The organism is Aliihoeflea sp., assembly GCF_052435475.1.
In the GTDB taxonomy this organism is placed as follows: Bacteria; Pseudomonadota; Alphaproteobacteria; order Rhizobiales; family Rhizobiaceae; genus Aliihoeflea.
In genome coordinates this window covers 1-114,225 of sequence record NZ_JBQVMV010000010.1, presented here as the reverse complement: position 1 = coordinate 114,225, position 114,225 = coordinate 1, and the positions used below count along the sequence as shown (strand labels likewise).

At 62.5% G+C, this 114,225-nt stretch carries 102 protein-coding genes and 10 pseudogenes (1 of these 112 only partly in view); 63 read left to right on the top strand and 49 right to left on the bottom strand.

Going from position 1 to position 114,225, the window contains the following annotated elements; translation table 11 throughout:
- Positions 1-2,662, top strand: the 3' portion of a protein-coding gene (locus ACT6QU_RS12870) for an AAA family ATPase (RefSeq protein WP_444836967.1). Its footprint begins 419 nt before the window's first position; 2,662 of the gene's 3,081 nt are visible here — the last part of the coding sequence; its start codon lies beyond the left edge, outside the window; it ends in the stop codon at positions 2,660-2,662.
- Between the two features lie 242 nt (positions 2,663-2,904).
- Here ACT6QU_RS12870 and ACT6QU_RS12865 read toward each other — a convergent pair whose 3' ends face one another.
- Positions 2,905-3,198, bottom strand: a complete 294-nt coding sequence (locus ACT6QU_RS12865; RefSeq protein ID WP_444836966.1) for a sunset domain-containing protein — start codon at positions 3,196-3,198, stop codon at positions 2,905-2,907.
- A 135-nt stretch (positions 3,199-3,333) separates the two neighbouring features.
- Here ACT6QU_RS12865 and ACT6QU_RS12860 point away from each other — a divergent pair, with 135 nt between their 5' ends.
- The 3 genes from ACT6QU_RS12860 (at position 3,334) to ACT6QU_RS12850 (ending at position 6,323) form a co-directional block, all read left to right on the top strand.
- Complete coding sequence (locus ACT6QU_RS12860; protein ID WP_444836965.1) at positions 3,334-3,930, top strand: hypothetical protein; 597 nt, start codon at positions 3,334-3,336, stop codon at positions 3,928-3,930.
- A gap of 600 nt (positions 3,931-4,530) precedes the next feature.
- Positions 4,531-5,136: a hypothetical protein gene (locus tag ACT6QU_RS12855; RefSeq protein ID WP_444836964.1), complete on the top strand. Its 606-nt coding sequence runs from the start codon at positions 4,531-4,533 to the stop codon at positions 5,134-5,136.
- 794 nt (positions 5,137-5,930) lie between these two features.
- Positions 5,931-6,323, top strand: a complete 393-nt coding sequence (locus ACT6QU_RS12850) for a hypothetical protein (protein ID WP_444836963.1) — start codon at positions 5,931-5,933, stop codon at positions 6,321-6,323.
- A 118-nt stretch (positions 6,324-6,441) separates the two neighbouring features.
- On the opposite strand, the gene ACT6QU_RS12845 is transcribed toward ACT6QU_RS12850, so the two are convergent.
- A complete protein-coding gene (locus tag ACT6QU_RS12845; protein ID WP_444836962.1) occupies positions 6,442-6,672 on the bottom strand; it encodes a hypothetical protein in 231 nt (76 codons plus the stop codon).
- A 422-nt stretch (positions 6,673-7,094) separates the two neighbouring features.
- Here ACT6QU_RS12845 and ACT6QU_RS12840 point away from each other — a divergent pair, with 422 nt between their 5' ends.
- From ACT6QU_RS12840 to ACT6QU_RS12830, 3 genes are all read left to right on the top strand, one after another.
- The gene (locus tag ACT6QU_RS12840; RefSeq protein WP_444836961.1) at positions 7,095-7,490 is read left to right on the top strand and encodes a hypothetical protein; all 396 of its coding nucleotides are present in this window, start codon (positions 7,095-7,097) and stop codon (positions 7,488-7,490) included.
- A gap of 113 nt (positions 7,491-7,603) precedes the next feature.
- The gene (locus ACT6QU_RS12835) at positions 7,604-7,828 is read left to right on the top strand and encodes a WGR domain-containing protein (protein WP_444836960.1); all 225 of its coding nucleotides are present in this window, start codon (positions 7,604-7,606) and stop codon (positions 7,826-7,828) included.
- Between the two features lie 145 nt (positions 7,829-7,973).
- Complete coding sequence (locus tag ACT6QU_RS12830) at positions 7,974-8,252, top strand: HU family DNA-binding protein (RefSeq protein WP_444836959.1); 279 nt, start codon at positions 7,974-7,976, stop codon at positions 8,250-8,252.
- A gap of 327 nt (positions 8,253-8,579) precedes the next feature.
- Here the strand turns inward: ACT6QU_RS12830 and ACT6QU_RS12825 are convergent, their stop codons facing one another.
- Entirely contained in the window at positions 8,580-9,788 is a 1,209-nt protein-coding gene (locus ACT6QU_RS12825) for an MFS transporter (protein ID WP_444836958.1), read from the bottom strand.
- Between the two features lie 451 nt (positions 9,789-10,239).
- Between ACT6QU_RS12825 and rnk the strand changes: the two genes are divergently transcribed.
- From rnk to ACT6QU_RS12810, 3 genes and pseudogenes are all read left to right on the top strand, one after another.
- Positions 10,240-10,692: a nucleoside diphosphate kinase regulator gene (rnk, locus tag ACT6QU_RS12820; RefSeq protein ID WP_444836957.1), complete on the top strand. Its 453-nt coding sequence runs from the start codon at positions 10,240-10,242 to the stop codon at positions 10,690-10,692.
- Between the two features lie 146 nt (positions 10,693-10,838).
- The gene (locus ACT6QU_RS12815; RefSeq protein ID WP_444836956.1) at positions 10,839-11,357 is read left to right on the top strand and encodes a nucleoside-diphosphate kinase; all 519 of its coding nucleotides are present in this window, start codon (positions 10,839-10,841) and stop codon (positions 11,355-11,357) included.
- An 83-nt stretch (positions 11,358-11,440) separates the two neighbouring features.
- Positions 11,441-11,986, top strand: a pseudogene (locus tag ACT6QU_RS12810) (FAD-dependent oxidoreductase); the annotation flags it as partial.
- Between the two features lie 63 nt (positions 11,987-12,049).
- Here the strand turns inward: ACT6QU_RS12810 and ACT6QU_RS12805 are convergent.
- Positions 12,050-12,259: a cold-shock protein gene (locus ACT6QU_RS12805; RefSeq protein ID WP_444836955.1), complete on the bottom strand. Its 210-nt coding sequence runs from the start codon at positions 12,257-12,259 to the stop codon at positions 12,050-12,052.
- Positions 12,260-13,130: 871 nt separating this feature from the next.
- Between ACT6QU_RS12805 and ACT6QU_RS12800 the strand changes: the two genes are divergently transcribed.
- From ACT6QU_RS12800 to ACT6QU_RS12790, 3 genes are all read left to right on the top strand, one after another.
- The gene (locus tag ACT6QU_RS12800) at positions 13,131-14,279 is read left to right on the top strand and encodes a DNA cytosine methyltransferase (protein ID WP_444836954.1); all 1,149 of its coding nucleotides are present in this window, start codon (positions 13,131-13,133) and stop codon (positions 14,277-14,279) included.
- Between the two features lie 73 nt (positions 14,280-14,352).
- Positions 14,353-15,285 carry a DUF4928 family protein gene (locus tag ACT6QU_RS12795; RefSeq protein ID WP_444836953.1) on the top strand — a complete coding sequence of 311 codons (933 nt, stop codon included), beginning with the start codon at positions 14,353-14,355 and terminating at the stop codon, positions 15,283-15,285.
- Positions 15,282-15,686: a very short patch repair endonuclease gene (locus ACT6QU_RS12790; protein ID WP_444836952.1), complete on the top strand. Its 405-nt coding sequence runs from the start codon at positions 15,282-15,284 to the stop codon at positions 15,684-15,686. Before ACT6QU_RS12795 ends, ACT6QU_RS12790 begins: the two co-directional genes overlap by 4 nt.
- 94 nt (positions 15,687-15,780) lie before the next feature.
- On the opposite strand, the gene ACT6QU_RS12785 is transcribed toward ACT6QU_RS12790, so the two are convergent.
- Positions 15,781-17,277, bottom strand: coding sequence for a ParB N-terminal domain-containing protein (locus ACT6QU_RS12785; RefSeq protein ID WP_444836979.1), 1,497 nt, complete (start codon positions 17,275-17,277; stop codon positions 15,781-15,783).
- A gap of 340 nt (positions 17,278-17,617) precedes the next feature.
- Between ACT6QU_RS12785 and ACT6QU_RS12780 the strand changes: the two genes are divergently transcribed.
- Both ACT6QU_RS12780 and ACT6QU_RS12775 read left to right on the top strand, forming a co-directional pair.
- Positions 17,618-17,968, top strand: coding sequence for an MbcA/ParS/Xre antitoxin family protein (locus ACT6QU_RS12780; RefSeq protein WP_444836978.1), 351 nt, complete (start codon positions 17,618-17,620; stop codon positions 17,966-17,968).
- Positions 17,969-17,976: 8 nt separating this feature from the next.
- Positions 17,977-18,474 carry an RES family NAD+ phosphorylase gene (locus ACT6QU_RS12775; RefSeq protein WP_444836951.1) on the top strand — a complete coding sequence of 166 codons (498 nt, stop codon included), beginning with the start codon at positions 17,977-17,979 and terminating at the stop codon, positions 18,472-18,474.
- Between the two features lie 82 nt (positions 18,475-18,556).
- Here ACT6QU_RS12775 and ACT6QU_RS12770 read toward each other — a convergent pair.
- Both ACT6QU_RS12770 and ACT6QU_RS12765 read right to left on the bottom strand, forming a co-directional pair.
- Positions 18,557-20,092: pseudogene (locus ACT6QU_RS12770) on the bottom strand (lactate dehydrogenase); the annotation flags it as partial.
- Positions 20,093-20,115: 23 nt separating this feature from the next.
- Positions 20,116-20,437, bottom strand: a pseudogene (locus tag ACT6QU_RS12765) (IS5 family transposase); the annotation flags it as partial.
- A gap of 207 nt (positions 20,438-20,644) precedes the next feature.
- Between ACT6QU_RS12765 and ACT6QU_RS12760 the strand changes: the two are divergent.
- The 3 genes from ACT6QU_RS12760 to ACT6QU_RS12750 are packed head-to-tail and all read left to right on the top strand — an operon-like array spanning position 20,645 to position 22,472.
- Positions 20,645-21,385: an ABC transporter transmembrane domain-containing protein gene (locus ACT6QU_RS12760; RefSeq protein WP_444836950.1), complete on the top strand. Its 741-nt coding sequence runs from the start codon at positions 20,645-20,647 to the stop codon at positions 21,383-21,385.
- Entirely contained in the window at positions 21,376-22,005 is a 630-nt protein-coding gene (locus ACT6QU_RS12755; RefSeq protein ID WP_444836977.1) for an ATP-binding cassette domain-containing protein, read from the top strand. Before ACT6QU_RS12760 ends, ACT6QU_RS12755 begins: the two co-directional genes overlap by 10 nt.
- On the top strand, positions 22,002-22,472 hold the full coding sequence (locus ACT6QU_RS12750; protein ID WP_444836949.1) for a hemerythrin domain-containing protein: 471 nt from the start codon (positions 22,002-22,004) through the stop codon (positions 22,470-22,472). The genes ACT6QU_RS12755 and ACT6QU_RS12750 overlap by 4 nt, the downstream gene beginning before the upstream one ends.
- A 415-nt stretch (positions 22,473-22,887) precedes the next feature.
- Here ACT6QU_RS12750 and ACT6QU_RS12745 read toward each other — a convergent pair whose 3' ends face one another.
- On the bottom strand, positions 22,888-24,006 hold the full coding sequence (locus tag ACT6QU_RS12745; RefSeq protein ID WP_444836948.1) for a baeRF11 domain-containing protein: 1,119 nt from the start codon (positions 24,004-24,006) through the stop codon (positions 22,888-22,890).
- A gap of 23 nt (positions 24,007-24,029) precedes the next feature.
- Between ACT6QU_RS12745 and ACT6QU_RS12740 the strand changes: the two genes are divergently transcribed.
- The 6 genes and pseudogenes from ACT6QU_RS12740 to ACT6QU_RS12715 all read left to right on the top strand — a co-directional run bounded on the left by ACT6QU_RS12740 (position 24,030) and on the right by ACT6QU_RS12715 (position 31,650).
- Entirely contained in the window at positions 24,030-25,838 is a 1,809-nt protein-coding gene (locus ACT6QU_RS12740) for a Na/Pi cotransporter family protein (protein ID WP_444836947.1), read from the top strand.
- A gap of 158 nt (positions 25,839-25,996) precedes the next feature.
- Positions 25,997-26,584 (top strand): annotated as a pseudogene (locus tag ACT6QU_RS12735) (IS3 family transposase); the annotation flags it as partial.
- Positions 26,585-26,752: 168 nt separating this feature from the next.
- Positions 26,753-27,883, top strand: a complete 1,131-nt coding sequence (locus tag ACT6QU_RS12730; protein WP_444836946.1) for a site-2 protease family protein — start codon at positions 26,753-26,755, stop codon at positions 27,881-27,883.
- 495 nt (positions 27,884-28,378) lie between these two features.
- Complete coding sequence (locus ACT6QU_RS12725; RefSeq protein WP_444836945.1) at positions 28,379-28,804, top strand: hypothetical protein; 426 nt, start codon at positions 28,379-28,381, stop codon at positions 28,802-28,804.
- 287 nt (positions 28,805-29,091) lie between these two features.
- Complete coding sequence (locus ACT6QU_RS12720) at positions 29,092-29,922, top strand: universal stress protein (protein ID WP_444836944.1); 831 nt, start codon at positions 29,092-29,094, stop codon at positions 29,920-29,922.
- A gap of 405 nt (positions 29,923-30,327) precedes the next feature.
- On the top strand, positions 30,328-31,650 hold the full coding sequence (locus tag ACT6QU_RS12715; RefSeq protein WP_444836943.1) for an MBL fold metallo-hydrolase RNA specificity domain-containing protein: 1,323 nt from the start codon (positions 30,328-30,330) through the stop codon (positions 31,648-31,650).
- Between the two features lie 322 nt (positions 31,651-31,972).
- On the opposite strand, the gene ACT6QU_RS12710 is transcribed toward ACT6QU_RS12715, so the two are convergent.
- On the bottom strand, positions 31,973-32,206 hold the full coding sequence (locus ACT6QU_RS12710; RefSeq protein ID WP_444836942.1) for a hypothetical protein: 234 nt from the start codon (positions 32,204-32,206) through the stop codon (positions 31,973-31,975).
- Between the two features lie 692 nt (positions 32,207-32,898).
- On the opposite strand from ACT6QU_RS12710, the pseudogene ACT6QU_RS12705 reads away from it, so the two are divergent.
- Both ACT6QU_RS12705 and ACT6QU_RS12700 read left to right on the top strand, forming a co-directional pair.
- Positions 32,899-32,979, top strand: a pseudogene (locus tag ACT6QU_RS12705) (universal stress protein); the annotation flags it as partial.
- Positions 32,980-33,959: 980 nt separating this feature from the next.
- A complete protein-coding gene (locus tag ACT6QU_RS12700; RefSeq protein ID WP_444836941.1) occupies positions 33,960-34,718 on the top strand; it encodes an HAD family hydrolase in 759 nt (252 codons plus the stop codon).
- Here ACT6QU_RS12700 and ACT6QU_RS12695 read toward each other — a convergent pair.
- The 3 genes from ACT6QU_RS12695 to ACT6QU_RS12685 form a co-directional block, all read right to left on the bottom strand.
- Complete coding sequence (locus tag ACT6QU_RS12695) at positions 34,700-37,108, bottom strand: glycoside hydrolase family 65 protein (RefSeq protein WP_444836940.1); 2,409 nt, start codon at positions 37,106-37,108, stop codon at positions 34,700-34,702. The genes ACT6QU_RS12700 and ACT6QU_RS12695 overlap by 19 nt on opposite strands.
- Before the next feature lie 166 nt (positions 37,109-37,274).
- Entirely contained in the window at positions 37,275-37,661 is a 387-nt protein-coding gene (locus ACT6QU_RS12690) for a phasin family protein (RefSeq protein WP_444836939.1), read from the bottom strand.
- Positions 37,662-37,826: 165 nt separating this feature from the next.
- Positions 37,827-39,206: a GntP family permease gene (locus ACT6QU_RS12685; protein WP_444836938.1), complete on the bottom strand. Its 1,380-nt coding sequence runs from the start codon at positions 39,204-39,206 to the stop codon at positions 37,827-37,829.
- A 228-nt stretch (positions 39,207-39,434) separates the two neighbouring features.
- Here ACT6QU_RS12685 and ACT6QU_RS12680 point away from each other — a divergent pair, with 228 nt between their 5' ends.
- From ACT6QU_RS12680 to ACT6QU_RS12660, 5 genes and pseudogenes are all read left to right on the top strand, one after another.
- Positions 39,435-39,755 carry a cytochrome c gene (locus ACT6QU_RS12680; RefSeq protein ID WP_444836937.1) on the top strand — a complete coding sequence of 107 codons (321 nt, stop codon included), beginning with the start codon at positions 39,435-39,437 and terminating at the stop codon, positions 39,753-39,755.
- Positions 39,756-39,860: 105 nt separating this feature from the next.
- On the top strand, positions 39,861-40,304 hold the full coding sequence (locus tag ACT6QU_RS12675) for a universal stress protein (protein ID WP_444836936.1): 444 nt from the start codon (positions 39,861-39,863) through the stop codon (positions 40,302-40,304).
- Positions 40,305-40,451: 147 nt separating this feature from the next.
- Positions 40,452-42,275: an SLC13 family permease gene (locus ACT6QU_RS12670; RefSeq protein ID WP_444836935.1), complete on the top strand. Its 1,824-nt coding sequence runs from the start codon at positions 40,452-40,454 to the stop codon at positions 42,273-42,275.
- A gap of 132 nt (positions 42,276-42,407) precedes the next feature.
- Positions 42,408-42,629: pseudogene (locus ACT6QU_RS12665) on the top strand (integrase core domain-containing protein); the annotation flags it as partial.
- 481 nt (positions 42,630-43,110) lie between these two features.
- Entirely contained in the window at positions 43,111-43,701 is a 591-nt protein-coding gene (locus tag ACT6QU_RS12660) for a cold-shock protein (RefSeq protein WP_444836934.1), read from the top strand.
- Here ACT6QU_RS12660 and ACT6QU_RS12655 read toward each other — a convergent pair.
- The 13 genes from ACT6QU_RS12655 to ACT6QU_RS12595 form a co-directional block, all read right to left on the bottom strand.
- The gene (locus ACT6QU_RS12655; RefSeq protein ID WP_444836933.1) at positions 43,592-43,900 is read right to left on the bottom strand and encodes an immunity protein Imm33 domain-containing protein; all 309 of its coding nucleotides are present in this window, start codon (positions 43,898-43,900) and stop codon (positions 43,592-43,594) included. The two genes, ACT6QU_RS12660 and ACT6QU_RS12655, sit on opposite strands and share 110 nt — an antisense overlap.
- 37 nt (positions 43,901-43,937) lie before the next feature.
- Positions 43,938-44,321 carry a DoxX family protein gene (locus tag ACT6QU_RS12650; protein ID WP_444836932.1) on the bottom strand — a complete coding sequence of 128 codons (384 nt, stop codon included), beginning with the start codon at positions 44,319-44,321 and terminating at the stop codon, positions 43,938-43,940.
- 291 nt (positions 44,322-44,612) lie between these two features.
- The gene (locus ACT6QU_RS12645; RefSeq protein WP_444836931.1) at positions 44,613-45,026 is read right to left on the bottom strand and encodes a universal stress protein; all 414 of its coding nucleotides are present in this window, start codon (positions 45,024-45,026) and stop codon (positions 44,613-44,615) included.
- A gap of 11 nt (positions 45,027-45,037) precedes the next feature.
- The gene (locus ACT6QU_RS12640; protein WP_444836930.1) at positions 45,038-45,466 is read right to left on the bottom strand and encodes a universal stress protein; all 429 of its coding nucleotides are present in this window, start codon (positions 45,464-45,466) and stop codon (positions 45,038-45,040) included.
- Between the two features lie 362 nt (positions 45,467-45,828).
- The gene (locus ACT6QU_RS12635; RefSeq protein WP_444836929.1) at positions 45,829-46,515 is read right to left on the bottom strand and encodes an alpha/beta hydrolase family protein; all 687 of its coding nucleotides are present in this window, start codon (positions 46,513-46,515) and stop codon (positions 45,829-45,831) included.
- A 31-nt stretch (positions 46,516-46,546) separates the two neighbouring features.
- Positions 46,547-47,704, bottom strand: a complete 1,158-nt coding sequence (locus ACT6QU_RS12630) for a DUF3182 family protein (protein WP_444836928.1) — start codon at positions 47,702-47,704, stop codon at positions 46,547-46,549.
- Positions 47,701-48,105 carry an MgtC/SapB family protein gene (locus ACT6QU_RS12625; protein ID WP_444836927.1) on the bottom strand — a complete coding sequence of 135 codons (405 nt, stop codon included), beginning with the start codon at positions 48,103-48,105 and terminating at the stop codon, positions 47,701-47,703. The genes ACT6QU_RS12630 and ACT6QU_RS12625 overlap by 4 nt, the downstream gene beginning before the upstream one ends.
- A 237-nt stretch (positions 48,106-48,342) precedes the next feature.
- Entirely contained in the window at positions 48,343-49,386 is a 1,044-nt protein-coding gene (locus ACT6QU_RS12620) for an IS110 family transposase (RefSeq protein ID WP_444836926.1), read from the bottom strand.
- A gap of 136 nt (positions 49,387-49,522) precedes the next feature.
- Entirely contained in the window at positions 49,523-50,734 is a 1,212-nt protein-coding gene (locus tag ACT6QU_RS12615) for an IS256 family transposase (RefSeq protein ID WP_444836925.1), read from the bottom strand.
- A gap of 1,332 nt (positions 50,735-52,066) precedes the next feature.
- On the bottom strand, positions 52,067-52,552 hold the full coding sequence (locus ACT6QU_RS12610; protein WP_444803997.1) for a cupin domain-containing protein: 486 nt from the start codon (positions 52,550-52,552) through the stop codon (positions 52,067-52,069).
- Positions 52,553-53,092: 540 nt separating this feature from the next.
- On the bottom strand, positions 53,093-54,139 hold the full coding sequence (locus ACT6QU_RS12605; protein WP_444836924.1) for a lipocalin-like domain-containing protein: 1,047 nt from the start codon (positions 54,137-54,139) through the stop codon (positions 53,093-53,095).
- The gene (locus ACT6QU_RS12600) at positions 54,129-56,528 is read right to left on the bottom strand and encodes an FtsX-like permease family protein (RefSeq protein ID WP_444836923.1); all 2,400 of its coding nucleotides are present in this window, start codon (positions 56,526-56,528) and stop codon (positions 54,129-54,131) included. The genes ACT6QU_RS12605 and ACT6QU_RS12600 overlap by 11 nt, the downstream gene beginning before the upstream one ends.
- Complete coding sequence (locus ACT6QU_RS12595) at positions 56,525-57,181, bottom strand: ABC transporter ATP-binding protein (protein ID WP_444836922.1); 657 nt, start codon at positions 57,179-57,181, stop codon at positions 56,525-56,527. Before ACT6QU_RS12595 ends, ACT6QU_RS12600 begins: the two co-directional genes overlap by 4 nt.
- Before the next feature lie 528 nt (positions 57,182-57,709).
- Between ACT6QU_RS12595 and ACT6QU_RS12590 the strand changes: the two genes are divergently transcribed.
- Complete coding sequence (locus ACT6QU_RS12590; protein WP_444836921.1) at positions 57,710-57,943, top strand: hypothetical protein; 234 nt, start codon at positions 57,710-57,712, stop codon at positions 57,941-57,943.
- Positions 57,944-58,174: 231 nt separating this feature from the next.
- Here ACT6QU_RS12590 and ACT6QU_RS12585 read toward each other — a convergent pair whose 3' ends face one another.
- The 3 genes from ACT6QU_RS12585 to ACT6QU_RS12575 form a co-directional block, all read right to left on the bottom strand.
- On the bottom strand, positions 58,175-58,633 hold the full coding sequence (locus ACT6QU_RS12585; RefSeq protein ID WP_444836920.1) for a metallophosphoesterase family protein: 459 nt from the start codon (positions 58,631-58,633) through the stop codon (positions 58,175-58,177).
- A gap of 57 nt (positions 58,634-58,690) precedes the next feature.
- On the bottom strand, positions 58,691-60,166 hold the full coding sequence (locus ACT6QU_RS12580; protein WP_444836976.1) for a protein adenylyltransferase SelO: 1,476 nt from the start codon (positions 60,164-60,166) through the stop codon (positions 58,691-58,693).
- A gap of 123 nt (positions 60,167-60,289) precedes the next feature.
- Positions 60,290-61,123: an alpha/beta hydrolase gene (locus tag ACT6QU_RS12575; protein WP_444836919.1), complete on the bottom strand. Its 834-nt coding sequence runs from the start codon at positions 61,121-61,123 to the stop codon at positions 60,290-60,292.
- Between the two features lie 254 nt (positions 61,124-61,377).
- Here ACT6QU_RS12575 and ACT6QU_RS12570 point away from each other — a divergent pair, with 254 nt between their 5' ends.
- The 4 genes from ACT6QU_RS12570 to ACT6QU_RS12555 are packed head-to-tail and all read left to right on the top strand — an operon-like array spanning position 61,378 to position 68,907.
- Positions 61,378-62,649, top strand: a complete 1,272-nt coding sequence (locus ACT6QU_RS12570) for a metallophosphoesterase family protein (RefSeq protein ID WP_444836918.1) — start codon at positions 61,378-61,380, stop codon at positions 62,647-62,649.
- On the top strand, positions 62,649-66,128 hold the full coding sequence (locus ACT6QU_RS12565; RefSeq protein ID WP_444836917.1) for an AAA family ATPase: 3,480 nt from the start codon (positions 62,649-62,651) through the stop codon (positions 66,126-66,128). The genes ACT6QU_RS12570 and ACT6QU_RS12565 overlap by 1 nt, the downstream gene beginning before the upstream one ends.
- Positions 66,129-66,139: 11 nt before the next feature.
- Positions 66,140-67,771 carry an ATP-dependent nuclease gene (locus tag ACT6QU_RS12560; RefSeq protein WP_444836916.1) on the top strand — a complete coding sequence of 544 codons (1,632 nt, stop codon included), beginning with the start codon at positions 66,140-66,142 and terminating at the stop codon, positions 67,769-67,771.
- Positions 67,768-68,907 carry a UvrD-helicase domain-containing protein gene (locus tag ACT6QU_RS12555; protein WP_444836915.1) on the top strand — a complete coding sequence of 380 codons (1,140 nt, stop codon included), beginning with the start codon at positions 67,768-67,770 and terminating at the stop codon, positions 68,905-68,907. Before ACT6QU_RS12560 ends, ACT6QU_RS12555 begins: the two co-directional genes overlap by 4 nt.
- Positions 68,908-68,986: 79 nt before the next feature.
- On the opposite strand, the gene ACT6QU_RS12550 is transcribed toward ACT6QU_RS12555, so the two are convergent.
- The 5 genes and pseudogenes from ACT6QU_RS12550 to ACT6QU_RS12530 form a co-directional block, all read right to left on the bottom strand.
- Positions 68,987-69,376: an Abi family protein gene (locus ACT6QU_RS12550; protein ID WP_280515821.1), complete on the bottom strand. Its 390-nt coding sequence runs from the start codon at positions 69,374-69,376 to the stop codon at positions 68,987-68,989.
- Between the two features lie 76 nt (positions 69,377-69,452).
- Positions 69,453-69,842, bottom strand: a pseudogene (locus ACT6QU_RS12545) (Abi family protein); the annotation flags it as partial.
- 136 nt (positions 69,843-69,978) lie between these two features.
- Entirely contained in the window at positions 69,979-70,803 is an 825-nt protein-coding gene (locus tag ACT6QU_RS12540; protein WP_444836914.1) for a hypothetical protein, read from the bottom strand.
- Positions 70,800-71,486, bottom strand: coding sequence for an SMC-Scp complex subunit ScpB (scpB, locus tag ACT6QU_RS12535; RefSeq protein WP_173194421.1), 687 nt, complete (start codon positions 71,484-71,486; stop codon positions 70,800-70,802). The genes ACT6QU_RS12540 and scpB overlap by 4 nt, the downstream gene beginning before the upstream one ends.
- A 2-nt stretch (positions 71,487-71,488) precedes the next feature.
- A complete protein-coding gene (locus ACT6QU_RS12530; protein WP_444836913.1) occupies positions 71,489-72,442 on the bottom strand; it encodes a DUF1403 family protein in 954 nt (317 codons plus the stop codon).
- A gap of 273 nt (positions 72,443-72,715) precedes the next feature.
- On the opposite strand from ACT6QU_RS12530, the gene ACT6QU_RS12525 reads away from it, so the two are divergent.
- From ACT6QU_RS12525 to ACT6QU_RS12510, 4 genes are all read left to right on the top strand, one after another.
- Positions 72,716-72,970 carry a type II toxin-antitoxin system VapB family antitoxin gene (locus ACT6QU_RS12525; protein ID WP_444836912.1) on the top strand — a complete coding sequence of 85 codons (255 nt, stop codon included), beginning with the start codon at positions 72,716-72,718 and terminating at the stop codon, positions 72,968-72,970.
- A complete protein-coding gene (locus ACT6QU_RS12520; RefSeq protein WP_444836911.1) occupies positions 72,970-73,374 on the top strand; it encodes a type II toxin-antitoxin system VapC family toxin in 405 nt (134 codons plus the stop codon). The genes ACT6QU_RS12525 and ACT6QU_RS12520 overlap by 1 nt, the downstream gene beginning before the upstream one ends.
- Positions 73,364-74,515 (top strand): site-specific integrase, encoded by a 1,152-nt coding sequence (locus ACT6QU_RS12515; RefSeq protein WP_444836910.1) that lies wholly within the window; start codon positions 73,364-73,366, stop codon positions 74,513-74,515. The genes ACT6QU_RS12520 and ACT6QU_RS12515 overlap by 11 nt, the downstream gene beginning before the upstream one ends.
- A gap of 112 nt (positions 74,516-74,627) precedes the next feature.
- Complete coding sequence (locus tag ACT6QU_RS12510) at positions 74,628-75,647, top strand: LLM class flavin-dependent oxidoreductase (RefSeq protein WP_444836909.1); 1,020 nt, start codon at positions 74,628-74,630, stop codon at positions 75,645-75,647.
- 39 nt (positions 75,648-75,686) lie between these two features.
- On the opposite strand, the gene ACT6QU_RS12505 is transcribed toward ACT6QU_RS12510, so the two are convergent.
- Positions 75,687-76,214 carry an RES family NAD+ phosphorylase gene (locus tag ACT6QU_RS12505; protein ID WP_444836908.1) on the bottom strand — a complete coding sequence of 176 codons (528 nt, stop codon included), beginning with the start codon at positions 76,212-76,214 and terminating at the stop codon, positions 75,687-75,689.
- Entirely contained in the window at positions 76,211-76,600 is a 390-nt protein-coding gene (locus ACT6QU_RS12500; RefSeq protein ID WP_444836907.1) for an antitoxin Xre/MbcA/ParS toxin-binding domain-containing protein, read from the bottom strand. Before ACT6QU_RS12500 ends, ACT6QU_RS12505 begins: the two co-directional genes overlap by 4 nt.
- A 187-nt stretch (positions 76,601-76,787) precedes the next feature.
- Between ACT6QU_RS12500 and ACT6QU_RS12495 the strand changes: the two are divergent.
- A pseudogene (locus ACT6QU_RS12495) lies at positions 76,788-77,015 on the top strand (recombinase family protein); the annotation flags it as partial.
- A gap of 8 nt (positions 77,016-77,023) precedes the next feature.
- Here the strand turns inward: ACT6QU_RS12495 and repC are convergent.
- The 3 genes from repC to repA all read right to left on the bottom strand — a co-directional run bounded on the left by repC (position 77,024) and on the right by repA (position 80,766).
- Entirely contained in the window at positions 77,024-78,337 is a 1,314-nt protein-coding gene (repC, locus tag ACT6QU_RS12490; protein ID WP_444836906.1) for a plasmid replication protein RepC, read from the bottom strand.
- Between the two features lie 173 nt (positions 78,338-78,510).
- Positions 78,511-79,506, bottom strand: a complete 996-nt coding sequence (repB, locus tag ACT6QU_RS12485; RefSeq protein WP_444836905.1) for a plasmid partitioning protein RepB — start codon at positions 79,504-79,506, stop codon at positions 78,511-78,513.
- Between the two features lie 75 nt (positions 79,507-79,581).
- Positions 79,582-80,766, bottom strand: coding sequence for a plasmid partitioning protein RepA (repA, locus tag ACT6QU_RS12480; RefSeq protein WP_444836904.1), 1,185 nt, complete (start codon positions 80,764-80,766; stop codon positions 79,582-79,584).
- Between the two features lie 451 nt (positions 80,767-81,217).
- Here repA and ACT6QU_RS12475 point away from each other — a divergent pair.
- From ACT6QU_RS12475 to xth, 8 genes and pseudogenes are all read left to right on the top strand, one after another.
- Positions 81,218-81,590: pseudogene (locus tag ACT6QU_RS12475) on the top strand (P-type conjugative transfer ATPase TrbB); the annotation flags it as partial.
- 546 nt (positions 81,591-82,136) lie between these two features.
- Entirely contained in the window at positions 82,137-83,159 is a 1,023-nt protein-coding gene (locus tag ACT6QU_RS12470; RefSeq protein ID WP_444836903.1) for a hypothetical protein, read from the top strand.
- Positions 83,160-83,263: 104 nt separating this feature from the next.
- Complete coding sequence (locus tag ACT6QU_RS12465) at positions 83,264-83,917, top strand: hypothetical protein (protein ID WP_444836902.1); 654 nt, start codon at positions 83,264-83,266, stop codon at positions 83,915-83,917.
- Positions 83,914-87,246, top strand: coding sequence for an AAA family ATPase (locus ACT6QU_RS12460; protein ID WP_444836901.1), 3,333 nt, complete (start codon positions 83,914-83,916; stop codon positions 87,244-87,246). The genes ACT6QU_RS12465 and ACT6QU_RS12460 overlap by 4 nt, the downstream gene beginning before the upstream one ends.
- A gap of 341 nt (positions 87,247-87,587) precedes the next feature.
- Complete coding sequence (locus ACT6QU_RS12455; protein WP_444836900.1) at positions 87,588-87,824, top strand: DUF7249 family protein; 237 nt, start codon at positions 87,588-87,590, stop codon at positions 87,822-87,824.
- Between the two features lie 595 nt (positions 87,825-88,419).
- On the top strand, positions 88,420-88,749 hold the full coding sequence (locus ACT6QU_RS12450) for a hypothetical protein (RefSeq protein WP_444836899.1): 330 nt from the start codon (positions 88,420-88,422) through the stop codon (positions 88,747-88,749).
- 359 nt (positions 88,750-89,108) lie between these two features.
- Positions 89,109-89,744: an alpha/beta hydrolase family protein gene (locus ACT6QU_RS12445; protein ID WP_444836898.1), complete on the top strand. Its 636-nt coding sequence runs from the start codon at positions 89,109-89,111 to the stop codon at positions 89,742-89,744.
- Positions 89,741-90,517 (top strand): exodeoxyribonuclease III, encoded by a 777-nt coding sequence (gene xth, locus ACT6QU_RS12440; protein ID WP_444836897.1) that lies wholly within the window; start codon positions 89,741-89,743, stop codon positions 90,515-90,517. Before ACT6QU_RS12445 ends, xth begins: the two co-directional genes overlap by 4 nt.
- A gap of 225 nt (positions 90,518-90,742) precedes the next feature.
- Here xth and ACT6QU_RS12435 read toward each other — a convergent pair whose 3' ends face one another.
- The 3 genes from ACT6QU_RS12435 to ACT6QU_RS12425 all read right to left on the bottom strand — a co-directional run bounded on the left by ACT6QU_RS12435 (position 90,743) and on the right by ACT6QU_RS12425 (position 92,673).
- The gene (locus tag ACT6QU_RS12435; protein WP_444836896.1) at positions 90,743-91,480 is read right to left on the bottom strand and encodes a hypothetical protein; all 738 of its coding nucleotides are present in this window, start codon (positions 91,478-91,480) and stop codon (positions 90,743-90,745) included.
- A gap of 23 nt (positions 91,481-91,503) precedes the next feature.
- A complete protein-coding gene (locus ACT6QU_RS12430) occupies positions 91,504-92,154 on the bottom strand; it encodes a HupE/UreJ family protein (protein ID WP_444836975.1) in 651 nt (216 codons plus the stop codon).
- A 141-nt stretch (positions 92,155-92,295) separates the two neighbouring features.
- Positions 92,296-92,673 carry a hypothetical protein gene (locus ACT6QU_RS12425; protein WP_444836895.1) on the bottom strand — a complete coding sequence of 126 codons (378 nt, stop codon included), beginning with the start codon at positions 92,671-92,673 and terminating at the stop codon, positions 92,296-92,298.
- A 133-nt stretch (positions 92,674-92,806) separates the two neighbouring features.
- On the opposite strand from ACT6QU_RS12425, the gene ACT6QU_RS12420 reads away from it, so the two are divergent.
- The 4 genes from ACT6QU_RS12420 to chrA all read left to right on the top strand — a co-directional run bounded on the left by ACT6QU_RS12420 (position 92,807) and on the right by chrA (position 97,195).
- Entirely contained in the window at positions 92,807-94,129 is a 1,323-nt protein-coding gene (locus tag ACT6QU_RS12420; protein ID WP_444836894.1) for an MFS transporter, read from the top strand.
- 28 nt (positions 94,130-94,157) lie between these two features.
- Positions 94,158-94,874, top strand: coding sequence for a HoxN/HupN/NixA family nickel/cobalt transporter (locus ACT6QU_RS12415; protein WP_444836893.1), 717 nt, complete (start codon positions 94,158-94,160; stop codon positions 94,872-94,874).
- A 109-nt stretch (positions 94,875-94,983) separates the two neighbouring features.
- Complete coding sequence (locus ACT6QU_RS12410; protein WP_444836892.1) at positions 94,984-95,802, top strand: chromate resistance protein ChrB domain-containing protein; 819 nt, start codon at positions 94,984-94,986, stop codon at positions 95,800-95,802.
- Position 95,803: 1 nt separating this feature from the next.
- On the top strand, positions 95,804-97,195 hold the full coding sequence (gene chrA, locus ACT6QU_RS12405) for a chromate efflux transporter (protein WP_444836891.1): 1,392 nt from the start codon (positions 95,804-95,806) through the stop codon (positions 97,193-97,195).
- A gap of 284 nt (positions 97,196-97,479) precedes the next feature.
- Here the strand turns inward: chrA and ACT6QU_RS12400 are convergent, their stop codons facing one another.
- The gene (locus ACT6QU_RS12400; RefSeq protein WP_444836890.1) at positions 97,480-98,541 is read right to left on the bottom strand and encodes an AI-2E family transporter; all 1,062 of its coding nucleotides are present in this window, start codon (positions 98,539-98,541) and stop codon (positions 97,480-97,482) included.
- 423 nt (positions 98,542-98,964) lie between these two features.
- Between ACT6QU_RS12400 and ACT6QU_RS12395 the strand changes: the two genes are divergently transcribed.
- The gene (locus tag ACT6QU_RS12395; RefSeq protein WP_444836889.1) at positions 98,965-100,467 is read left to right on the top strand and encodes a DUF6600 domain-containing protein; all 1,503 of its coding nucleotides are present in this window, start codon (positions 98,965-98,967) and stop codon (positions 100,465-100,467) included.
- Positions 100,468-100,940: 473 nt separating this feature from the next.
- Here the strand turns inward: ACT6QU_RS12395 and ACT6QU_RS12390 are convergent, their stop codons facing one another.
- From ACT6QU_RS12390 to ACT6QU_RS12370, 5 genes are all read right to left on the bottom strand, one after another.
- Complete coding sequence (locus tag ACT6QU_RS12390; protein WP_444836888.1) at positions 100,941-101,972, bottom strand: IS110 family transposase; 1,032 nt, start codon at positions 101,970-101,972, stop codon at positions 100,941-100,943.
- Positions 101,973-102,311: 339 nt separating this feature from the next.
- Positions 102,312-102,530, bottom strand: coding sequence for a hypothetical protein (locus ACT6QU_RS12385; protein WP_090597679.1), 219 nt, complete (start codon positions 102,528-102,530; stop codon positions 102,312-102,314).
- A gap of 21 nt (positions 102,531-102,551) precedes the next feature.
- Positions 102,552-103,457, bottom strand: a complete 906-nt coding sequence (locus tag ACT6QU_RS12380; RefSeq protein WP_444836887.1) for a DUF6671 family protein — start codon at positions 103,455-103,457, stop codon at positions 102,552-102,554.
- Positions 103,454-105,877, bottom strand: a complete 2,424-nt coding sequence (locus ACT6QU_RS12375; protein WP_444836886.1) for a YbcC family protein — start codon at positions 105,875-105,877, stop codon at positions 103,454-103,456. The genes ACT6QU_RS12380 and ACT6QU_RS12375 overlap by 4 nt, the downstream gene beginning before the upstream one ends.
- 23 nt (positions 105,878-105,900) lie before the next feature.
- Positions 105,901-107,472: a proton-conducting transporter transmembrane domain-containing protein gene (locus ACT6QU_RS12370; RefSeq protein ID WP_444836885.1), complete on the bottom strand. Its 1,572-nt coding sequence runs from the start codon at positions 107,470-107,472 to the stop codon at positions 105,901-105,903.
- Between the two features lie 103 nt (positions 107,473-107,575).
- On the opposite strand from ACT6QU_RS12370, the gene ACT6QU_RS12365 reads away from it, so the two are divergent.
- The gene (locus ACT6QU_RS12365) at positions 107,576-108,469 is read left to right on the top strand and encodes a LysR family transcriptional regulator (protein ID WP_444836884.1); all 894 of its coding nucleotides are present in this window, start codon (positions 107,576-107,578) and stop codon (positions 108,467-108,469) included.
- On the opposite strand, the gene ACT6QU_RS12360 is transcribed toward ACT6QU_RS12365, so the two are convergent.
- Entirely contained in the window at positions 108,470-109,381 is a 912-nt protein-coding gene (locus tag ACT6QU_RS12360) for a LysR substrate-binding domain-containing protein (RefSeq protein ID WP_090597683.1), read from the bottom strand. It abuts the gene before it with no gap.
- Between the two features lie 100 nt (positions 109,382-109,481).
- Here ACT6QU_RS12360 and ACT6QU_RS12355 point away from each other — a divergent pair, with 100 nt between their 5' ends.
- From ACT6QU_RS12355 to ACT6QU_RS12320, 8 genes are all read left to right on the top strand, one after another.
- Positions 109,482-109,721, top strand: a complete 240-nt coding sequence (locus ACT6QU_RS12355; protein WP_444836883.1) for a DUF465 domain-containing protein — start codon at positions 109,482-109,484, stop codon at positions 109,719-109,721.
- A gap of 10 nt (positions 109,722-109,731) precedes the next feature.
- Positions 109,732-110,019, top strand: coding sequence for a hypothetical protein (locus ACT6QU_RS12350; protein ID WP_252928979.1), 288 nt, complete (start codon positions 109,732-109,734; stop codon positions 110,017-110,019).
- Positions 110,020-110,158: 139 nt separating this feature from the next.
- Entirely contained in the window at positions 110,159-111,166 is a 1,008-nt protein-coding gene (locus ACT6QU_RS12345; RefSeq protein WP_252928981.1) for a TerC family protein, read from the top strand.
- A 107-nt stretch (positions 111,167-111,273) separates the two neighbouring features.
- A complete protein-coding gene (locus ACT6QU_RS12340; protein ID WP_444836882.1) occupies positions 111,274-111,579 on the top strand; it encodes a hypothetical protein in 306 nt (101 codons plus the stop codon).
- A 359-nt stretch (positions 111,580-111,938) separates the two neighbouring features.
- Positions 111,939-112,616 (top strand): exopolysaccharide biosynthesis protein, encoded by a 678-nt coding sequence (locus ACT6QU_RS12335; protein ID WP_444836881.1) that lies wholly within the window; start codon positions 111,939-111,941, stop codon positions 112,614-112,616.
- Between the two features lie 314 nt (positions 112,617-112,930).
- Complete coding sequence (locus tag ACT6QU_RS12330) at positions 112,931-113,119, top strand: hypothetical protein (RefSeq protein ID WP_444836880.1); 189 nt, start codon at positions 112,931-112,933, stop codon at positions 113,117-113,119.
- A gap of 126 nt (positions 113,120-113,245) precedes the next feature.
- On the top strand, positions 113,246-113,512 hold the full coding sequence (locus ACT6QU_RS12325) for an EAL domain-containing protein (protein WP_305883899.1): 267 nt from the start codon (positions 113,246-113,248) through the stop codon (positions 113,510-113,512).
- Positions 113,499-113,675, top strand: coding sequence for an EAL domain-containing protein (locus ACT6QU_RS12320; RefSeq protein ID WP_137387896.1), 177 nt, complete (start codon positions 113,499-113,501; stop codon positions 113,673-113,675). The genes ACT6QU_RS12325 and ACT6QU_RS12320 overlap by 14 nt, the downstream gene beginning before the upstream one ends.
- Before the next feature lie 350 nt (positions 113,676-114,025).
- On the opposite strand, the pseudogene ACT6QU_RS12315 reads toward ACT6QU_RS12320, so the two are convergent.
- Positions 114,026-114,225: pseudogene (locus ACT6QU_RS12315) on the bottom strand (IS91 family transposase); the annotation flags it as partial.

The window sequence follows — 114,225 nt, the reverse complement described above, 5'->3', positions numbered from 1 at the left end:
TGCCGGCATGCTAGACGAGATGCTGCGCGTGCCGCGGGTGAAGATGCGCATCCTGACCATCGACAGTCCGAACAAGCTGGACGCATCGATCAGGAGTCTCGACACGACACTGCCGGTCCTCAACATCCAGTCGTCGGCCTTTAGCGATGATGCGCCAGCAGCGCTTCGCAAGTGTCTTGCAAAGGCCATGCGCGAGCGCATGCCGATCGTCGTCACCGGGGACATGCCGCCCGTCGATCTGCCCGCCCGCGTTACGGTCGTCCTGGACCTGACGCTGCAGGCCGCGCCGCTCGACTGGCCGATGCTTGCTGAACTGATCGACGCCAAGACCGCCATCGATACCAGCGCGGTCCTGACTGCGGTTGCAGCCTATCCTATGGATCTCACTGCTCTGTCGCTCGATGACCTCGCAATGGCGATCCGGCCCGGTCACGACCTCGCGACGATTCTCGCGCGGTTGCAGGTTCTCGCCACGGCCAGCGCCGCAGAGCCTGCCGAGGACGAGGACGATGAGACGAAGTCGAAGGATGGACGCTCAAGCACATCGACCTGGCGGCGCAATCGCAACGGCACCGCCGGGACCGGCTCGACGCGGATCGATCCGCAGCCCGTTCCGGCAGCGGGGGACGTCTCAAGTCCGTCCGGGGCGGATCATGCTTCTGCCGTGCTAAAGCCCGTCGCTGGCGAGGGCCATACGGTCCCGGCCGAGGTCCGCCGTGACGTCCCTGCCGTTCCGGCTGCGCCGAACGTCACAGAAGATGCACTCATGGATGTCGGTTCGACTGAGGTGGGCGCGGAGACCATTGCGCCAGCTGCCGCTAACGATCAACCGGCGCGCCCGCCAACGAAGCGTCCAGCTCCCGTCGTGACAGTCGAGACGCGGGCCGGATACGGCGAGGCGCGCCACTGGGCATTGAACCTCAAAACCGATCTCGCGTTGTGGCGCACCGGAACGGTTCCTTGGTCGGACCTCTCGACAAAGCTCCTGCTGTCGGGACCGCCCGGCACGGGCAAGACGACCTTCGCCCGCGCGCTCGGCAACACGCTGCAACTGCCGGTCTTCGCGACCTCGGTCGCCACTTGGCTCGAAGCGTCGCATTTGGGCGACGTCCTTGGCCGCATGCGCGACTGCTTCGCCGAAGTCCAGGCGGCACGTCCCTGCATCCTCTTCATCGACGAGATCGACGGCATCGGCCGGCGGCAGGACCAGGCGCGCGAGTATGCGGACTACTGGAACGCGATCGTCAACAAGGCGCTCGAGCTGATGGACGGCGCGTTGAAATCCGACGGCATCATCATCGTCGGGGCGACCAACCGGCCGGGGGACATCGAGCCGGCGCTGCGCCGCTCCGGCCGGCTCGAAACGCACATCGTCATTCCGAAGCCGGACATGCATGCGCTCAAGACCATCATCGCGTTCCATCTCGGCGACGACCTCGACGGCGTTGCGGCAACGATGCCGTCGGCGGAGGCCTCGGCCGCGGAGCCTGCCGGTGATCAGGACCGCAGGCGAGATCCATCGGAATCCATGGATCAGCAGCGCGACCAAACTGAGCCTGGGAGTGAGACACCTGCACAGCCTGGAGCGGCCTCGACAGGTGACGACCGCTCGCCGTCGCGCAACCGCAAGCGTCCCCGCGCATCGAGCGAGACGCGCGCCGCCGCAATCGACGGTCCGGACCGGACCGTCATTGTCGAAGGTGGAGTCTACGCAGGTAAGTCGGACCACCCTGGCAAGGCCGGGGCAGGGGAGGGCACGGAAACGTCTGATGGACCCGCCGGCGAGCCAGGTGCGTCCACGGCATCGAAGCGGCAGATGTCGCGAACGCTGGGCGCACGCGTCTCCACGCGCACTTTCGATCCGCCGGACCCGGGCCAGACGAAACCAGGCATCGGCGACCGACAGCACATCCTGCGCGCTCATGCGCTGCGGCTATTGGCGCGCACCGCACGCGGCATGACGGGCGCGGACGTCGAGCGCGCGATCCGCGAGGAACGCCAGCGCTGCCGCCGGGCCCAGATCGCGATGACGTTCAATGAGGTCCGTGATGCCCTGCGCGGCGACCGCGCCAACCATTCCGATGTGCTGCGCAGGCAGATGGCGATCCATGAAGCCGGCCATGCCGTCGTCGCCAGAGCCTTGAAGCTCGGTATCCAGGTCGACCTGACAATCGACGACGCCGAGGGCGGCGAGTCGCGCCTTGCGGCCAACATGGGCGACATCCAGACGGAACGACGGATGACCGACGTCTTGACGATGCTTCTCGCCGGCCGTGCCGCAGAAATGGTTCATGACCTGCAGCCGCTTGCCGGCTCCGGGATGATCGACGGCAGCGACCTGCAGATCGCGACCCGGCTTGCACTCGATCTCGAATGCCGCGGCGGCTACTCCGAACGAACGCCGCTGCTTTATGTCGATCCGGCCTCGACCAACGCGCTCCATTCGGCGCGTCCGGATGCGTATCAGAGGGCCAATGCGCGCCTGGAAAAGGCTCTTGGCCGGGCGAAGCGACTGATCGACTGGGCTCGCCCGGCGCATGCGGCGCGCACCAAGCAGTTGCTTGTCTACGGCACGCTCGACGGAGCCGAGGTCGACGCAATCCTCGAGCCGCTGCTGGAGACGGAGGAATGGGAGCAGGACGAGGGTGAGCGCCGACGGTGAGAGCTAATGGGGAGGGGCAATGGGGGTGTCGTTGGATCGCATCGGAGCTCGAGCGCGTGTCGGGAACAGCGATTCACGATCGGGCGATGGCGATTCAGGATCCCGGGGGATCGATTCCGATCCGCATCCGTCCGATTCCAGGATCACCGTCCGCCGATTCCGGATTCAGAATCAGCGATTCCGACCTGCGGGATCGCGAGTCCGGGATCCATATCCGCGTTACATGACCGCAGATTTGCGATTCAGATGCGCGCTCGCCACCAGCCGACCTGGCGGGCCTCGGTCTCGCTGCAGAACCAGCGCTCGCTGTATTGCGATGAGATGCGCGTTCGCGGGTAATACTTCTGCTCGGGCACATGGTAGATGCGCTCGCCGGTGTCGATGCTGATGTTCCCCTTGATGGTGCAGCCGCTGCCGGGAAGCGCGGCCCGGGCCGACGACCACATCGATCCGGACGGCGCGAAGGACGACAGGTCGGTCGTATAGCCGGCCCCGGCCGCGCCGCCGATCATCAGGACGATCGGCAGGAGCGGCAAAGACGGTCGTGGGTGGCGTCGCGCGCGGCCCATGCGGCGAGCATGCGCGTCAGGTGTCGCCGTCCGTCTTCGCGCTGCATTCGCATTTGCTTCAATGTGCGCAGAAGCCGAAACAGATCATCTTGGGTGCGCTGGATGTGCCGCGACGTCGAGCCGACGTGCCGGGACATCGCCCGACATCATCGCAAGGCAGATCGAATTGCCGCAATTTGCCTTGATGCGATTCCGGTTTCCATTTTTGCGATTCAGAAGTCGAAAGCCGCGTTGCCGAACGCCAGATGCGCGTTGTTTCGCAAACGGCGTTTGCGATTGTGGGGTTCTCAGGGCAAGAACGCCGGATGCGCGCGGGCAGGGAGCTGGCGACCTATCTGGACCGATCTCACCATGCCCCGGAAATCGATTTCCACCAGAAACGACGAGCAGCGCGAGCGCCAAGCCGATCTGCGGCGGCGCAACCGCGAGAAGCGACGCCCGACCCGCGACGACGTTGCCCGCATCGTTTTGTGGCAGGTCATCACCCGCGTCCACGAGAAGGAAATGCCGAAGGCCTGGGAGCGGATTGCGGACGGGATTATCGACCAGCTCGCCGAACAGGGCTTCGACACCCGCGAGAGCGAACTGGTGATCGAGGATCTGGTGCAGCGCTACACCAGCGGGCGCGGCGGGTTCCGGCGCAAGACGCATCTGAGTACTCGGCAGGCTGCTGATGACGAGGACAACGGTGGCGACTGAGGTTGCGAGCGTGCTGCAGTCCCTGATGCCAGTCTCCGGCCCGTGTTGTGGGGGGCAGAATAATGCGGCGCTTTCGTTGATCGAGGGGAGCGTTCGCGGTCCGATCGGCGGCATCGCAGGCCAGCACCGACCCCGTTGCGGCAAACTCCGTTTGGCAGATCAAGGCGCTCGTCCCCCCGTTACTCCATAAAACGCCGTTTCCCGAGGAATCGAAATCGACCAATATGGAATCGGAAAAATTGGGAGTTTCGCGGCGAGCGACGGAACCGATCTCCCTAAGTTCGTCCGACCAGTCCAGGAACGAGTCCTCTGCTTCCTTAGTCGGTTGACCAGAGACACTGACCTTCTTCCAGATTCGACCAGGTCCGTCGATCACTGACATGCTCCCGGATCGGGACTGCCCGACTAATCTAGCGCGCAATAAAACAGGACAGGCTTTCGCAACCTAATGTTCATGATCACCGGCTACGCGAGATATGCATCGCGGCGAAGAAAGGTCATCACTTGGGAAAACGCGTTTCTCCACGGCTCCGTGTTCAAAAGGCTAATGGCGACCGCGGGGCGGAAAGTTCCGATCCTTTGGAAACAGACGCGATTGACATGCGGTTGTTTCTCGTACCGCTACAAGATGTGAAGCCTGGGAAGCACTACGAGGTGCGGTTCAAGCACCGGAAAACATGGCGCACAGCTTTCAAATGGGGAAAGCTCTGGCTTGCAAATGACGATCTGGTGGGGCGGGTCGAAAATACTGCGGAAGTGCGCGCACCGAAGCGAAACGTACTGGCAATGATCGACCAGCTCGCAGAAAGGATGGCTCGACCGGAGGAGAGCGGCGATGAGCCAGGCGTCAAGCAATATTATGTCGATCGTGACGTAATGGACAGCGTCGGCGCGCTGCTTGGATCCGAGGGGTTTCATGAAGCGAACGTTCCGGCCCATCTGACGGCGGCTTGTCGAGCAATTCGTCTGGCGGGGGCGCATAAAGCTATGCCGTCGACACCTTACTCTGAAATCGTCGTCGGGTATCGAGTGACCGACGCAACCGGCGATACCTTATTTGAAAGCCTTGAGTTAGAGGAAGCGCTGTCCTACGCCCAGGAAGACGATAGACTTGATAGCTCCGCTGTCGGTGTCGTCTTTGCAGACGGGTCCGTGCGCCACGGGCACATATTGTCTTCGCGTCCCTGGTCCAAATACTTTGAATGAAGTTGCATAAAATTCCAGAGCAAAATCTAAAAGTGCGCCAGAACGAAAGCGGGTGATATCTGCATTCGTTGATGCAAGCGCGCTTGATCGAAAGGCGTCCGCCGGAGTCGAGCGGCTGGATGCGGGGCGCATGCGCTTCTCGACCAGCTTGGCAACAAGGAAGCCTATCCGCCGGTCAAACAACTTCGGACCTGGATCGAGAGCGAGGTGTTGGTGACGCTGGAATGGATGACGGCAAAGGGTGTCCGCCCGCCGCTTGCGGCTCGCGCAATCGACGCGGCCGCCTCACTGGACGGCGAAGCAAAGCGCCGAAACGGGGCCAACGCCGGGAACGCTCATCTGTTGCCGGCAGACCTTCTCCGTGCGGGGCAATGTCGAGAACCTGCTTCGTCAGACGCCCGAGCTCCTTGAGCATCGTGGCCAGGATCGTCACCAGCGGCTCGACCATCGCCATCGCTGTGGCGTCAAGCTCGGCTAGCTCGCGTCACCCGCCCCGCGAAGGCGGTGCGCGACGGCAGGCCGAGTTGACGCCGGCCTCGCGCAGCGTGGCGCGCACGCCTATTTTGATATTGCGACACGCAACCTTAATCTATATCCGCAGCTCTTGGCCGGATCGGCCGCACGCCGGACGGACAGACAGATTCACCCTTGCATCTGTCGAGCGTGTCCCGCGCCTGGCAGTGGCGCGCGAACCGACCCCAGCCCCCGGCGTAGTAGGATGTCCAGGACGCGAATGTCGGAGGATAGGCTGTGTGGCCGCCGCCGCCTTGCAATGAGCATGATTTCCGGCAGGGTTGACAAGCACAGGCGCTGGTTTCGACCCGATCGGCGCATCGCAGAAGAGTGCCGCACACATCTCGTCCGACCCTGACACAGATTATCTGCATTCGACTCGATTTGCCGAGACGGGGATCGACGTCACCGCGATCTCGATCGATTGTCCGGCAATGCAATATGAGTTGCCGGCACAGTATCCTGCATCATCTCGATTTGGATTGATTTACCGTCCGGCGATTCCAGACCTCAGTTCAGCGTTGCCGGAGCGAAGATTGGCGTTGCATCTTCCAGCACTTGTGATTCTTTTGCGAACGGCGTTTGCGTTCCCGGTCAGGTCAGGCATGCTGGCAGGAGAGAATACGATTTTAAGGCAACAGGAGATGAGCGTGGTGCGGAAACCCGATTGCTGAGCGCAATGAAAAGCAGCGCCTGCGCTAGGCGGACCTGCGTCGCCGCAACAAGGAAAAAGCGCCGCCCGACGCGCGAAGACGTCGCCCGGATCGCGCGGCGGCAGGTGATCCCGCAGGTTCATCGCAAGGAGAAGAGGCAGGTCTGGACCGGATCGTCGACGGCATCGTGGAGGATCTTGTCGATCAAAGGTTCGATGAACGCGAGAGCGAACTGGTCATGGAAGATCTCGTCCAGCGTTATACACCGAGCGGCCGCGGCGGCTTTCGCAGGAAGATCTACCTGATGAAAACGCCTTAGGAAGAAGAACAGGGCGGTCGGGCGATCCACCCCATGCGGGGCCTTCGCCATGTCGTTCTGGATGGGGTCGCAATCGCGTAAGTCCGATGCCTGATCCGCCTAATCCGGCGGCGCATCGCAAACAGCGTTTGCATAAAAGCACGGGGTCTCCCCCCGTTACTCCATAAAACGACGTCGCGGAAGAATCGCGGAAATTGAGCCATGATTGGCGCTCCTGCCGCGAAGTGTGTACCATTTTCTCAATCGTGTCGTTGGATCAGCAGCCGGATGACACCGCCGCTGACAAACACGCGCACGATGTTCAGCTTAAATTATGAAAACGCATTGTAATCCGATGCGGGCAGTGTCACCGCTCGATACGCAGCGGCAACCAACAGAGGTCTACGGTGGGGCGACGTCACATTCCAAAGCAGCAGTCTGGCGTTCTTTCGCAGGAGGACAACCAATTACTAGACCAGATGTGGAAAGAGCGCATGTCGTATGTGGAGGAGACCTACCGGACGGGCGTCATCCCCGTCGCTCTCCGTTTGCTCGCATGCCCAGAGGAAATACTGGGAACGCCGGGTCATGAATTGCAGATCGTGTTCGAGCCGACGGGAGATCAGGGCGACACCATCATTTTCCACGAGTGCATCGCAGGCGAGACATTCGAGATCGAAGACTTCATGGCCTTGGTGGGCGTTTGCGACGGGGGCGTTTCCAGTCATCTGATCGCTTGCGTCCTGCTTTCGCCCGCCGGCGTGAAATCCCTCACGGAGTGGTACGTATCCGGTGATCCCGCTGGGGCATGTCTACGTGAGGATATCGCCAACCTCGCCACTAAGCTCGGTTCTGAAAAGGACTACCGCCGCGCGGTGCTGCCCGACTGAAATTAGACCGCTTCATACCGTCCCACCAACCCACAGCTTACTCCCGCTGGATAATCCAGTCGCCTTGTCGATGGCATCGCACCATGAAGAATGATGGCGATGACCCGGTCTATATGAAGCGTGTCGATCCGACGCAGAACATGCGTCGGTTCTACGCGCTCACAATCCAGCCGACATTGTTCGGCGGCGCATCCGTTATCCGGAACTGGGGTCGGATCGCAACGAACGGGCGATCGATGATGGAAACCTACGATCGGCGCGGCGACGCGGCCGCAGCGCTGCTGCGGCTCCTTCGACAGAAACAACGGCGCGGCTATCGCGACGCCGACGCCAGATAGGCCAGAACGCCGCAACGCCACGTTGAACCGCGCCCTATGATATTTCCGGTGGATGCCCGGTCGCGACCGGCGAATAGGCTTTTCACGGCGTCAGGTTCATTGTCATAATCGGAGGCAACCTCATAAGGCAGAAGGCAATCCATTCATGACGACGACAAACGAGATCGCCGACAAAATCGCGGCGGAACAGGGCCTGACCAAGTCTCAGACCAAGGTGATCGTGGAAAGCGTGCTGAAACAGATCGCCGACGCGGCGAAGAGCGGCGCGGAAACGAGCCTGCCGGGTTTTGGCAAGTTCAAGATCAAGGAAACGCCAGCGCGCGAGGGCCGCAATCCATCGACGGGAGCGGCGATCAAGATCGCGGCTTCGAAGAAGTTGACCTTTGCGCCGGCCAAAGCCGTCAAGGACGCCCTGAACGGGTGAACTAGCGGCCGATCAATAGACGGACTGGCGCTGAGGCGCCGGCTCGAGCTGGCAAGCAACACGGTCGTAGTTCACCTAAAAATAACGCGAAAAGCTGGCATATGCGCAATGTCGATTTCCACGCCGCCACCGGTCCCGGCGGCGGGGCGGAGGCGACCAATGCGGCCCCGGGGGAAGAAAAGGCGTTCCGCTTCAAGGCGCTAAATCCGGGCATCAATGTTTATCATTGCGCCGTGCCGCCGGTCGCCATGCACATCGCCAACGACATGTACGCGATGATCCTGGCCGAGCCGGAAGGAGAGCTTGACCCGGTCGACCACGAATGTATCAGCGGCCCTCGTCGATCCTTGGAAGGAACCAGGTTAGAAGTCCCGCCAAGGGCAGAAAAGAGCAGATCCGATAGATCGCCTCGACGCCGTAGCTGTCGGCCAGACCACCGAGTATTGCCGCGGCGATGCCACCCAATCCGAAGTTCAGCCCGTAGAACAATCCGCCGATCAGCCCGATGCGGTTGGGGAGGAGTTCGATCGCGTAGATCAGTATAGAGGCGAATGCGCTGGCCATGATCAGGTTGATCAGGACCGTCAGAACGCCCGTCCAGAACAGGTCGGCATAGGGCAGGATCAGGGTCAGCGGCAAAGGTCCCAGCACCGATATCCAGATCACGCGATAGCGCCCGATCCTGTCGCCGAGGATGCCGCCGATCAGCACGCCGATCGCGGCAGCCGCCAGAAAGATGAAAAGCATCATCTGCGCGGAGGGGATCGAAAGGCCGAACCGTTCCATCAGGTAGAATGTGTAGAACGTCCGGAAGCTTTCGTTATAGGCGTTCTTGGAAAACGTCAGCAGGGTGAGGACGGTAAGGCCAATGCCGACGGTCAAAGGCGCATGGCGGATGTAGGAACGCCCATCCTTTTTTCCGGCAGAGCGCATCGCGGCGAATTCCGCGCTGATCTGGCGCTGCTTGCTCCCGATCCACGTCAGCAACATCATTGCCGCAAGGGCGGCGGCGGCGAACCAGGCAAGGCTCGGCTGGCCCAGCGGCACGATGATGAGCGCCGCGAAGACCGGGCCGAGCGCGCCGCCCGCCTGTCCGCCGACTTGAAAGATGCCCTGCGCCAGCCCTTGCCGGCCGCCGGCGGCGTAGCGGGCCATGCGGGTCGCTTCCGGGTGGAAGATGGAGGATCCGATGCCGATGAGGGCTACCGAAACGAGAATGCCCCCGTAGCTTTGCGCAAAGGCGAGGCTGACCAGCCCCGACAGGGTGAACATCATCCCCACGACGGGCGAATAGGGGGTCGGATGCTTGTCCGTCACCATGCCCATCACCGGCTGCAGCAACGACCCGGCGATCTGGAAGGTCAGGGTGATCATCCCGATCTGGACGAAATCCAGCGCGTAGGCTTTCTGCAGGATCGGGTAGGCAGCCGGGATCAGCGACTGCATCAGGTCGTTGAGAAGATGCGTCAGTCCAAGCATGACCAGAACTGCCATATGGGTTCTGGAGCGGCCAGCAGAGATGGCGGTGGTCGTCATAGGGGTCTTTTCGTTTCCGGCGGTCGCCGCGGCGACATTTGGAAGCAGCTACATCAATGTCTTTTAGACATACGGAGCCGCAACGCGCATGTGCAACCTAGTTTCTTCCGTTGCACCAACCGAAAACGATGGTTGCCCGCCACCGCAAGGGCCCGGCGTTCCCAGCGGAGTTGTCCGCCAGACTCGCGGATAATCGGCTATGGGTCCGCAACCTCTTGACTTTGCCGCTGCCGTCGCCGACCTTCATGCACATGTACGAAACAAAGCGCCATCTCCTTGCTCTTCACAAGGTGTGTCCCATCGCAGGACACTGACCCCGGCCCGGTAGCGTCGCGCCCCGGCCGTGGGATACTGGCCTTTCAGCCTTGAATTCAGAGTGCGACCGGCGACATCCGATTCCCATAATTCGCGCAGCCGTAGCGACGACGACGCGCGTCCGGGCCGGCCAGCAATGACAGGTCCAGCAATGGCAACCGAATCCAGACGACAGCGCAAACCCGCCATCACGATAACGCGGACCGATCATGACCGGCTTTCCCGTTTGGCGGAGTCAGTTCCCGAAGCGAACGCTGCGGTCGCGGACCAGCTCTTTCGGGAACTGGACCGCGCCCGCGTCGTCGCCGACGACCGCATCGCGGCCGACGTCGTCCGCATGGGCTCCCGCCTGCGCTTCACGTCGGTTGTCGGCGAGGACCGCACCGTAACCCTCGTCTTCCCCGGCGAGGCGGACATCGCCGCGGGCAGGATTTCGGTTCTGACGCCGATCGGCGTCGCGTTGATCGGGGTGTCCGCCGGCCAGTCCATCGACTGGATCGCGCGGGACGGGCGCACGCACCGCCTGAAAGTGGAAAGCGTCGACGATGCGCGCACGAACGCTCGCGGCGAGGAGCGCGCGCCGACATGACGCGAACGGGACCGACTTGTCGCCTCGCCCTGTCGGGAGGTTGCCTTCTCGCAGGATCGTAGCCCCTGCACCGCATTACGCGGGCAGGGGAGTCTCCAAGCCGTATCACGCACGCGCTCCTCGATCAGGAGCTATGGAGAACTGCGATGTCGACCGAAAACTGTATTCTCACCACCAAGGACTTCACGATCCTCGAGGTGATGCGGGACCGACGTGTCGGTACCGATGATCCGCTCACGCCAATTCTTGAGCGCAAGCTCGCGACCGCTACGGTGATGTTTCGTGAGGACATTCCCGCAGACGTCGCAACCTTGAGCAGCCGCGTCACTTTCAGCGTCGACGGGCGCGATCCCGACACGCGGGTGATCTCGCACGACCAGATGGCCGCTTCCGTCGGCATGTTCCTGCCCATCACGTCGGTTCGGGGCCTGGCGCTCCTGGGACTTCGCGAGGGCCAGACGTTCCGCGTGACGACGCGCGAGGTCCGATCTGAGGATGTTCTTCTGGAGAAAGTCCAGTACCAACCCGAGGCAGCCAGACGACAGAAGGAGACCCTGAGGGGCCAATCGCCGCGAAAGCCCACGTTCAAGCTCATACGCGGTGCGCTCTACGACAACGCGCGTCCGAACGCCGACTTTCATGGTCCGGATCCTTCCGCCGCATAACGTTTACCGTCGCCGCGAGGGGCGCGGTTCTCCGGACATCCCGTTCCTCCCGCGGCGATTTCTCGCGGACAAAAGGGTATTCGATGAAGGTGCTTGTGCTTGGGGCCGGCGTCATCGGCGTGACGACCGCCTATTGTCCTGCCAGATCGGGTCATGAGGTCGAACTCGTCGAGCGTCGCGACGGGCCGGGGGCCGAAACGAGCTTCGCCAATGCCGGGCAGATCTCGCCCGGCTATTCGTCTCCCTCGGCCGGGCCGGGCGTTCCGCTGAAAGCGCTGAAATGGCTGAAGATGAAGCATGTACCCCTCGTCATCCGTCCGCGTGCCGATCCGGCCATGTGGACGTGGCTGTTTCGAATGCTGCGCAACTGCACGGCGCGGCGCTATGCGGTCAACAAAGCCCGCATAGCGCCGCTGGCGGAGTACAGTCGGGATCCCTTGCGCGAATTGCGCGCCGAGACCGGCATCACCTACGACGAACGCAGTCTGGGCACGCTGCAATTGTTCCGGACGCGCAAACAGCTCGACGACGTCGCCAAGGATGTGGAGGTCCTCAGACAGTTCGGCGTCCCTGATGCGGGGTTCTTGGCGAAAAAAGAAAAATCGCCTGGACATGTAGCGAGCTTCGTCCATGCAAAGTCATCGCTCGATGAGATCGACGACGCCGTTGTTTTCTTTTGACGCTGGGGTATCTCAGTCGGCGCGCAAGTTGACGGCCTTGGGGCCTTTGCCCATTCGGTCGGGCTCGACGTCAAACTCAATCTTCTGCCCATCAGCCAAGCTGTTGAGGCCGGATGCTTGCACCGCGGAGATATGGACGAAGACGTCCTTGGCGCCGTCATCAAGCGTGATAAAGCCGAAGCCTTTATCGGCATTGAAGAATTTCACGGTTCCAGTTGGCATTGAATGCTCCGATTAACTCACGTCTTGCTAGGTGGTCTGTGCACCGCATGTCCCGAGGGGTGCAGCCGACAATGTGCTGCGTACTGAAATTCAACGTGTAACAACACGTCGGCAACCACTATCGAGCGGTTACGCCATATTGGCAAGCCGACCTACCGCCGAAAAAGCCGTGGATAAGGGCGCAACGAGACGCAACCGCGGAGGACGACCATGCCGCCTGGCGGCGGACTGCCCATGGCGCAGGATTGCGGCGGCCTCCAATCTCGGCAACTATGCGGAGGCACACACGCGAAGCAGATCAGCAACCGTGACGCGATCGTACCTGCGGACTCTATCGCGTTCAGACAGAAGGATCCGAGGCGAGGGAGGCCGCGGTGGCGATCGTCGCAGTGACCTCGTCCCGTGGCCGAAGAGCGGTCAGGATGCGCCAGCGCCACCAATCGCCAGCGCCGACATTGGTGCGATCCAACAGTGACGCGTTCCATGAAGGCGCACTTTGATGCAAAGATCGTGCAGATAGAGCTATAGCTTCTGCCACGGCCGCGGCCAGCCTAAAACGCCCTCCGGTTTTCCAGATCCAGCTTCAACGAACTTCGCGAATGCGATCAGGTGAAGTTCGCCAACAAGAACGTTTAGAGAACATTCTAGACAAGAGCTCAACAAGCCGTCATGATGGCGTATGAGCGATCGCAGCAGATTTCCTGAACGCGTCCTGCCCGATATGGATCTTCAAATCCTTGCGGAGACCGACGGCGCGATGTACGTCTCCGCGAGAATGCGGCGCGCAGCACTGACATCCCGGAATCGGCCGCAAATAGGGTTGCGCGTAACTTTCCGAGACGGACCAGCAACGAAACCGGACGTTTAGCCAGTGCCTAGCTTCTACGAATTTTTCGCCGGCGGCGGAATGGCCCGGGCGGGCCTTGGGCCAGACTGGACCTGCCTCTTCGCCAATGATTTCGACGCCAAGAAGGGCATGGCGTATCAGGCGAATTGGGGCGTCGGCGGCGAACTCAAGGTCGGCGACGTCAACGACGTCCGCGCGCGCGACCTGCCGGGCGTCGCGGACCTCGTCTGGGGATCGTTTCCTTGTCAGGATCTTTCCCTCGCGGGCGGCGGGGCCGGGTTGAAGGGTGAGCGATCCGGCACCTTCTATCCGTTCTGGAACGTCGTGAAGAGCCTGATCGACGACGGACGCGCGCCCAGGATCATCACGCTGGAAAACGTTCTTGGCACGCTGACGTCGCATGGCGGCCAGGATTTCAACGCCATTTGCACGGCGTTGGCGAATTCAGGATACCGCTACGGCGCGCTTGTGGTGAACGCGGCGCTGTTCGTGCCGCAGTCGCGGCCAAGATTGTTCGTGATCGGCGTCCGCGACGACGTCGAGATCGACTCGGCGCTGCTGACCCCCGAGTCCCTGGAGCCGTTTCACACCAAGGGTCTTCGCAAAGCGGCGGCGGGCTTGTCGGATGCAGCTCTAGAAAACCTCGTCTGGTGGAACATGCCGACTCCGCCTCACCGCAACACCACCTTCGCCGACCTCATCGAAGAAGAGCCGACGAGCGTCGTGTGGCGCAGCGCCGCCGATACCCGGCGGCTGCTCTCGATGATGTCGCCGACGAATCTCGCCAAGGTCAACGCCGCCGAGCGTGCCGAGCGGCGCATGGTCGGTTGCGTCTACAAGCGGACGCGGCGCGACGAAAATGGCGGGAAGATCCAACGAGCCGAGGTTCGCTTCGACGATATCGCCGGATGTCTTCGAACGCCCTCTGGGGGATCCAGCCGACAGACGATTCTGGTGGTGGACGGCGCGACCATCCGCTCGCGGTTGATTTCCGCGCGCGAGACGGCTCGTCTGATGGGCTTAAGTGAGGATTATAAGCTGCCCAAGAATTACAACGAGGCGTATCATCTGACCGGCGACGGTGTCGCCGTTCCGGTGGTCCGCCATCTGGCCCATCATCTCCTGGAGCCCTTGCTCGGCGTCGCCGCCACCGAAGGCCGGCAAGCGGCGTGAACGTGATCCAGTTCCGAAGCAAAACGCTGATCTCGGCAAAAACGGCGGACCTACTCGTTGGGAACGATCAGTCATGACGACCGTCCAGCGCGAGACGCTTGCGGCGTTCAACGATCGATACATCGGGCTGTCGAAGGGTTCGCTCTCGCTCGTTCTTATCCTGACGCGGAACGCGAAGCTGAAGACGTTCCCGTTGGATAAAGCCGAGTTCGTGACCGCCAAGGGCGGGCAGGTGGTTGGCCTGGGCGGTCCGGCGGTCAAGAAAATACTCAATGACCATGGCGTGGAGCGCATTCTGTCGAGCGAGGGCGGGCGGACCAGCCGCGGAAATATGGAGCGCATGAACGCCTATCTCGACGTCCTGAACGATCTTCATGCACGAGAAGCGCTCGATCTCGAAGACGCCGAACGCTATTGGGTCGAGCGGTCGCTGGCGTATTTCGACGCGCTTCCCTTCATCTTCAAGCTCGACCCGTCGCGATCGTTGCGCGCCTGCGTCCGCGATCTGCTCGCCCAGGCGGTCGAACGGCAGCGCGAGGTCAGGGGAACCATGTACGCCGGCGCCGTCATGCAACATCTGGTCGGCGCGAAACTCGACCTGATCGCCAAGGGTTCGATTACGCATCATGGTTTCTCGGTCGCTGACGCGCCGTCGAACCGTTCGGGCGACTTCCTGATCGGCGACGTGGCGATCCATGTCACCACCGCGCCTGGCGAGGCCTTGATCCGCAAATGCCAAGCGAACCTTAGCTCCGGGCTGCGGCCGCTCATCGTGACGACGGAAGACGGCGTCGGAGGCGCCAAGGCGCTGTCGAAACAGGCGGCCGTCGACGAGCGCCTCGACGTCATCGAGATCGAGCAGTTCATCGCCACCAACGTCTATGAATGGAGCGGCTTTGAACGAGACGCTCGAACGACGACGGTGAAGGACATAATCGATCGCTACAACGCGATTATCGCCGACTGCGAGAGCGATCCGAGCCTTCGGATCGAATTCGAGGGATGACGGTCGATCCCGTTCGATCCCGCACCATGCGAGCGGTCAAATCGAAGAACACCGCGCCGGAAATGGTCGTGCGCAAACTCATCCACGGGATGGGCTACAGGTTCCGTCTTCATCGCAAGGATCTTCCGGGGTCGCCGGATCTCGTTTTTCCGTCGCGACGGCTGGCGCTGTTCGTGCATGGCTGTTTCTGGCACGGCCATGATTGCAAACGTGGGGCGCGAACTCTGAAGGCCAACACCGAATATTGGACGGCGAAGATCGAGCGCAACCGGGACCGAGATTCCAGAGCGATCCGCGCTCTGGCCCAAAAGGGCTGGCGAACCGGCGTAATCTGGGAATGCGAACTGCGCGACCTTGAACGCCTTCGCGCGACGCTGGTCGGAATGCTCGATACATCATGACGTCGCTTTCGGCCGTTAGGCTGGCGGAGGGGCGCGATGTCGTTGAAAAGCGTCGTGACGGCCCATCGAGAGAGTTCCATAATAAACCACGCGACTAAAAGTGCTCGACCAGGGCCGCGCGGGTGTCCTTGACCTTCTGCCGGGGAAGGACCGAAATGTCCGCGCACGATGCTTCGAGCGCGGGTCGCGACAGGCATGCGAGGAAGTCCTCCGTGCCCATGTTGGGCAGGAAGTCATCGGCGCCAACCACATCGCCAGCCACACGGGAGACAACGCCGCTGTCCGAACGGTTTTCCCTGCACGACAGGACGTCGATCAGGAGCGAGCGCACCGCGACCCGAAGCGTATCCATGTCGAAATCGAGCTTGCCCTCCTGATCGAACAGGCGGGCGGTATGTTCGCCAAGGCCGGCCGCCCCATAATACGAGACGTCGCGCATGCCGGACGCCACCGTCACGTTCTGCCCCGCGAACGCCAGGACCAACAGCGCCATCAACGTGTCGTCCTCGATCGGCGCCCGCGACAGCGCTTCGTGCAGTGCGTCGGTTCGCAGATCACCGATTATCTCGATGCCCTTGCGGGTGACATCGGAGCGGGTCTTCACGACGATCGCAGCATCGTCACCCTCACTGAGCGGCTGCTCGCCCTTTTTGTGCTTCTTCACCTCCGGCATGCGGAAGTGCACCGTCTGCACCTTGCCCTCGCGATCGAGGTAAACGGCCGTATGGTCGGACCTACCCGGCTTGCCATAGACGCGTTCCGCCTTCTTCGGCAGTTCCGGCTGGCCCCAATTGTTGGCCTCGGTGATGACCCCTTTCTTGGGGAGGTTCTGCGTCATCCACTCCTGCTGCGCGCCCAGGAACGCCTCGACGTCGGTGGTATAGCGGCTGTCCTGATCGGCGGGTGCGAACAAATCCTCGACCCAGGCAATGCCGTAGGCCTGCGCGAGCTCGTCGCCAAAGCTCGCGTCTCGGGCATACATGCGGGTCTTCTGCAAGCCCTGCGCCACGCTCCACCAGGAAACCTGAGGATCGGCCTTCGAGGGCTTGTGCTTCTTCCAGACCTCCTTCTGTTCGTTGAGCGAGGCGGAAGCGATGGTACGCAGCTGACTTTCATTGGGCATATCGCCCTTGGCTATCTGGTCGAGCATTGCCGGCAGGACATTGGCGAGCAGACGCAGCTTGCGGATTTGGCGAACCGGCAGAGCCAGAGCGACGGCGATCGCTTCCTCGGTCCAGCCGAGCGCGACCAGGCGCTCGATCGCCCGCCATTGATCGACGGGATTAAGCTGTTCATGCGCAAGCGTTTCGGCGAGCGAGCGCATCGCGCCGCCATCTTCGGCGCGCTCGATCACCAAGACCGCGATCTCTTCAAGCCCTGCGGCAATGGCCTGCTTGACGCGGCGATGGCCGGCATCGATGACGAAGCCGTTGCCGCTGTTCGGTTCCGGTGCAACGACAGGCGGCTGGACGATACCGACAGCGCGGATGGTCGCCAGCAGCAATGCGTCAGCCTGCGGGCTGGACCTGGAACGTCGCGCCTTGTCGGGGTTTCCCTTCAGCGCACGCGGATCGACAAACTTGAGTTCCATGGAAATGCTCCTTACGGGGTTGCCGGACACAGCCAATCGCTGCGTCCTTTCTTGTCTTCTTCTCGAAGACACCCTACGGCCCGCGGAGCGGACGGGCCGGTGCAACTGCGGCCGAGCATCCCTGCCCGGCAGGCCAAGCGGGGCTGACCCTGCGAAGGACGTCGTGGTCGGGATTGCGAGCGGCGCGGTTGAGCGCAAGCGTCATCGGGTCGGCCGATCGGCGAACCGGATTTCCTCTTTCTTCCTTTTCCGCCTTCTTCCCAAATTCAGATTGAATTCCGCTATTTCTGACGCTATATTGCGTCATAATAATTGGCATTCTCAAATGGAGGTAAGCGCCATGGGTCTTGCCCAATATGCTGATGGCGGCCTTTTCTCGCCGCGCAAGATCGCTGAAACCCTGCGCACGACGAGCGAGGAGATCGCCCGCACGGCCGGACTCGGAAAGGATGCGATCCAACGCAAGGATCGCATCGGCTCGGACAAGACGCAACGCCGGCTGCGCGAGATGACAGAGATCGTCAACAAGGTCGAGCCCCGCTTCGGCTCGGCGCTGATGGCCTACGCCTGGTATCGCTCCGAGCCCCTGCCCGGTTTTTCAGGACAAACGGCGATGCAATTGGTCCGTGACGGGCGCGCCGATGACGTGCTCGACTATATCGATGCGGTCGACGCCGGCGTTCACGCATAGTTCGATCGATGCATTTTCGAGGGGAACTCTACCGGGCGCTGAATCCGATCTACGCGCGCGAACCGATGTCGGGACGTGGAGCGGAGTTCTACGGCGGGCGCTTCAATCGGAAAGGCACGCCGGCGCTGTATTCGTCCCTGGCCGTCATGACGGCCCTACGGGAAGCCAATCAGGCCGGCAGCCTGCAGCCGACGACGCTCGTGTCCTATGATGCGGATATCGAGCGCGTTTTCGACAGCCGGAACGATGCGGGTCTGCGCGCGGAGGGGATGGATGCGGCGGCGCTCGCCGATCCGACTTGGCGTGATCAGATGAAGGCGACCGGGGAGGCGAAGACGCAAGCCTTCGCGCAAACACTTTCCGCGGCCGGCTATCATGGGTTGCTGGTCAGAAGCTTCGCCCCGGGAGCGACGGACGACGACCTCAACCTGGTCCTGTGGAAATGGAGCGAGGCGGCTCCCTGCCGTCTCACCTTGATCGACGATGAGAACCGGCTTTCGCGGTAGGCATGGGCGAGTACCAACCCTGATGGACGACACAGGAAAGGCCGATCACGCTCGACGACGCGACCGGCCACCATAAGGTCCATCACGCGGCGATGACGTCAACGCCGGCGGCGCCATCGCCATCCTTCGCGAGGGTCGCCTCGCCCTCCGCAAGCTGACGGCGCTTTTCGGCTAGCTCACTGGCGAAGGCCTCGTCCTCGCCGCGCAACTGATAGGAGGCTTGCCTGCGGCGTGCGTCAGCGAGGCGCTGGCGATAGCGCTCCCGCTCGCCCTCGAAATCGTCGAGCCCATGTTCGAGGCGGGAGATCGCGCCGAGCGGCGTGACGGTCATTGGAAGATCGATCTCGTACTCCGCGCCGGTGCGTATCAGCATGGTGGTGTAGCGGTAGCCATCCTTGCCGAAGCGCTCTCCGTCGAATTCGAGTTCGAAGCCGCCGATGGAGGCGATGACGCTCTCGCCCTGCTGCTGGAGCTGCACCAGGGTCAGGATCTCCTTCATCAGCGCCCGCCCGGCATCCTTACGCCCGGCATAGGATATTCCGGCGACCGTCATAGCGAAGGCCTCGCCGGCGGTCGGAACCAGGCGCTCGATATCCTGGTCGATTTCCGCGATGCGGCGGGTCGAATATTCGATGTCGCGCTCGGCGTCGCGAAGCTGCCGGCGAACGGCGTGCTGATCGTCGATATGGGCGGCGCGCAGGCGTTCCAACCGGGCAATATCAGCTTCGAGCCCCGCCTTCTGCATCAAGCGCTGATCGCCGGACGCAATGGCCTTGGCCATGGCAAACTGGTTGGCCTGCCCTTCGCCGAGATCTTCAAGACGCCGGACAGAGGTGTCGCCCGACAGTGCTGCCGCGATGAATCGGGCCTTGCGCTCGTTGTTCTGCCACATGGTCGCGTCGAGCGAGCCCTCGGTGGCGTAGGCGAAGATATCGACCTCGTCGTGCTGGTTCCCCTGACGCACGATGCGGCCTTCGCGCTGCTCGATCTGCGACGGCAGCCAGGGCACGTCGAGATGGTGGAGCGCCTTCAGCCGCAGCTGCGCGATGACGCCGGTGCCCATCGTCCCGGAACTGCCGATCAGGAAGCGGACACGGCCGGCGCGAACATCGCCGAACAGCCGCTGCTTGGCCTCGGATTTCTTGAAATCCTGCATGAACGCGATCTCGGAGGCCGGTACGCCCATGCGGATCAGCTGGTCGCGGTTCCAACGATAGGCGGAAAAGCCTCTGCTCTTCTCGACGCTGATCGTGCCGAGATCACTGAAGATCATCTGCGCGGCCCCGGGAAGCTCGAACGGCTTGCCGTCGTGGCGGACATAGGCGGTCCCGGCGGTCTCCTTCCAGATATGGAAGGCGTTCGAGATGAGGTTGTTGAGCTTGTTGTCCGGCTCATTATCAGTGTCGGTATCGACCAGGCGCAGGTCGATCGCGGCATGGCGACCATCGGTGATCACGGAGAGCAGGATGTCATCGCCGGGCTCGGGCGGCCGGTCGCGCTTCTCAATCTCCGCGATACGCGCAGCCAGCACCATCTGGTAGTGTTTGAAGGCCTGCGTCGGCTTCGCCGTGATGATCTGCCGCTTACCGGTGGAGATCGCTGGCACCTTCACGAACTGGCAACCGGGGCGGGCCATACGTTTCCGCCATGGGCGGAGCGGTGGGCCTTCACATAGCTGGAGTCGATGGACGCCGACAGCGCAAGCACGCCCTTGGCAACGAGAGCATCCAGGATGCGGCTCCAGAGCAGTCGGCGGGACCAGCGGTTGAAGCGGTTGTAGATGGTTGTGGGCGGACCGTATTCGGCGGGACAGTCCTGCCAGCGGCAGCCGGTCTTCAGCACATGCAGGATGCCGCTGATGACCCGTCGGTCATCGACCCTGCGCGCACCCGGCTGGTTCTTTGGAAAGGTGCGGCTCGATCGCCGTCCACGCCTCGTCGTCCAGCCAGAAAAGCCTGCTCATCCTCGCCTCCGTCGCAAAACGACGGCAGGGAATCTGATTTGCTACAGACCTTCAACAGCATGATTGAGTTTGGACCCTAGCCACTGGACGGTTTTTACTCCGCCCGCACCGACATCACGCCGGCGCTCCAATGGCCCAATTTGTCACCGCCGTGCACATGACGGAACGCTGCGCCTTCTGTCCGACATGCGCGGCTGGCTCTTCGGCATGCTCTTCCCCAAGCTGCCGCTGGCGCGACAGAGCCCGCGCCATGGCGATGTCGTCAGCCGCATGACGGCCGACATCGACGCGCTCAGCACCGCCCTTCTCGTCGTGGTCAGCCCGATGGTCGCCGCACTGGCGATCTGGATCATCATGACCACCGTGCTGGCGATGATCCTGCCGGCGGCGGCTCTTGCCTATGCGGCGTTCTTCGGCATGGCGATCCTCATCATCCCGGCCGGGCTCGTCGTCGCGTCGCGGCGGCGCGGCCGCGACATCGCGCGCCACATGGCCGATCTCAGAAGCGCCGTGCTGGACGGGGTCGACGGGCATGCCGATCTCATCGCCTTCGGCGCGCGCGCACGCTCGATCGACGGTTTCGCGAATCTCGCCGCCGGGCTTGCGGAGACGAGGCGCGGGCTTGCCACGCTCAACGCGCTTGCCTCGTCATCGGTGCAGTTGCTGGGCGGCGCGACGCTGCTCGCCGTACTCTGGTTCGGTCTCGACGCCCATGAATCCGAAGCACTTTCCGGTCCCGTTCTTGTCGGCCTCGTCCTTGCAGCGCTCGGCAGCTTCGAGGCGGCGGCAGGCGTCGTGCGCGGCCTTGCCAAATTCGCGACCGCCGCCGCCAGCGCCGAGCGCCTGCGCGCGCTGGCCGAGGCCGAGCCCCGCATAAGCGATCCGCTGCGTCCGGCGGAGCCGCCGACCCGTTTCGATCTCTCCTTCGAGAAGGTGACATTCTCTTAGAGGGCGGCGAGCCCGTTCTGCGCGATTTCGATCTCGCGCTTGACGAAGGCGAGATGGTCGCGCTCAAGGGGCCGAGCGGGTCGGGCAAGTCGACCGTGCTACAACTCGCCTTGCGGCTCTATGACCCGTCCGCCGGCACGATCAGGCTTGGCGGCGTCGATCTGCGCACGCTGCGCCAGGACGACCTCCACCGCTCCATCGCCTTTCTCGACCAGTCCGCGCCGATCTTCCTCGACCGCATTCGCAACAATCTGACCATAGCGAACGAAACGGCCGATGACGCTGCACTTTGGGAAGCGCTTGACCGTGCCCGGATCGGTGATTTCGTGCGCGGCCTGCCGCGTGGGCTTGACACGGTGCTGTGGGAGGCGGGCGCGAGCCTGTCGGCGGGTCAGGCGCGGCGGCTGTGCCTCGCCCGCACGCTGCTGTCGCCCGCGCGCATCGTCGTCCTCGATGAGCCAACCAGTGGTCTCGACCGCGAAAACGAACTCACCTTCCTGAACGACATCCCCCAGGCGCTGGCCGGCCGGACAGTGCTTCTGGCGACCCATGCCGCGATCCCCGATGGACCGATGTGTGTCCGCGAATTGAAGGCGGGGCGACTGGAGGACGCGCGATGACGGCCTCGGATCTGGCGCTGCTGAAGGCCAGCCACCGCAAGCAGCTCGCATTGTGCGCCGAACTGGAAGAGATCGCGGACAATCTTCCCGATCATGTCAACAGACAGCGATGCCTCCATCTCGCCCGTTCGCTCTGCCCGATCATCATGGAGGCGCATGCGCTGGAGGAATGTGCGCTCTTTTCCAAGGTTCATGCTCTCGCGCACACTCTGCCAAATCTCGACATCACCATCGAAAGGCTGCGCTGGGAGCATTTCGAGGATTTGTGCTTCAGCGAGGAATTGCGCGAGGCGCTTCTCGATCTGGGTCGCGCCGACCGACCGATCAACGGCGAGGCGCTCGGCTACATGCTGCGCGGTTTCTTCGAAAGCCTGCGCCGCCACGTCGCCTTCGAGCAAGAAATGCTGATGCCGCTGCTCGACCTCGCCAAATCCGATGCTACCCGCAACGGGCCGGGAGAGCATTGAGATCAGAGATCCCGGCATGGCGGTTGGACGTTGACGGTGAAATCGCGCTGAATAGTAACCTTAGGCGCTGGAGCGCTCAAGCGCCTGATCCAACTGCTCTTTCCGGAATTTCGAACGGCATGGTGGACGCCTCCCGCGACCCCCTAGCCGTTGCGTAGATTTCGCATTGAAATCCCGGTTTGCGACCATCCGCCCGAACCGGGAAAGGACGCCGGCTAGATCAGGCCGGAATGTCCCGTCCGGCCCGCACGGATGGCCGCAAGCATTGCATGTGCACGCCCATGTAAAGCGCTTCCGAAGAAGCATCGACTGGAACTGTCGTCCATGGTTTCACTCGTCGGGATCACGCCGCCAAGACGGCGGCAAGCGCCCATATCCTGCCGCCGGAAAGGCATCTCAACTTCAGGCCGAACGATCAGAGCGGGCTGCGCAGGATGGCCGCGAGGGATTTTCCGCCGGGGATGTCGTCCTTGCGCACGCCCAGCACCTTCGCACCCGTGCGCAGCGCGCGGCCGGCGATCTCGTCCACCACGCCGTAGTTGCGCGCGTCGCCCGCCTCGTTGAAGGTGACCGCGCCGGTCTCCTCGTCGATTATGCCGTCCACCACCTCGTCGATGTCGATCAGAAGCCGGTCGATATTGCCAAAGGTCGCCGCCCGCGCGGCGTTGGAAATGTCGGTGGTTGTGCGGCGTTGTCCCTTGCGGGTGTCGAACAGTGCCCGGAAGTCCGCGATCTGCTCCTCGTAGTAGGCGTCGAGGATCGGGCGCGCAGCGTCTGCGAGGTCGGCGTCGCTGGTTCTGTCGTGGCTTCCGCTGATGGCCTGCGGCAGCGCCGAGATGGAACTCACCGAGCGGAAGATGGCTTCCACCGGCTGTGTCGCGGCGAGGATGAGAGGCACGTCGCTGCCCGCCAGGATCGGGCGAAGCGCCGCGTCGACCTTGCGCACATATTGGGCCAGCCGCACCTTCTGCCCCTCGCTGCCATGGACCCGCCCGCTCGGCGAACGGTCGTTGATGGTCGACTTGCCGACCGCGCTGGCCGCGTCCTTCGGAAGATCCGGCACCTTCACCGTCGCGGCCGGAAGGTCGGGCGAGACCTCCACGAGGCGAACGGCGTTTTCCGAGATCGCCAGCACATGTGCCGCATGCGGGAACGTGATGGCGCGGATCAGCGGCTTGAGATGGAAGCGATCCGAGACCTCGACGATCTGCACGAGCTTGTTGGCCAGCCGGTACGTGCGCAAGGACTCCGGCGTGGCGAAGACGGCGAGGCTGTGGGCCTGATACTTCCAGAACTCGTCGTCGTCGGCAAGATCATGCAGATGCTCCTGCAATGCGGCCAGCTGCCTCTTGTCCGTTCCCGCTTCCTCAAGCTGCCTCACCGCTTCCCTGGCAAGGTTCGCAAGCTTGATGCGGGCCTTCTGGATATCCTGGGTGATCGGCGTCGTCGGGAGATAGATCGACACGCAGACATCGGCGCGAGCGTCGTTCAGGGCGGACAGGTCGCGGGAAGTCGGGACGTCGAGATAAAGCATGGGTAACCTTTCAAGTTCGGTCGATGGCATTGATCCGCCGGTTCCTATACGAAATGGCGCGTGAGACCAACCATGCGCAGGCGATCGCCGGTGCTGCCGGCAGGAAGGAGGGCTCGGGTTGCGACCGGGAGTCCGCACCTCAGATCCATGCCGGCGATCAGACTGACATTGCAATCGGCTCCGGGTTAGGCGATTTCAGATCGCATAGAGCATGCATGGGCGGTGCAATGGACATCTGGGCTGGATTGCTTGGCGGTATCGGGCTGTTTCTGCTCGGCATGCGGCTGATGACCGACGGGGTGACGCGTGCAGCTGGCGAGGCGCTCAAGTCCGGACTCGCGGTAGCGACCAAGTCGCGCCTTCGCGGCCTCGCGGTGGGCATCGGCATCACCGCGATCGTTCAGTCCTCGAGTGCAGTGACGGTGGCCACCATCGGCTTCGCCAATGCAGGACTCCTGACCTTCGCCAGCACGGTTTGGGTGATCTACGGCACCAATGTCGGCAACACCATGACGAGTTGGCTTGTGGCCCTCGTCGGGATCAGGATCGACATCGGCATGCTGGCGCTGCCTGTGCTCGGCTTCGGCATGCTAGGCTGGCTGCTGGCCAAGGGACGGCCGCGCACAGCCGGCGCCGGCGAGGCCTTGGCGGGCTTCGGAGCATTCTTCCTCGGCATCGGCATCCTGCAATCGAGCTTCGCCGATCTCGCCCCGCAGGTGGTGCTGCTCACCGACGCGCTGTCGGGATCCATCTGGGAGCGGCCGGCCTTCCTGCTCGTGGGCATCGTCGTCACCCTGCTCACCCAGTCCTCGAGCGCCACCACCGCCATTGTTCTGACCGCTGCGGCGGGCGGTTCGCTGAGCCTGGAGCAGGCTGCGGCCGCCGTGATCGGCGCAAACATCGGTACCACCTCGACCGCGCTTTTCGCGTCGATCGGCGCGACGAGCACCGCCAGGCGGGTCGCAGGGACCCATGTCGGTTTCAACCTGGTGACCGGCTCGACCGCATTCGTGGCATTGCCGCTGTTGCTGTGGATCAGCATCGCGGTTGCGGGGGGCCGCGACGACATCGCTCTCGTGCTGGCGCTTTTCCATACCGCCTACAGCCTGCTCGGCCTCGCGCTGATGGGTCCGCTGACGCCTTGGTTGGTCCGGATTCTTTCAGCCCGTTTCGAACCTCCGCATAGCGCGCGTCCCGCACCACAGTACCTGGATGCCACGCTTGTCGAGGTGCCGGCCCTTGCCTTGCGGGCACTGGCGCTGGAAATGGATCGCCTCGTGGATGCAAGCTTCGCTCTCGTCCGCGACCAGCTGGCGGGAAAGCCGGCGCGCGCCGAGGGCACGGCGACGGTACTGGTGCTGGGCGAAGCCGTCCGGGAGTATCTGGGAAAGATCAATCTAGCTCAGCTGTCGCCATCCGCGGTCGATGCCCTGTCCGACACGCTGCGAGGTCTCCAGCATCTAGAAGAACTGGCGCAGACGGTCCGCGATCTGCCCGATCCGCCCCAAGAGCGAGTTGCAGGTCTCGCGCCGACCGGATTTGCGCTTCTCGTCGATGCGACGATCATGAGTTGCACGCACCTCGATGGCGAGGCTGTGGCCACCCGGCTCGAAGCGCTGGCCGACGAGAGCGAGAATGCATACGAGGCCATCAAGGCCGGAGTCCTGCGAGCTGCCGCGAGCGGACAGGTGGCCATGGCCGCAGCCGAGTATGCGCTGGCCTATGCACGCGCGGTTCGCAATCTCGGGCTCATAGGCCGCAAGGCGCAACGGCGTCTGGCGCCGTGGCGGGTCGCCGATGAAGGGATGGCCGACGTGGAACCCACGAATTAGGTAGTGAAGGCGGGTCGTTCTCGACCCTGCTGCGTTGCTCTGATACCCCCAAAGAAGGCTATCGAGCCGGGCCGCCGGCATCGACTTGGCGCTCGCTCAGACGTAGCGAGCATCTTCTGGATGGTTCAATGCGCAGCCGTCCTTTCGGCAACCGGCGGGAGACGCCCGAGAATCTGGAAATGATGCGCATCATCGATGAGGCGTCATGGAGACGCCCTGGTATGGGTCGCGTCAGATGGCACGGCATTTGCGGTGCCAGGGCTGGTGCGTCGGTCGCAAGCGAGCCCGGCTTCTGACGCGCAAGATCGGTCTGTCGCCGATCTACCAGGCGCCGAAGACCGCCGAGCCGCATCCACAGCACCGCATCTATCCTTACCTGCTGCGGCATCTCGCGATCGAGCGGCCGGATCAGGTGTGGTATGCGCATGGGACCTACATCCCCGATGCGGCTCGGCCTCCTCTACGTCGTCGCCATCATGGACTGGTTCAGCCGCAAGGTGCTGGCCTGGCGGCTATCGAACACGATGGATGCCAACTTCTGTGTCGCCGCCCTTGAGGAGGCGATCGCCCGTTACGGCAGGCCGGATATCTTCAAGACGGATCAGGGAAACCAGTTCACCAGCTTCGCCTTCACGTCGACGCTGAAGGACCCCGACATGCGCAACTCCATGGACGGGCGCGGCCGCTGGATGGACAACGTCTTCATCGAGCGGCTTTGGCGCAGCCTCAAATACGAATGCGTCTTCTGCAAACCGACCGCAAATGCCGCGTTAACGGCTTCGTTCAATCCCGTCCGATTCACATCGGAAGAAATCCGCTCTAACGCCTGCCGGGATCGCACACGATCTCACTGCGTTTGAATCCAGTGGGTTTCGGCATAGGCTTGTCCGGCGAAGATACAGGAGTGGCAGGAGATGGGTTGGTCATTAAAGCTCGGCATAGTTGCTGGCACGGCGGTGCGGGTGCACGTCACCTTCGCGCTTCTCCTGGCCTGGATCTGGTACATGCATTATGCGATCGGCGGCGTAGAGGCCGCTTGGCAGGGCGTGCTGTTCATCCTGGCCGTGTTCGCCTGCGTGGTCCTTCACGAATTCGGCCACGCGTTGGCCGCGCGCCGCTACGGCATCGCGACGCCCGACATCACACTCCTGCCCATCGGCGGGCTCGCGCGGCTGGAGCGCATGCCCGAGGAGCCGCGCCAGGAATTCGTCATCGCCGTCGCCGGGCCGCTGGTCAATGTGGCGATCGCGATCCTCATCATTGCCGTGCTCGGCGGCTCGGGCGCACTTGAGGATATGACCCAGATCGAGGATCCGCGCACGGATTTCCTCGTCCGGCTGGCGGGCGTGAACATCTTCCTTGTACTGTTCAACCTGATCCCCGCCTTCCCGATGGATGGCGGCAGGATATTGCGCGCGGCGCTGGCCACCCGGCTTTCCTGGTCACGGGCAACCCAGATCGCCGCGACCATCGGCCAGGGCATGGCCTTCCTGTTCGGTTTCATCGGGCTTCTATACAATCCGATCCTGATATTCATCGCCATCTTCGTCTATCTGGCGGCCGCCGCCGAAGCCCAGAACGCACAAATCCGCGACATGTCGTCGAGTCTGCTGGTAGGCGACGCCATGGTGACCGATTTCGCCACGCTGCCACTGTCGGCGCGCATCGCCGACGCGGTCGAGGCGCTGTTGGCCACCAGCCAGCACGAGTTCCCCGTGGTCGACTCCAATGGCAGGCTGGAAGGGCTCGTCATGCGCGACGACATCATCCGGACGCTGAGAGAGAGCGGTGCCGAGACCTCCGTCACCAACGCCATGCGCACCGACATCCCGACTATCCACCATCGCAGATGCCTCAATGACGGGCTGCGCATGATGCAGGAATCGGGCGCTCCAGCCGTCGCCGTCCTCGACGGCGCTGGCCGGCTCGTCGGCCTGGTCACGCATGAGAACATCGGCGAGATGATGATGGTGCGCTCGGCCGTTCCCCCGGGCTTCGCCTTTGGGCGGGGCAGGCGGAAGGCGGATATTCGCAATCGGACATGAACATCCGCGCAGCGACGATCCTTGTATCGAGGACTCCTGCGGAAGCGATCTGCAACTCACGTTCCGATTAATGCAGGGCAATTTGGACTAGGAATACGATCGCCTCGGCGAGGACGAAAATATGCTACTTTACCCGAACCGCCCCAATCAGTGCCAGACGACCGGCGAGATCAACCTGGACGGTCTGACCATCGAGACCGGAACGGTGCTGTCGATGATCTGGTCGGTAGGCAACCGTGGCCCTGGGTATTTCCCGAGCCCGAGAAATTCGACCCGGGTCGAGGTCCGGCGCGGCGCCTCATGTTCGGTATGGGGCAGCGTTCCTGTCTCGGACATGCGCCATCGGCCGCGCCATGCTGCTGCACCTTGTCAAGCTCACGGAAGAGCAAAGTCCCGTGTTTGAAGGTGAACTGGGGCGCTGGGCTCGACTTGGACGGAACTATTTGCCTCCCACAATTCGGATTTGAAGCTTCGCCCGTTCCATTGCTTATATGGTTGCCGAAATCCGCAGGCATCATCACGGGTCGCCGAATAGGCGAATCGGGATCGCTGAGGAAAAACAGCACCATTTTCGTCGGCATCGTCGCCCGGGCGGCGTGCAACAACAGCGTGCTTGGTGTGCGGAAATCAGAGGGTGGACTGGCGCCGCTGCCGACCACGATCGCCAATGTGAACGACGGCCGCGTCCAGATCCCGCCGGTGAAGGAGTCGAACCGGGAGGAAATCTTCTCGCGCGTCCGGAACCGCAGGAAACTTGATCCAGTCATTGACTTTCGGCAGGCTGGGCTCGGGCTCATGTGGACTGTCGGGATTCAATCCACGGGTTCTCGCCGCGCGGTATCGTCGCGAAGCGTGGAGCCATTCTTCATGCCCCGGGAGAACTATTGGGTATGCGCGGAGTCGATCGACAACGCGCGTTGATGACCCTATTCTTCTCTGGCGCATTCGCTCCAAACCGCAGCAATTTCAAGATTTGATCAGGATCAATGTCTGGATCGAGCGCCTCTTCGATGATGCCGGTGGTTAGGAGATGCGTTTTCCGTGCCGATCGAGGCTATCCTAACGCGTGCCGCAATCGTCGTGGTACTCGGTGAGTTTCGCCGTGATGATCCTGTTGGCAGACCTCACTTGGCAATCCAGATAGGAAATTTCTCGTCGGGCACCGTTCTGCCCCCTTTGCTAATTCTCAGTCGATGAAAGCTGTTCCCATGCTCCAAATCCTCGTTCCGGTCTCGACCTATCCGACTCCTCCGAAAGCTGAACAACTGGCTGCGATCGCGGCTGCCGCAAAGGGACTGGGTGGCGATCTGGAGGTTCTAGTGCATGAGGTCGTGACCCCGCAGGTCGCCTCGGCACTGGGCAGGGCGCTCATCGACGTGGCTTCCCTGCGCAAGGAGATCGAGGACCGTTGCCGCGAGGACGCCAGGAGTGCCGCCGCGGCACTGGAAGACCTCGCGAAGAAAAGCGACCTCAGGCTTCGCAGCCACGAGATTGTTGCCTTCCCGGCGGATTTCTCGACTAAGGCCACGATCGCTGCACGCTACTGCGACCTGTCGATCATTCTCATGCGTAAGGACGACGAAACGGACCGGCATCTCGCCGAATCCATCATTTTTGGGTCGGGCCGGCCGGTGCTGCTCGTTCCCGAGACTTGCAAGGCGCTCGATATCCAGCGCATCGCCGTCGCCTGGGACGGCAGCCGCGTCGCTGCCCGCGCGCTTGGCGATGCCGCACATCTCTTTCCCGATGCGTCAATCGACATCGTCACCGTGACGGACGAGAAGCGGATCGAAGTGCCGGAAGGCGCGAAACTGATCACGGAGGCGCTGGGCCGATCAGCACGCAAGGCGTCCCTCCGGCAGGTCAGGCGCGAGGGGAGCTCCATCGCCGTCGCGCTGCAGGAGGCGGCGCTGTCGCAGCAGGCCGGCATTCTGGCCATGGGCGGCTTCGGCCATTCGCGCCTGCGCGATTTCGTGCTCGGCGGAGCGACGGCAGGAGTTCTTGCCGATGTGCGGTTGCCGATACTCGTGTCACATTGATTGCCTCCCTTGCCCATTCGAATGGATGGTAGACGGAGAAAGCCCAAGTCAAAAAAGAATAGTAGGACATCCAGTCCGTTTTTGTCCAGAATGAACGAATCTCTTCTACCATCAATATCAGAGATTTCTGGTTGATCCCTTAGCGACGGCCAAGCTCGGTAGGGTTATTCTTTGCGCACATCAACCGCGGCTTGGCGAACCGCTTCAATCAAGGTGTTGACGGCGGTCGCACCCTATCCGTATGACGCGCCGTCTCCCACATATAGAAGGCCCTTTCGACCCTCTTGGCGCAGCGCGCCTGAACGAATACCAAGAATGATCGCGCTGCCTCTTCGCAAATCTTTACCGACAACCGAAAGTTCTGTCGTCTTGCCTCAATTGACCTCGCTTGGTGCTGCCGGAACCGTGACCGGCTCGAAGCATCTTCTCACCCACAACGGGCGCAAGCTTCTCATCGATTGCGGGCTCTTCCAGGGTTTGAAGAACCTGCGCGAACTCAACTGGGCGCCGCTTCCCGTATCGCCGCGCGAGCTTGACGGTGTGGTCCTTACCCACGCCCATCTCGACCACAGCGGCTATTTGCCACGTCTCGTGCGCGATGGCTTCCGCGGCAAGATCTACGCTACTCCCGCCACCAGGGATGTGGCGAGCTTGATCTTGCGGGATAGCGGCTTTCTTCAGGAAAAGGATGCCGAATTCCTGAATCGCCACGGCGCGACAAAACACAAGCCGGCGCTGCCGCTTTACGGCGTGCGCGAGGCCGAACGCGCGATCGAACACTTCTCGACTGTCGAATTCGGCCAGACGGTGAAACTCGCCTGTGGGGCGCTTCTGCGCTTCGAGCATGCCGGCCATATTCTGGGCGCAGCGATCGCACGGATCGAATGGGGCGGACGTCGGATCGTCTTCTCAGGTGATCTCGGCCGCTATGGCGATCCACTGCTGCCCGACCCGACGTTGGTCGCCGAAGCCGATTATGTGATGATCGAATCGACTTACGGCAATCGACGGCACGAAAAGGACGATCCGGCCGAAGCGCTCGGTGAGGTGGTGGAGCGCACGGTGGCGCGTGGTGGCACGGTCGTCATTCCCGCCTTTGCGGTCGGGCGCGCGCAAGGGCTGCTCTATTTTCTGTGGCGGCTCAAAAAGGCCGGGCGTCTCCAAACGGTCCCGGTATATCTCGACAGCCCCATGGCGATCGATGCCACCGAGTTGATGAGCGCACATCCCGCAGATCATCGTCTTGATGTTGCGACCTGTCGCGAGACGTTTTCGACCGCGCGCTATACCGCTGATGTCGAGGCGTCAAAAGCGATCTCGGTCAGTCGCTATCCGAAGATCGTGATCTCGGCTTCGGGCATGGCGACGGGCGGGCGTGTCCTGCACCATCTGAAGGCTTTCGCGCCAGATGCGAAGAACACGATTCTGCTCACCGGATTCCAGGCCGCCGGAACGAGAGGCCGCGCCCTTGCCGACGGTGCGCGCGAGGTGAAAATCCATGGGCACTGGATACCCGTCAACGCGGAAATCGTTGAACTCGATACGCTGTCGGCGCACGCCGATGCGGACGAACTGATCCGCTGGCTGTCGGGCTTCCAGCGCCCGCCCCGGCGCATTTTCATTGTCCATGGCGAGCCCGAGGCGTCCGAGGCCCTACGCATCCGCATCGGCAGGGAACTGGGCTGGGACAGCGTCGTGCCGAGGCAGGAGCAGATGTTCGAGCTGTGAGCAGCCGGTCGCGGTCACAACGCCTTGATACCCAATCATCATTCCGTATTCCATCTGCGCCGTTGATCGTCGCCATAATCGCGCATGGCAGGCCGGAACCATGACCCGGACTGAGGTCAACACTGAGATGCGCCATCGGCTGGATTATTTTTAGGATGGTAGGCCCTTCCTCTGCTCCGGTGCCGCCGTGGATACGTTACTCTGCCTTCGCGGCACGGAACACGGCCCGCGCCCTTAGCCCGTCCTCCCAGTCAGTCGCAGTCCCCATGCAAATGCCTTGACACTTCGTTCGCTTGACTGTCGTGCCCGGCGTCAATCCCAACTACTCGTCGTTGGAGCTTTCAGAATGGTCAACCTCATCGGGGATTTCAGGGCTAGTCCTGAAGTCATCCGGCTTCGAAGTGGCTGTCTCAGCCAGCTTCGCGCGAACCTGGGCAACGCCGTCTTCATCCACTTCGATTATGTTTGCGCTCTCGTCGGGCAGGCCCTCGCCAGTCTGGGCGATGGTCTCGTCCTTGGGACGGTCATTCGTTCCAGTCATGATTTTTTCCTTCATACCGTCGACCTCCTGAGCAGGTTGAACGCGAAAGGCGGAAATTTGGTCCAAGCGACGGCTGCTCCTGCCGAGCTCTTGAAGACGCAAGCAATGTAACAACCCGCCTTGTGGTGCGCTTAATGCGGGATCGGCGTAGCGGTTTTTGAACTGCAGAGCCCTATGGGCAACCGTCGGCATCGTGAGCGACAATTAGATAGTACTGGTATCAATGGGTAATCTGCACATTGTGCCCGACGACGTCTGCGCCCTTGCCGCCATTCGCCGTCGCGCCCGGCTCGGGATGGGGATCGCTTTGCTTGAAGACAGGCGGCATGCGCGGATACGGTGTGACTCAGAATTATGGAGGAAGCACGATGTACAATCATATCTTTCATCCGGCCGATGGCTCGGAACTCGCCCGTCACTGGCAAAGGCGCTGGAAGCAAGCTCACGATCGTTACGGCGAGCGAGCCGTTCGCCGCTGCCGCATACAGCGACGGAAGGCTCTTCAATCCGGAGGCTTTCCAGCGCTAAGAAAGTGAACGAACAAAGATTTGCCGTCGATATGCTCGCGAAAGTGAAAGTCACGGCCGAAAAAATGGGAGTTGGGGTTAATGCCCAACACATTCCCAATCAATGGCGGCAACAGCGATCTTGGAGACGGCCGGCGTCTCGAATGCAGTCGCATTGTAATGTTCTAGCGTGGCCGACGCGGAATCAGCCGACTGTTCCTCGGCAGCCAGACCGCCGACGTTCTGGCGCACAGCCCGGGGCCGGTTCTCGTCGTGCGTTGACGGGATTTCGGTTTCCGGCACCCAGTTTCGTTGCGATGCGGACCTGTCCGGTCTGAAGGACATCCATCAAAGTCGGCCTCATGAGCAACACGAAAAGCATCGTCCTTCCGGCAACCTTCGCTTCATACGCGCGGTGGTGGTGCTACGTCCATTGCGATCTCGAGGTAATGACAGCCAGAAAGGATTTCGATCCCAACCGCGCAGATGGACAGATTTGGGAAGGATCTACGAGCCGCTTCCCTAGCAAGTTCAGGAACCGGAACCGACCTAGCTCATGCTTGATACAGATCAACGACAGCTGGACTTATCCCGCTATCGACTGAAGGAATGGGAACTGCATCGAGGCAATATTGCATCATTTACCCGTCACCGTGGCGCTGCTTGTGTGTCTGGGTCTAGCTTTCGCGCTCATGGGTGCGATCATATTCATCGGATGAGCACAGCCTCTCATACAGCCCGCAGAGACACACTGTCGATGCGCACAAGGATTCAGCCCGAGCTGACTCGAACCGAGCCGCCACCGATGAGCTCGCGGAAAATCAATCAGGACCGGGTGAGATGATCTCTTACGCAGCAATCGGAGTGGTGAATCTGTCGCGTTCGCTGCACGGCAACTCGACGGGCCGAAACCCGTTTTCTTAAGTCGGCGACTTCAGATCATTCCTTGCACTGTTTCATGAGCGCCAATGCTGTGAATCGCAGCATCGATCCCGCGCGGGCGAGCAGGTGACAATACGACAAGCTGACATGCGAAATCTCTGTGCATTCCAATGCTCCGTCCCTATTCCTTTCGATTTCTCCATACGGCGGACATCCCCCAACTTGTCGTAGCGTCGTAAAACAGTCGATCGATGGAATCTTGCGCCTGCAGCATGGAATCGCTCTTTTAAGAACTCGTTGTCATGACCAAGTGCTGCGACGAGCTCGAGCTTTCCCATTGGTGGGCTTCCTTTTCTCCGGGTATACTGTCGAACATGCACATGATCCGGATCGACCCGCACGAAATTCAAGCCGCGATTTTCGATCTCGACGGAGTCCTGACCGACACCGCGCGCAGTCACGCGTCCGCCTGGAAGGAGGTCTTCGACCAGGTTCTGTCCACTCATGATGTCGAGGATGAGAACGGCCGGCCTTTCGACATGGAAGGGGATTATCTGCGTCATGTCGATGGTCGCCCCAGACTTGACGGCATACGTGCGTTTCTCGCCTCGCGCGATCTGGACCTGCCCGATGGTGAGGAAGGTGACACCTCTCTCGATACCGTCATCGGCATCGGACGCGCAAAAAACGATCTTGTCGCCCGGCGTCTGACCCGCGACAGCCGGCCGCTTCCCGGCGCGCTGGACCTTATTGCCACGATGAAAGCGGTGGGGATGAAGGTCGCCGTCGCCTCGTCGAGCGCCAATTGCGCCGCCGTTCTGGAGGCTGTCGGACTTGCGGAGATTGTCGACGCGCGTGTGGACGGTCTCGAACTCGAACGGCTCGGCCTCGCCGGGAAACCCGATCCGGCGATGTTCATCGAAGCGTTGCGGCGGGTCGGCGTCGCGGCGGACCGCGCCATTGTCTTCGAGGACGCTGAAGCCGGCGTGGCTGCCGGTCGGCGCGCCGGCTTCCGTCTCGTCATCGGCATTGCTGGAAGCGATGCCCACGCGGCGGCGCTCAGGAAGCACGGCGCCGACGAGGTGGTGGAAAACCTGTCCCACGTGACGCTTGCACGCGTTCAAGCGCCAGGAACGTAAGCCACCTCCGCCTCGCTCGCGCGCGGCGGATCGCAATCCTTCGGCCGCGGTGTCGCGCGCCGGGTTTGCGGAGCGGCAGCAGTCAGTTCCACCTTGTCGCTGACGTGCCAGATCATCAGGCTCTCGCCCTCCAGAAGGCGGTAGGTTGTTTCCGCATGATCGATCTCGATCCGAAGCAGCTGTCCACGCACCCGCAGACAAAACTGCATCGCAGGCCATTCGTCCGGCAGTGCCGGATGAAAGGAGATGCGGCCGCGATAATCACGCATGCCGCCGAACCCGTAGACCATTGCCATCCAGGTTCCGCCGATCGAGGCGATATGGGCGCCGTGCTTCATGTTTCCGCCGACATCCGAAAGGTCCATCACAGCGGCGAAGCGAAAATAGTCGAGCGCCTTGCCGCGATAGCCGATCTCGTTGGCCACGATGCTCTGGATGCAGACCGAGAGAGAGGAATCATGCGTGGTGATGGGATCGTAATAGTCGAAGTTCCGCTTCTTCTCGCCTTCTGTGAACCGATCGCCCAGGAGGAACATCGCCAGCAGCGTGTCGGCCTGCTTGATGACCTGCGCCCGGTAGAGATTGAGCGGGTGATAATGCAACAGCAAAGGGTAGTGATCCTCGGGCGTGTTTTCGAAATCCCACGGCTCCTTGTCGAGAAAGCCGTCATCTTGTGGATGGACCTGCAACCGCTCGTCGTAAGGCAGATACATCAACTCGGCTGCCTGCCGCCACTCCGCCGCCTCCTCCGCCTCCAGCCCGGTTCGGGCGACGAGGTCGCGATAGGCTTCGGGCGCATGGACCTTCATGCGTTCCACGATCTCGGCCGCATGGGCCATATTTTCGCTCGCCATCAGATTGGTGAAGTAATTGTTGTCGACGACGGCGTTGTACTCGTCGGGTCCCGTCACGCCGTTGATGCAGAACCGGCCGTCCCTGCGCTTCGAGAAGAAGCCGAGATCGCGCCAGAGGCGGGCCGTCTCGACGAGGATTTCGGCGCCATGGCGGTGGAGGAAGTCCTCGTCGCCCGTGACCTCGACATATTTGCGTATCGCATATGAGATGTCGGCGTTGATATGGTACTGGGCCGTTCCGGCTGCATAATAGGCCGAAGCCTCTTCACCATTGATCGTTCGCCACGGGAAGGCCGCCCCGCGATGGCCGAGTTCGGCAGCCCGTTCTCGCGCGTTGTCGAGCGTGCGATACCGGAAATGAAGCACATTCCGTGCCGCTTCAGGCGCGGTATAGATCAGGAACGGCAACACATAGATCTCGGTGTCCCAGAAATAGTGGCCCTCATAGGTGCGGCCCGTGAGTCCGCGAACACCTATGCTGTGGCCCTCCGCGCGTTGCGAAGCCTGGAACAGTTGGAAGAGATTCCAGCGGATCACCTGCTGCAGGCGCGAATCGGACGATTCGACCTCGACGTCGGCACGCTTCCAGAAAGCGGCCATATCGATCTCCTGCCGCGCGCGGATGGCTCGAAAGCCTGTTCTGCGGGCCTCGTCGAGCGTGGCTCCCACACGTGCCAGCATCACCTCCTCTTCATCGGCCCTGCCGTAGTGATAGGCGAGATATTTGCGAAGCTTGACAGTTCCGCCCGCGCATCTCGACCTGAACACCAACGCCTCGCTCTCGGCATCCCGCCCGACGGCGAAATCGCTGTCGGATTCAAGATGGTGATCCATGCCGCAACCCAGCACGAAGCCGCTGCTTCGGGTTCGGTAGAGAAAGGTCGATCTCGTTTCGGCGTGGCGCGCTTCCAGCAATTCGATCGCGTTTTCATCCGCACCGTTCTCGATGCGCGGATCGCCCTCCACCGGCGGCAGCGGGTATCGTTCGACGAAGTCCGAGACGATCGCGACGTCCGCCCCGCCTTCGGGCAGGGTCAGTTCCCATTCGATCGCGGCCAGATGACGGTCGGCGAAAGAGACGAGACGCGAGGTGTGCAGATGAAAGCGCTTGCCGGTTTGCGTACGCCACTCCAGCAGACGATGGAGCACCCCTTCCCTGAAATCCAGCCGCCTTTCGAAAGCGAGGATGTCCGCGGCCGCCATATCGAAGGCCTCGCCGTCCACGAACAGTTTGATCGGCAGGCCATCGGGGCAGTTGAGCATGCTTTGGCCCCGTTCGGGGAACCCGTAGGCCTTCTCGCCATAGTTGATGGGGCGATACTCGTAAAAGCCGTTCAGAAAGGTCCCTGGCTCGTGGATCGGCCGGCCTTCGTCCAGCGTTCCGCGGATGCCGAGATATCCGTTGGAGAGCGCGAACATCGTCTCCGTCTGGCCGAGTTCGTCATCCGCCATCTCGGGCTCCGGCTTGACGACCGCGAGGCTCCAGGGGTCTGGCGGAAAGGCATCGAACGAAGGCAGCCTGCGCTCTCGAAGCATCCAGTTCTCCTTCCGGTTCAAGAAGTCGGGCTGGCTTCAATCTAGAGCATCGGACCGAAGAGTGAACAATGTCTACCGGATGAACGCGAGCGCGAGCATAGCTGCCGAGGAGCGGTCTTGTGAGCCTCGGCCACCTCGCCGTTTCGAACCCGTATCGAAGAAGCGGCTACGCGGCGGTCTGTGCCGCCAGGTCGCCGGTCGCCGCGTCGGCTCCCTTGTGCAACTCCTTCGCTGCATCGGCAGCCACTCGCGACCCGATACTGGTGACTTTGGCCGCTTCGCGCGAATAGTCCAACTGGGCGTTCTGGCAATAGTTTGTGTAGACGTCGAAGGCATCGTTGAAGTCGTCACTTGCGAGCAGATCGTCGGCAAGCTTCATATCCTGTTCGCAACGATGCTTCAGGAAGGACAGCGCTTCGATCTGGTAGCGCATCGCCGACTTGAATGCGTGGCCCTGCAGGCGCGCGAGCGAGAACAGCCCCTTCTGGCTCTGAGTGAGCATCGGAATGGTTTGCAGCATTGTGGCTCCGGTGCGTTCGTTCTTTGCAGCCATGACGGCCTCCTTGTCCTGGTTTCGGTTCCGGGCGCGGATCGGCATCAAGAACATCGTGCGTCCCTGACGAATTGCAGTTGACCCCGGTTCGGCAGGCCTTTCATTGACTTCGATCAAGTTTGGGGCATGACGGCCGACAACGCCGAGCCGCACCAACGCGGGAGGTCAGAAGCTGCCGAACATAGTTCCCAGCATGATCACCATAATCAGGGCGACGAGTGGAAAGAGGATGCACACGACCGCGAGATCGCCATAGGATTCCCGATGGCCAAGACCGCAGATGGACAGAAGCGTGATAACCGCGCCGTTGTGGGGCAGCGTGTCGAGGCTGCCGGTCGCGAGCGTCGTCACCCGGTGCAGCAGTTGCGGCGAAATGCCGGCGGCTTGCGCCAGCGCCATATAGGTCTCGCCCAGCGTGGTCAGCGCGATCGACATGCCTCCCGACGCCGATCCGGTCAGGCCGGCGAGAAAACTAGCCGCGATCGCGAGCGAAACCAGCGGGTTGTCGCCGCCCAGTTCTAGCACCTGTTCGGTGATGAGCAGAAAGCCCGACAGCGAAGCGACCACGGCGCCGAAGCCGACAAGGCTGGCCGTATTGAAGATCGGCAGCAAGGCATCGTCGGCCCCGTCGTCCAGCGCGGGAACAATGCGGTCCAGGCGGCGCAGATTGAGACATGTCAGCATGAGGATCGACAGGCTGAGTGCCGCGATCACCGACCAGATTCCGTGTAGTTCCTCTACGGTCGTCTCATCATAGAGCGGCAGGGCCAGATAGGACGTGTCGAGAGCGGGGATCACCAGCCAGGTGAAGATCGCGTTGAGGGCAAGCACCAGAACCAGCGGCAAGGCGGCGAAGAAAACGTGCGGGCCTTCCCTGCCGGAGGTCTCCGTTCTTTCCGGCTTCTCCAGCGCATCGAAGCCCGGCCCGATCCGGACCGCGCGCCATTCCAGCCATCGCCAGCCTCCGGCGAACATGATGATAGCCGCGATAATCCCCAATCCCGGCGCTGCGAAGGGCGTCGTGCCGAAGAATGGCATTGGAATGGCGTTCTGGATCGACGGCGCGCCGGGGAGCGCCGACATGGTGAAGGTGAATGCCCCAAGCGCGATTGTAGCCGGCATCAGCCGTTTCGGCAGGTCTGCCTTCCGAAAAAGCCGCAATGCGACGGGATAGATGGCGAAGGCGACGACGAAAAGCGAAACGCCGCCATATGTCATCGCGGCGCAGGACAGGATCACGGCAAGGATCGCCCTGTCGGACCCGAGCCGGGTGACGATACTCTCCGCAAGTACCTTTGCCGAGCCGGTGACGTCCATCAGCTTGCCGAACACCGCGCCGAGCAGGAAAAGCGGGAAATAAGAGATGATGAAGCCGCCGGTCGCGTGCATGAATATCTGCGTATAGGAGGCGAGGATCGCACCACCGCCGCTCAGGATCACGGCCAGAGTGGCCATGGCGGGCGCGAGCAGGACGAGATTGCCGCCACGATAGGCGAGCCCGATCAGGGCGCCGAGGCAGATCAGAATGACCGCGATGTCATACATGGGGTCTCCTGAAGCTCGGTGCGGCCGGAACGCCCTGCCCTTCTCGGCCGGCATTATCCAGCGGGCTGAAGACGAGCAGGCGGCGCAAGCATGCCGCGCGAGGTTTCCATCGTGATGCTGCAACGCAACATTGCCGATTGGATTCGGTCACGCAAGAGCGAAATGGTGCGCTGAAATCGGCATTCTCGAACAGCGATCTGTTAACCAATCTGACCGACAATATTCGGCATGAAACAATTTGCTTTCACCGCCGTGTTGCTGTCATTCGCCCTGCCCGCGATGGCCGATGAACTCATCGAATTCGGTCGAGAGATCGCGCAGGTGAACTGCGCTTCATGCCATGCCATCTCGACGGACGATGCGAGCCAGCATCCTGAAGCACCGCCGCTTCGCGAACTTTCGGCGCGCTACCCACTCGACGCGCTTGCGGAAGCGTTCGTTCAAGGGATCTATGTCGGGCATCCGGATATGCCGGAGTTCGAAGCAACGGTCGAACAGGTCGACGCCCTGCTTGCCTATCTGGATACGATCCAGAATCCTGTGCCCTGAGCCGCCCGTCCGATCGCGGCCTGACCCGGGACGTGGCGGCTTTTGGCTTGAGGATGTGCGGCAGGGGCGGCTACGCTGCTGCTCCACGAACATGGAGGCAGCACGATGTACAACCATATTCTCGTCCCGACCGATGGTTCCGATCTCGCGCAGAAAGGCGTTGACCACGCCCTGTCACTGGCAAAGGCGCTGGGAAGCAAGGTCACGATCGTTACAGCGACAGAGCCGTTCGCTGCGGGCGCATATAGCGAAGGATGGCTCTCCAATCCGGAGGATTTCCAGCGCTACGAAACCGAGCGGACAAGATCCGCCAGAGAAATGGTCGAGAAGGTAAAGACTGCGGCCGAGAAGATGGGCGTCGGCGCCGCGACCGAACACATTGCCGATCGAACGGCGGCAACTGCGATTCTGGAGACCGCCAAGAGACTCGGATGCAGCCTGATCGTGATGTCCTCGCACGGCCGCCGCGGAGTCAGCCGGTTGCTGCTTGGCAGCCAGACCGCCGAGGTTCTGGCACACAGCCCGGTTCCGGTCCTCGTCGTGCGCTGAACGTTCCCGACCAGCGCAACCCGAAAACCCGCACGCAGGCCGGTCAGGCTCCGAGATGCCGCATTGATCCATGGATGCGGGCAAGCCGTTCAATATCCGGCAACGACGAGGATTCCGGTTTGCGCCCCAATGCTGTAAAGGCGGCGCATGTCGGATCTCGCTATCGTCCTGTCACTCCTCCTCGCCGCTATCGTAATGTTCGCCCTCGGGCGGCCTCGCATGGACGTCGTCGCGCTCATCATGATCGTCGCCCTGCCGCTTTCCGGCGTCATCAGCGTCGAGCAGGCGCTGGCGGGCTTTTCGGATCCCAGCATCATTCTGATCGCCGCGCTTTTCGTCGTCGGCGAGGCGCTGGTGCGAACCGGCGTGGCGCAGCGGCTCGGCGACTGGCTCGTCACCAAAGCAGGCCGCAGCGAGGCCCGGCTCATCACGCTTTTGATGGTCGTCGTCGCGGGTATCGGATCCTTCATGAGCTCGACCGGCGTGGTGGCAATCTTCATTCCCATCGTGCTGCGAATTTCACGCAATACCGGCATCGCCGCCGGCCGCCTTATGATGCCCCTATCCGTGGCCGCGCTCCTCAGCGGCATGATGACGCTTGTGGCGACCGCGCCGAACCTCGTCGTCCATGGCGAGCTCGTCCGCAACGGCTTCGACGGCTTCAGCTTCTTCGCCTTCGCGCCGTTCGGGCTTCCGCTGCTTGGCCTGGCCATTCTCTACATGCTGGCAACCCGGCGGTTCCTGAACGCCACGGCCGTCACGCCCCATGAAACGAACCGGCCCTCCCTGAAGGATTTCGTCGATGCCTATGGTCTTCACGGGCGCGAGTTCCGGCTGGTGATCACGCCCGGATCGCCCTTGACGGGACGGCCCCTGGAAGAACTCGACCTTCGCGGCAGTACCGGGATCAACATCGTCGCGATCGAACGCATGCAGCGCTTTGCGCGACAACTGCTGCGTCCCCAGGCGCAAACGCGTCTTGAAACGGGTGATATCCTGCTGATCGACGTGGGCGTGCGCGAGTTCGACCTCGGAAAGTTCGGGGAACGCTACGGGCTGAGGCCGCTCCCGCTCGTAGCGGGATACTTTAGCGACCGGACGCAGGAGATCGGCATGACCGAAGTGCTGGTTCCGCCGCAATCCGCTCTCGTCGGCAAGACGGTGGTGGCGGCCCGGTTCCGATCCCGGCACGACTTCGCCGTGATCGGGATCAAACGCGGCCTGAATCCACTGGAAGGTCCTGTCGCGGAAATTCCGTTGCACGCAGGCGATACGATGCTCGTGGTCGGGCCGTGGCGCGCCATCCGGCGTCTGGCACAGGGTTCCGATCGCCTGGTCCTGCTGGATACCCCCATGGAACTCGACGATGTTGCGCCGCGCGCCGCGCGTGCGCCACAGGCGGTCGCGATCCTGTTGCTGACCATCGCGTTGATGGCGAGCGGCATCGTGCCGACGCTGATCGGCGCGCTCATCGGCTGCCTGCTGTTCGGCCTCTTCGGCTGCATAGATATGAACTCGGCCTATCGCTCGATCCACTGGCAGACGCTCATCCTGATCGTCGGCATGCTGCCCTTCTCGGTCGCGCTACAGACAACGGGCGGCACGCAGCTGGCGGCCGACTGGCTGCTCTCGGCCATCGGCGCGTCCTCGCCTCGCGTGGTTCTGGCAGCGCTTTTTCTGACCACCGCGTTGCTCGGGCTGTTCATCTCGAACACGGCCACAGCCGTTCTCATGGCGCCGGTGGCAATCGCACTCGCTTCGGCGCTCGGCGCATCACCCTACCCGTTCGCGATGATTGTCGCGCTCGCCGCATCGGCGGCGTTCATGACGCCGGTCTCCTCACCGGTGAATACGCTGGTGCTTGGACCCGGAAACTACCGCTTCTTCGATTTTGTTCGCATCGGCGTACCCTTCGCGCTCATCGCCATGGCGATGAGCGTCCTGCTCGTGCCGATCCTCCTGCCGCTGTAGTTGTCTTATTCGCTATGACGACATGGCGCGACATGGCAGCAAACGCTTCTGATCGGAACGACCGGCATGGGCTTGTTGCCGCGCGAGCACCTGCAACAACCGCTATAATCTCATTAGACGTCCGTCGCTTAACATCCCCAGACCCAAGGCAAGTTCGACCGCTGGCACCAGACCCTGATGAATCGCATCCTGCTTGAAAACTACTCTCTACCCGGCGGATCTCGAAGCCCAGATCGAGGCCTTCGTCGAACACTACAATCACCAGCGCTACGAGAGCTTGGGCTGCCTCACCCCACCTGACGTCTACTTCGGACGCGGCGACACATCATCCTCGAACGAGAAAGGATCAAGCGACCTTGCTCAGTGCTCGCGCGTTCGTTCTGGCTTATGAGACCGGACGGGCTCCGAACCTGCTGCCAATATTGGAACTCCGTCAGCGCCGTCCTGTTGGTCCCAATAGACCCGCAAGCGAAAGGTCGAGCCCATGTTCAACACAAAAGGATTTGCCCTTATGGCAGCGATCATCGTCATGGTCGCGGTAGCGATCTACCTCCTCTCCACTCGCGAGGGAATGACACCCGAAGGAACTGCGATCCCAACGGAGCAGGCAGACTGAAGACGGCGCTTCGCAGAGCAGGCTCTGATCCTGGCTGCCGCGCATGTTTCCGTCGACAGGCCTCGCTGCAACGCCGTTTGCCTTAAGGCGATTATGCCTCTAGCAGGCAGCGGCGGCGGGTGATGGAGAGCGACAACGACCGGCATCTACGTTCTTTGGCCCCCGGCCATCGCGTGATATGCTTGAATAAGATCAAGCTGGACAGACCAGAGATTGCAGATGGCCAGAAGCCGAGACCGCCGTGGATCGCAGCGCTCCGAGTGGAGTGATGAGGCCCGTGATGATTTTGCCGAACCGAGCTTTTTTCAGCGGCCAACGAGAAGCACCGCGCCAGGACTGGACACGGTAGTTCTTTGGTTTAATGCAGAAAAGGGATTCGGCTTTGTTGAAACCCCTGATGGCAAAGCTTTTCTCCACATGCGGCAGCTTGAGGCTGCAGGCTACACGACTGTGTCGAACGGCACGCCGATGAGGGTCGTTATCCAGCACGGAGATAAGGGTCCGCACGTTGTTGAGGTTCAGGACGTCGGACCGGCGCCAGAAGGGCAGACCATCTCGCTACAGCCTGGCGATAACCGACAACCGAACGACAATATTGCTGGCGAGGTTCAGGGGCTCGTGAAGTTCTACAATTCCGACAAAGGGTTCGGATTCATTGGTCTTAACGATGGGACCAAGGACATTGGGCGGATTACGAAGCTCAGTCGCCGTCCACCAGAACGAACTGGTCACCTTCACGAACGAGTTTCGAGCCGGCCGGGAAATCGATGTAGGGCACGATTGACCTGTCGATATTGGCAATCACGTTGACGTCGACAATAGTGTCCGCTTCATCCTCGCCCGCAGCTTGAAAGCGCCAGCCGCTGTCGCTCGTGTCTTCGGTCTCTTCGCGATACATGACGCCGACAGGCCGGCCTTCAACCGCTATTTGGACACTTGCCCGGCAACTCCCCATGCCATCGACCAGCGGCTCGATATCTTCTGGGGCAATGGCGTATCGTTTCGGCATGGGTGCTTCCTCTCACTTCGAACCGGCGGGAGCTGCCTCAACGCCACGTTGGCGCATAGGCTGCATGTTGTTCACGAGCGCCGTTCTGGGTTGCCCAGGATGAGATGACGAAGGCCAGCAGAACAAGCGGCAGGACCGTAGCGCCCTCCCCGAGCTGGAAATGTGCATTTGTCGCCAGTAACAGATGGTAGAAGAACCCGGCGTAGGCCAACTGCGCCAACCAAATTGGCCGCCGCGCGAGGATGGCAACTATGCCCGCCAACTTCACCGGAATCATGACGCCGACCATGTAAGCGGGATAGCCAAGGCGCTCATACTCCGACGCCCAATAGCCGTAGTCAGTGACATAGCCGAACACGCTGTAAGCGTAGAAGCCGGTGAAAAGCAGCGTGAATACCCAATACCCGATTTTGATCGGCATGATGATCTTTCCCATAGAACGGTCGGCAAAGCCGGATATCGGAGAACAAGAACGGGCGCCCGGTGTTCCACCGCGGCGATCTGGCGCTACCTCCTCTTGCGGATGCCACGCCTCCTTCCGAGGTTCTTGAATGCGCCGCTCCAATAAGCCAGCCACACCACAATTGCGACGGACCCGCTACTGAACAGAATTATCGACACAGTGCCAAATTCTGCCATGGAAGTTCTCCTTCTGCAGAAGAACTGGCCCGAGCAAACCGGGTTCCAGCAGCACTATTGCAGGCATCGCCAATCATCTAGCCACGGTCACGCTGCATGTGGCCGAAATCACCACGGCCTCCGATACAGAGCCCAGCAAGACACGTCCGATAAACGGCGGGTTCCCAGTGCCAACCACAATATGATCGGCCCCGATTTCATTCGCGCACTCCAGAATCGCCGAAGCAGCGTCCGAGCTTTCGAACACGATGCGCTTGGTTCTCTTGGCGCCATGCGTACGGGCGTATCGACATGCGATCTCCAGCATTTCCTGAACCTCGGCCTCGGTCCATGTTGGCACCGGGGGATAGCCGCTGGATGGCTTGATCTCATTGACGACGAGGAAGTTGACCTCACTGTCGAATTTGGCACCAAGCTCGACGGCAAATTTCACAGCTCGCTGGGCGTGGGCGCTGCGGTTCAAGCAGCAAAGGATGTTCTTGGTCACCTATCCGCCCTTCATTTAACGACGTGGACCGGGATGTCAGACAGCGCCAGAACTTTGATGGCCTGGCTGCCGAGCGGAAACCTGTCGTCTGTTTGTCCCGTCGAACCCATGAGGATCATCGAGGCGTCACATGCCTCCGCCGCGTCGAGGATGCCCTGATATGGTTCCTTCTCCTCGATCGGCATGGCGATTCCCGAGCACGCCTGAACGGCAGCATCCAGTATCTTCTGGAATTCCGCGATCCTGGCCGCTCGAAGTTCTGTGAAGAAGGCCTCCGGAAACCTGCCGTCGTTCTGGGATGGAGCAAACATCGGTATTGCCGGACAAACGACAACTACATGAACTGCGGCACCTGTCTGATCTGCAAGAGCCTTAGCCTGCGAAACCGCTTTCGCGCCAAGTTCCGATCCATCGGTCGCAACAAGAATTCGCTCGAACATTGCATCCCTCCATATCCATCAGCGGGATAGGAACCTTTGAGCGCGATGAGTTCAAGGGCGCAAAGCGTCTCAGGCCGGCGGTTGAGAACACTCTTTCCGGTTTCAGAAGCCTCTTACCCAAGACATACAACCTGTCCGTCGTCAGAACATTTGGCGAAAATCGCGGCGTAGGTTGGTCGAAGAAACAGCTGCGGACGGGCGAAGACTGGGACCGGGCGTGGAGATACATCGGATCGATCTTCAGCAAGGTTTCTCCCGCTTCCGTGACCATGCCCGCGATTTCCATCTGACGGCAGAACATCGAGGAGTTCACGATCAAATTTGACAATCGATTTCAGGACAAGCCACCGCGGTTGTGAAAGTCAGCGCGCGCCGAAGATCATTTCGCGGAGCCAATGAGAAAGCAGTTCATCATAGGCCTGCTTGCTCTTCTTGTCCGACAAGGCATGATCTGCCCCTGAAATTACCCGGTATGTCACTGATTTGGCGTTGACGAATGAGCTGAGATAGCTGGCGACCGCCGGATGAGGGACAAGCTCGTCATTTTCGGATTCAACGATCAGCACATCCCCGCCGAACGATCGGCAACGGTCCAGTGCAACATTCGTGTCCGGAGCGATCAATGACCGCCGGTAGACGGCGAGATCGCTCCTGTCGAGATCGAATTTCGGCGTGGTCCAATCCTCATCCCGATAGAGCGCCGGAACGCGAAGCCCAAGCCATCGCACCGGGCGCCGGGCGGTCAAAATGGCCGCGAGATAGCCGCCGTAACTGCTGCCGATTACGGCAATCGACGTGAGATCGACATGGGGCTGGCCGGCCAGAAAATCATAAGCCTTGCAGACATCTGCCAGATTGTCCTCGCGAGTGACCTGACGCAGATCGCACGACGAATCGCCATGGCCGCGAAGATCGAACGTAAAGCAAACGAAGCCGAGTTGGGCGAGGAGCCGTGCGCGCCTCGTGTCGCGCTCCTGACTGCCGGCCCACCCATGCACGAACAAGACCGCCGGCACGCCGGTTGCAGGCTCCACCAGACGGCCCGACAAGATGCCCCCGTCGATCGGGAGATGAAGAGATTTAACCCGCAAACCGGTCCTCCAGGACAGCATATTTGAGGAGATTGCCGATGAAGGGGTCGTTTCCCTGGAAGATGATCATCGCATCGGAGGGAGCGATGGCACCCAACCCATAGCGTTCGACCGTCCGGGCACGCACATTCTGAAGAAGCGGATCGGCGCTAAACGCTTCAAGCGCCAGAATTTCAGCTCCCGAAGCGCCGCCGATTCGCCATGATTGCTCAAGGAGCCCGATGCGAATGACATTATTCCAACCCACACCACAGGCGATGTCGTAATTGCGCCGGGAAGCGATGAAGCCATTCAAATGCGTCTCGGCGAGTGAATCGAACTCAACCGCCTTCGCGATTGCATCGCGGACAGTCTCCGTCATCGCTTCAGTAACCAGACGATCGAATCCTCCACGGACAATGAACAGGTCAGACCCACCATATGCTTCCTGGCCAACATTATCGCGCGTCAGGCTCTGAGTGCCAAAATAGCTGATTTCGCAGCCGGGAACCCTGACCTGGCCGACACTGAGCGTATCGACATCTTTCAGGTTTTCCTCAAGCACCAAGCCAAGAGCGATTGTCTTGTCATCAATCTTTCCTAGCTTGGCCTGCAGATCAGGAAGATTACGGAAAACCTCCTGGTCCCGTCCGCCGTCCCGATAGACCTGTTTGAGACGCACTTCGCCGCAATGCTCGAAAAGCATGCGTCCCGCTTCGAGCGCGTCTTGCCTCGCAAATGCGGTGAAACCGGCCAAGGTCAGCGGAGTGACGGCGACGCTCAAGGCATGCGACCACTGCGGGGGCGCGATGGCAGCACCGGAAATGAGAGGATGCGTGATTGCTTTCGTCGCCATGAAACTCTCCGCCGTCGAGCCACCGAAAAAGGCGTTTTCGTCAGCGACTCCCAAGCTGTCCGCTTCCGCGCCTACCAACGGCCTGCGGGGTACAAGGTAGCTACCAGCCAACGCGACTTCCGAATCCAGTTCGCCTCCGTAGGCATAGCCGAGCAGAGCGGCGAGCCTGCGGCTTAACACATCATGACCGGCATGCTCGTGTCGGGCGAGATTCATGCATTCCAGCGTGAAAACCGTACGCTGCGGTGCGCCTACGGTCTCGTTTGCGTGTTGTAAACGTTGTCGACCAACCGAAGGGGACACCGTGGTCATTCGCCGTTCCCTTTCGCGCTGCCCGGGATCATCCGTTCCAACACACGCACGATCGTGAGTATGATCGCGCCAAAGCCGACACCCGCGAGCACAAGAATTGTCTGTCCGGAACCGGCCGCGATGCCGACGGCCGCGGCAAGCCAGATATTTGCAGCCGAGGTCAGATTGTGGACCTCGCCCTTGGCAAAGAAGATCGCGCCGGCGGCGACAAAGCCAACGGCCTGGGCAAGCCCTTGCACGACACGGAGAGGATCGACATTCGCACCGCCAGCAGCCTGCAGATCCTCATAGACCATGAACGCGGAGACCGAGATCAATGCAGAACTGAGCGCCACAAGAGCGTGCGTGCGAATGCCTGCAGCAATGCCGCGCATCTCGCGATCCAGGATAGCGTCCGTCAATGTTCTCTAATCGCACGTGTCAAGCTGGAGCTATCGTCGGTCGGGCTCACGGTTCTCTTCGAGGTCGGAACGCGTCCGCCTCAGCATGGCGTCGGATGGGTTGAACGGGCCAATGTGGTGTTCGCGGTCGCCGGAGCGGATCCGGCCCTCGCCTGTTGACCGTCGGCACTCGATTCTCGCCATCGTCCCGGCCGGACGATCTCTGCAACTCACATCAATGCAACTCGGTCATTTCACTCACGCGGCGGTCGGTTCTGTGACACTGCTGGACCAACGGAAGGCCTCGCCGCTTCTCCACATAGCATGAAGCACAACAGCAAGCTTGCGAGCGACCGCTACCTTGGCCCGCTTGAAGCCACCGCGCTTTGCGATCCGCAGGCCCCAGGTTTTGAGAGGCGAGGGCCTGGCGACCCGAGTGAGCAACGCGTTGGCCGCTTCGTAGAGGCTGCGCCGCAGAAAGTCGTCGCCCCGGCGCGATATGCGGCCGGCCTTCATTGTCTCACCAGATGCGTATATCTTCGGCGTCAGCCCAAGATACGCCCCCGTGCTCGCGGATCGGCGGAACCTCGACGGGTCGTCGATGGTAGCGACGTAACCGAGCGCGGTCACCGCCCCAACGCCTGGCACCGTCATCAGATGGCGCACGACGGGGGTCGTCCGAGCCATCGAGCGTACTCTCGCGTCAAGCGAAGAGACCTGGGCGGCAATATCGGCTCTGGCCTTCATAAGCGCGTCGACCACAGCGCGGATCGTGGGCGAGATATCCAGCTCACCTGCAACGATCTCTTCCGCGCGTCGGGCGAAGCCTCCAACGCGCTTCCCGAACACGATGCCGAAGGTGCGCAAGACGCCTCGGATTTCATTTTCCAGGCTACAGCGAATCTGGACGAGTTGGCTGCGCGCCGCTAGCAGCGCTCGCGCTTCATGGCTCGGTGCCGACTTCACGTGAACAATCTTGCACCACCCGGTGCGAACGATCTGCGCCAAGCCGACCGCGTCGTTTCGGTCGGTCTTGGCCGGCATCATCGACAGCGCCGCGTTCGCGTGCCGGGCATCCATACAAATGATCGGCACACCGGCCGCCTTCAACTCGTTCCAGAGCCAGACCGACAGCGGCCCCGTTTCCAACCCTGCTCGGGTCACCGAGAATTTAGTCAGCACGTCGGCGATCGCCTCGGGACAGGTCGCGACCTTGCGCTCGGCGATGATACGGCCTTCGGCATCAACGATGCAGATCGACGTTTTCTCCTGGCTGATGTCCAGTCCGGCAAAGTATTGCATAGCGGTACTCCTCGCGTTTGGCGGCATTGGTCTCTTGCCGCCGGTCAGTTTGAAGGGCCTTCACCATTGAGGGGAGGCCCCATCCGCGATTGACGCTATGTGGTGTAATTTCGGGTGTGGTTCCGGGCCGTCATGATCAGGCGGCTCTCGGTGTAATCTGAAGCGTCTTTTCCTCTTCGATTGTTGGCGGGATCAGGTCGGCCATCGCCTCTACCTGCATGTATCGGTGTTGAAGCTGCCACTCGTCATTGGCTTCGAGCAGGACCGCGCCGATCAGGCGGATGATGCTGTCCTCGTTGGGGAAGATGCCGACGACATCGGCGCGACGCTTTACTTCCTTGTTCAGCCGCTCCAGCAGATTCGTTGAATGGAGCTTGGTGCGATGCTGAGCCGGGAACGCCATGTAGGCGAGCACGTCAGCTTCGGCGTCGTCCAGGAAGGTTCCCAGTTTCGGCCATCTGGCGCGGAGCTGGTCGCCGACATGCCGCCAGGTCTGGACGGCATTGTCGTGGTCGGGTTGGATGAAGGCCTGTCGGATCGCGGCAGCGACCATGGTGTGCTGGCCCTTGGGAACGTAGGCGAGCGCGTTGCGCATGGCGTGAACCCGGCATCGTTGCCATGTCGCGCCGAGCACGCGCGTGATGGCGGCCTTCAACCCTTCGTGCGCGTCGGAGACGACCAGCTTCACGCCGGTCAGCCCGCGCCGCACCAGATCGCGCAGGAAGCTCGTCCAGAATGGCTCGGCCTCGGAGGGGCCGATATGCAGCCCGACGATCTCGCGTTTTCCGTCCGTGTTGACGGCGACTGCGATTATCGCCGCCACCGAAACGATCCGGCCGCCCTCGCGCACCTTCAGGTAGGTGGCATCGAGCCACAGATAGGGCCAGTCCCCAGCCAGGGGGCGCTTGAGGAAGGCATTCACCCGGTCATCGATATCCTTGCACAGCTTCGACACGGACGACTTGGAGATGCCGGTCATGCCCATCGCCTGCACCAATTCATCGACCTTGCGGGTCGAGACGCCGTTGATCCAAGCCTCCTGGATGACGGCCACCAGCGCCTTCTCCACCGTCTTGCGCGGCTCCAGGAAGCCGGGAAAGTAAGCCCCGTTGCGCATCTTCGGGATCTTCAAATTCAGCGTGCCTAGCCGGGTGTCGAGCGAGCGCTCGCGGTAGCCGTTGCGCCACGTTTGGCGAGCTTCGCCGCGCTCGTAGCGGCCAGCGCCAACCAGGCCCTCGACATCGGCCTCCATGATCAGTTGCAGGACGTTCTCGGCTATGACCCGTAGAAAATCGGGATCGCCGCTCTTCGCGGCAAGCTCAGCCAGCGGTAGTCTGTCATCGGTCATCGGGGCTTCCCTCTCGGTCAGGTTGAAGTCGCGAAACTCCACCTTATCCGACAGGCCCGGTGACCACCCGAGACAGGGCGAACCTGGCAGCGAAATCTCCACCGCAAAGTCCACCCGCATCTCCCAACGAAATTACACCACGAGCGCGGACGCTACCCGATCCAGTCCCAGCAAAAGCCCGGCGACTGTCGCGATCGCCAGCCTGTAGAGAATTTCCCAGGTATCCATCAGCATCCCCACTCGCTCTCTAAGCCACAAAGCGAACGCCGCGTCTGCGGCGTTGTTCCGGCGACAGAATGGAGATGGCTAGAAAGGGACTCGCCAGCTTTTGCAATGAGCTGCACCCGCTTGGGAAGGCCGAGAGCGGAGAATGAAAGCAACCTGTTGCCATGGCACCTTCAGATTGCGACCAGAACGGTGATCGGGCTGTGTGCGAACAACTCGGCGAGCGGCGTTAGCGGTCGGACGTCGAATTCGGTGTCCGTCACCACATTGCGCATGCGGATGGCCGTTCCCGCTTGCAGAATGGTATCGCCCCACGTCCGACGTGGAATGCGGTCTTCTTCATCGAACCGCCCGGCTGATAATCTCGGCACCGCCACAATGGCGTCGCGTCCGCCAAGTCGCGTCGCATAGGCAAAACCATATGCGGCGTTCGGCCATGAAAGCTCAAGTGGGACATAAGACGGGGACGCTTCGGTACGCTGCCCTCCCCCGCGCAGCCAGCAGCAATGCGATCAGTCGCTGCTTGGCGTCGGCATGCAGCCATCGTTCCAAGTGACGGGCGCCCGCGAAAAGTTGGCAGTTAACCGGCCGAAGTGCACATATTTTTCTGTTGTCCGGATCGAGGCTATCGTCGAACTCCTCGGTTCCCTGATAAATGTCCGGTAGACCGGGCAGGGGCAGCTTGATAGCCGTTTGCGCCAGACTATTGATCCATCCCGCACGGTGCAGCTGCGCGACGAACGCACCCCGCCCCAACCCTGGATGTCGGCTCCGCCGCGAATGAGCATGCGCCGTCCCGGATCGCCGGACCCTTGCGAGAGCGGCTCTGTTTGGCCAAACGCCGGCATAGAATGGAAAATGGACGGTATGGCGGTGAGCACGCCAGCCGCGCCGGCATAGCCAAGGAGAGTGCGTCGGGTCATTGACTTGAAACGAAGGTTGGTACGTGAGGACGTCATTTTCGGCTCCTGTATGCAAGATGATGGCAAAAGGGTCATCCAATCTCGATTGGTGCGGCGACCTGGAACGGTTGTGCTGGCTTTTATCTGCCCGCGGGCGCCGCGGCTGTCCGTCAATCGGAGGGGCGACCAACGGACAGCCAAGGGGTCAGTCCTCGATCGGCGGACCGACGATGATGGTTCCGTACTCGGCTGCGAGCGCCGCCAACTGTTCGGGCGCCAGGCCAGCGATCTTGGTGAACAGCTCCTCGATACCTCCTGGCACGAATGTTGCCACCATATGCACCTGCTCATCCGTGCCATTCTTCCAGGCATGGACAGTGCCCGCCGGAATTGCGACCACGGCGCCCGGCTGAACCTCGAAGACTTCGTCGCCCAGCGCGAAGGTGGGCCTGCCTTCCAGGACGTAGAAGACCTCATCCTCTGCGTGCGTGTGACGCGGCGCGGCGCTGCCCGGGGCTGCAAACGATTCCATGATGGCGTAGCGGCCGTTGACGTCGGCGCCATGTACGCGGATGGAAAGACGCTCACCCGGTATCGCTTCGAACCAGGCTATCTGGTCATGATGATCCACCACCGGTGCGATCGTTGAGTGGGAAGCGCCTAGCGGCGATATCGTGTCGACTTTCGTCATTTCATTGCTCCTACTGTTGGACTGATTGTCGTGGTCGATGTAGGAGGTTGCCGGCACGCCTTATTGACCGTTCCGTGCACGCTTGGAACAATCCTGCGGCCTTGTGCGCAGCCGCATCCGGCCTGGGCGTATTGGCTTTATTGTTGCCGTCGCGACCAAGGCCGCTCGAGCGGGCGATGCGGCCCAAACCGGCCGGCGGCATGGATTTACGCAAACCGGGCTAAATCCGTCGACGATGAGCGGGGTTAGTCCGTCTCGTTCTGAAGTTGCCGAGAACGTCGGTTGCTACACCGTCAGGCGATCAGCGAGAATATGGCCGCAAGGACCCTATGTTGCTCACCATCAGGGATTTAACGTGACAGTGTCTCACTCGCGACGGGTTAGCACACTGTATAGTCCGGTCTTCTTCAGCGGCTGAGGATCGCAGAAAGTTGTTTGCGCACAACAGTGCGTGCTGCGTAAATCGACGAACAAGTGCTGCGGTTGCATCATCGCGGCGTGTTTCGTGAGGGCGTCTGGACCGACCTTTCGTAGCGATCTTCATTCCCTCTCGTAGCCCGTCATCTCGAGATAGCCCTTGCCCGGGTGCGTGCCGGTGACCTGAACCGGACCTTCCCAATAGGGAATGCTCAGATCCATCCATGCCTTAGGGTTGAGCGCGCCGACGTTGACGTCGAGCGCACGGTCCTGCAAGGTGAGCCGCCAGCGCGTCGGGACGTCACGCCCCTCCACCCGGCTCGTCTCAAGCGGGGTCGCGACGAGATTGCCGTCGCCGTAGGGCGTCGCGCCACCGTCCGCCGCGATCCAGGTGGCGGAGGTGAAGCTGCCGCCGTCGGCATCGCGCAAGCTGAAACCCATCATCTTCTCGCCCGTGTCGAAGGAGAGCGAGAACCAGTCCCAGCCGGACTGGTCGTCCGCCAGCGGCTGCGACGACCATTCGCGATCAAGCCACGCGGCGCCGTGCACGGGCACCTCGCCTCCAGGCAGCGTGAGCGTTCCCTCCACGGTGTAGAACGGCTGGGAATAGTAATAGCTCGCCTGCCCCTGCGCGGACTTGGCCGAATAGCCCCGGTCGCCGTGGAAAACCAGCGGGCCTTCCGCCTGCATCGCGATGTCGTAGGCGAAATCCTCGCCCGTCGCCGTGATCCTCAGGCGGTCCAGGCTGTCGCCCGCCATCTTCCAGTCGTCTATCCAGGCCGCGAACGGCGCGGCTGTCACGCCCGCCTGGCCGGTGCCGCCGCGCGCGAAACGCTCCGTGGCGAAGTGCGCGGAGGCGCTGGTGACGGCCGCATGGCCGAACCACACCTGCGGGCTCTCCCAGCCCTCGGCCTCGCCCGCCGCCAGCGCCGAGCGGAACAAGGTCCATTGCAGGCCGTAATCCGCGCCGTCGGGTGCGGTCAGAATCGCCGTCAGGTACCACCACTCGATCCGGTAGTCCGGATGGTCTCCATGATCGCGCGGAAACTCGAACCGCTTACCCGGTTCCGGAACCGTAAAACCTTCGGCGTCCGTGCCAAGGCCGGCAAAACCCTGGGCGACGGCGTTGCCGGCGCCCAGCAGCAGGAAGATGACCACCCTAGCGTTCATTGGCGAAGATCCTCAGCAGCGCAGCCGGTTCCATGCCCGCCAGCCGCCACGCCGGCCAGAACGCGGCAAGCAGCGCGGCGACGAGCGCGAAGAGCATCAGGCGGGCGTACTCGCCGGGAAACAGGTACATCGGCAGGCGCCAGCCGAACGCCTCGACATTTACGATGGCGAGCAGCACCCAGGCAAGCGCCAGGCCCAGCGGCAGGGCCAGCACGGCGGTGACGGCGGCGAGCAGGACAGTGCGCAGGACCTCAAGCGCGGCGAGCCGCCGCTGCGTCGTTCCCATCGCCCACAGGGGCGCCATCTGCGGCAGCCGCATCGCCGCCAGCGTGAGTAGGCTCATCAGGATCGCGAAGGCGGCGACCGCCAGCGTCAGCACGTTCAGCGCCCCGGTTACGGAGAAAGTGCGCTCGAACACCGACAACGAGAACGCCTTGAGCGCCGCCTGGTCGACGATGCGCGCGGGCGACAGGCCGGCCTGCTCGACCAGAGCCCGGCGCAAGCCTTCCGGATGGCCGGTGCGCACGCCGTAGCGGCTCGGCAACACGCCGGGGAAAGTCTCGCGGAACTGCGCCTCGCCGACGATGGCCTGGCCGATCGGGTTGCCGTAGTCGCCGACGACGCCCGCGACCGGAAGCGACAGCCCGGCGCCGAGTGCGAGCCTATCGCCCACTTGCAAGCCGGCGCGGCGGAAAAGCTGCTCGTTGACGACGACCGCCCTGCCTTGTTCGACCTCGTCCCAGACGGCGGGAACCGCGTCGAGGAAGCGCCAGTTCTCGCGATATGTGTAGCTGACACGCGCGCCGAAAATCTCCGCCGGCACGCCGGCGAGCGTCGCATCGACCGACATGACCGGCAGCACGGCGTCCGCGCGCGCTTCGAGGAAACGTTCCAGGGCGGCGTGGTCCGCGACCGTCTCGGCATCGAGGTAGAGTTCGGCGGACAGGCGCTGGTCGAGAAAACCGACGAAGGTCAGGCGGAAGCTCGAGACCATGGTGGAGACACCGACATTCGCGGCCATGGCGAGCAGCAGCGCCATGAGCGCGAGCCCGAGGCCGGGCAGTTGCTGGCGCGTGTCGCCCCAGAACCATTGCGCAAGTGCGCCGCGGGCCATTCCTTCGCAAAGGCGCAGGATCGCCGCCAGGCAGGGCGGCAGCGCAAGTGCCGCGCCCAGCAGAAGGCAGGCGAGCAGCGCGAAGCCGGCGGCCAGCCCGACTCCGGCGACGGCCAGCACGCCCGCTGCCGCGAGCAGCACAAGCGCGCCCGCGGTCTGTAAAGTTCGCGTCCGTCCCGAAGCAACGGCCCAGGCGCGTCCGCCGGCGCTTGCCAGGACAGGCATCCGTGCCAGCCGCAGCAGCGCGCTGGCAGAGGCGAGCAGTGCGCCGCCGAGCGCCATGGCCATTCCCGAAAGCCACCATGCCGGGCGGATCTGCAGCGTGCCGGCTACGTCGGCGCCGTAGAGGCCCCGGATCGTCGCGGCCACGTCCGGCAGCAGGAATGCTGCGACGAGATAACCGAGCGCGATGCCGAGCGCGCCGGCCAGCACCGCCAGCACGACAAGCTCCAGCACCATCAGGACGATCAGACGGCGCAGCGGCACGCCGAGCGCGCGCAGCGTGCGGACCATGCCGCGCCGCTGCTCAAAGGCCAGGCCAATCGCGCCGTGGACGATAAAGATGCCGACCGCGAAGCTGAGGAAGCCGAAGGCCGTCAGGTTGAGGTGGAAGCTGTCGGTGAGCCGGCCGACATCGCTCGCGCCGTCCGCGCGCTGGAGCACGAGGTCCGGCGCGACCTCGGCCAGCGGCCGTTGCCGCAGCGGCTGCTCCGGCAGGACGATCAGGCGGCTGATGCGCCCGGGGCGGTCGAGCAGCGCCTGGACGACGCCGATGTCGGCAAGCACGGTGCCCGGCGCAACCGCCTGATCGGTCAGAACCGGGTTCGGCAGGTTCGCGGCGAGCAGCGCCGCCGTCTCCGGGCCGGCGACCAGCGTGTCCGTGCGCAGGAAGCGGTCGAGATCGGCGCGCCCCATCACCGTGCTCGCGGCCGAGCCCGGCGGCACGGTCAGCGGATCGACGCCGACCAGCGTCACCGTGGCGCCGCCGACGCGCAGCCGTCCTTCCGCCACCGGGCTGACGAGCCAGCCGGCGCGGCGCAGCGCGACGAACAGCTCCTGGGACACGGAATCTCCCTCGCGCGGCACCAGCTGGTCGAACCGGCCCTCGGCCAGTGTGGCGGCGGCCGCATCGTAGCTCGCGCGTGCCTCGGCGTTGATCGCCTGCACGCCCGACCACAGGGCGGTGGCCAGCGCGAGGCCCAGCACCAGCGTCAGCAACTGGAGCAGGTTGCGCCGCCAGTGCGAGGCCAGCGCCGACAGGACCGCACCGGTCATGCGAGGCGGCCCTGGCTGAGATGCGCCCGCCGGCTGAGCCGAGCCGCAAGGCGCGGGGAGTGCGTGACCATCAGGAGCGCCGCGCCGGTCTCCGCCACAAGCGCGAGGAATTGCTCCATCACCTCGTCGGCGGTCGCCTCGTCGAGGTTCCCTGTCGGTTCGTCGGCGAGGATCAGCTTCGGCCGGGCCGCGAGCGCGCGGGCGATCGCCACGCGCTGCTGCTGGCCGCCGGAAAGCTGCTCGGGATATTTCCGCAATTGCGGCTCGAGGCCGAGCGCACCGGCGAGCCGCGAAAGCTCCGCCGGTTCAGGCGTGCCGCTGAGGCGCGCTTGGAAGGCGATGTTGGCGGCGACGTCCAGGGAGGGGATGAGGTTGAACTGCTGGAAGACGATGGCGACAGCGCTTCGCCTGAGGCTCGCGCGGCCGCTGTCGTCGAGCGCGGTGACCTCGTGCCCGTCGAGCAGGACGCGTCCGCCGTCGGCCGCGTCCAGCCCTGCCACCAGATGCAGCAGCGTGCTCTTACCCGAGCCGGACTCGCCGGTCAGGGCCAGAGTCTCGCCGCCATCGAGCGAGAGCGTCACGCCGCGCAGAACGGGAATCGGGCCGTCCGGGCCAAGATAGGATTTCCGCAGGTCTTCGATCGAAAGCAACATGTAACCAAGCTATCGCATGCTGCGAAAAGTAGAAGGCCGAGGTGCAAGTGATGGATGGCCGAAATCCCGGTGGGCTGAAATCGCCGAGGAGGAACTTGACGACGAGTTGCGGTTTCTGCACGGAGATATCTATCGTTGGCGGCGCCGAGCCGCTTTTGCAACCGCTTTCAGCGATAGATCGCTTCGCTGCGTCTCGGCCGTGAACCGGCGCATGCTCATGTGGTCGATCATGCGCTGGCGAGGAGGGCCGACCGATGCCGCGCGAATAGGAAGGGTGTTCATCACAGGGCGCCGCATACCGCGAAGCTGCCGCACATCCCGCGCGAGCGGGTTCGTTCGATCACCGATCCGCACCCCAAAATAACGGCGCGCTGAAAGCGGAAAATGATTACCAGTTAAGCGGGTCCGAAAGCAGTACGGCGATTCTCGAGGCCTCGCGTTGCTTAGCTGCTGATCCGCGGTCTTGCGGTAGGTTAGTGCGCCAATTTGTGGTAGCCGGTGAGTTTGATAAGTGAAAGAGGACGTACCGTGAGCGAGCCGACCGTGACTGAGGCAACCGACAACATTTATGCATCGCTCCAATCGGACAATGCTGACATCGACGAACATATTGCGACCCTCAAGCTCGCACTGGCCCGGGAAGGCGCCAAAGAAGCCGTTTTCGATCCGACCAAGCTGGCACAGAACAACCGTTCGGGACGCAAGATGATGCAGGCCTATTTTCGGCAGCGCGGTGTGAGCGTCAAGTTTTCAGCCCAGTAGGTCCACCCCGGTGTGGAGCGTTTTGCTGTGAATCCGCTGCTATCTATGGGAGTGTTCTAGCGCCGTCGGTTCTGGCGAAAGCGGTACCACAGACCACCGCTCAAACGGTGCGGAAAGTCGGCTTTCTGATTTACCATTGTAAGATACTGACAGCAGCCGACCGGCCTTGGACGTCCTACGATGCCGTGAACGAGGCGCGTGGAAGCAGTGAGATCGGTCGCGCCGTCCTCGTTATGCGATACGATGGATCGTCGAGGACATCGAGTTTCCATCAAGGTGGAGGGTCGCAACTGTTATCGGAAGACTGAAGCGTCTGGGGCCGGCGCTTCCGGGGTTCAGATAGAAGACGCCGTCGACCGTTTCTGTGTTGGCTCGGTGCGAATGCCCAGAAATTACGACATCGTAGCCATTCGTCGCGGGATCGAACGAGAGATCGTTGCGATCATGGATGACGAAGAAGCGTCGGCCCAGCAGTGTTACGAAAGCCGTTTCAGGGAAAGCGCGCGCCCAATCCGCGACGTCGACATTGCCGCGAATGGCGGTGACGGGAGCGATCTCGGTAAGGCGGGAGACGATCTCCGGCTTGCCGATGTCGCCAGCGTGGACGATGTGCTGCACGCCTTGGATCATCGACAAGGCCTCGGGGCGAAGCAGGCCGTGCGTATCCGAAATCACCCCGATCACCGGCATTGAAAGAGCTGCTCCTCGGTCGGCCGAATAAGGTTGCTTCGCTCGCGGGCCGCGCCTTCACGTGCCGCAGAAGGTTCGGTAGCCCGCCGCGGGCGCTGGCGGAAGGCCGGCATAATCGGCGAACTGCGCCCGATCCTCGAAGGGCGAGGCCAGCGCTTCGTTCAAGCGTTCGAAGGGGGCCAGGTCGCCGGCCATCGCGGCGGCAAGCGCTTCCTCGACGAAGTGGTTGCGCGGAATGATCGCCGGGTTCACCGCATCCATCGCAACGCGACGTTCACCCGGCTCTCTCGGCTCGGTGGCGAGGCGCGCACGCCAGCGAGCCGCCCAGCCGTCGTAAGCGGTTGGATCCGCAAAGAGGGCGCGCATCGTCTCGTCGGCCTGTTCGCTTTCCGCCGCTTTGCCGAGACTGCGGAAGGTCACGGTGAAGTCCGCCTTCTGCTCGGCCATACGCCCAAGAAGATCCCCGATCAAGGCGGCATCGTCCGTGTGCGGTGTCTGCAAGCCGATCTTCGCCCGGAAGCCGTCGACATAAGCGGTGTTGAACACGTTCGCAAAGCCGGCGAGGACGTCTTGTGCGACCTCGATGGCTTTGTTTTCGTCCGGATCGAGATGAAGAAGCAGACATTCGGCGAGACGCACCAGATTCCAGTTCGCAATGCCGGGCTGGTTGCCATAGGCATAACGCCCGTTCCGGTCGATCGAGGAGAAAACGGTCGTGGGATCGTAAGCGTCGAGGAAGGCGCAGGGACCGTAGTCGATCGTCTCCCCGGCGATCGACATGTTGTCGGTGTTCATGACGCCATGCACGAAGCCGATTTGCATCCAGCGCGCTACGAGCGTCGCCTGGCGGGCGCACACGCCTTCGAGAAGGGCGCTGTAGGGATTGGGAGCGCCCGCAGCCTCGGGGTAGTGCCTCTCGATCACATGATCGGCCAGACGGGCGACCGCGGCATCGTCGCCTCGCGCGGCGAAGAACTGGAACGTGCCGATACGAACATGGCTGGAGGCGACACGGGTGAGAACAGCGCCCGGCAAGGGCGTTTCCCGGTAGACCGGCTCGCCCGTGGTAACCGCGGCCAGCGCCCGCGTGGTTGGGATCCCAAGCGCGGCCATGGCCTCGCTGACAAGGTACTCACGCAAGACCGGGCCGAGCGCGGCCCGTCCATCGCCGCTGCGCGAGAACGCGGTCGGGCCGGCCCCCTTCAGTTGAATATCGCGGCGCCCGCCATGCCGGTCGACGACCTCGCCGAGAAGGATCGCACGCCCGTCGCCCAGTTGCGGCACGAAGTTTCCGAACTGGTGCCCGGCATAGGCGGCCGCGATGGGCTCGGCTCCAAGCGGCAGACGGTTGCCCGCAAGGATCTCGGCGCCTTCAGGATTGTCCAGGACATCCGCGTCGAGCCCAAGCTCTTCGGCGAGCGGCCGGTTCAGCTTCACCAGATGCGGCGCGGCGACGGGTGTCGGCACGGTGCGCCGATGGAAAACGGCGCCAAGGCGCGCATAGGTGTTGTCGAAGGGAAAATGCACCGTCATCCGTTCCATCGCTCCAACCTTACCATCAGGCTGCCGGATCCTGACCACAAGGTAGACAGGTGGCATCGCCGATGGCGGATTTCGAGGGCCATGTCCGACGGGTGACTCGTTTGCTTGAGCCCGTTACAGGGGTACGAGAGCGGCAGAGCCATCCGGCCGGGACAGAATATCCGCCAGTGCCTGGCGCATCGCGTCGTGAAATGCCGGCATGTTGTAGATATCGTTATGCCCGGCGCCGCCGATGGTCTGGAAAGAGACGAGATTGGGAATAGCGCGCCGAAGAGCCTCGGCACGCGGGGCCCGGATGATCGTGTCGTGTTCACCGGTGATGAGTGCGACAGGGGCCTGGACTGTTCTTAATTCCTCAGCCGGATCCATTCGATGTCGCAGCAGGAGGCCGACGGGCAGCCAGGGGTAATGGTCTGACGCGACTGCAGTGAGTGAATCGAAGGGGCTAACCAGAATCGCGCCCTCGAGCGGACGGCGTGCAAGAAGCGCGGCGGCCACTCCGGCACCGATGCTGAAACCCATGGCGACGACAGGTCCTTTCCCGAACCGAGTCTCGACGAAATCGTAGATCAGAGGCCCATCCTGAAGAAGCGTGGCGGCGCTTGGCCGACCTTCGCTCGGAGCATAGCCGCGATAGTGGAAAGCCACGACATCGGCCTCTGGGTAGAGGCCATGGAGAAACCGCGCCACTTCATCGGCATTCCAGGCATTGCCACCAAAACCGAGAATGATCGGGCTTGCCTCATCCGTCACGACCGCCGGAATGTACGTACCGTAAAGACGGTCTCCGTTTGGCGCCGAAAGCTCAAGCCGTTCAGCCCCGGCGGATAACGGTTGGGCCGGCGGAATCATCCGCGTCGGGAACATCAGTCCGGTCTGCGCAAAATAGACGACCGTCAGGATGACGCCGTAGATCAGGATCGGGATCAGAAGGAGCTTCAACCACATGGAACCGATCTACCGCGGATCGGTGACAAAGTGTATGACGGGCCACTCGCCAATCGCCGATTTCATGCCCCGCCCAGCGGATAGCTGCCCTTCGGCAAGCGGCCTCAAATCGACATATGACGGCGTCTAGGCGGCTCCCGAAAGCCGCCGTTCGATCCAAAGCTGTGCATCTTGGAAAAGCGCCTGTGCAGCGAAAGGTGACAATGAGATAGGCTATGTGCGACCTATCTCAACGTTCGGACGAACACCCTCGCATGCCTTTCCGATTCATTCACACTGCCGATCTTCACCTCGATTCCCCATTGCGCTCGCTCGCGATGCGCAACAGTGACCTGGCCGAGTTGATTGGCGACGCGACGCGTCAGGCCCTGATCGCGATCGTCGATCTCTGCATCGACGAGCGCGTCGATGCTCTTATCATCGCCGGTGATCTATATGACGGCGATCAGACGTCGATGAAAACCGCCCGGTTTCTGGCCAGCCAGATGCTGCGGCTGCACGAAGCCGATATCAGTACCTTCATCATCCGGGGCAATCACGATGCCCTGTCGCGGATCACTCAGGAACTGATCCTACCACCATCGGTGACCGTGTTCGGGGGCCGTTCGCACGCCGTCGACCTTGCCCGAGGAGATCTCGCTCTCTCGATTCATGGCCTGAGCTTTGCCAAGCCGCAGGCTCCGGAAAGCCTCCTCGATAAATATCATCGCCCTGCCCCCGATACGGTCAATATCGGCATCATGCATACGAGCTTGGCCGGCGCGTCCGGGCACGACCCCTATGCCCCATGCAGAGCATCAGACCTCCATGGCTGGGGCTTCGATTATTGGGCCCTGGGGCATATCCATGTTCGCGCCCAGCATGCTGGCGATCGCACGGTGATCATGCCGGGCATGCCACAGGGCCGGGACATCAATGAAGCCGGTGAAAAGACCGTGACGCTCGTGACGGTCAATGATGATCGCAGCCTCACCCTCGAGGAATATCCGACCAGCGTCGCCCAGTTCGAACGGGTCTCGATCGATCTTTCCTCCGCTGAGACATGGCGGGATGCAGCCGAACTCATCGAGGAAGGCATGGGTGTGGCTCGCGACCGGACACGCTCGGCGCATCTTGTCGGCCGCCTTAAATTGACTGGCGCAACGCCGTTGTCTTGGCAGTTGCGCCGCGATCGCGATCTGCTGTTGGCGGAGATCGAACAGCGCGCCGAGGGTCTCGGCAAGATCTGGATCGAGAAGATCGAGATCGCCACCACAGTGCCGGTGAGCGCCCCGGTGGGAACCGCTACCGCCGACCCGGTCCTGGAACTCGGCGAGCTGATGCGCAGCGATATCATTCACCAGCATGGTGTTCGCGAGGCCGTGCGTGATCTGGTCAAGGAACTGCGCGATGATATGCCACCGGAGGCACGCGGTTTCAGCGGCGATGACGAAGCAGCGTTCGAAGCACTGATCGACCAGTTGCTAACGGAAGGCAGCGAGGACATGCTGGCACGGCTGAAGCCGGAAGCGTCGGAGATCAGCTGATGCGTCTGCGCCGGCTCGATCTAACCCGCTACGGCAAGTTCACCGACTACTCGATCGACTTCGGAGAACACGACGCTGGCACGCCGGACCTGCACATCGTCTACGGCTTGAACGAAGCGGGCAAATCCACCTCGCTGTCAGCCTATCTTGACCTGCTGTTCGGGATCGAAGAGCGCACGCGATATGGTTTCTTGCATCAAGGTAAGGCGATGGAGATCGGCGCCTGCCTCGAATTTGACGGGCAGGCGCATGAATTCAAGCGCGTCAAGCAGCGCAGCAACTCGCTGCTAGACGCACATGGCCAGCCGGTCAACGAGGCCATCCTGAGCGTCCCGCTCGCCGGGCTGACGCGCGACGCCTATCGCATGATGTTCTCGCTCGACGATCAGACGCTGGAAGATGGCGGCAACGCCATTCTGGAAAGCAAGGGCGATCTGGGGGAGTTGCTGTTTTCGGCAAGCGCCGGCCTCGCCGGCATCAGTTCCATTCTCGAGGCCGCAATCGCTGAGGCCGACGGCATTTTCCGCAAGCGTGCCAGCTCGACAAAGATCGCCGGCCTCAAACGCCAGATCGCGGATCTCAAATCGCAGCGCGATGACATCGACATCCAGGCCTCGGCCTACCGGACGCTGACGACGGCGCTCGAGCAGGCTGAAGCCGCCTATGACGCCGTCATGAAGGAAATCGGGACGGCAAAGGCCCGCCACGACGAGATCGAACGTGTTCTGCGAGCCCACCCGCTAGCGGCCGACTATCGCCGGGCTGACGAACAGCTTTCCGACTGTGCGGACCTGCCCCATCCACCTGCCGAGTGGGCGTCCGCACTTCCGGACCTGATTGTCGAAGAGACAAGGCTTCAAACGGAGCTGACGGGCATCAAGCAGCGCGAGCAGAAGGTCCGGGAGGAGCTGGAAGGGCTCGTGGTTGAAAACAGTCTGCTTGAGATGACGGATCAGCTCGATCAGCTGTCGGACGCAGCCGCACGCTATGCGACCGCACAGGAGGACCTGCCGAAGCGAAAGCAGGCGCTGTCGGAATCCAACCGCAAGGTCGATCTCATCCTCGCAACGCTCGGACAGACGAATGTCGGGGATCCGAAATCGCTGCTGATACCGGCGGCGACGATCGGGGCGCTGCGGGATCTGATCAGCGCGAGATCCGGCGTCGACGTCGCACGGCACTCTGCTGAAAAGGAGTTTGAGGCAGCCCGGCAGGCTTTCGAGAAAGAGCAGCGTGACCGGCTGGCGCTCGATGGCCACGGAGCCTCGATCGATGCTGGCAAGATAGCCCAGCTTCAGTCGGTGCTGCGCCGCATGCGCGACAGCAACCTTGTCGCCGAAGTCAGACTTGCCGAGCGCGCTGTCCCCGCCAAGCGCCAGGCCTTCGACGATGCCAAGACCGAACTGCACCCATGGGCCGGTGACGGCGACGCTCTCCGACGCATCTTGCCGCCCGCGACCGATCGGGTTGAATCCTGGAAGTCGACTCACAGCGAATTGGAGAAGCGTCGCTCGCAGACCGTCGAGCGGGAACGAGAGCTCTCGACGAAGCAGGAGGAAGATGCCGCACGTCTGGCCGCACTCCGCGACGCGATCGACATCATGGATGATGAGGAGGCCAAGGCAGCCCTTCGGGAACGGGATGAGGCCTGGGCGCAGCATCGGTCGGTCCTCGACCGGGAAACGGCCGATCGCTTCGAAACCCGCATGCGAACGACCGATGCAGCCGCGGCCGCACGTCTGAACAACGCCAGGCAACTCGAGGAGCTGCGTTCCCTGACCGCCGGGATGGCAGTAGACAGGGCAAGCGTCGACCGGCAACGCCAGTTGCTGCGCGGGCTCGATGATGAACTGCAGACATTGCGAGGCGAGATCAGGACCGAAACGCCAGTGGAAATCGATCTGGATGCCGATACGTCCGTCGCGTCATGGCTGACAAGGATCGGCCGATGGGTTGAAGTCCGCGCTTTGGCGCTGACCGCGTGGGATGATCTGCGCCTTGCCTTGAGGGACGCCGAAGACGCCAAAACTACGCTCGCAAGGGAGCAGGATACGCTGGCAACGACCCTGATCGGCGTCGGGATTGATGTCGAACATCTGAACGTGGCGGCCCTGGTGCAGGCAGCCGACACCATCCTGGTGGACCATGCTGCCATGCAGACCAGGCTGCAGGACTCCCTGAAGCGCGTCGGTGAATTGGAAGCGGCCGCGGTTCGACGGAAAGCGGAGCTCGACGAAGCCGTCACTGTATCCAATGCGTGGCAGACAGATTGGTCGACCGCCCTCGAAAGCACCTGGTTTGAGGGGGAAGGAAAAGTCGGCGCCATCCGTGAGCTGCTCGACGCGCTCGCCGGCCTCCCCGAAGCCTTGCGCGAGAAAGATGATCTGCTTCATCGCATCGACTCCATGGAGGCCGACCGGAAGTCCTTCGTGGAAGCGGTTGCCCAGTTGCATGACGCATTCGCCGAGACATTCGACGACAGTGCGCCGCTTGCCGCCGCCAGGGCCCTCCTCCGGCGACGGGAGGAAGCAAGACAGGTCGAAGGGAAGCGTCAGGAACGGGACCAAAGCCTTGTCGACCTAGCGACAGAACGCGAGCGGTTGGACGGCGAGATTGCGATCCATGCCGCGGGCAAGACGGAACTGACCGACTTCTTCCAGACGGGGACCCTTGCGGATGTTCGACAAGCTCTCGAGCGCTGCCGCAAAAGGGACGAGCTGGTCGAGCAGCAGAGCAAACTGGAACGGCAGATCGTCGGTGACATGCAGTTGCCATCGCTGGACTCTGCCATGGCCAGTCTCGCCAATACCGACCTGGCAGAACTGCAGCGGGAGCAGGCCGAGCTTGTTACGCGACTTGATGATCTCGACGCACGATCAAAGAACCTGTTCGCCGACAAGGCGCGGGCAACCGATCGCCTGACCGCCATCGGCGGCGATGATTCCGTTGCCCGCCTGGAGGCGAACCGGCGCACCTTGCTTCTGGAAATCGAGGATCTGGCGCTGCGCTATCTTCGCCTCAGGAGCGGAAGTCTGATCGCAGAGCACGGCATCCGCGCCTATCGGGACAGACACCGCAGCGCGATGATGAACCGGGCCTCCGAAGCGTTCCGTCTGATCACACGCGACGAATACACCGGCCTGGCCACGCGGCCCAACAAGGATCGTGAAGCGCTCATCGGTCTGTCACGACATGGCGGCTCCAAGCTCGCAATCGAGATGTCCAAGGGCACGCAGTTCCAGTTGTACCTGGCGCTGCGCCTGGCCGGGTACGAAGAGTTCGCGACGGCGCGACCGTCGGTCCCCTTCATCGCCGACGACATCATGGAGACCTTCGACGAACCGCGCTCGGAGGAGGTGTTCCGGCTATTCGGGCAGATGGCTCAGGTCGGACAGGTGGTTTACCTGACCCACCATCGGCATATTTGCGAGATCGCTGCGACGGTTGTGCCGACGGTGAAAATTCACGAGATAGTGTAGGGCGATCTCTGATGTATATTGAGAAACTCAGGATCAAGAACTTTAAGTGCTTTGAAGGCTGGTTCGAGGTTGATCTTAACCAAGGCGTTAATATAATTGTGGGCAACAACGAGGCTGGTAAATCTACGCTTCTCGAAGCCATCCATCTCTGCCTTACCGGCATTCTGAACGGAAGGTACCTGCGCAACGAACTTTCACCCTACTTATTTAACCGACACGTTGAGCGTGAATACCTGAATAGTATCGGAACGCCCCATCCACTACCCCCGCCGGATATCCAAATCGAGTTGTTCCTCTCCGGTGATAAGGAAGTGATGGAAGAATTGCGCGGAAATAAAAACTCCGAGAAGAACGACAATCGTTCTGGACTCCTTTTCTCGATTGAGTTCGATAAAAAGTATGACGGCCCCTATACCGAGCTCCTGAAGACCAAGGAGATCAACTCGATTCCTCTCGAATTCTATCAGGTCCAGTGGTGGGAGTTTTCCCGCCAGCCCGCGACAGCGCGAACCATTCCAATCAAATCCGCACTGATCGATTCAACGAGCACCCGCGTACAGGGCGGCTCGGATATGTACATCTCGCGTATCGTCAAGGAATTTCTTGATGAGAAGGAGCGTGTCGCGATCTCTCAGGCGCATCGGAAGCTCAAGGATGCCTTCAAAAACGATGACCATGTGGACTCGATAAACAAAAGGCTGGCGGAAGCGGCCAAGATTAGTCGAAAAAATGTGAGCATCTCCGTGGATATGTCATCTCACAATGCGTGGGAAAGCAGTCTTATGACCTATATTGACGGGGTCCCGTTCCACCATATCGGTAAAGGAGAGCAATGTATTATCAAGACGAGGCTCGCGCTTAGCAGCAAGAAGCTCAGAGAGGCGACCGTCTTGCTGATTGAAGAACCGGAAAATCATCTCTCGCATTCCAAGCTCAACCAGCTCCTCAGTGACATCAGCACCGACAACAGCGGGAAGCAGGTCATTATTACTACGCATAGCAGCTTCGTCGCGAACAAGCTGGGTCTGGACCATCTCATACTGCTGCGGGAAGCGCACGTGACGCGCGTCAAGGATCTCAGGGCCAGCGACTTCTTTCACAAGCTTCCCGGGTACGACACTTTGCGTCTCGTATTGGCGAAGAAATCGATCCTCGTAGAAGGAGATTGTGACGAGTTGATCGTCCAGCGGGCCTACATGGACGCCAATAGTGGGAGATTGCCGATCGATGACGAAATTGATGTCATATCGGTGGGCACCGCTTTCCTACGCTTCCTTGAGTTGGCGAAGGCTCTGAAAATCCCCGTCGTCGTGGCAACGGACAATGATGGCAATGTCGATAAGCTGAAAAAGAAATACGCGGATTACGAAGGCATCGACCACATCAAAATCCGCTATGACCCTGTTATCGATACAGGCACCCTGATCGTAGGCGGCAAGCCCTTCAACTATAATACGCTTGAGCCAAAGCTCCTTAAGGCGAACAGCGTTGACGCTTTCAACCTTCTCTTCGGCACCGATCACAAGGTCGACGAGCTTCATAAATACATGTTGCGGAAAAAGACCGATTGCGCGCTAGCGATCTTCTCGGCGCCGACCAAAATCACCTATCCGCAATATATCCTCGACGCGATCGCTCCATGACGGGGCCGAACAAGCTGGTCATCGCGGCGGCCGGATCGGGAAAAACGACCTATCTTGTGAGGCGGGCACTTGCTGTTCAGGACAGGCGTGTGCTTATCACAACTTACACGGAATCGAACGAAGAAGAGATCCGCCGCAAATTCTTCGAGATTTACGGTTCGGTCCCAGGCAACGTCCATATCCGGACATGGTTCAGCCTTTTGATCGAGCATGGCGTCAAACCATTCCAGGGCCGACTCTTCGATTGGGACGTCACAGGCATGCTGCTTGATGCGAAGCGATCCGGACTACGTTATAAAAATGCCAAGGGCTTCCCCGTCTACTGGGGTGAAACTGAATTCCAGCGTTACTATTTTGACCGCCGTAATCGTGTCTATTCCGACAAATTGGCCAAGCTGGTCATACGCTGCAACAAGGAGTCCGCCGGCGCGGTATTCGAGCGATTTTCCCGCATCTACCCATACATTTTTGTCGATGAGGTGCAGGACCTTGCCGGTTACGACCTCGATATCCTGATGGCGTTATTCAATAGCCCTTCCGATGTCGTTCTGGTCGGTGACCCGCGGCAGGTGACCTACGTCACCCATCTGGAAGCCCGTTATGAGAAATACAGGAACGGTGGAATAGCGGATTTCATCCGCGACACCCTGCCAAAGAAACTTGCATGCGAAATCGATGTGACCAGCCTGGCCAGTTCGCACCGCAACAGCGCGGCGATATGTGCGCTTTCGTCGAAACTCTATCCCGCAATGGCGGCGACTGCGGCCTGCAACTGTGCAGATTGCCGGAAGCCGGTCCCGGAAGATGCCGGACTTCATATTGTCCGTCGCAAGGACCTACCTCGCTATATCGAAGCCGGCCGACCGGTACAGCTTCGCTGGGGTGCCAATGTCAAAGTCGCGTCTGCTGATCTGCCGACGCTCAATTTTGGACGCGCCAAAGGGCTCGGGTTTGATCGCATCCTGATCTACCCCACGGCACGTATGGTGTCGTGGCTCATGAACCCGCAAATCAAGCTAGAAGGCGAGACCCGTGCTAAGCTGTATGTCGCATTGACGCGCGCTCGTCACGTCGTTGCTGTTGTCCATGATATCCCTCATGGCCAGAGCATCCCTGGTTTCTCGATCTATGATTGATTGCGAACGAACTTGACTTCGTCACAGTATTGATCGGCCGGGTAGGCCGCTTTGCCGCATTATTGCTGGCGATCTTGAGTTAATATCCGGCTTCGGCGGGGTTCATCTCCGGATATCGCAGAATGACCCGATGTACCCTGTCTGTAATTTCTGACGGCGATCCGCGTTGAGTCAGAAGATGGTCGAGGCACTCGAGAATGGCTTTAAGCGTCTTCGGTTGAGCTGACGGTACGCCTGCACTTCTAAGTCGGCTGGGTTGCTTCTGGAAGCTTCTATTGAAAAGCCGGTCATAGTGCGCACAGATGTTGCGCAGGTCGACAAGCGCCTCCACCCAGTTTGTGAACACCAGGTCGGAGCCTACACCAAACTGACTGGCTATATGGGTCTTCATCGGCCCTGCAAGGCACTGCAAAATGCGCGATGTTGCCCCGAACGTTAGGAATTCCTTCATCGTCCAGACCGGCGGCATGAAGGGTGTTCCGTAAAGTCTCGCGATAGTGCCTGGCACGCCGATCCTTGGAGTTTTCGTACACCTTCACGAAGCTCTGCAGCGCCATCAAATTGGCACTCGCATCCTTGAAGGCGGCCGTTATGTAGTACGGGTGGCTTCCGTAGGCGGCGCTGAGTGTTTCGGACATGCTGTTGCGCAGAAGAAGTTCGAACTGTCCGACGGCCTGGAAACAGGCATCGCGCAGCCGCGCGTCGCATTCGTAGAGCCGGATTATGTCGTGATATCGAGTGCCCGGAATGAAGGGCTTGCCGGGAAGGTGTGTCTGCCGACGACTGAGGAAATAGATGCGGAGACGTTCATAGCCAATCGCCTCGATCTTCCGCGCAGCTACGTTTGGCCGGGTGACGACGAGACCCCTCGCCCTCAGATGGGCTACCCGCTGTGCCGCGGTCGCATGCGCTTTGGCGTATGGTATCAATGCCATAAAAAGCGAAGGGCCACCCTTTTGCACTTCCCGAAGGAGTCGTGTGGCGGCCCATGACCCCCCTATATAACCCGTCCGGGCTCCATCTTCAAGATGCGCACGCCACCCGGCATCTCGCTAGACCAGACCGGGGTATTTACTCGTCATACTGGGAGAAATCGAGATCGTAGACGAGCGTGTCGATGCTGACCCCGGCGCTGTCGCAGAAATCCAGCATCTCGATCCAGGGATTTCCGCCCGGCTCACGGTCCCATAGCTCAACGAAATACTCTCGAAAATTGTGTCCCTCATTGATGCCGCCGAGACCATGATGCTCTAGTACGCGCATGTGGTTCTGCAGCTTGGTCTTCCCGATCTGGAAGGCGCCCGTCACGTCCTCAACCAAGAGCTTGTCAGAACCGAGCCTGCGCATGCGCTTTGCAAGTTCAATGGCGAAACCACGTTGTTCTAGTGGCAGAATCTTCAGGCGGTCGATGAAGGTGCGGATGCCTTCGATCTCTTCGTCATGGTCGATCATCTCGCTGACGCCTAGTACCTTCCCCAGACGTTTCATTGTCTTGGGATAAGTCGGCTGGGTCGCCTGCGTCGTATCTGTGACCTGCTCGATCAACTGGCGTTCGGCACGCCGAAACCGGTCCTCATGCTCAGTCTTGTATTTGCGCAGCACCTCCGGCTTGTAGGTCTCGGCATTCTCCGGATAGTCGATGATGTCGTGGTGCTTGCCGCAGACCAGCATGAGATTGTCGAAGGCGCGGCGCTGCTCGTTCGACATATCTTTGCGAAACCGCGACCCGCCCTTCTCTGCGGCGTGGATGTGAGCGATCTTGCCGAGCATCGCGCCAGTCTCATCGACAAGGAACTCGCGGCACTCAGGCATGGCGCATTGATTTCCGCTATATGCGAACAGCTTCTTGATCGTGGACGGCGTGGGATCGAGCCGCTTCACTTCTTCGTCGGTCATGGTGTTTTCCCCCATTCGTCCGCTCCGATCTCAACGGGTTCCTGCTCTGAATCCCCTTCGCTGATCGCCATCCCATCCGTCATTTCTGTCCTGCTGAGAAGACCCGCATCCTCGAGCGCTTCCAGGTCGGGCAGATCGCGCAGCGTCTCGAGCCCAAAGTGCTCCAGGAATTTTCGCGTCGTCACATAGGTGTAGGGCGCGCCGGGCTGCGGTGAGCGCGGTCCCGAGGCGATCATGTCGAGCCGGCGCAGATGGCCGATGACATCGCGTGACACCTCCCGGCCGAGCATGTCGGACAGGACACCGCGCGTGACGGGCTGGTGATAGGCGATCGAGGCCAGGACCAGCATGTCGCCCTCGGTGATGTCGGCGCCGGTGGTGGTACCGCCGAAAGCGGCCTTCAGCACCTCGGCCTGACGCGGCCGCGTGCGGAACTGCCAGCCGCCTGCCACGGCAACGATTTCATAGGGACGTGCCGCCAGCTCGTTGGCGATATCTTCGATCAGCAGATCGATGCTGCAGCCGCGGCCGACGATCTGTGACAGCAATTCCCGCGTCACCGGTTCGGGTGCGGCAAAAATGACGGCCTCGACGCGGGTCATCCATTCGCGCCAGCGAAGCTCTGGCGGCAGGGCATCGAGTTCGGTATCCAGCAGGCCTGTTTCGCGTGACGGACGGCCCATGGCTACAACCCGTACAGCCGGAAGGTGGGTCGGCCCGAGAGCTCGCGCACGGCGTCAAGCTGCTGCAGGCGCTCGAACAATCTGCGGCTGGCCCAACGGGTCATCGCCTTGCTGGTGAAGGAACTCGATACGGCATCGTCGGACAGCAACAGGGCAATCACCTCCCCTGCCCCCTTGGCGCGCAGCTTTGGCATGACCTCGTGCAGACGTTCGGCCTGCTGCGCCATGCCGGCGGCGAGCCGGCAGGCCTCGGCTGCGCCGGCCGCGGCGGCGAGGCAGACGATCCGCTCGAACGCGGGAGCATCGGGGCGGCCGCGCCGACGATCCGACCCCGTGCGCAGGATCGGGGAAAAAATCTGGCTCGCGAGCAGCGGGACAGCATGACGCCAGCCCATGCGCCATGACAGAGCGCAATCGGCCATCCACCAGGCCAGGGCCTCCGCCTTCGGGTCCTCGCGCATGACCGCCGTCGCGGCACGCGCGGCGATCAGAGGCGCGGGAGCCGCCGCGCGCATGTCGGCGGCAAGCTCCTCGAGGCAATCGCCAAAGCCATCAGACCAAGGCATGCCGAGCAGATCGGCGACCGATTGCAGATCCTCGACGACAGGCGGCAGTGATCGACCGGCGAGCTTGCGCCAGGCCAAAAGCACGTTGCCGGCCGGTCCAAAAGCATCGCCGGTCTTGCGCAGATACCAGGCGTCGCGAAGCTGGGATTCGTCCTCGGTACGGCGCATCAGTTTTACGGTTGCCGCGGCGGCTTTCAGGGCGAGCCGGTGGCGCCAGGCGCCGAGCCACGGCGCGTCGGAGCGAACAAGATGGTCGAGCGAATTCAAAGCGCTTCCGGCCATCCAGGCGGCCTCGACATCGCTCTCGAGCGGCCCGCGCGGCACCGCCCAGGCGGGCACGCGCGGGACGGGTATGGCAGAAGACGATGCGGGTGCGGCTTGCCGATTCATTGCAATCAGCCTACACGCGATGTGCGGTTTGTGCGAGAATTATCGGCATCCAGCGCACCGGTTGTTTGGGAATAAATATGAACGATAATGTTGCATTATCAGTCGTTATACGATAGGCTCGCAAAATGGCCTCTCTCGTCGATCAAATCGCCGATTTCGACCTCCGCTAGGGCTCAGCGCGACGACAGGAAGCGTCCGCAGATGTCGTGCATTTGGGCGTCGAACAGGTTATATAGGTTGAAGGTCGACATTTAGGTACCAAGGAACCAGTCAATGGCTCTTAGCATCAAGGATCGAGAAACCGAGAAATTGGCCCGCCAGCTCGCCGAGCGCACGGGTGAGACGATCACCGTCGCAACAAAACGTGCGCTTGAGGAGCGGCTGCGCAGAACCGGTTCCGACGCGCGCAAGGCGGCCCTGTTGGAAGACCTGGAGGCCATCCGCATGCGATTGAGCGCCCGGCCGGTCCTCGACAATCGCACGCCGGACGAGATCATCGGCTACGATGAAAACGGACTGCCCTCCTGATGGTTATCGACAGTTCGGCAATCGCCGCGATTGCGTTCGATGAGCCGGAAGCCAGGGGTTTCCACGAGACGATCGCGGATGACCCCGTGCGCCTGATATCGGCTGCGACCGTCCTCGAGGCCGCCATGGTCATAGAGGCGCGGTTTGGGGAGGCCGGCGGGGCTGATCTCGATCTGTGGCTGCACAAGACCGGCGCCGAGATCGTAGCCGTTACCGCCGAGCACGCAGACCAGGCACGCCGCGCGTGGCGGCGCTACGGAAAGGGTCGCCATCCGGCCGGCCTGAACTACGGGGACTGCTTTTCCTATGCCCTGGCCAGGCTCACGGACGAACCGCTCCTTTTCAAGGGAGACGACTTTTCGAAAACGGACATCCGGTCAGCGTGGAACGGCGATGAGCGATAAACGGCGTCACGTCTCGGACAGCACGCCTTCTTCGCCTTCGGACATGCCCGACATCATCGATCTGGTCATGGAAATGGCGCGCGCGCCCGAGGAGGAGCCGGCGGCCTCCCCCTCCCCTCCTCTGCCGGCCACGACAAAAGAGCAGGCAAGGCTCCCCGGTCACCTGGAAGAACTCGCCGGCCGCGCCCGCGACTATGCCGAGGCGGCGAGTTCGGCCAATACACGCCGTGCCTATGCGTCCGACTGGAAGCATTTTGCCAGCTGGTGCCGGCGGCAGGGTTTTGGCCTGATGCCGCCGGACCCGCAAACCGTGGGGCTCTACATCACCGCCTGCGCCTCCGGCGCCGCGACCGGCAACGGTAAGGCGAATGCCGTGTCGACGATCGAGCGCCGGCTGTCGTCCCTGTCATGGAACTATGCGCAGCGCGGCCAGCCGCTCGACCGGCGCGACCGCCATATCGCGACCGTGATGGCCGGCATCCGCAACCGGCACGCCGCCCCGCCGCGCCAGAAGGAAGCGGTGTTGCCCGAAAATCTGATCGCGATGCTGGAAACGCTGGACCGGGGAACCCTGCGCGGCCTGCGCGACCGCGCCATGCTGCTCATCGGCTTTGCCGGCGGCCTGCGCCGCTCGGAGGTCGTGGGGCTGGATGTTGGCCGCGACCAGACGCAAGACGGCTGTGGATGGCTGGAAATCCTCGACAAGGGTCTGCTGGTGACGTTGCGTGGCAAGACCGGCTGGCGCGAGGTCGAAATCGGCCGCGGCTCATCCGACGCCACCTGCCCGGTCGTCGCGCTGGAGACCTGGCTCAAGCTCGCCCGCATCGCGCACGGCCCGCTGTTCCGCAGGGTGACCGGAAAAGGCAAAAAAGTCGGCGCCGACCGGCTCAACGACCAGGAGGTCGCCCGCTTGGTAAAGCGCAGCGCGCTCGCGGCCGGCGTGCGCGGCGATCTGCCAGAGGGAGCGCGTGGAAAGCTGTTCGCCGGACACTCGTTACGGTCTGGTCTCGCCTCCTCGGCCGAGGTCGACGAGCGCTACGTGCAAAAGCAGCTTGGCCACGCCTCGGCCGAGATGACCCGCACATACCAGCGCCGGCGGGACCGCTTCCGGGTCAACCTCACCAAGGCGAGCGGGCTGTAGTGGGCAAAACTCCCCTCCCCTCCCCTGCCCTTTGCTGCCTGAGTTCAGTCTGGCGCGGCCACAGGTCGATGACTAGATAACCGGAATATTTTCATCCCGGCGGGGCGTCTTCATGAAAAAAATCGGTTTTCTGTCGTTCGGGCACTGGTCGCCCTCGCCCCATTCCGGAACGCGATCCGCATCCGACGCGCTGCTGCAGTCGATCGACCTGGCCGTCGCCGCCGAGGAGCTGGGCGCCGACGGGGCGTATTTCCGTGTGCATCACTTCGCCCGCCAGCTCGGCTCGCCGTTTCCGCTGCTGGCCGCGGTCGGCGCCAAAACCAGCCGGATCGAGATCGGCACGGCGGTGATCGACATGCGCTATGAGAACTCGCTCTATATGGCCGAGGACGCCGGCGCGGCCGACCTGATCGCCGGCGGCCGCCTTCAGCTTGGCATCAGCCGCGGCTCGCCCGAGCAGGTGATCGACGGCTGGCGCTATTTCGGCCACCAGCCGGCTGAAGGCGAGACAAATGCCGACATGGCCCGGCGGCATACCGAGGTCTTCCTCGACGTGCTCCGCGGCCAGGGTTTTGCTCAGCCCAATCCGCGGCCGATGTTCGCCAATCCGCCCGGCCTGCTGCGCGTCGAGCCCCATTCGGACGGCCTGCGCGACCGAATCTGGTGGGGAGCCGCCACCAACGCCACGGCGCAATGGGCGGCAAAGCTCGGCATGAACCTGCAAAGCTCGACGCTCAAGTTCGACGAGAGCGGCGAGCCCTTCCATGTCCAGCAGGCCGAGCAAATCCGGATTTATCGCGAAGCCTGGAAGGCGGCCGGGCACATGCGCGCGCCGCGGGTTTCCATCAGCCGCTCGATCTTCGCGCTGGTCGACGACCGCGACCGGGCGTATTTCGGCGGCGACGAGAGTCGGGATCATTTCGGTTACATCGAGCCGGAGAAGCTCGCCGTTTTCGGCCGCTCCTATGCCGCCGAGCCGGATGTTCTCGTTGAGCAGTTGAAGGAGGACACGGCGATCGCGGAAGCCGATACGCTGCTGCTTACTGTCCCCAACCAGCTCGGCGTCGCCTACAACGCCCATGTCATCGAGGCAATCCTGACCCATGTCGCCCCGGCTTTGGGTTGGCGCTGACGTCTCGCTGCCGAGCGATTGTTTACGGCAGCGAAACCGTCATCGTTCTTGCCGCCAGGAGAGCTGGTCTTTCGGCAGTCGGCCGCTTGGATCGAACACGTTCACCTTATGCGGAAGTTCCGAACCCCAATCCCAGAGCACGAGGTTACGATCCTCTATTTCGGCGCCCGGCGCGAAGCTCGGCACAAGAATGCCGGCAAGGCCCTGGGACCGTAGCCGGTCATAAAGGCTCCAGGAGGCTGGACGCCGTCCGCTGCTGAGCGCCGTCGCCCAGGCGCAGGCCAGATCCTCGAGCGCGACGGAATACTCTCCCCGTCCCTGCTCGCTCGTCAGGTCGGCGACATCCTCGCAATCAATCTCATAGGAGCACAGAACGCAGGGATCGATCCGATGCGCAAAACCCTGATTGGCTTCCTTCACCGCCGTCATGATCGTCAACGCCAGATAGAGCGCCGGGACGCCTTTGGGATTGAAGCGTGCGCCCCGGATCGCAGCCCCCTCGCCGGACGTCGGCTTGAAAGCCCAACGCGGATCATGCGCCCTGTAGCAGGTTCCAACGAGCCTCAAGCAAAGCCGCCAAGGGCCATGTGATCGAGATAATCACGAACGGCTCCGGCCTTGCCCTCCTTCACAAGCGCCTCGGCGGTGCGCCCGCCAAATGCCGGAAGCGGCTGGGCGCGGTACCAGGCCATGGCCTGTTCCTTTCCGCCCGCCCAGTCCGCCACGCGACTGATGATCTCGAGCATTTCACGCAGACGCCCCTGCGTCTTGACCGTGCGGCTGCGCTCCAACCGATAGAGGGTTTCGCGGGCAAGGCCGACCGTCTCCGCCAATTGGCCCTTGGACATGCCAAAACCGTCCGCCACCTGGTCAATGGCAATTTTACCGGCCCGGTCCATATAGACAAAAACCAAAGGTTCATTCTGCGCGGGGAGTTTGAGAGCCTGACCCATAGATTCACTCCTGTCATATGCACAGCTGGATTTACTGTACAAATTATATGACGTTTTGGCGGGTGTTTTCAAGCCCGGCCAGCGTGTCCAAACGATCGTTTATCCTTGTCCTCTGCGTTTGGAAATCCGCCCTTCTCCAGTCTCTCAGGCGTTGCAAATGACCGCTGACACGCACAATCGGGCTTCCCGTCGACCACAGGGCCGGCTGATGACGCTTGTTGCCGGTATCCATTCCTCGAACCCGGATCTCACGCTTCGCGAGATCGCCGGCCAGCTTGAGCGGCTTCACGAGCGCACGCCCCGCGGCGGCGCAAAATGGTCGCCCTCCTCGGTCAAGAACCTCATCGACCGCGCCCGACGATCTGGGCTGCTTACCGAGGATGCGGAAAGCGTTGGTGGTCCCGCCGGGGAGTGAGCCGCACATCATCGTCTCGGCTTCTGCAAGGATTTCAGCAGCGAATCCGAAACCTGAAGGCCCGGACGATCATCATCGGGCACTTTCGCCGGCCCGCCGCGGGTTTCAGGCGTTTTTTGAGCCTGGAGGCCTGCATTAAGCAGCGCCATGATCATTGGCCAGGTGGAGAATTTGCCCGCCCTCGCCCGATCGGTCAGGCCGCGCAAATACCCACCCGGACTGTTGATCTGGTCGGACCGCTGGTAGATGGCCGCGAGCGTGATCGCCGCATGCTGCTCGCCCATGACCTCGCGGGCATCGCTCCAGGCGCTGGGGCTGATAGCCAGCATCGGCCGGGCAAGCTCCGCCGTGGCCAGAAAGTCTCGCCAATGGCGGATTTCGCCGCCTTCGGCCAGTTCACGCAGGTTCGGGCAGGCGCCCAACGCGATTCCCAAGGACAATTCCCGCTTCGGTAGGCTGCGTACGTTGTCGGTTTTCGCGACGTTGTCGCCCGCTTCTTCTTTATTTCGATAGCCATTTTGAGATTCAGATATGGAGTCTGGTTTTGAATTCTGTATGTGGCAACCGGTATGGGACTCATTGGCGTCCGGATTCTGTGTTTTTGTGAATGTTTCCAATACCTCGAGGATTTCCGTGTAGAGGCCGTGGAGGTCGATGCAGATATCGTCGATGATCTGCTTTGGCGCCGATCGAGGCAGACGACTGATGATCGCCTGGTAGGCTTGCTGCACGCGGCCCCAATTGCCCGGAACACCTTCCTCGATGCCGGTGTCAATGAGCTTGACGATGTCGCGGCGGAGAAGCGTCAGGCGCTCCCTGGCGACACGGAACGCCTTCTTCTCCGCAAGAACGGCCTCCGCCATGTCCCGGAACTCTTGCGCACGCGTGACGATCGGCGAGAGGTCGAAACCATAGGCCTGTTCGATCTCCCCGCCCCTGCCCTTGCGCGCGAACCGCTTGCCGTTGGGGCTGTCCCGACGAATGACCAGGCCGCAATCGACGAGCACCGCGAGATGTCGGCGTAGCGTCGTCGCCGGCATGCCGTTGGAACGGGCTTTCAGCGCCTCGTTCGAGGGCCACACAATCAGATCACCCTCGCCCGTAAGCTCGTCGTCATGATGGAATGACAAAAGGGCATTGAGTACGGTCAGCGACCTGTCCGTCGCGCCAATCAATTCCTTGGCCTCACGGATCGACTGAAATACCTTCCATTTTTCGGCTCGGGCGCCTTCCGGCACCGATTTCGATCTGGCCTGGCTTGCCAATAGGCCAAGCGACATCGTTCGCCGCCCAAAGGACGTCGTTGGGATATGCGTCTGCATCTTTCTTCACCTATCGCTAGGCAAAAGAAACCTACCCGCCAAAGCTGGCGGCGAAAGCCTCTTTGAGGCTTGACGTCGAATCCGGGAAATGCGAATCTCTGATTGCTACATCACGAGAAGGGCTTCCGGACTTCGCTTTGGGGGCCTTTTTCTTTTGCGTTTAGACCTGCTGGCTACTTCTCATCTCCATTGCGCTGCGTGAGAAACTGGTTGTAGAGCTCATCGAGATTGGCCGCGAGGTAGCGGCCGAACGCTCCAGAGTCCTTCGTTTTGAACTTGAGCTCGACGGAACGGTTAGAATCGACCACATCGGCGGCGATCGTCTTGTCGCCCGACTGCCACTTCGTCTTGGTCCGCTTTTGGGACGTGCTCCGCTGCGGCCTTTTCGTCTGCTTCATGACGTCAAGCGCCTGCTCGAAGCGTGCGTCAGATGGGACCTGGGCGAAGGCGGAAGTCGCGACGAGTTCGTCAACGGCAGCACGATTGACAGGCTGTTCGATTAACTGCGCGAATTCCTGCCAGCGATCGCGGCCCACCCCCTTTGCCCGACCAATCCCTTGAATGACGTTTGCCGGAACGCGGGTGGCGACCGACAGCATCCTGGTCACCATAGGAGCGTCCGCGGAAAGAGCCGCTTGGACTATCTCGCGATCGAAGCGATCCATGATCTGCTTGGCGAACATCGCCCTTTCGATGAATGAGAGGTCCTCGCGGGCGGAATTCTCCTGCCCTTGTGCGATGACGTGTTCAATATCGGAGAGCGCCTCGATGACCGCCTTGACCGGACGCGCGAGTGCCCTCGCAATACGCACCCTTCGGTGTCCGAAGACAATCTGATACCGCGCTGGATCGTTTGGATGTACGCGCAGGCGGACAGGACTTTTCTGTCCCTGCGCCTGCACCGCGTCGAGCAATTCCTTGTCCTTGGCGTCCTCGTCGTCAGGGAGTCGATCGGCGACAAACGAGTCGTCGATAAGGCCGGTATCGACCTCAACGATCAGTTCACCTTCAAGCAGTTCGTCTGCTCTCGCGGCCTTCTCCGCCAACTCTCCCAGAGAGTTCATGAGACTCCGGGTCGCCCCACGCGCCGTATAGCCAACGGCAGGTGTTCGTTCATTCGCCGGCGCATCCGCACGGGTGATGTTTTGGAAGACGTTCCGTCGTGCCATGCTAGCAAACCCCAAAACTGGTCAAATATCTGAAAAAAAGCATGAAATTGGCATCGTGTACGGCTGACAATTCGATCATGGCCGGCGCCCCCACGCTTGATTGAGCATCCCGATGATCTCGGAGTTGACCGCGTCCAGCGACTCGCGCGCACGATCGTAGGTGGCCGAGTTGAATGTGGAGCGCTCTACCTCATAGACAGTCTGCTTTGTGAGCCCGGCATCCGCTATCGCCGTCGATTTGACCATGGCGTGCTTGAGAAGGTGTCGTGCGAACATCGATTGCATGAACCCGACCATCTCTTGCTGCGGAATGTCGGATGGTTCATACCGCGTGATCAGATATCGGAACCAGTCCAAAGAAATCTTGACCCCAGCGTCCTCAATGCTCTTAAGGATGCCGCCCAGCATCAGGAGGAACTGGCTCATAGACATGACATCCAGCATTTGTGGATGGATCGTGATCAGCACTGCGGTTGCCGTCGTCAACGCTGTCAGCGTCAGATAGCCAAGCTGGGGAGGGCAGTCGATGACCACGACATCATAGTCATCCTCTACTTCCCCGAGTGCGTTAGCGATCCGAGTGTAGAAGGTGCGACCAGCCTTGCCATCTGGCTTCTGCATCGCAAGGGGCGTTTCGTACTCGAACTCCTGGAGATCCAGCGTAGCTGGAACGATATGGAGATCCGGGAAGTTGGTTTTCTGTATGACTTCGCGGATTGATTTCCGCTCTTCATCGTATCGAATGGCTTCGAACAATGACTGTGTGTCGTCGATCTCGGGCTGAATTCCAAACACGGTTGTGAGTGAGGCCTGCGGGTCGAGATCAATGGCAAGCACGCGGTAGCCCTTAAGGGCAAGATACTGCGACAGGTGGGCGGAGGTCGTTGTTTTGCCCGAGCCACCTTTGAAATTTACCACAGCGATCACTTGAAGCTTCTCGTCGCCAGCCCGGCGAGGAGATCTTCCGAGTAGGGATCTCAGCTCGTTAACTTGTTCGGCGGAATAGAAGCGGCGCCGCGTGCTGCTAAGGGTCGGCTCGACGCCCTTGCCCTGAAGATGCAGCTTCTTGAGATAGCTCTGAGAAACCTCCAACAGGTCGGCGACTTCGGCCATTGGGAAAAGTCGGAGCGACTTTTCGCCGTCCGGAACGAACGTCTCGAGTCGAAGCAGGTCGAGCTTGCCGGATATCTGCTTGCCCTGGTCGGCAATGATATCGGCGAAGCTGACATGGGGATCGCCTTGCGCGATGTTGAGGCTCATTCTGATGGGTCCAAGTATCGATATTTCCGCGTTCCGGGGAAATTATCGCTACTGTTGGCCGATTCCTTTAATCCTGCAAGAAAAAAGGGGAGCGGGGTCCTAACGAGAAGCATCCCGGAGCGCGATCTCTGCCTCTTCTGCCTTTTTCTTCCCTTCTTTTCAGTGGGTTATCACGCAAGGCCAAAGGGCTGGATTGCGTAAATGAACCTGGCAGTTTTGTGGGCGGCGAAGCTCTTGACCAAATCCAAATGTCATTGGCTCCCCGATTTGACCTGCGAGCCGCCCGACTCACCCAATTGTAACCCGGCAAATCTGGCGGGCTGACAGCCAACGTTCATCCGTAATCATAGGCACGTCCAATCAACCAACGGAAGAGCGCAGTAGCGTCGAAACGAGTGCGGGATAGATCACTTTTGCACCGCGATAGTGCCCAGTCAGTGCCGGTGAGGGTATCTGTTCAGCCTTGGAAGACATGTCGGTGGTCGAGATCATGCTCAACCCCGAAAGGCAGCTGTTCGTAGAGCGGGGGGCAGGGAATCGAAAGGCTTGGCGCTCTCGCGCCTGGCACCGAGGAAATCATCATCGGCAGAGTCGCCCACGCACTTCAGACCGAGGCGGATGCTGACCAGCCGATTATCTCGGGCGAACTGTCAATCGGTGGGCATCGATTCGAGGGTTTGCCTCTGGGCAGGCCGATATTCACCATTCGCCGGCGGGCCTCGCGGCTCATTCCCTTCGAGGACTATGCGCGCGCCGGCGTCATAAGCGAGGTGCAGGTTTCGGTCCTCCGGAGCGCAATCGCCTCGCACATGAACATCGTGATCCACCCAACAGGGTAGGGGAGGGGACCCGATGGGCGGGAGCCCTGCATTAACCATGAACCGGCTAAGTTCGATCGGCGCTATTGAGCCCGGGCGCTGTGCCCCGCATGTTTGGGAGGTGAACGGCGACGCCAATCGCGGTTCATGAACCAGACGGCCCGAGCAGGCGCGCCAACGCCGAACCCGGGCCTGACCCTCAAACCTCATCAGACGAGGAATCGGGCTATGACCATTACTAAAGGACGCCACGCGTCCGTCCAAGCGGCCCGTGCCGCCAATGATCACTCTTACACTGCCGCCAGCATTCTGCGCCGCAGTGCTGCGTTCGGATGCAAGGCGGGTCGCTTTCCCAGTCCGGCGTCGGCGTCATTGATCGACGCCGCGACGGCTCGATCGGGATCGGCAGCCGCGCCGTCGAACGCGGCAGGCTGGGTTCAGTCGGGATCGGGGGCCGCCCCCTTGAATGCGGGACGCTCGGCGTCACCGTCCTCCCCCTCTCCGAGTGGCGTCGCAGCAGCGCATGCGGTCTCCACATCGCACGAGCGTCCGGTGCATCGTCTTGATGCCGATTGCCTCGAGCCCGAGTTCGAGCGGCTGATCGACAAGACTGTCGCCGCCGCGTCCGCCGCCTCGGGCGATCAGGCCGACCTGACCTTCGGCGAGCTCGGCGCGATCGCCTCCTTTATCCATTCCGCCCGCTGCCATGATGGGCTGATGCTGCAGACGGGCCTCGCGTTGATCGCGTCCCAGCATCCGGACCTGGCGGTGCTGACCCGCGACGTCGAACTGCCGGTGACCGAGGCGGCACAGGCGCTGATCGCCCGCAACCGACCCGGCGAACTTTCCGGCATCCGGCTTGGCTCAGAGGTCTTTGCGCGCGAGCACTACAAGGCCGACATGATCATCGTCGACGAGACGCGCCGCTTTGCCGTGGTTTGCGATGTCAAACGGTCGACCGCTTCCTACAACGCGGCCAAGCTTGGGCGGCTGAAGGCAAAGCTTCTCGCCTGCGCCGTGGTCGCGCCAGACCATCTGCGCACGCGGCATCAGATCGAAGGCGTCCGCACCTGCCATGCAGCGATCCTCGATCTGTCCGGCCACGCCGATCTGGCCGATCCCGATGTCTTCGGCCTCGACGCGCTCGACGCGTTTCTGGCGATCGACGGCGCGGGCAGGGCGCTGCGTGATCTGAAGCGCCGTTTCGGCGACGCCGTCCAGGCCGAACTCGCTCGCCGCTTGCGGTCGGCCTTCCCGGCGATGACTTCGCCTGCTCGTCACGGACAACGGCCCGGCGGACGCGCAGGCATTGGCCATGTCGATGCTGCCGCGATCCGGTCGAGCGACGCGTTTGATCACGACGAGGACGCAGTCGGCGGCATCGACGCCGAGGCGCAATGTGATCAGCCGGACGCGTTCGATGGGGACGGCGATCTTGCCGAGTTCGATGCCGGTCGCTCGGAAGATGACGCCGATCCCCGCCGTTCGCATCGGCGGCCGGCATTGACCCAGATGGTGTCGATCGCGCTCGCGCGGCCAGGCGGCGTCGCCGGCTCCGCGCCGCCGCCCGACTGATCAGGTAGTAGGCGCTGCCCGAGCGTCGCCCCGATCACCTCCATCTCGTTCTTTCGAAGACGACGCCGCGCGTTGAGCGCCGGCGCGCACAAGGATTGTCCCCCATGACCACGTCCAACGACACCACGCATCCGAACCTCATCCGGATCGCACGAGCCGTCAGACGCAAGCGGAAATCGGTTTCCGCTGTGACTGACAATAATGAGGCCACCCCCGATATTCCTTCCGGCCGTGCCGACAGAGGCATCCGCATCGGCGTGAGCGGAAAAGTCGGCTCCGCAATCAATATCGACGCCGACGCGCTCGGCGGACGACCTTCATCCCGGATGCCTGCCAACAGCGCGTCATCGCGGACGCCCGTCAACGACAATGAGAGCGTGACGACGGTGCTGCGCCGCGCCGGGAACGATGCGGCCGTTGTGATTGGCCTCGCCTTGCGCCATGTACGGCTGGGTCGCGACGTGCCGTTCCCGATCGTCTGCGTGCTCCATCGTCATGCTGAAGCGGGCGATGGCGCGGCCCGGGCGACGGTCGATCTGATCCGCCGCCGCATCGAGCGCCGCCAGCGGCAAAAGTTCGAGGCCTACGTCGCCAGGGGTCTTCGTTCGGCCTCGCTGCCAGGACCGCACGGGTGCACCACCGAGCCGCCGGGTTCGCCAAAGCGCAGCTCCACCGGAGGCCGCAGCCGTGAGGGCGCGCCCCGTCTTTCGCTCGTCGCCGTTTGCGATGGCCTGCGCAACGAGGAGGTAGGCAAATGAAGACCAGCACCCTTCGACTTGCCCGCCGTCTTGCTTCCCAGGTGGAGCTTCGCGACGTCCAGCAGGCGCTGATGGAAGACGCCTTCGGCGCGCGTGATTGGGGCGGCGCGTTCTTCGCCGACAATTTTGCGCTCCGTGATCTGGCGCAAAAGCGGCGCGAGCTTGCCGATGCGCGCGCCGCCGATGGCAAGGCCGGCAACGGCAAGTACGGCGGCGATCCGCTTTCCGACGGTCATCATCGACATGGGCCCGACCATCCGGTCGCGGCCGACGTCGACGCCGCCGATCTCGCCGTGTGCCTGATGCTGCTTCCCGGCCTCGTCGCGGTTGGAGCCCAGACCCTGGTCGCAGCCTTGAACACCGCCCAGCCGATCGTCGCGGTACGCGGCAATATTCGGGGCTTCGAACGCTGCTTTGGCGCTTTGCTCGACGGCCTGTTCCAGTCGAAGCGCCGCAAGGCCGTGATCCAGCATATTGGCGACGCCGATGAACTCGCCGTTCGGTCCGGCAAGCGGACGACGGACGTGACGATGCTGCACATCCGGTCCGGCGCGCTGAGGGACGCGACGCCGCGGCAGATCCGCAAATGCCTGTCTGCGGCCATCAGCGCCCGCATGCCGATCGTGCTGACGCGTGAGGACGCCGCCTTCACCTTTCCCGTCCGCATGTCCTCCGCCGTCGACCTGACGATCGACGCCGCGCCTCTCGACTGGCCGACGCTGGCCGAGCTGATCGACGCAAGGACCGGCATTGCGGCGAAAGAGGTGATGGCGGCGGCAGGGTCCGGCCGTGCGATCGATCTCGCGCGTCTGTCCCTCGACGATCTGACGCTCGCCATCCGCCCGGGTCGCGGCCTCGACACGATCCTGTCGACGCTCGCGGATCTGGCGGAAGCGGCCGACGAGGACCCCGTGGATGACGACAAGGCGTCGAAGACCAAGAGCGGATCGTCATCGACGCGCAACCGGAACGGAACGGCGGGAACCGGATCGGTCCGCATCGACCCGCAACCGTTGCCGCCGACAGAGGTGAGGGAAGGGGACATGGACGTCGGTGTCGATCGCACCTGCGACGCGGCGAAAGCGGCGACGGTCGACGCGGGTAGCATGCCGGCGCCTTCGAGCGATGCGGCAGGCGCGCGGGCCGCGGACGGCAATGGCGATAGCAGCACCTCTTGCGAAGCGGCAATCGATGCCGGCCCAGGGGCGGATCGTGATCCGACGCGATCGGCCGACCGGTCTTCGGCGAGCGGCGCGGATCCGAAAGACGATGGCGGCCACGAGTTCAGCGGCGGGAATACTTCGGACGCCGGTCATACCCGCAGGATCGGTCCTGCCCAGGACGCCGACCGTGCCGTAGACGCCGGCCCCGTCGGGAACGTCAACGCTTCGGCAGGCGATGCCGACGGCGCTAAGCCTGACAGTGACAAGGACGCGACATCGGCTCCTAACGCAGCTCCGCTTGCGGTGAAGCCGAGGCCGCGCGTCCTACGGCCGCCGGTCGTCACCGTCGAGACGCTGGCGGGATACGGCAAGGCCAGCGACTGGGCGCTCGATCTGAAAGCCGATCTCGCGCACTGGAAGGCCGGCACGCTGCCGTGGTCGGACCTGTCGTCGAAGCTCCTCTTGTCCGGACCGCCCGGCACCGGCAAGACCACCTTCGCCCGCGCGCTCGGCAACACGCTGCAGCTTCCTGTCTTCGCGACGTCGGTCTCGACCTGGCTCGAAGCGTCTTATCTCGGCGATGTCCTGAAGCGCATGCGCGCCTGCTTCGACGAAGCCGGCGCAGCGAAGCCCTGCATCCTCTTCATCGATGAGATCGACGGCATCGGCAGACGTCAGGACCAGTCCAGAGACTACGCCGACTACTGGAACTCCCTTGTCAACAAGCTGCTCGAGTTGATGGACGGCGCGATCCGCTCCGAAGGCATCATCGTCGTCGGAGCGACCAACCGGCCGGACGACATCGAGCCGGCGCTGCGCCGCTCCGGCCGTCTCGAAACCCATATCGTCATTCCGAAGCCCGACATGAAGGCGCTCGAAGGCATTATCGCCTTCCATCTCGGCGACGACCTTGGCGACGTCGTCGCCTCCGCGCCCGATCGGGCCGCTGCGTTCGGGGGAGAGGGAGGGGAAGCCCAGGCCGGCCAGATGTGGGTCGGTGAAACCAGGGAGCCCGCAGGAGATAACTCTCATACCGGTGAGAGCGCTGGCGAGGACCGCGGCGAGGGACGCCTGTCCGCGGCAGGGGGTGAAGAGACCATCGACGCAATCAACGGAGCGGGAGTGGGAGCAGGTTCGGATCCGCGCAAGAACGCGGACCGGGTCGTCGCTCCTGTCGAAATGGATAAACTCCGCAAACCGGCAAAGCGGAAGAAGATCGCCGCCGAGGCGAGCAGTGCCATGGCGACGGACGCCCACGCGCAGCAAGCAACTGAACAGCGCCAGCGGCCAGCGGGGACCACTGCCACCACCGTTCGTGGAGCGCCAGGCACATCTGTAGCCAGCGCGCCTGCGGCCGGCGGACGCGCACCGGCACCGACGCCCGAAACATCGGCGGAGCGGCGGAGCCGGGCGCTGCGGCTTCTCGCCCGCGCGGCGACGGGCCTGACCGGAGCCGACGTCGAGCGGGTCGTGCGCGAGGAGCGCCAGCGATGCCGGCGTGAAAGTACCGCGATGACGTTCGATCCGCTGAAGATCGCCTTGCGCGCCGGACGTCCCGACCTTCCGGCCGGGCTGCGCCGCCAGGTCGCCGTCCACGAAGCCGGCCACGCCGTCGCCTTTCGGGCGCTCGATCTCGGGACACAGGGCGAGATGACGATCGACGGCGCGGAGGGCGGCATGTCGTTGACGACGCTCGACATGACGCGCGTCCAGTCCGAGGATCGTCTGATGGACCTTCTTGCGATGAACCTCGCCGGACGCGCCGCCGAGGTCGTCTACGGCCTCGCGCCGCTCGCCGGTTCCGGCACGGCGTCGGGGAGCGATCTTCACGCCTCGACCCATCTGGCCCTCGAGCTCGAATGCCGCGCCGGGTACAGCAAGAACGCGCCATTGCTCTATATCGAGCCGGACAGCTTCAACGCCATTCATCTCGCCCGCCCCGACGCGTATCTCAAGGCCAATGCGCGGCTCGAGACCGCGTTCGCAACGGCGCGCCAGGTGATCGAGAAACAAAGGGACGCCCATGCCGCACTGGTCGAGGCGCTGCTCGCCTACGGCACGCTCGACGGCGCTGAGGTCGACGCCATTCTTGTCCGGTATATGGAGACCGCATCGGGAAGCGAGGTAGCTGGTCCGATATCGATTGGTTCGAGCCATCAGGATTGAGATCATGATTGGCGAGCCGGCGAAACACGAGGGTGAAGGAGAGAGCTTCCTCACAATTTGGTATTCGAAACGGTGGCCAGGCGGTTCCGCATTGCAGATCGGCGTTGCCGGTCACCGTACGATGTAGCCGCTCGCTATGCGGAACGCCCGTCAGCCCAGCCGGCGACCTGGGCTCCGTCTTCGAATTGGCATCCGGCGTTCACATTCAGCAGTCGGCCGACCAAAGACGCTCAAATGTGCGATGCGGGACCACCATTAACCTCGAAAGAACGTGAACCATGTAGCCAGTGTTTTGGAAGTCGACCTTGTGGCGACCAACGAGAGGAATGGAAGAGGAAAGAATGACCTACAACGGATGGAAAAATTACGAGACTTGGAGCGTATCTCTCCAAGTACAAAACGACGAAGGCTTGATCAATGCCATGTTGAAGCAACGAGAAGAGACCGATTTTACAGCGGACAGCGCCGAAGCGTTTTGCCGAGAATGCTTTCCAAGCGGGACGCCCGAAATGGATCATTCTAGCGAGATGGATATTGTGGACTGGGCGGCAATCGCTGCCGCGTTCAATGAGAACTAGCCATCCATGCATCGATGCCGAAGCATCGGTCCTGAGAGTGTTTCTTGGTGCGATTTCGCAACGGCACCGCGGATGAAAAATTGGCCTTGTCCCGGACAGGAGAATGCCTTCCTACGGGATGGGCGCGCGATCACGATGGGCGCGGCAGCGCCTGTTCAAAAAAGATGGCTTGGAAACCGGCTCGTCCGTAAATTGGTCACAGACGTCGACAGATCCACCGATCGGCAATAGCGGCAGGGCCAGGTGGTTCTTCGCACGCGACCACCAATGGGCCAGAATGCGGCGTACGTCTTGCTGAACTTTTCTACAATCAACTGCATTCGAGTCGATTTGCCGAGACGGTATCTGACATCATGGCGACCTGCATTGATGTGCCGACAATGCAAGAGGAAGTGCGGGCACGGCGTCCTGCATCATCTCGATTTGCCTCAATTTACCGTCTCGCGATTCCAACCCTCGGTTTAATGTTGCGGGAGCGAAGATCGGCGTTGCCCAATCCAGGAATTGCGATTCATACGCGAACGGCGTTTGCGTTTCCAGTCAGGTCAGGCATGGTGGCAGGGGAATACGATCATCGGGCGACAGGGAGATCAGCGTGGCGCGGAAACCGGTCACTGAGCGCAATGAGGAACAGCGCGTTCGCCAAGCGGAATTGCGCCGCCGCAACAGGGAAAAGCGGCGGCCGACGCGCGACGACGTCGCCCGGGCTCTCCTGTGGAAGGCGATCGACGACATCCGAACGGACGAGCACTGGCGGCACTGGCGGAAACTCCATGACGCCATCCTCGCAATCCTCGTTGGCCAGGGCTTCGACGAACGCGAGAGCGACATCGTCATCGAAGATATCGTCGAGCGAAATAGAGGCGGCCGCGGCGGCTTCCGGCGTAAGCTGCATCTGATGGCGACGCCGGAGGAAGAAGGGTAGGGCGGTGGGGTGGCGAGATCGACCCTCATCTACTCGTTCGCCGTGACCATAGCCGTAGGACCTTGACTGGATTATCGCCGCCGTCAGTCGTGCTATAAATGAGCGTCGCCGACGCGCCGATCCAATACCCGCCCAGTCAGATCGGCGTCCCATCGCAAACACCGTTGGCATCAAGGCACGGCATCCCCCCGTTACTCCATGAAACGCTGTTTGCAGAGGAATCGCGGAAATTGAGCCTGTGCAGGTGAACATGCGTCGGAGACGTCACCCACACAGATCGCGTCCTGGCCGGTGCCGGAGCCACAACGGAGCTGCCGCGTTAGGCCATCAAACCGCCGATATGGAATGGAACGCGCTGAATGGACATTCTGATCGATAAGGGCGACGCGTCCTTCGCGACACTGCTCTTCGCCCATGGTGCCGGCGCGCCGATGGATGCGCCGGTGATGAACCGGTGTACCGAAGCGCTCTGCCAGGCGGGCTTTCGCGTCGGCCGGTTCGAGTTCGCGTACATGGCTGCGCGGCGAAACGGCCAGCGAAAGCCGCCGCCGAAGGCCGAGATGCTCTTCGACGAATATCGCGCGGCGGTCGCCACTCTCGACGTCGCGGGCCCGCTCGTCATCGGCGGCAAGTCGATGGGAGGACGCGTCGCCTCGCTGGTGGCGGATGAGCTTCATGCCGGCGGCAAGATCGCCGGGCTCTTCTGCCTCGGCTACCCGTTCCATCCTCCCGCCAAGCCGGAGCAGTTGCGCACCGCACATCTGATGGACCTGAAGACGCCGGCGCTCATCTGCCAGGGTACGCGCGATCCGTTCGGCACGCAGGACGAGGTCGCCGGCTATAGGCTTCCCGCATCGATCGACATCGCTTGGTTCGAGGATGGCGACCATGACCTGAAGCCGCGCAAGTCGGTCTCCGGCTTCGTTCATGCCGATCATCTTGCGTCCATGGCAGAGGCGGCTACCACCTGGGCGCGCCGGATCATCGCCCGGTGAAGATCGCTACCTTCAACATCAACGGCATCAACAAGCGCCTGGACAATCTGCTCGCCTGGCTCGGGGAAGCGCAGCCAGACGTCGTTTGTCTTCAGGAACTGAAGGCCGAGCAGAAGGCATTCCCGCAAGAGGCGATCGCAAGGGCGGGATACGAGGCGGTCTGGCAGGGGCAGCGCGCGTGGAACGGCGTCGCCATCCTTTCGCGCCTCGGCGCTCCGGTCCTGACGCGGACCTCGCTGCCTGGAGACCGGGAGGATCATCAGGCGCGCTACATCGAGGCGGCGGTTGCGGGTATCCTCGTCGCCTCGATCTACGCGCCCAACGGCAATCCACAGCCCGGCCCGAAATTCGGCTACAAGCTTGCCTGGCTGGAGCGACTGCGCAAGCATGCGACAAGCCTGCGCAAGTCCGGAGCGCCGATCGTTCTCGCCGGCGACTACAACGTCGCGCCGACCGATCTCGACATCTATCCGACGACCTCATGGGACGACGATGCGCTGATCCAGCCGGAAAGCCGCGCGGCCTTTCGCAAGCTGGTCGGCCGAAGCTGGACCGATGCCCTCCGTCATCTCCATCCCGACGAGCGCATCTACACGTTCTGGCACTACATGCGCATGCGCTGGCCTCGCGACGCGGGCCTCAGGCTCGACCATCTTCTGCTGAGCGCGAATCTGCGCGACCGCATGCTCGATGCCGGCGTCGACCGGGAGGTCCGCGGGCGCGAAGGTGCCAGCGACCATGCGCCGGTCTGGATCAAGATCAGGAAAGGATAGGTGACCCAAGTGACCCGCGGAGATATCGATTTCCTGCGCACTCCGAAGCCAAGAATAGAGGGCGCGGTTTTGGGTGGCGACGCCCGAATAGCGGTCACTGTATGCATGCTGGCTCAACGGCGGCTTCCGACCCCATTGCCGCCATAGACTGGCTCCTTAGCATCGCTCGAAACCGGACGTTGGCAGCGGGGTGACCCGCTTCGCGTCACCCCGCCTTGGCGGCGACTACACCAGCCGTTCGATCGCCGTGTAGGTCCCGCTCGTCCGGATTGTGAGCGAAACTGGCGCGTCACCGCGGTTCCGCCAGAACCAGCCGTGCTTGCCTGTGAAGGCGGCCTGCAACTGGCCTTCGTCAGCGGAAACGCCGCGGCCCTTTTCGTAGCTGATATTCTGGCCGCCGCCGTCACCATGGGTGTCGTAGTTGACGGCACCGCCTTCGGAGACCACCCAGGCGAAGGCGGCGATCTCGCCCTCGACCATCGTCAGCTTGATCTCGGCTCCTTCACCTGGAGCGAGCGTGATCGTCATCTCATCCTGGCGCTGCTCCTGTGCTGCGGCGGGCGAGACGATCAGCGCGCCGATCGTCCCCCAGATGCTGGACTGACGTTCAGGTGCGGGCGGTGCCGGAGGAGCGGGCGGCGCAACGGGAGCGACCATCGGTGCCGCAGTGCCGGACGCCGCGGGCGCGGGCGTCGTGCTGGTGGACGTCGCGGCCGGGTTTGCGCTGGCGGCGGCGTCCATGGCGGCGTCGGCTTCGGCCTCCTCGGCAAGCTGCATCTTGATCTCGCCCATCTCCGTCAAGTTGAGGGCGGAGCCGATCCCAGTTGGGTCGATGCCGTACTCGGACGGGAGAACTACCGCGACGAGCAGCGCTCCAGCGGTCACGATCGCGATCCCGGTCGAGCGGAGCAGCTTCGCCGTCGAGGGAAGTTCGGCGCGGGTGGGCATGTCGGTGTTGTACATGTGAGGGTCCTTTCGGGGGAAATTCAGGAAACGAAGTAACCGGCTACTTGGTAGCCGAAGAGGAGGAAGCCTGCGGTCATCATCGCAACGTTGGCCGTGTAGGCGTGACGGAAGAAGCTTGAGCTTTTCCGCCAGAAGCCCATGACGATCAGAATCGCGCCGAGCGCCAGAAGCTGGCCGATCTCGACGCCGACATTGAAGGCGAGCAGGTTCGGCACGAGGCCATCCGGCGCGATGTCGTATTCGAGAATCTTGGTCGACAGGCCGAAGCCGTGGAACAGACCGAAGATAAGGGTCGCAGCCTTGGTGTTGGGCTGGAAGCCGAACCAGCGCTGATAGGCCCCCATGTTGTCGAGCGCCTTGTAGACGACCGACAGGCCGATGATGGCGTCGATGATGTAGCTGTTGATGCCGATGTTGAAATAGACGCCGAGCAGCATGGTCGTGGAGTGACCGATGGCGAACAGCGTCACGTAGATGGCGATGTGCTGCATCCGGTAGAGGAAGAAGATCACGCCGAGCAGGAACAGGATGTGGTCGTAGCCGGTGACCATGTGCTTGGCCCCCAGATAGATGAACGGGATGATATTCACCCCGCTGATTTCCTGGATGTAGCCCTGATCGCCCGCCGTCACCGCATGGGCGAAGGCGGAGGATGCGAAGGCGAGGATCATGCCGAGCGCAAGCAGCCCGGACGCGAGATGGGGAGCGAACGCGCCAAGCGTCCGGCTGCCCACCGCAGATGGTGGTCGTCTCATGGAAATGGTGTCCGTGGTGAGAAGGAACGTCGCCCCTGATCCAGGGGCAGCGGTCACTCAAGCACGCGGCGGACGGTCCAATTCGAAGATTCGGACGGGCAAGGATTCGGGAAAGGCGCTAATGCGCCAGGCGTCGCTTGTCCGGACGAAGAGCGTGCCTACGGACGGCGGATAGGTCGGGGTGTCGTGCAGGTGGTCGGCCGCGTTGTGACCGTGCAGATGGCCGGGCTTGCTTTCGCTGTCCCAGCCATCGTCATGCGAGTGACCGTGCTCGGCGATCTCGGCTGCCAGTTCCAGATGACGCTCGGCTTCGATCTGCGCGAGTGCGCGCGGGTCGTGGGAAGATGATCCCCCGGTCGGCGCGAGCAGAAGCGACACCGCCATCGCGCAGGCGATGACGACGCGCAACGCGACGCTTTGCAGACGGCCGATCATGATGCCAGCGATACCCCTCGGTAGTTAACGAATCCTTTCCCGTGATTCTGGGGCGAGATGAAGGCCGTTGCCCCGTAGAATGGCCACGATATTGTCTTCGATGCTTCGGGAAGACATCCGACGAAGGTCCGACATGCTGCACGTCCTTGCGAACCGCACCTACCGTCACCTGTTCATGGCGCAGATCATCGCTCTCCTGGGCACGGGGCTGGCCACGGTCGCCCTCGGCTTGCTTGCTTTCGATCTGGCGGGCGAGAACGCCGGACTGGTGCTCGGGACGGCGCTGGCGATCAAGATGGTGGCCTATGGCGGCGTCGCCCCGGTCGCCGCGGCCTTCGCCGAGCGGCTGCCGCGCCGCGCGACGCTCGTCGCGCTCGACATCGTCCGGGCAGGCGTGGCGGTGCTCCTCCCGTTCGTCACGGAGATCTGGCAGGTCTATGTCCTCATCTTCGCTCTGCAATCGGCCTCGGCCGCGTTCACGCCGACCTTCCAGGCGACGATCCCGGACGTGCTTCCGGACGAGAAGGAGTACACGCGGGCGCTATCGCTTTCGCGGCTGGCATACGACCTTGAAAGCCTCGTCAGTCCGATGATCGCCGCTGCGCTTCTGACGGTCATCAGCTTCCACAGCCTGTTCGCCGGGACGGTCGTCGGTTTCCTCGTTTCGGCCGCGCTGGTGCTGACGGTCGTCCTGCCGAGCCCGAAGCCGAGCGCCCCGCGCGGCATTTACGACCGCACGACGCGCGGTATCCGCATCTATCTCGCGACGCCGCGCCTGCGCGGACTGTTGGCGATCAACATGACTGTCGCCGCCGCCGGCGCGGTCGTCATCGTCAACACGGTCGTCTATGTGCAGGCCGTCTTCGGCCTTGGCCAGAGCAAGACGGCGATGGCGCTCGCGGCCTTCGGCGGCGGTTCGATGGTCGTCGCACTGGCGCTGCCCCGGCTTCTCGACAGATTGCCCGACCGGCCGGTTATGCTCGCGGGCGCGGCCATTCTCGCCGTCGCAACCCTGGCTGCGACGGCCATCGAATCCTTTGATGTGCTGCTCTTCGTTTGGTTCGTCGTCGGCGTCGGCTATTCCCTTGCGCAGACGCCTTCGGGACGGTTGCTGCGTCGTTCGTCCCATGCGGAAGACCGCCCGGCGCTGTTCGCCGCCCAGTTCGCCCTCTCGCATGCCTGCTGGCTCGTCACCTATCCGCTCGCGGGATGGGCGGGGGCGAGCCTCGGTCTGTCGGCGACGGCCATGTTGCTGGCGATCATCGCGGCGGTCGGCACGCTGGTAGCCATGTATTTGTGGCCCTCGGCCGATCCCGCGACTATCGAACACAGTCACGAGGCTCTTCCGGCGTCGCATCCGCATTGGGAAGACGCGCGTCCGGACGATCGGCACCGACATGCCCATCCATTCGTGATTGACGATTTGCACGCCTCCTGGCCGAACGTCCGTCCATGAGCGGTGATCGGTTCCGATGACGGCGTTCATGCAAGGCTTGGTCGACATCCAGCGCGACATCTACCTGACCTTCGCAGACACGATCCGGGCGTTCGCCGCGGGTGGCGGATGGTTCGAACTCGCGACCTTCCTGCCTATGGCGATCATCTTTGGAGCGGTCCATGCGCTGACGCCTGGCCACAGTAAGGCGGTCCTCGCTACCTATCTTGCCGGATCGTCTCTGTCGGTCGCGCGCGGACTCATGGTGTCGCTCACGCTGTCGTTCACCCACGTCCTGATGGCCGTCATTATCGCCGTCTTATCGCTTCCGCTCGTCTCGATCGCAATGGGCAGCGTCGGCCGCGCGCCCGCAATGGAAAATGTCAGCCGTGGACTCCTTGGGTTGATAGGGCTCTGGATGATCTGGCGTGCATTTCGTGGCCACCTCGACGGCATCGGTAAGAACAGGGGAGCGCTCGTCGGCTTCCTTGCGGGGCTCATTCCCTGTCCGTTGACGCTGTTCGTCATGATCTTCGCGATCCACCGCGGCGTCACGGAGGCTGGGTTGGCCTTTGCGGCAATGATGATGCTCGGCGTCGCGACGACGCTTTCCGTGGTCGCGGGGGCGACGATCATCTTCCGGCAAGGAATTGCCACCTTGATCGCCTCGCGCCCGCTGCTCCTCGACAGGACGGGGCGGATTGTTGAGGGACTCGCTGGGCTGATCCTTTTCCTGATCGCGTTCAGGACATTGGTCTCAACTTGACAACCGGGTCCTAACGGGGAAGGGATTCAGCCATGGGGACATGCGGTCTCCCCACGAGGCGTCAGCCCAAGCATCGCGTCCATGAAACCCTGAAACGGGAGGACGCAACATGTCTTCGACGACCACCATTTCTCCTGAAAAGCTCTCTCGGCTCGTCGGCACACCGAAATGCCCGACGCTGATTGACGTTCGCACAGACGCGGATTTCGGCGCAGACCCCCGGCTGATCCCATCCGCACGACGCCGAAACGCAGATCAGTTTACCGACTGGATCGGAAAGGTGCATGGCCCCGCCGTGGTATATTGCCAGCAGGGCCACAGGCTGAGCGAAGGCGTTGCGGCATTCCTTCGCGCAAAAGGCATCGCTGCGGAAATCCTCGAAGGAGGCTTCGAGGCATGGCGCGGCGCGCGCCAGCCGCTTGTCCCGGTGGACAAAGGCCCGAAGCAGAACCTCGAGGGGCGGACTGTCTGGGTCACAAGAGCGCGGCCGAAGATCGACCGGATCGCATGCCCGTGGCTGATCCGGCGGTTCGTCGATCCCGATGCCCTCATCCTGTTCGTCACACCCTCCGAAGTCGCTGCGGTGGCCGAGCGTTTCGGCGGCGCACCCTTCGATATCGACGGCGTCTTCTGGAGCCATCGCGGCTATCTGTGCACCTTCGACATCATGATCGAGGAATTCGGCCTCGCGACCGAACCGCTGCTACGGCTTGCCGCGATCGTGCGGGGCGCGGATACCGCGCGTCCGGACCTTGCACCCGAGGCTCCAGGGCTTCTCGCGGCATCGCTTGGACTGTCGCGCATGTATGCCGACGATCTCGAACAGCTCGATGCCGGGATGCTTCTCTACGACGCCTTCTATCGCTGGTGCAGGGATGCGACCGGCGAAACCCACAACTGGCCGCACACGAAGTCGGCGGGAAACTGAAATGGATCAGATCACCAAGACCGACCCGGCGGCCGCCGGAAGCCAAGGCCACGACATCCCGTTCGGTGAGGCGGTCCGCGTGTGGGCGCGGATCGCGGCGCTCAGCTTCGGCGGTCCGGCGGGGCAGATCGCCGTGATGCATCGAATCCTGGTTGAGGAGAAGCGCTGGATCGGCGAGCATCGGTTCCTGCATGCGCTCAACTACTGCATGCTGTTGCCCGGGCCCGAGGCGCAGCAACTGGCGATCTATGTCGGCTGGCTTCTGCACCGGACAATGGGCGGCCTCGTCGCTGGCGTCCTCTTCATTCTTCCCGGCTTCCTGTCGATCCTCGCCTTGAGTTTCGTCTATGTCATCTATGGCGAGGTCGATGTGGTCGAAGGCCTGTTCTTCGGCCTGAAGGCGGCGGTCCTTGCCGTCGTGCTGCAGGCCGTGCTGCGGATCGGCGGCCGCGTCCTGAAAAACCCGGCGATGATCGCTATCGCCATCGCCGCGTTCATCGCCATCTTCGCCTTCAACGTTCCTTTCCCGGTCATCATCCTTGCTGCCGGACTTGTCGGCTATGTCGGCGGGCGGTCGGGTTCCCGCTGGTTTCGCCTCGGCGGCGGGCATGGTTCAGGCAAGGACTCGACGGTTCCCGATACAGACACAGCGCTTGGCGACCGACTGCCCGACCACGCCCAGCCGAATATCGGCTGGTCGCTGCGCATCTCAGGCGTTCTCCTGGCACTGTGGCTGGTCCCGGTCGCCGCTTTCGTGCTTGTCCTTGGCCAAGACGACGTCTTCAGCCAGATCGCGGTCTTCTTCAGCCAGATGGCGGTCGTTACCTTTGGCGGGGCCTATGCCGTTCTCGGCTATGTCGCGCAGGAGGCGGTGCAGAATCTTGGCTGGCTGGAGCCCGGGGAGATGCTGGACGGTCTTGGCATGGCCGAAACGACGCCTGGCCCGCTCATCATGGTCGTCCAGTTCGTCGGGTTCCTCGCGGCCTACCGCGAGGCGGGTGGTCTCCATCCGCTTGCGGCTGCGACCTTCGGCGCGATCCTGACGACTTGGGTCACCTTCGTCCCGTGCTTCCTCTGGATATTTCTCGGAGCGCCGTTCATCGAGAGACTGCGCAACAATGTGGCACTCACGGGCGCGATGACAGCGATCACGGCCGCAGTCGTCGGTGTCATCATGAACCTCGCCATCTGGTTCTCAATCCACGCCCTGTTCGGCGAGTTGACGACCTGGCGCGGCCTTGGAACCCAGATCGAGGTGCCACTCCTCCAAACGCTCGACTGGATGGCGCTCGCGCTCACTGCGGCCGCCGTGATAGCGGTATTCTGGTTCAGACTCGGGATGATCAAGGTGCTGCTGGCCTGTGCTCTCGTGGGGGCGGCAATCCACGTCTGAACGACACCTGGCGGTATCCACTGAGATTTCCGCTCTGAAGTGATAGTTGCCGAAACTAACTGACCTGAAGCCACCTCATTGCCGCAGTCCGGAGGCAGCCCGTCGCAGAACTGCCCCGCCATCTATTCGGGCCCTATTGGACTGATCAACCCTTGGGTCATCGCGGCTCTCTCGGGTCTCTCGTTCGATTGTTCGTCAGTCGCACCGACGAACGACAACCCGAACAATCTCGTAAGCGCCAACATCAGCAATGTGGCACAGAACATCGCAGTCGACGTGCTAACTCACTCGCTTTCCGACCGCCGGACGACTGTCATGGAAATAGCGTGACCCAGTGCGCCCAGCGCAGGCAACTGCTCAGACAGGATGCGCGCAATGATGAGGAGCGGGACGGCGACGAGGACACCTGCAACGCCCCAGATCCAGGCCCAGAACGCGACCGCGATGACGATGATCAGCGGGTTCAGCGATAGGCGATTGCCGACCACTGCCGGCGTGATGAACTGGCCTTCGACACTGGTCCGGAAGAGATAGGCGAGAGGAACCAGCGCCGCCTGACCGACCGGATCGATTGAGACCAGGGCCACGAGAGCGAGAATAACTGCGCCGATGATCGCGCCGACATAGGGCATGAAATTCAGGGCCGCTGCCATGATGCCCCAAAGGTAGGGCGACGGCATTTCAAGAAGCCACATGGTCACGGCCACCGCGATGCCGAGCCCCAGATTGATGACCGTAATCGAAAGCAGGTAGCGCGAGATTTCTCGTTCGATCTCGTGGATGGTCTGCACCGCGACCTTCTTGTCGGCAAAGCGGGGAACAGCCTGTACGATCTTCTCGTAGATGAGCGTGTTGTAGACGAGCAGGAACAAGGTCAGGACGATCGTTACAAGTGCGATGCCGCCAAGTGTCAGCATCTCGTCGGCAGCCTCGACGATCAGGCCCGGCTCCTGGATGCGGACGTCCTGGACGGAGGGATCTGGCTCGCCGGCGCTCAGTTCGCTGAGTTGCTCGCTCGCGCGCGAGACGTTCTCTAGCGGAGCGCGCAGATGTTCGAGCTTGCGATTGACCTCCAGCATGATGACGGGAGCGCGTTCGACGAAGGAGACGACGGGTCCGCTCAACAGATAGACTGCGGCGATGGCCAGGAAAGAGACCGTCACGACGAGGCCCGAGGCGGTAATTGCGTTCGGGATGCCGCGTCGGCGCGCAACGCGCACCATCGGGCTCAGGGTCAAGGCGAAGAGGACCGACATGACGATGGGCAGCAGAAACAGCCGGGCGACATAGAGCACGCCCAGGATCATGAGCGTCGCGATGACCCACAGGGCTCGGTCTATCGACACCAGCCTCGTGCGGGCCGCTCCATTCTGGTTGCGTTCCAAAAACATCTCCCCGCGATACGCGGCGTTGCGCAGCAGGCGAAACTAACTCAACGGATCAGGGAGAGCGAGACCTCGGCTTCGATCTTGCGGCCCGCGAACTCATCTTCACAGTCGCTCTCGAACGCTACTTCAACGAAACAGAGCTATGGCATTCTGCCGAGGAACCGTTTTGCTGCGCTTTCGTTTAGCGCCGTGCTCAACGCCTTTATGGACCGCAGAGCCCGACTGCGAGCCGCTTGGACGCTAATTGTCCCTTCCGTCCAGGCGGCTCTTTCGATCTACAACGATCAACAGGCCCAGACGCCGCGATCACGGGACCGTGAACTTTTTCGCGCCACTAAGCGTTGTTGGCTTGAAGGGACGGATTTTTGCAGGATCGATACGATGCGCTGGACAGCGAAAGCATCCCTGTTGGCGGGCGTTGCCGCCATGGCCCTTGTGGTCGGACCTACCTCTCACACCATTTCACCTGAAGCAAACGGTTTGCGCGAACTCGTGCCCCTCCAGCTGGGAACGCCAGCCGAAGCGCAGGCACGCGTTTCGGTGGGCGTTTTCTTCGACCGCCTTGCTCCACATGGGCGCTGGGCGCGACACGGCTCGCATGGATACGTCTTCGTGCCTGCCGGCCTTAGTCGCGATTGGCGGCCATACACTGAAGGGCATTGGGCCTATACCGACGACTATGGCTGGTACTGGGTCTCGGACGAACCTTTCGGTTGGGCGACATATCATTATGGTCGCTGGGGCTATAGCCGCTCCTACGGTTGGTACTGGGTGCCGGGCAATGTGTGGGCCCCGGCCTGGGTGACATGGCGAACCGGGGGTGATTACGTCGGCTGGGCACCGATCGCGCCAGAAGGCCGCGGCTACGCTTGGGGCGCACCGTCTTCGTTCCGCCCGCCAGTCGCAGAGAGCTGGGTTTTCGTCGAGACGCGCTATGTCTCGGCTCCGACCATCTTGCAATATGTCGAGCCGATCCCGCAGATCCCCGTCATTCTCGCTGAGGCGACAACTCGCGTCGACATTCGGATCGAGCAGAACATTGTCATAAACCAGCCAATCGAGATCACGCAGATCGAGAATGTTGTCGTCGAGCCGATGCAGACCGTCAACGTGACATTCGTCGACGATCCCGATCAGGCGACGGCATCGCAGGGCGAGGTGGTCGCATTCCAGGCGGACATCTCCGAAGAGGAGCCGCAAGAAGTGCCGACCGACGCCGTGGAATCGGCAGACCAGATCCAAGATCCTGCGATTATTGACGAGATTCTGGAGGAGGTTCCGGCCGAGGCCGACGCGCCTAGCGCAGCCGAGGTCGATGACGATTCCGCCGAGCCGGCCACAGGTGGCGCGATGACGGATGGAAGCGCTGTCGACGAGGCCCCTGCGGCACCAGCCGCGACTGGGCAAGAGCCTGCTTCGGACGGGACGACGGGCGACGCAACTGCCGACGAGGTCGATGGTGAAGAGCCGGCAACCGACGCGGCAGCTGAGGATGAACCCGCGGCCGAAGAGCCGGGAGTCGAAGAGCCAGTCGGCACGGACGAGCAGCCTGTGGAGGACGAAACTCCGGCGGCGGAAGAGGTGACGACGGAGCCCGAGATTGAGGCAGAGGAAGCCGCCCCTACCGACGGCGAGCCTGCTGAGGAAACTGCGCCCGCTCAGACTGAAGAAGCCGCTCCGACGGAAGAGATCGCGCCAGAGGATGAGGCCACTCCCGATGAAGGGGAAGAGCCGGCCCCGGAAGCTCCGGCTGAAGCCGCGCCCGAAGAAGCGCCGGTAGAACAAGCCCCTGCAGAAGATGCTCCGGTGGAAGAATCTGAAGCGGTTCCAGCGGAACAGCCCGCCGACGCGAAGACGTGCCCCGAGGGCCAGGAAACCTGCTAGAAACTCTTGCCGGGCCGGTCACAGACCGGCTCGGCATTTGTCGGAAGAATAATTCCGTCGTCGAGACCCTAGATAGTTTTCGCTTGTGGTGCAGCGTGGTGTCCTGAGCCCGCACAAGCAATGCTCCATGCCATGAGGACCCGGAGCCCCCGACTACCGGCCGCAATCGCTGTCAGTTGCAGCGGCCATCTGTATGGCCGCTTTAGTAACTTTACCGCTCCAAAGCAGTCAGGCAGCAATCCATCTGTGGACGCCCCGTAAGACGCAAGCGGTTTTTTGAAGGGTGGCGTAGCCGGATGCTGCCATCTGTCCGGCCTCTGATGCAGCACCAGAGGCTGCGGGCCCGTATGGGAGTTCGCGGACCGGATCCATATCACCCACAGCGTGCTCAAGGCACAGTGGAAAGCCCTGGTTTTCCGACCCCGTCTCATCGACTGTTGCGCCGTCTCCGACGACCTCTGGCCCGCCTTGGCTTACACCGTAGCAGCAGCCGGAGCTTTGTAATCCTCTTGCTTGGTGAGAAGCGCCCAGACGATGCGCGCCGTCTTGTTGGCCAGTGCGACCGTGACCAGCATACGCGGCTTGCGAGCCATCATCTGCTCAAGCCATGAACCGGCCGGCGCGCCTCGTTTGCTCGCCTGAAGCACGACAGCACTGCAGCCAATGATGAGAAGGCGCCGCAAAGTTCGTTCGCCCATCTTGGTGATCGACCCCAGTTTTTGCTTGCCTCCTGTCGAGAGCTGCCGTGGCGCCAGGCCCAACCAGGCAGCAAAGTCTCGTCCTCTGGCGAAGGTCTCGGCCGGCGGGGCAAGGGCGGCAATCGCAGTGGCCGTGATCGGGCCCACGCCCGGTATGGTCATGAGCCGTCTGGCGATCACATCCTCGCGGGCCCGTCGTGCGATCTCCTTGTCCAGTTCGTCGATCTTGCAGTTCAACTCCTTCAGCAGGCTGAGCATCGTGCGGAACATGGGCGTGGCTGCAGCCGGAAGCGATAAGCCCATCTCGCCATCGAGCATGTCGCTTAGCAGCGCGATATGCGACGGACCCTTTGGCGCGACCCAGCCGTACTCGGTCAGGTGACCGCGGATCGCATTGATCAACTGGGTCCGCTGCCGCACCAACAGATCGCGGGTTCTGAACACCAAGACCGAGGCCTGCTGTTCCTCGCTCTTGATCGCCACGAACCGCATGTTCGGGCGCTGCGCAGCCTCGCAGATCGCCTCGGCATCCACGGCATCGTTCTTGTTCCGCTTCACGAAGGGCTTCACATAGGCGGGAGGGATCAGCTTCACGTGGTGGCCCAACAAGGAGAGTTCGCGGGCCCAGTGATGCGCGCCGCCGCAGGCCTCCAACGCCACCAGGCACCGTGGCTGCCGAGCGAAAAACTCCATCAACTTCGTACGGCTGATCTTGCGGCTGAACAGCGGACTACCGCCCGCATCTGCGCCGTGCGCGTGGAAAACGTTCTTCGCGATATCCAGACCGATTGTGGTAACTTCCGACATGGGCGCCTCCTCAAGTGGTGTTCAACACCTCCACTTTGGCACATCGATGCCGCCGGGGGGCGTCCACCCCATCACCCCTTTCCCGAAGTCCGATGCCAGCCGCGTCACTAACCGGGCGGAAATCAATTTCCGTCGCGAACGGGGCCGAGTCCGGACGGTCCGCTGTTGGAAGCGCTTGGCGGTTAGCTGCCTTTCCCGCACTGCCCTGTTGGGCAAAGTTTGCTTGGTCAGCGTAGGCCCATTGCGGCCAACAGAATCTGGTGGACGGAAGCCGTAAACGGTCGTAGCCGACCGGCCCCAGCATCAGATGCGACGCCACTGACCCTATCACCACACACTTCACGTCATGTTCGAATTCCGCACGTTGGCGCCGAGGCCTTCGGCGACATACGCACGCAGGAGCAGATTGAGAATCTCAAGATCGTTTTGCACTTCCACCGGATGGCATTTCCTGGCGCCTTCGAGGGCCGCCTTCAGCCATGGGCTCATCCGAGGATGCGCCAGAACCCAGGCGATCCGCTCGTCATTGGTCTGCGGCGCGTCATCAGCTTTCGTCATCGGCCTTTCTCCATCGTCCGGTCATGGGTTGCACAAGGGACAGTGTCCCGGATCGGCCTTGGTCAGCCCGTCGCCGCGCGGCCGGTTCTCACGATGCGGGCAGGCGACGCAGCCGAAGACGCGGTGGCGGACCATGAGGCTCGCCGTCCCGCACCATTCGCAAGGCAAGCCGATCTCGACATCGACCTGTCCGTAGCCGGGCGTGCGGCAGGCCGGGCACAGCGCGGAAAGCCGTTCGGCGAGAGCAGAGGCAAGGCGGCCGAGCGTCGCCATCCGGGTCGGGTTCATGTGGGCGCGCATATCGGTCTGGATCAGCGCCCGGCCGTCGTCCGATTGCGCCTTAGCCGACATGACGGCCAGCTCGAGCGCGGTTCTGTCGCGCAGGCCCTTGTGGATGTTGCCTGCTCCACCTCCGCTCTCGGCCGGCTTCACGATCAAGGCGTGCGTGGGAAAGCCGAGACGATCCAGGATGGGCGTCACATCGTCGCCAGCAACTACATAACCGTGGCCGAAGACCGGCGCGTCCTCGATCAGATGCTCGCTGACGACGATGCCGCGCATGTCGTCGACGAGCACCATGAGCTCGACCCCACCGGGAACGAACGGTATCTGCGGGTGCGGGCCGTAGCTGCCTTCGCTGGCAAGGCCGATCGGCAAGCCGGTTGCCTTCATGCCCAGCCGCGCCTTGGCGATTGCCGCCTCGCGGATGGTGCCGGCGCGCGGGATCTCGCCGGTGAAGGTGCCGAGTGCGTCGGTGCCGATATCCGGCGCGGACGAGACGATCAGTCCGAGCCGGTCGCGCAGGACGGGCGCGATTGCTTCCTCCTTTCCGTGCATCGTGGCGAGCACGGCATGCCGGCCGGCATAGGGTGAATACCGGTGGCCGGCGTCTGCAAGGGCGACAGCTTGCGGAACGAAGGTCTTCATGCGTGCGCCTGAAGTCGCAAGGTTTCCACCTCCGCTACGTCCCAGGAGAGGTTGCCGGCGTAACGCCAGGCCATGCGGCCGTACTCGCCGAGGGCGAAGAGATGGAGCCAGCGATTGTCGAGCAGTGCCCGGACGTCCGCGTGGCGCTCGAGGATGCCGGTGATCGCCTTCTGCGGGGCCTCGATGACGACGGAGAGCCGCAGCGGTTCATGCGCCAGCTCATTACCGTCATGGACGGACTGCCAGGGCAGGCCGGCGCGCAGGAGGCCGCCATTGCCTTCGACGACGCCGATTCCCCCTGTGACGTTGTGCAGGAGCTTGTTGCCGGCGCCGAAGACTTCCGGCGCGACGGTTGAGCCGTAATATTGCAGGCTGATCCAGCTCGCGACGACGACCGGTGCGGTCAGGATTAGTTCCAGCACGCCGAAGCCTTCGTCGCGCCGCCAGTCATAATCATGCAGGAACGCCCGGCCCCCCAGGTCGCAACCCGTCGTGCGCCACCGAGGCGCGGCGACGAAAGCCTGGCAGCCGGCGAGCGCCCATTCGGGTCGCAACTCGGCCCAGTCGCGGGCGCGGCGGGCAATATCGGCCTGTGACTCGGCGCGGGGCAGGCGCCTTGCCCGTTCGGCCCGCGCGAGCCCGCCTGCGGTCTGGAGCCAACCCCTGGCCGCCGTCAGGTCCGCGGCGTGCTCCACCGAGGAACGATCGGCGTCATAGATGGTAACGTCGTCGGTCGTCGTGTCGTGGAGGGCCGCCAGGAACAAGGTGTCTTCGGGAACCACGATGCCGCGTGCGAGAAGGCTGGTGCGCACGTCGGGCGCGTTGAGCAGCGAGGCGAGCAGCCGGGCATTGACCTCGCCCGAATAGCCGCCGCAGGCCCCGCAATGGAGTGCACTGGCATGCGGGTTGTTGACGACACTGGCGCCGTGGCCGGCGATCAGCACCAACCTCGCGAAACGATCGGTGAGCGACATGGCCCTGAGGACGGTTTCGGCCATCTCGATCCGCTGGTCGAGGCCGATCGTGTCGGCCGGCCGTGGCGCCGGGTCGTTCGGTGCGGCATTGCGGGTGAGCCCCAGCGCGTCGCGAAGAAGCTTGCCGACATAGACTGGCCCCGTCGCCTCGACGAAGGCGAAGGAGGAGACGGCGGCGAGCTTGAAGCGACCCCAGGCACGCTTGGCACGGGCCGCGATCCGTGCCGTGCGATCCGCGCGCTCGGTCTCAGGCGTCTGCTCTCCCGAGCAGGTGAAGAGACCGGGCCGGAGCAGAACGGGCAGGCGGGCTTCCACCACGTCCGAGCCGAAGCGGCGGTGCGCGATCCCCATGCCGAAGAAACCGGCGAAGCCGAGCGTGCTGATCCCGGGATCGAGCGTTTCCAGCGCCCTGCGAAAGACCTCCGAGCGGACGTCGATGCAGAAGGCCATCTGCATCGCGGGACGCGACGAAGCCGGCACGGCGGGCCGCGGTTCGGCGAAGAGGGCCCGCAGCTGCCTCTGGGCGGCGCGCTCAGCGGCCTCCTGGAGGATCGCATCGACATGATCCTCCGCGCTTGCGGCGACCGGTTCGGCATGGGCGGTCACGGTCTCGCGCCATTGCGTGCCGATCTCGTGCTCGTATTGCCGCAGAAGTGCAGCTTCCCAAACGAGACGAATGGCAAGGAGATCGATCACCGTCTTGTCGGTCCCGCCTGCCAGTGCGGCCTTCCAGAGGCGATAGCGTGCGAGCTGCGCCCAGCCGCCCAGGCTTGCCAGCAGGCGGTGGAAGCAGCTTTCCAGCGCCGACTCGGACAGGCCGAGCGTCTCGACGGCGTCGATCAGGGCGGCCTCGGCGCTTTCGGGAGCGTCCGCGACGGTGCCGGCGAAGCGGGCAAGGCCGACGATCTCCGGGGTCAGGTCATGCATGGCGACGGTGCGCCAGGAGGCATAGGCGCTGCGGCCTTGCGCTGCGGCCCAGAGCGCTTGGCCCTGATCGAAATAGCCTGCCGCCCAATGGCTGATGCGCTCATCGACCACGGCCTGCCAGTCGATGCCGCTGGCCTCGCGCGCCAACTCGGCGACGGTCGGCAAAGCCCGCGCCGCCGACGTCTCGACATTCAATGCCTGCTTTAGCGCGGGAACCGTTTTTGGGCGCATTGATGCTGGCGCCGCTCCAAGCGCTTCGGCCAGATCTTCGTCGGTGAGTTCGCCGCTTTGGTGGCGCTCCCGATACCAGTCGCGCGGCATGTTGAGCCGGATGCCGGCGACCCGCCGCAACCGCGCAGCGGCGACAGCCAGCGGTTCGCCCGTCTGGCCAAGGAACGGATTGACAGCGACGCTGGACGCCAGCGGCCAGAGCGGCGGGATGGCGCGCGCTGCGCCGTGCGCCGCAGCCATGACTGCTTCGGAGCCGGGAAGTGGGGTCTTGTGTACAGTCATCAGCATGAGGTTTTCCTGATCCTTGAGCGTCACGAGGGCTTGCGGACGGACCAGCCGCCCAGCATGCGATCGAGCATGGCGTTGACATAAAGCCCGTTGGAGAGATGAACCCGCAGGGCGGCAGCCGCCGGATGGCCCGCCCAGAGCGGGAACAGCGCCTGCGCGACTGCGACCAGGCCGAAGGTCAGGACGGCGAGCGCCATCAGGGTCCATTCGAGCCTCCCCGGCGCGGGCGTCGCCGGCAGCACGCCCGCCGTCAGCCATTCGGCCACCGTCTGGAGCGCGAAGTAGCCGAGGGCAGCTGCGGTCGCGTAAATTGCTGTCCTTGTCGTCAGGGCGCGCGGTGCGGCATCCGCTAGCCCCTGGGCCAGCAGATAGGCGACGCCGAAGATGAGGATGGCGCCGAGTGCGAGCGATTGGGGTGATTTGTGCTCAAACCCGAAGCCAAGACCGAAGGCTGCACCGATCGCGCCATAGATCGCCAACGCGATGAAGAAGGCGCGGGCGACCGCGCCGCCATCTGGTATGGCCACCGGTCCCGGCCGGCGGATCGAGGCGACCTGCTCGACGGCACCGCCCGAGGCCAGGAAAGCATGGGCCTTGTAGAGCGAATGGGCGACGATGTGGAGCAGTGCCAACGGGAACAGCGCCAGCCCGCATTGCAGGATCATGAACCCCATCTGCGCCACGGTCGACCAGGCGAGCGAGGTCTTGACTGCTGGCTGGGTCAGCATGACGAGTGCGCCGAAGAGGGCGGTGAAGCCGCCGACCATCGCCAGCACCGCCAGCACGCCGGGCGCGAGCAGCATCACGTCAGCGAAGCGGATGAGGAGAAAGCCGCCGGCATTGATGACGCCTGCATGGAGCAGCGCCGAGACCGGCGTCGGCGCCTCCATCACCTCGGTCAGCCAGCCATGGGTCGGGAATTGGGCCGATTTCAACAACGCCGCGAGCGCCAGTAACCCCGCCGCTGCCGGCGCGTGCCAGGAAACGTCGCCGGTCCGCGCCATGGTATTGATCGCGGCGATATCGGTCGTGCCGAAGGCCACGCTCATCAACAGCACCGAGCCTGCCAGCGACAGGGCGCCAAGGACCGCGAAGAGCCGCTTCTTGCGCGCCGCGCGCTGCGCCCCGATGCGCTCGGGATAGAAGAGCAGCAAGCGATGGAGCGCAAAGCTCGTCGCGATCCACGCGCCGAGCAGTTGCACGAGATTGCCGGCCTGAACGAGGAGAAGGACCGCGGCTAGCGCCGCGCACAGCCAGCCTGTGAACGCGCCCTGCCGTGCTTCGCCATCGAGCAAGGTACGCGAATAGCGCAGCACGATCCAGCCGACGAAGGAGACCAGAAGCAGCATCGTCACGCTGATCACGTCGAGCCGCGCGGAGAGACCTATACCAGCCGAGCCTATGAGGGCGCTGTCGCCCGGACCCTGCAGCAGTAGGAGAACCAGCGAACCGGCCGCGATAGCGAGGGCCGACATGGCGGCTCGCTCGGCGACGGCCGCTACGTGCGGGGCCCTTCGACCCGGACGCGAAGACGCGAACAGTGCGGCGAGAAGCAGGAACAGCGGTGCGGCGAGCGGCAGCAGATTGAGCGACAAGGTGGTTTCCTTGGGTGCGGTGGCGACACCCTGCTGCTAGCCGAGCCGCGTTCCGAAAGAAAATGCATTGTTTGCTCAATTCCGTTCGCTATTATCGAACGGCATGGCAGCGCTCAATTATCACCATCTGCGGTATTTCCGGGCCGTCGCCCACGACGGCAACCTCACGCGCACGGCCGCGCGCTTGAACCTGACCCAGTCAGCGCTCTCGGTGCAGATCCGCAAACTTGAAGAGCAGCTCGGCCATGCGCTCTTCGACCGGCGCGGACGACAGCTTCATCTGACCGAAGCCGGCCGCATCGCGCTCGACCATGCCGATGCGATCTTCGCCACGGGAGAGGAGTTGCTCGGCACGCTTCGGGAGACGGGTAAGGCGCGTCAGGCCCTGCGGGTCGGGGCTCTGGCCACCTTGTCGCGCAACTTCCAGATGGAGTTTCTGCGGCCCGTTCTCGGTCGGACCGACATCGAGCTCGTCTTGCGCTCCGGCGGCGCTGCCGAACTGTTGCGCGCGCTGGAATCGCTCAACCTCGACGTCGTCCTGATCAACCACGCGCCCGCGCGCGATGTGCTGACGCCCTTCGTGGCGCATCGGATCGCTGAACAGCCAGTCGGCCTCGTCGGCACGCCGGATCGGTTTTTTGGCAGAGCGGGCCTCGTCGATCTTTTGCGCGACCATCCCGTCATCGTACCGACGCTGGAGAGCAGCGTGCGCGCCGGCTTCGACGCTCTTGCCGATCGCCTGATGGTGCGCCCGCAGATCGTCGCGGAGGTCGAGGACATGGCGATGATGCGGCTTCTGGCCCGCGAAGATGTCGGCCTTGCCGTCCTGCCGCCCATCGTCGTCAAGGACGAGCTGGCGGCCGGCCTCCTCGTCGAGGGCGATGAGCCGCTGGGGATCACGGAGACCTTCTTTGCCGTGACGATGGAACGGCGTTTTCCGAACCCGGCCTTGCGAATGCTCCTGCAGCAGGGCTCGGCGCAGATCGGAGTCGTTTAGCTACCCGACGCCGAGCGCCTGTGCCGCATCCTTGGCCCTTTTGGCCAGTTCCTCAAAATGCGCCGCGCGGCCGGCCGTTGTCCTGAAGTAGACCCCGACTTCGCGGGTCTCGCGCCAGTCGCTCACCTCAAGGAGATGCACGTCTTCCGCGTTGCGGAACTCCGCCCGTGCGTAAAGTTCTGGGAACAGGGAACAGCCCATACCTATCGAGACCATTTGGCGGATCGCGTCGAGGCTGGTGCCGACATAGTCGTCGACGACCGTCGCACCCGACGCCTTCGCCAGGTGCTGGACATTTTCCAAAAGACGGTTGCCGCTCCCCAGTGCCAGAAGGCGTTCGTTTGCCAGCTCCTTCATGGCAACGGATCGCCTTTGCGCAAAGCGGTGATCGGCCGGCACGCCGAGATAAAGCCGCTCGCTGCCAATCGGGATGAAGGTCAAGGAGGGCTCGCCGCATGAGGGGCCGACACCGCAATCGAGCGTGCCTTCGGCGACAGAGGTTTCGATCGCGGCAGGGCGATCCTCGACGATATAGATTCTGAGGTCGGGATATGTCCGGTGGAGGGGCGGCAGGAAGGTCGGCAGGAAGTACGGCCCGAAGCTGGGAGGCGTACCCAGCCTGACGACACCGCCCAAGGCAGCGCTGTCCTGCGCGACGGCATCCATCAGATCGGTCATCGCGGCAAGCGTAACGCGTGCTCCATGGAGAAAGCGTTCTCCGGCTGGCGTGATCAGGACCGCTGCCGAGGTCCGCTCGAAGAGCTGGATGCCGAGATTTTCTTCGACGATCCCAATTTGAACGGACAGCGTGGGTTGCGAGACATGGCAGCGCTTGGCGGCCTTGCCGAAATGACCGCATTCGGCAAGGGCGACGACATATTCGAGCTGGCGCAGGGTTGGTCGGAACGGCATGGCTGATAGTTGACGACTATCATGGCGATTTCAACAATCAATTGGCGCAATCGCGAAGGGATATCCAAATCAGCCTCGTGGTCAACAAGGAGGTATCAACATGGACCCGTTCCTGAGCTCGCTGCGCAATCGGCGTGCGCAAATTCAGGCCCGTATCGAGCGCGAGCAGGCGCGTCCCGCGCCTGACAGCCTGAAGCTCTACGGCTTGAAGAAGCTCAAGCTGCGCTTTCGCGAGCAGATCGAGTATCTCGAGCGGCTCAATCGGGAAGGGCAGGCGACAGTCATCCCCGTAATTCGCCGCAGGTCCTTCACCCCGGCGATGGCGCGGCCGCGGGCGTGAGGGCGCATCCATGCACCTTCAACCGCGCCAGGCGACAAAGCTCAGCCGCGTCGTCGGTTACGGCGGTGTTGCCCTGATCGTCGCATGGTCGCTACTCGCGCTTGCCGCCTATGCCGCCGTCGAGGCGGCAGTCGGCTGGATGGCCGGCATGGACGCTGCCGATGGCTTGATCGCCTGGTTCGCACAGATCGCTGCGCCGCTTGACGGACCGCTGATCGCGATCGTGTGGGTTGTCGGCGTCGCGATCCTGGGCGTTGTGACCGTCCTGATCCGCCGTTTGACTTCGGCCGCAACCTAGCTGGTCTACCGCCGCCGATCCTGTGGGATCGGCGGCGGACATGTTCATTGCCCAAGTCCGGGCCCCTCTGGCGAGAGATGCCGGTCCTCTCGCGATGTCGGACATTTTTTCACCGTGGACGACCGGCCGGAGAGTTCACGTGGAATTTGCATTTCTGTTCGCCGACTGGCTCGGCAAGCCGGTCTGGATGTGGCTCGGCTTTATCTCGATCGTCATCGCGCTGTTGGTCTTCGATCTGGGCGTGCTTCACCGCGACAATCACGAGATCGAGGTGCGCGAAAGCCTGATCCTGTCGTCGATGTACATTACCCTCGGCCTCGCCTTCGGCGGCTGGGTGTGGTGGCAGCTCGGTGCGGAATCCGGAATGAATTATCTGACCGGCTTCGTGGTCGAAAAGACGCTGGCGCTCGACAACGTCTTCGTCATCGCGCTGATCTTCTCGTTCTTTGCCGTACCCCGCAAATACCAGCACCGCGTGCTCTTCTGGGGCATCCTCGGCGTCATTGTCCTGCGTGCCATCATGATCGGCCTCGGCGCGACTCTCGTCTCGCAGTTCTCCTGGGTGCTCTACATCTTCGCCGCATTCCTCGTGATCACCGGCATCAAAATGCTGTGGATCGGCGACAAGGAGCCCGAGATCGGCAACAATCCCGTGGTCGGGTTCCTGCGCCGTCGCTTCAACGTCACCGACGAGCACCACGGCCAGGACTTCTTCGTCAAGAAGCCCGATCCGAAGACCGGCAAGCTCGTCTGGTTCATGACGCCGCTCTTCATGGCGCTCGTGATGGTCGAGATCGCCGACGTGATCTTCGCCGTTGATTCGGTACCGGCGATCTTCGCCATCACGACGGACCCGTTCATCGTCTACACGTCGAACATCTTTGCCATTCTCGGCCTGCGCGCGCTCTACTTCGCGCTCGCTGCGATGATCCACCGCTTCCAGTATCTGAAGCCGGCGCTGGCGATCGTGCTGATCTTCATCGGGTCGAAAATCTTTGTCGCTGACCTGCTCGGTCTCGAAAAGTTCCCCGCCGCGCTCTCGCTTGGCATCACCTTCGCCATCATCGCGTCGGGCGTCATCTGGAGCCTGGTCAAGACGCGGTCGCAGCCGCCGCATGCCGGGCCGGAAGAACTGCCGCGCCCCTGAGGCTCAGCCCCGGCGCTGGACAGTAGTTCAGCGCCAGGGCTGCCGGATGGCGCACTTGGAATTCAATTCGACACGTTCGAACGCAAGGAGTTGAAGCAATGCATGACATGCTGGTCGCCGTGATCACCTTTCTTCTTCTCGAACCGCTTCAGCAGGACATCGCGAGGTCGCTTGCCGATACCCGCGCACCGCAGGAGGTGGTGGCCTCGATCATCGCCTGTGCAACCGAGCACGGACCGCAGATCGTCAAACGCGCCTTGGACGATCTGTGGTGGGCGACATCGAACGCATTCGGCGTCTGGATCGGCTTTGCCGACCCGGCCACGCTTCTCGCCGAAGCTGCACCGGAATGCGCGGCTGCCATCGACGCCGCTCGGCCGTTTCTTGAGCCACAGGAAGGCGCCAGTGGGTAAGCGCAGTGCTTCACCGCGGGCGGAAATTCGTTCGCCGACCAGCGCCCACGATCAAGGCGGCAACGGAAAAAAGAGCAGCCGACTATGCATAACCTCTCTACGATACTCGATCTATCCATCGTCGGTTTTGCGATGGCTTCCGCATGGCTCTGGTAGGCATCCGGCCGGCACCGGGTCAGGCGGATCACGCGGCGCGAGGGACTGAGCGGACATCAATCGTCTGGTCGTCGCCTTGAACCGGTCTCAGATGCTCAACACGCGCGCGGCATTTACGACGGCCTGTGCCGGCGCACTGGCGGCAATCCGGCTGGCCTTGGACCTTGTACAAAATGCCGGAAAAACAGCGCGAGCCTACATCCATGTCCCGACTTGCAATGTCTCATGAACGAGGACCGGATCGTCGGGCAGCTGCCGCAGCAGAAGGCACTGTTCTGTCCACCGCGTCAGGCGTCATTGACGATCTGCTAGCTGCATTCGCCGATCACGATCGCGTTTCCGTCGGTGACGTGGTCGACCAGCTCGGTGCGACCGGGTTTCCAATGCTGGTTCTCATCCTCGTGCTTCCCGCGCTCATTCCCATCCCGGGCCCGTACGGCATGGTGTTCGGCACGGTGGTCGCGATCCTGGCGATCCAGATGATCGTCGGTCGCCCGAGGCCCTGGCTGCCGGCCGCTATGAGACGTCGGTCCATCCAGGCGGACTTGCTGGTGAAAGGAGCCACCCGGGCGCGAGGCTGGCTGGTCACGATTGAAAATCTGCACTCGCCGGGTCGGTTCAAACGGCTCGCCGGACGACGCACCACCCGCCTTGCGGCAATGGTCATCTTGCCCCTGTCCATCATGATTGGACTGCCGATACCCTTCGGCAACGTGCCGCCCGTCGCGGCCATCGCCATGATCGCGTTTGCCTTGATCTTCCGGGACGGGCTTGCACTTGTTCTTGCGTTTGTCGCTGCCATCGTGGCAGCAGCATGGGTCGCATTCGTGTTCTGGTTTGGGGGTGAACTTCTGACCCGGATCTGGCCGCTATTGGGCTAATCGCAAGCAATCATTCTGCCCGAACGGGCGTGCGGCGTTAAAGCTCCATGGACAGGACGTTTCATCAAGAAGTCGAATCCGCGCTGAAGAGCCTCGCAACCGACCGCAATGGGTTGGCACGCCGGTTGGGATTGGCCGTAGGATCGCTCAGAGCCTGAGAAAATCGCGGCGCGCCGCCCTATGCCCGACTTGTACTCGCCGCTCTGGTGGCCGGGGCTTGATCTGGCGGAAATCCTCGCCTACGAGCCACTACATCGACCTCGACAGGTTCAAGTTCGTCAACGATCCGCTCGGCCATCCGGCGGGGCCCCGCTGTGCGACTGGCCGGCGCCCGCCTTATAAAGCTGTGCGAGGACGAGGGCCTTGTTGCGCGCTTCGACGGCGACGAATTCGTCGGAATGCAAGCGGAGTTCGACAAAATGTCGCCGGAAAGCATGGCGCGCCGCCTCGTCGACCTCTTGTCGCGGACGTACATCATCGAAGGGCGTTCGGTGAATGTCTGAGCCAGCCTCGGCGTGGCCATGGGCGACGCGTGCTCGGATGTTTCCGAAACATCTCGAACGCCGATCTGACGCTCTATGCGGCCAAACGGGGCGGCCGCGGCTGTCATCGATTTTTTCGATCCATGCATGAAAGACGCGGTGGAGGCGCGCCGGGGCTTGGAAAGCGCCTTGCGCGCCGCGCTGGCGCTTGAGGAGTTCAGTCTTGTCTACCAACCGCAGGTCGACCTTGCGACCGCAACCGTGACGGGCTTCGAAGCTCTGCTTCGGTGGACCCGTTCGGACGGAACGGCGGTGACCCCGGCCAGTTTCATAACGTGGGCCGGGGCAATAGGCCGGATGCCGGCGATCGGCGAATGGGTGCTGCGAACGGCGACGCGCGATGCAGCATCCTAGAACGGAACGCTGTCCGGTCTCGGTCAATATCCCGCCCCTGCAGTTCAAAGATGCAAAGCTTGCCGAAACGGTCCTGTCGGCCGTCGCTTCGTCCGGCCTCGCGCCGTCGCGGCTCGATCTGGAGATCACCGAAGGCACGCTCCTCGACAACTGCCGCCATTAGCGTGAATGACCGCTTCTGGGCGCAGGCAAAGCTGGCATCTACGACCGACATGGTGAAGGGTTTCGGGTGCCGGCAGGCGTACGAAAGCCTCTCATGCAGGAACCCGCGGTCCACGGTCGGCGGCTATGGGGATTTCGAACTGCGGCCGATGTCGGCGATGGCTCGACCGCTGCTGGGGAGCACCAGGATGGATGCGGACTGAAGGCTTTCTTGCGCCGCCGCGCGGTGTTGTCGGCCCCGCACCCTGCTCGTCACGACCATGTCGGCGGCGACAGTCACCATAGATGCGCGCGGGTCCGTTGCCGGAAGCGGAGCGCCTGCTGCTTGAAGCTGGATCATGCCATGCCGGGTCATGGAGCGTTCTCCCGGCTCGTCGTCGATGCGTGCGGCGGTCCGCGCGGCTGTCTCCGGCGTTCGAACATCTCGATGATGATCATGCGTCCGCCACAGCAGGGGCATGGCGGGCGGTAGTCGTCCGGTTCGGCTGGTGTCTCGGCGTTGGGCGGCGTGGCGACGCCCAAGAGTTCGCGGGCGAGCGCCAGGCTTGCCT

Coding starts and splice junctions, on each gene's coding strand:
- ACT6QU_RS12525 (WP_444836912.1), top strand. CDS start 72,716: ATGGCTCTTAGCATCAAGGATCGAGAAACCGAGAAATTGGCCCGCCAG.
- ACT6QU_RS12750 (WP_444836949.1), top strand. CDS start 22,002: ATGACGGCCTCGGATCTGGCGCTGCTGAAGGCCAGCCACCGCAAGCAG.
- ACT6QU_RS12570 (WP_444836918.1), top strand. CDS start 61,378: ATGCCTTTCCGATTCATTCACACTGCCGATCTTCACCTCGATTCCCCA.
- ACT6QU_RS12860 (WP_444836965.1), top strand. CDS start 3,334: ATGTGCCGCGACGTCGAGCCGACGTGCCGGGACATCGCCCGACATCAT.
- ACT6QU_RS12815 (WP_444836956.1), top strand. CDS start 10,839: ATGTCGACCGAAAACTGTATTCTCACCACCAAGGACTTCACGATCCTC.
- ACT6QU_RS12395 (WP_444836889.1), top strand. CDS start 98,965: ATGCGCTGGACAGCGAAAGCATCCCTGTTGGCGGGCGTTGCCGCCATG.
- ACT6QU_RS12830 (WP_444836959.1), top strand. CDS start 7,974: ATGACGACGACAAACGAGATCGCCGACAAAATCGCGGCGGAACAGGGC.
- ACT6QU_RS12530 (WP_444836913.1), bottom strand. CDS start 72,442: ATGAATCGGCAAGCCGCACCCGCATCGTCTTCTGCCATACCCGTCCCG.
- ACT6QU_RS12745 (WP_444836948.1), bottom strand. CDS start 24,006: ATGCTTTATCTCGACGTCCCGACTTCCCGCGACCTGTCCGCCCTGAAC.
- ACT6QU_RS12790 (WP_444836952.1), top strand. CDS start 15,282: ATGACGGTCGATCCCGTTCGATCCCGCACCATGCGAGCGGTCAAATCG.
- ACT6QU_RS12620 (WP_444836926.1), bottom strand. CDS start 49,386: ATGCAATACTTTGCCGGACTGGACATCAGCCAGGAGAAAACGTCGATC.
- chrA (WP_444836891.1), top strand. CDS start 95,804: ATGGATCAGATCACCAAGACCGACCCGGCGGCCGCCGGAAGCCAAGGC.
- ACT6QU_RS12320 (WP_137387896.1), top strand. CDS start 113,499: ATGCAGCATCCTAGAACGGAACGCTGTCCGGTCTCGGTCAATATCCCG.
- ACT6QU_RS12795 (WP_444836953.1), top strand. CDS start 14,353: ATGACGACCGTCCAGCGCGAGACGCTTGCGGCGTTCAACGATCGATAC.
- ACT6QU_RS12675 (WP_444836936.1), top strand. CDS start 39,861: ATGTACAACCATATTCTCGTCCCGACCGATGGTTCCGATCTCGCGCAG.
- ACT6QU_RS12670 (WP_444836935.1), top strand. CDS start 40,452: ATGTCGGATCTCGCTATCGTCCTGTCACTCCTCCTCGCCGCTATCGTA.
- ACT6QU_RS12680 (WP_444836937.1), top strand. CDS start 39,435: ATGAAACAATTTGCTTTCACCGCCGTGTTGCTGTCATTCGCCCTGCCC.
- ACT6QU_RS12350 (WP_252928979.1), top strand. CDS start 109,732: ATGCACCTTCAACCGCGCCAGGCGACAAAGCTCAGCCGCGTCGTCGGT.
- ACT6QU_RS12425 (WP_444836895.1), bottom strand. CDS start 92,673: ATGATCGGCCGTCTGCAAAGCGTCGCGTTGCGCGTCGTCATCGCCTGC.
- ACT6QU_RS12785 (WP_444836979.1), bottom strand. CDS start 17,277: ATGGAACTCAAGTTTGTCGATCCGCGTGCGCTGAAGGGAAACCCCGAC.
- ACT6QU_RS12510 (WP_444836909.1), top strand. CDS start 74,628: ATGAAAAAAATCGGTTTTCTGTCGTTCGGGCACTGGTCGCCCTCGCCC.
- ACT6QU_RS12515 (WP_444836910.1), top strand. CDS start 73,364: ATGAGCGATAAACGGCGTCACGTCTCGGACAGCACGCCTTCTTCGCCT.
- ACT6QU_RS12605 (WP_444836924.1), bottom strand. CDS start 54,139: ATGAACGCTAGGGTGGTCATCTTCCTGCTGCTGGGCGCCGGCAACGCC.
- ACT6QU_RS12685 (WP_444836938.1), bottom strand. CDS start 39,206: ATGTATGACATCGCGGTCATTCTGATCTGCCTCGGCGCCCTGATCGGG.
- ACT6QU_RS12640 (WP_444836930.1), bottom strand. CDS start 45,466: ATGTTCGAGCGAATTCTTGTTGCGACCGATGGATCGGAACTTGGCGCG.
- ACT6QU_RS12520 (WP_444836911.1), top strand. CDS start 72,970: ATGGTTATCGACAGTTCGGCAATCGCCGCGATTGCGTTCGATGAGCCG.
- ACT6QU_RS12825 (WP_444836958.1), bottom strand. CDS start 9,788: ATGACGACCACCGCCATCTCTGCTGGCCGCTCCAGAACCCATATGGCA.
- ACT6QU_RS12805 (WP_444836955.1), bottom strand. CDS start 12,259: ATGCCAACTGGAACCGTGAAATTCTTCAATGCCGATAAAGGCTTCGGC.
- ACT6QU_RS12740 (WP_444836947.1), top strand. CDS start 24,030: ATGGCATTGATCCGCCGGTTCCTATACGAAATGGCGCGTGAGACCAAC.
- ACT6QU_RS12585 (WP_444836920.1), bottom strand. CDS start 58,633: ATGCCGGTGATCGGGGTGATTTCGGATACGCACGGCCTGCTTCGCCCC.
- ACT6QU_RS12455 (WP_444836900.1), top strand. CDS start 87,588: ATGACCTACAACGGATGGAAAAATTACGAGACTTGGAGCGTATCTCTC.
- ACT6QU_RS12630 (WP_444836928.1), bottom strand. CDS start 47,704: ATGACCACGGTGTCCCCTTCGGTTGGTCGACAACGTTTACAACACGCA.
- ACT6QU_RS12710 (WP_444836942.1), bottom strand. CDS start 32,206: ATGAAGGAAAAAATCATGACTGGAACGAATGACCGTCCCAAGGACGAG.
- ACT6QU_RS12780 (WP_444836978.1), top strand. CDS start 17,618: ATGGGTCTTGCCCAATATGCTGATGGCGGCCTTTTCTCGCCGCGCAAG.
- ACT6QU_RS12340 (WP_444836882.1), top strand. CDS start 111,274: ATGCTGGTCGCCGTGATCACCTTTCTTCTTCTCGAACCGCTTCAGCAG.
- ACT6QU_RS12840 (WP_444836961.1), top strand. CDS start 7,095: ATGTCGTATGTGGAGGAGACCTACCGGACGGGCGTCATCCCCGTCGCT.
- ACT6QU_RS12385 (WP_090597679.1), bottom strand. CDS start 102,530: ATGACGAAAGCTGATGACGCGCCGCAGACCAATGACGAGCGGATCGCC.
- ACT6QU_RS12760 (WP_444836950.1), top strand. CDS start 20,645: ATGCTCTTCCCCAAGCTGCCGCTGGCGCGACAGAGCCCGCGCCATGGC.
- ACT6QU_RS12730 (WP_444836946.1), top strand. CDS start 26,753: ATGGGTTGGTCATTAAAGCTCGGCATAGTTGCTGGCACGGCGGTGCGG.
- ACT6QU_RS12435 (WP_444836896.1), bottom strand. CDS start 91,480: ATGTACAACACCGACATGCCCACCCGCGCCGAACTTCCCTCGACGGCG.
- ACT6QU_RS12575 (WP_444836919.1), bottom strand. CDS start 61,123: ATGTGGTTGAAGCTCCTTCTGATCCCGATCCTGATCTACGGCGTCATC.
- ACT6QU_RS12700 (WP_444836941.1), top strand. CDS start 33,960: ATGATCCGGATCGACCCGCACGAAATTCAAGCCGCGATTTTCGATCTC.
- ACT6QU_RS12500 (WP_444836907.1), bottom strand. CDS start 76,600: ATGGGTCAGGCTCTCAAACTCCCCGCGCAGAATGAACCTTTGGTTTTT.
- ACT6QU_RS12600 (WP_444836923.1), bottom strand. CDS start 56,528: ATGACCGGTGCGGTCCTGTCGGCGCTGGCCTCGCACTGGCGGCGCAAC.
- ACT6QU_RS12540 (WP_444836914.1), bottom strand. CDS start 70,803: ATGACCGACGAAGAAGTGAAGCGGCTCGATCCCACGCCGTCCACGATC.
- ACT6QU_RS12410 (WP_444836892.1), top strand. CDS start 94,984: ATGTCTTCGACGACCACCATTTCTCCTGAAAAGCTCTCTCGGCTCGTC.
- rnk (WP_444836957.1), top strand. CDS start 10,240: ATGACAGGTCCAGCAATGGCAACCGAATCCAGACGACAGCGCAAACCC.
- repA (WP_444836904.1), bottom strand. CDS start 80,766: ATGAGCCTCAACATCGCGCAAGGCGATCCCCATGTCAGCTTCGCCGAT.
- ACT6QU_RS12845 (WP_444836962.1), bottom strand. CDS start 6,672: ATGGCGAAGGCCCCGCATGGGGTGGATCGCCCGACCGCCCTGTTCTTC.
- ACT6QU_RS12325 (WP_305883899.1), top strand. CDS start 113,246: ATGAAAGACGCGGTGGAGGCGCGCCGGGGCTTGGAAAGCGCCTTGCGC.
- ACT6QU_RS12355 (WP_444836883.1), top strand. CDS start 109,482: ATGGACCCGTTCCTGAGCTCGCTGCGCAATCGGCGTGCGCAAATTCAG.
- ACT6QU_RS12460 (WP_444836901.1), top strand. CDS start 83,914: ATGAAGACCAGCACCCTTCGACTTGCCCGCCGTCTTGCTTCCCAGGTG.
- ACT6QU_RS12415 (WP_444836893.1), top strand. CDS start 94,158: ATGCAAGGCTTGGTCGACATCCAGCGCGACATCTACCTGACCTTCGCA.
- ACT6QU_RS12335 (WP_444836881.1), top strand. CDS start 111,939: ATGTCCCGACTTGCAATGTCTCATGAACGAGGACCGGATCGTCGGGCA.
- ACT6QU_RS12615 (WP_444836925.1), bottom strand. CDS start 50,734: ATGACCGATGACAGACTACCGCTGGCTGAGCTTGCCGCGAAGAGCGGC.
- ACT6QU_RS12390 (WP_444836888.1), bottom strand. CDS start 101,972: ATGTCGGAAGTTACCACAATCGGTCTGGATATCGCGAAGAACGTTTTC.
- ACT6QU_RS12855 (WP_444836964.1), top strand. CDS start 4,531: ATGCGGTTGTTTCTCGTACCGCTACAAGATGTGAAGCCTGGGAAGCAC.
- ACT6QU_RS12555 (WP_444836915.1), top strand. CDS start 67,768: ATGACGGGGCCGAACAAGCTGGTCATCGCGGCGGCCGGATCGGGAAAA.
- ACT6QU_RS12465 (WP_444836902.1), top strand. CDS start 83,264: ATGACCACGTCCAACGACACCACGCATCCGAACCTCATCCGGATCGCA.
- ACT6QU_RS12550 (WP_280515821.1), bottom strand. CDS start 69,376: ATGCCGCCGGTCTGGACGATGAAGGAATTCCTAACGTTCGGGGCAACA.
- ACT6QU_RS12565 (WP_444836917.1), top strand. CDS start 62,649: ATGCGTCTGCGCCGGCTCGATCTAACCCGCTACGGCAAGTTCACCGAC.
- ACT6QU_RS12595 (WP_444836922.1), bottom strand. CDS start 57,181: ATGTTGCTTTCGATCGAAGACCTGCGGAAATCCTATCTTGGCCCGGAC.
- ACT6QU_RS12695 (WP_444836940.1), bottom strand. CDS start 37,108: ATGCTTCGAGAGCGCAGGCTGCCTTCGTTCGATGCCTTTCCGCCAGAC.
- ACT6QU_RS12655 (WP_444836933.1), bottom strand. CDS start 43,900: ATGCCGAAACGATACGCCATTGCCCCAGAAGATATCGAGCCGCTGGTC.
- ACT6QU_RS12690 (WP_444836939.1), bottom strand. CDS start 37,661: ATGGCTGCAAAGAACGAACGCACCGGAGCCACAATGCTGCAAACCATT.
- ACT6QU_RS12560 (WP_444836916.1), top strand. CDS start 66,140: ATGTATATTGAGAAACTCAGGATCAAGAACTTTAAGTGCTTTGAAGGC.
- ACT6QU_RS12610 (WP_444803997.1), bottom strand. CDS start 52,552: ATGACGAAAGTCGACACGATATCGCCGCTAGGCGCTTCCCACTCAACG.
- ACT6QU_RS12775 (WP_444836951.1), top strand. CDS start 17,977: ATGCATTTTCGAGGGGAACTCTACCGGGCGCTGAATCCGATCTACGCG.
- ACT6QU_RS12380 (WP_444836887.1), bottom strand. CDS start 103,457: ATGAAGACCTTCGTTCCGCAAGCTGTCGCCCTTGCAGACGCCGGCCAC.
- ACT6QU_RS12445 (WP_444836898.1), top strand. CDS start 89,109: ATGGACATTCTGATCGATAAGGGCGACGCGTCCTTCGCGACACTGCTC.
- ACT6QU_RS12660 (WP_444836934.1), top strand. CDS start 43,111: ATGGCCAGAAGCCGAGACCGCCGTGGATCGCAGCGCTCCGAGTGGAGT.
- ACT6QU_RS12720 (WP_444836944.1), top strand. CDS start 29,092: ATGCTCCAAATCCTCGTTCCGGTCTCGACCTATCCGACTCCTCCGAAA.
- ACT6QU_RS12360 (WP_090597683.1), bottom strand. CDS start 109,381: ATGCCGTTCCGACCAACCCTGCGCCAGCTCGAATATGTCGTCGCCCTT.
- ACT6QU_RS12375 (WP_444836886.1), bottom strand. CDS start 105,877: ATGCTGATGACTGTACACAAGACCCCACTTCCCGGCTCCGAAGCAGTC.
- ACT6QU_RS12430 (WP_444836975.1), bottom strand. CDS start 92,154: ATGATCCTCGCCTTCGCATCCTCCGCCTTCGCCCATGCGGTGACGGCG.
- ACT6QU_RS12365 (WP_444836884.1), top strand. CDS start 107,576: ATGGCAGCGCTCAATTATCACCATCTGCGGTATTTCCGGGCCGTCGCC.
- ACT6QU_RS12835 (WP_444836960.1), top strand. CDS start 7,604: ATGAAGCGTGTCGATCCGACGCAGAACATGCGTCGGTTCTACGCGCTC.
- ACT6QU_RS12420 (WP_444836894.1), top strand. CDS start 92,807: ATGCTGCACGTCCTTGCGAACCGCACCTACCGTCACCTGTTCATGGCG.
- repB (WP_444836905.1), bottom strand. CDS start 79,506: ATGGCACGACGGAACGTCTTCCAAAACATCACCCGTGCGGATGCGCCG.
- ACT6QU_RS12650 (WP_444836932.1), bottom strand. CDS start 44,321: ATGCCGATCAAAATCGGGTATTGGGTATTCACGCTGCTTTTCACCGGC.
- repC (WP_444836906.1), bottom strand. CDS start 78,337: ATGCAGACGCATATCCCAACGACGTCCTTTGGGCGGCGAACGATGTCG.
- scpB (WP_173194421.1), bottom strand. CDS start 71,486: ATGGGCCGTCCGTCACGCGAAACAGGCCTGCTGGATACCGAACTCGAT.
- ACT6QU_RS12580 (WP_444836976.1), bottom strand. CDS start 60,166: ATGACGGTGCATTTTCCCTTCGACAACACCTATGCGCGCCTTGGCGCC.